113 protein-coding genes, 4 tRNA genes and 1 pseudogene (2 of these 118 running past the window's edge) are annotated in these 111,302 nt (G+C 70.3%); 80 read left to right on the top strand and 38 right to left on the bottom strand.

Going from position 1 to position 111,302, the window contains the following annotated elements; genetic code table 11:
• Positions 1-581, bottom strand: the 5' end (the start) of a protein-coding gene (locus BKA10_RS00270) for a TrkH family potassium uptake protein (protein WP_183497872.1). It extends 862 nt beyond the left edge of the window; only the first 581 of its 1,443 coding nucleotides appear in the window; its start codon is at positions 579-581; its stop codon lies off the left edge, out of view.
• Between the two features lie 69 nt (positions 582-650).
• Between BKA10_RS00270 and BKA10_RS00275 the strand changes: the two genes are divergently transcribed.
• Complete coding sequence (locus tag BKA10_RS00275) at positions 651-1,055, top strand: ArsR/SmtB family transcription factor (protein WP_183497875.1); 405 nt, start codon at positions 651-653, stop codon at positions 1,053-1,055.
• 18 nt (positions 1,056-1,073) lie between these two features.
• On the opposite strand, the gene BKA10_RS00280 is transcribed toward BKA10_RS00275, so the two are convergent.
• Entirely contained in the window at positions 1,074-1,856 is a 783-nt protein-coding gene (locus BKA10_RS00280) for an ABC transporter permease (protein WP_183497877.1), read from the bottom strand.
• Positions 1,853-2,749: an ATP-binding cassette domain-containing protein gene (locus tag BKA10_RS00285; protein WP_183497879.1), complete on the bottom strand. Its 897-nt coding sequence runs from the start codon at positions 2,747-2,749 to the stop codon at positions 1,853-1,855. Before BKA10_RS00285 ends, BKA10_RS00280 begins: the two co-directional genes overlap by 4 nt.
• An 84-nt stretch (positions 2,750-2,833) precedes the next feature.
• On the opposite strand from BKA10_RS00285, the gene BKA10_RS00290 reads away from it, so the two are divergent.
• The 5 genes from BKA10_RS00290 to BKA10_RS00310 all read left to right on the top strand — a co-directional run bounded on the left by BKA10_RS00290 (position 2,834) and on the right by BKA10_RS00310 (position 4,874).
• The gene (locus BKA10_RS00290) at positions 2,834-3,742 is read left to right on the top strand and encodes a TetR/AcrR family transcriptional regulator (protein ID WP_183497881.1); all 909 of its coding nucleotides are present in this window, start codon (positions 2,834-2,836) and stop codon (positions 3,740-3,742) included.
• Positions 3,743-3,847: 105 nt separating this feature from the next.
• Complete coding sequence (locus BKA10_RS00295) at positions 3,848-4,039, top strand: helix-turn-helix domain-containing protein (RefSeq protein WP_183497883.1); 192 nt, start codon at positions 3,848-3,850, stop codon at positions 4,037-4,039.
• 83 nt (positions 4,040-4,122) lie between these two features.
• Positions 4,123-4,221, top strand: coding sequence for a 30S ribosomal protein bS22 (locus BKA10_RS00300; RefSeq protein ID WP_003792170.1), 99 nt, complete (start codon positions 4,123-4,125; stop codon positions 4,219-4,221).
• Positions 4,222-4,320: 99 nt separating this feature from the next.
• Positions 4,321-4,578 carry a glutaredoxin family protein gene (locus BKA10_RS00305; protein WP_183497885.1) on the top strand — a complete coding sequence of 86 codons (258 nt, stop codon included), beginning with the start codon at positions 4,321-4,323 and terminating at the stop codon, positions 4,576-4,578.
• The gene (locus BKA10_RS00310; RefSeq protein WP_183497887.1) at positions 4,575-4,874 is read left to right on the top strand and encodes a Dabb family protein; all 300 of its coding nucleotides are present in this window, start codon (positions 4,575-4,577) and stop codon (positions 4,872-4,874) included. The genes BKA10_RS00305 and BKA10_RS00310 overlap by 4 nt, the downstream gene beginning before the upstream one ends.
• A gap of 94 nt (positions 4,875-4,968) precedes the next feature.
• Here the strand turns inward: BKA10_RS00310 and aspS are convergent, their stop codons facing one another.
• Positions 4,969-6,309, bottom strand: a complete 1,341-nt coding sequence (gene aspS / locus BKA10_RS00315) for an aspartate--tRNA(Asn) ligase (protein ID WP_183497888.1) — start codon at positions 6,307-6,309, stop codon at positions 4,969-4,971.
• Positions 6,310-6,504: 195 nt separating this feature from the next.
• Here aspS and BKA10_RS00320 point away from each other — a divergent pair, with 195 nt between their 5' ends.
• The 6 genes from BKA10_RS00320 to ccsB are packed head-to-tail and all read left to right on the top strand — an operon-like array spanning position 6,505 to position 12,109.
• The gene (locus tag BKA10_RS00320; protein WP_183500980.1) at positions 6,505-7,101 is read left to right on the top strand and encodes a DedA family protein; all 597 of its coding nucleotides are present in this window, start codon (positions 6,505-6,507) and stop codon (positions 7,099-7,101) included.
• 55 nt (positions 7,102-7,156) lie between these two features.
• Complete coding sequence (locus BKA10_RS00325) at positions 7,157-7,786, top strand: histidine phosphatase family protein (protein WP_183497890.1); 630 nt, start codon at positions 7,157-7,159, stop codon at positions 7,784-7,786.
• On the top strand, positions 7,783-8,388 hold the full coding sequence (locus BKA10_RS00330) for a TlpA family protein disulfide reductase (RefSeq protein WP_183497892.1): 606 nt from the start codon (positions 7,783-7,785) through the stop codon (positions 8,386-8,388). Before BKA10_RS00325 ends, BKA10_RS00330 begins: the two co-directional genes overlap by 4 nt.
• A 53-nt stretch (positions 8,389-8,441) precedes the next feature.
• Complete coding sequence (locus BKA10_RS00335; RefSeq protein ID WP_206686787.1) at positions 8,442-9,269, top strand: cytochrome c biogenesis CcdA family protein; 828 nt, start codon at positions 8,442-8,444, stop codon at positions 9,267-9,269.
• Positions 9,250-11,058 carry a cytochrome c biogenesis protein ResB gene (resB, locus tag BKA10_RS00340; RefSeq protein WP_183497896.1) on the top strand — a complete coding sequence of 603 codons (1,809 nt, stop codon included), beginning with the start codon at positions 9,250-9,252 and terminating at the stop codon, positions 11,056-11,058. The genes BKA10_RS00335 and resB overlap by 20 nt, the downstream gene beginning before the upstream one ends.
• A gap of 10 nt (positions 11,059-11,068) precedes the next feature.
• Entirely contained in the window at positions 11,069-12,109 is a 1,041-nt protein-coding gene (gene ccsB / locus BKA10_RS00345) for a c-type cytochrome biogenesis protein CcsB (protein ID WP_183497898.1), read from the top strand.
• Between the two features lie 110 nt (positions 12,110-12,219).
• Here ccsB and BKA10_RS00350 read toward each other — a convergent pair whose 3' ends face one another.
• Positions 12,220-14,406: a YhgE/Pip family protein gene (locus BKA10_RS00350; RefSeq protein ID WP_183497900.1), complete on the bottom strand. Its 2,187-nt coding sequence runs from the start codon at positions 14,404-14,406 to the stop codon at positions 12,220-12,222.
• Positions 14,403-17,288: an MMPL family transporter gene (locus BKA10_RS00355; RefSeq protein WP_183497903.1), complete on the bottom strand. Its 2,886-nt coding sequence runs from the start codon at positions 17,286-17,288 to the stop codon at positions 14,403-14,405. The genes BKA10_RS00350 and BKA10_RS00355 overlap by 4 nt, the downstream gene beginning before the upstream one ends.
• Before the next feature lie 142 nt (positions 17,289-17,430).
• Between BKA10_RS00355 and BKA10_RS00360 the strand changes: the two genes are divergently transcribed.
• Positions 17,431-18,057, top strand: a complete 627-nt coding sequence (locus BKA10_RS00360; protein ID WP_183497905.1) for a TetR/AcrR family transcriptional regulator — start codon at positions 17,431-17,433, stop codon at positions 18,055-18,057.
• On the opposite strand, the gene BKA10_RS00365 is transcribed toward BKA10_RS00360, so the two are convergent.
• On the bottom strand, positions 18,050-19,048 hold the full coding sequence (locus tag BKA10_RS00365; protein WP_183497907.1) for an o-succinylbenzoate synthase: 999 nt from the start codon (positions 19,046-19,048) through the stop codon (positions 18,050-18,052). The genes BKA10_RS00360 and BKA10_RS00365 overlap by 8 nt on opposite strands.
• Positions 19,049-19,136: 88 nt before the next feature.
• On the opposite strand from BKA10_RS00365, the gene BKA10_RS00370 reads away from it, so the two are divergent.
• Both BKA10_RS00370 and BKA10_RS00375 read left to right on the top strand, forming a co-directional pair.
• Positions 19,137-19,472 carry a PadR family transcriptional regulator gene (locus tag BKA10_RS00370; protein WP_183497909.1) on the top strand — a complete coding sequence of 112 codons (336 nt, stop codon included), beginning with the start codon at positions 19,137-19,139 and terminating at the stop codon, positions 19,470-19,472.
• 1 nt (position 19,473) lies between these two features.
• Entirely contained in the window at positions 19,474-20,415 is a 942-nt protein-coding gene (locus BKA10_RS00375) for an HAAS signaling domain-containing protein (protein WP_183497911.1), read from the top strand.
• A gap of 9 nt (positions 20,416-20,424) precedes the next feature.
• Here BKA10_RS00375 and BKA10_RS00380 read toward each other — a convergent pair whose 3' ends face one another.
• On the bottom strand, positions 20,425-20,814 hold the full coding sequence (locus tag BKA10_RS00380) for a glucose-6-phosphate dehydrogenase (protein ID WP_183497913.1): 390 nt from the start codon (positions 20,812-20,814) through the stop codon (positions 20,425-20,427).
• Between the two features lie 97 nt (positions 20,815-20,911).
• Here BKA10_RS00380 and BKA10_RS00385 point away from each other — a divergent pair, with 97 nt between their 5' ends.
• On the top strand, positions 20,912-21,811 hold the full coding sequence (locus tag BKA10_RS00385) for a 1,4-dihydroxy-2-naphthoyl-CoA synthase (protein WP_183497915.1): 900 nt from the start codon (positions 20,912-20,914) through the stop codon (positions 21,809-21,811).
• A 165-nt stretch (positions 21,812-21,976) separates the two neighbouring features.
• Positions 21,977-23,389 (top strand): AMP-binding protein, encoded by a 1,413-nt coding sequence (locus tag BKA10_RS00390; protein WP_308221564.1) that lies wholly within the window; start codon positions 21,977-21,979, stop codon positions 23,387-23,389.
• A gap of 263 nt (positions 23,390-23,652) precedes the next feature.
• On the opposite strand, the gene BKA10_RS00395 is transcribed toward BKA10_RS00390, so the two are convergent.
• The gene (locus BKA10_RS00395; protein ID WP_183497917.1) at positions 23,653-24,039 is read right to left on the bottom strand and encodes a VOC family protein; all 387 of its coding nucleotides are present in this window, start codon (positions 24,037-24,039) and stop codon (positions 23,653-23,655) included.
• Positions 24,040-24,101: 62 nt separating this feature from the next.
• Here BKA10_RS00395 and BKA10_RS00400 point away from each other — a divergent pair, with 62 nt between their 5' ends.
• Positions 24,102-25,079, top strand: coding sequence for a 1,4-dihydroxy-2-naphthoate polyprenyltransferase (locus tag BKA10_RS00400; RefSeq protein WP_183497919.1), 978 nt, complete (start codon positions 24,102-24,104; stop codon positions 25,077-25,079).
• 56 nt (positions 25,080-25,135) lie between these two features.
• Here BKA10_RS00400 and BKA10_RS00405 read toward each other — a convergent pair whose 3' ends face one another.
• Positions 25,136-25,426, bottom strand: coding sequence for a DUF4229 domain-containing protein (locus BKA10_RS00405; RefSeq protein WP_183497921.1), 291 nt, complete (start codon positions 25,424-25,426; stop codon positions 25,136-25,138).
• 63 nt (positions 25,427-25,489) lie between these two features.
• Here BKA10_RS00405 and BKA10_RS00410 point away from each other — a divergent pair, with 63 nt between their 5' ends.
• The 3 genes from BKA10_RS00410 to BKA10_RS00420 are packed head-to-tail and all read left to right on the top strand — an operon-like array spanning position 25,490 to position 28,510.
• Positions 25,490-25,897: a PLDc N-terminal domain-containing protein gene (locus tag BKA10_RS00410; RefSeq protein ID WP_183497923.1), complete on the top strand. Its 408-nt coding sequence runs from the start codon at positions 25,490-25,492 to the stop codon at positions 25,895-25,897.
• A 1-nt stretch (position 25,898) separates the two neighbouring features.
• Positions 25,899-27,623, top strand: a complete 1,725-nt coding sequence (gene menD, locus BKA10_RS00415) for a 2-succinyl-5-enolpyruvyl-6-hydroxy-3-cyclohexene-1-carboxylic-acid synthase (protein ID WP_183497925.1) — start codon at positions 25,899-25,901, stop codon at positions 27,621-27,623.
• 26 nt (positions 27,624-27,649) lie between these two features.
• Positions 27,650-28,510: a PPK2 family polyphosphate kinase gene (locus tag BKA10_RS00420; protein ID WP_183497927.1), complete on the top strand. Its 861-nt coding sequence runs from the start codon at positions 27,650-27,652 to the stop codon at positions 28,508-28,510.
• 6 nt (positions 28,511-28,516) lie between these two features.
• Here BKA10_RS00420 and BKA10_RS00425 read toward each other — a convergent pair whose 3' ends face one another.
• Positions 28,517-29,821, bottom strand: a complete 1,305-nt coding sequence (locus tag BKA10_RS00425) for an isochorismate synthase (RefSeq protein ID WP_183497929.1) — start codon at positions 29,819-29,821, stop codon at positions 28,517-28,519.
• Between the two features lie 90 nt (positions 29,822-29,911).
• Between BKA10_RS00425 and BKA10_RS00430 the strand changes: the two genes are divergently transcribed.
• The 5 genes from BKA10_RS00430 (at position 29,912) to BKA10_RS00450 (ending at position 34,762) form a co-directional block, all read left to right on the top strand.
• The gene (locus BKA10_RS00430) at positions 29,912-30,466 is read left to right on the top strand and encodes a DUF402 domain-containing protein (protein ID WP_183497931.1); all 555 of its coding nucleotides are present in this window, start codon (positions 29,912-29,914) and stop codon (positions 30,464-30,466) included.
• Between the two features lie 9 nt (positions 30,467-30,475).
• Positions 30,476-31,201: a demethylmenaquinone methyltransferase gene (locus tag BKA10_RS00435; RefSeq protein WP_183497933.1), complete on the top strand. Its 726-nt coding sequence runs from the start codon at positions 30,476-30,478 to the stop codon at positions 31,199-31,201.
• 82 nt (positions 31,202-31,283) lie between these two features.
• Positions 31,284-32,345 carry a polyprenyl synthetase family protein gene (locus BKA10_RS00440; protein ID WP_248199131.1) on the top strand — a complete coding sequence of 354 codons (1,062 nt, stop codon included), beginning with the start codon at positions 31,284-31,286 and terminating at the stop codon, positions 32,343-32,345.
• A gap of 43 nt (positions 32,346-32,388) precedes the next feature.
• Complete coding sequence (locus tag BKA10_RS00445) at positions 32,389-33,762, top strand: FAD-dependent oxidoreductase (RefSeq protein ID WP_183497935.1); 1,374 nt, start codon at positions 32,389-32,391, stop codon at positions 33,760-33,762.
• A 28-nt stretch (positions 33,763-33,790) separates the two neighbouring features.
• On the top strand, positions 33,791-34,762 hold the full coding sequence (locus tag BKA10_RS00450; protein ID WP_183497937.1) for an alpha/beta hydrolase: 972 nt from the start codon (positions 33,791-33,793) through the stop codon (positions 34,760-34,762).
• Between the two features lie 171 nt (positions 34,763-34,933).
• On the opposite strand, the gene BKA10_RS00455 is transcribed toward BKA10_RS00450, so the two are convergent.
• Positions 34,934-35,422: a YajQ family cyclic di-GMP-binding protein gene (locus tag BKA10_RS00455; RefSeq protein ID WP_183497939.1), complete on the bottom strand. Its 489-nt coding sequence runs from the start codon at positions 35,420-35,422 to the stop codon at positions 34,934-34,936.
• Between the two features lie 83 nt (positions 35,423-35,505).
• On the opposite strand from BKA10_RS00455, the gene BKA10_RS00460 reads away from it, so the two are divergent.
• The 3 genes from BKA10_RS00460 to BKA10_RS00470 all read left to right on the top strand — a co-directional run bounded on the left by BKA10_RS00460 (position 35,506) and on the right by BKA10_RS00470 (position 37,321).
• On the top strand, positions 35,506-35,994 hold the full coding sequence (locus BKA10_RS00460) for an FBP domain-containing protein (protein ID WP_183497941.1): 489 nt from the start codon (positions 35,506-35,508) through the stop codon (positions 35,992-35,994).
• Between the two features lie 85 nt (positions 35,995-36,079).
• Positions 36,080-36,161, top strand: a tRNA-Tyr gene (locus BKA10_RS00465).
• Between the two features lie 134 nt (positions 36,162-36,295).
• Positions 36,296-37,321, top strand: a complete 1,026-nt coding sequence (locus BKA10_RS00470; protein ID WP_183497943.1) for a hypothetical protein — start codon at positions 36,296-36,298, stop codon at positions 37,319-37,321.
• A gap of 103 nt (positions 37,322-37,424) precedes the next feature.
• Here the strand turns inward: BKA10_RS00470 and BKA10_RS00475 are convergent, their stop codons facing one another.
• Complete coding sequence (locus tag BKA10_RS00475; protein ID WP_183497945.1) at positions 37,425-38,996, bottom strand: phytoene desaturase family protein; 1,572 nt, start codon at positions 38,994-38,996, stop codon at positions 37,425-37,427.
• Positions 38,997-39,026: 30 nt separating this feature from the next.
• Between BKA10_RS00475 and BKA10_RS00480 the strand changes: the two genes are divergently transcribed.
• The 5 genes from BKA10_RS00480 to BKA10_RS00500 all read left to right on the top strand — a co-directional run bounded on the left by BKA10_RS00480 (position 39,027) and on the right by BKA10_RS00500 (position 42,008).
• Complete coding sequence (locus BKA10_RS00480; RefSeq protein ID WP_183497947.1) at positions 39,027-39,818, top strand: inositol monophosphatase family protein; 792 nt, start codon at positions 39,027-39,029, stop codon at positions 39,816-39,818.
• A gap of 204 nt (positions 39,819-40,022) precedes the next feature.
• Positions 40,023-41,363 (top strand): peptidoglycan DD-metalloendopeptidase family protein, encoded by a 1,341-nt coding sequence (locus tag BKA10_RS00485; RefSeq protein WP_248199128.1) that lies wholly within the window; start codon positions 40,023-40,025, stop codon positions 41,361-41,363.
• Between the two features lie 64 nt (positions 41,364-41,427).
• Positions 41,428-41,499, top strand: a tRNA-Thr gene (locus tag BKA10_RS00490).
• 24 nt (positions 41,500-41,523) lie between these two features.
• Positions 41,524-41,597: transfer RNA gene (locus tag BKA10_RS00495), tRNA-Met, on the top strand.
• A gap of 51 nt (positions 41,598-41,648) precedes the next feature.
• Positions 41,649-42,008, top strand: a complete 360-nt coding sequence (locus BKA10_RS00500; RefSeq protein WP_183497949.1) for a DUF7882 family protein — start codon at positions 41,649-41,651, stop codon at positions 42,006-42,008.
• 146 nt (positions 42,009-42,154) lie between these two features.
• On the opposite strand, the gene BKA10_RS00505 is transcribed toward BKA10_RS00500, so the two are convergent.
• Complete coding sequence (locus BKA10_RS00505; RefSeq protein ID WP_183497951.1) at positions 42,155-42,445, bottom strand: hypothetical protein; 291 nt, start codon at positions 42,443-42,445, stop codon at positions 42,155-42,157.
• 215 nt (positions 42,446-42,660) lie between these two features.
• Here BKA10_RS00505 and BKA10_RS00510 point away from each other — a divergent pair, with 215 nt between their 5' ends.
• From BKA10_RS00510 to BKA10_RS00530, 5 genes are all read left to right on the top strand, one after another.
• Entirely contained in the window at positions 42,661-42,876 is a 216-nt protein-coding gene (locus BKA10_RS00510) for a hypothetical protein (protein WP_183497953.1), read from the top strand.
• A gap of 95 nt (positions 42,877-42,971) precedes the next feature.
• Positions 42,972-43,772 carry a sulfite exporter TauE/SafE family protein gene (locus BKA10_RS00515; RefSeq protein ID WP_183497955.1) on the top strand — a complete coding sequence of 267 codons (801 nt, stop codon included), beginning with the start codon at positions 42,972-42,974 and terminating at the stop codon, positions 43,770-43,772.
• 21 nt (positions 43,773-43,793) lie between these two features.
• Positions 43,794-44,243: an FAS1-like dehydratase domain-containing protein gene (locus BKA10_RS00520; RefSeq protein WP_183497957.1), complete on the top strand. Its 450-nt coding sequence runs from the start codon at positions 43,794-43,796 to the stop codon at positions 44,241-44,243.
• Entirely contained in the window at positions 44,240-44,647 is a 408-nt protein-coding gene (locus tag BKA10_RS00525) for a MaoC/PaaZ C-terminal domain-containing protein (protein WP_183497959.1), read from the top strand. Before BKA10_RS00520 ends, BKA10_RS00525 begins: the two co-directional genes overlap by 4 nt.
• A gap of 1 nt (position 44,648) precedes the next feature.
• Positions 44,649-45,785 (top strand): UDP-N-acetylmuramate dehydrogenase, encoded by a 1,137-nt coding sequence (locus BKA10_RS00530; RefSeq protein WP_183497961.1) that lies wholly within the window; start codon positions 44,649-44,651, stop codon positions 45,783-45,785.
• Positions 45,786-45,791: 6 nt separating this feature from the next.
• Here BKA10_RS00530 and BKA10_RS00535 read toward each other — a convergent pair whose 3' ends face one another.
• Both BKA10_RS00535 and BKA10_RS00540 read right to left on the bottom strand, forming a co-directional pair.
• Positions 45,792-46,991, bottom strand: a complete 1,200-nt coding sequence (locus BKA10_RS00535) for an aminotransferase class I/II-fold pyridoxal phosphate-dependent enzyme (protein ID WP_183497963.1) — start codon at positions 46,989-46,991, stop codon at positions 45,792-45,794.
• Positions 46,992-47,027: 36 nt separating this feature from the next.
• Positions 47,028-47,351, bottom strand: coding sequence for a YciI family protein (locus BKA10_RS00540; protein ID WP_241740024.1), 324 nt, complete (start codon positions 47,349-47,351; stop codon positions 47,028-47,030).
• 113 nt (positions 47,352-47,464) lie between these two features.
• On the opposite strand from BKA10_RS00540, the gene BKA10_RS00545 reads away from it, so the two are divergent.
• Positions 47,465-47,770: a hypothetical protein gene (locus BKA10_RS00545; protein WP_183497966.1), complete on the top strand. Its 306-nt coding sequence runs from the start codon at positions 47,465-47,467 to the stop codon at positions 47,768-47,770.
• A 58-nt stretch (positions 47,771-47,828) separates the two neighbouring features.
• Here BKA10_RS00545 and aceB read toward each other — a convergent pair whose 3' ends face one another.
• Positions 47,829-49,523 (bottom strand): malate synthase A, encoded by a 1,695-nt coding sequence (gene aceB / locus BKA10_RS00550; RefSeq protein WP_183497968.1) that lies wholly within the window; start codon positions 49,521-49,523, stop codon positions 47,829-47,831.
• 143 nt (positions 49,524-49,666) lie between these two features.
• On the opposite strand from aceB, the gene BKA10_RS00555 reads away from it, so the two are divergent.
• The 9 genes from BKA10_RS00555 (at position 49,667) to rplA (ending at position 57,296) form a co-directional block, all read left to right on the top strand.
• Positions 49,667-51,136 carry a helix-turn-helix transcriptional regulator gene (locus tag BKA10_RS00555; protein ID WP_183497970.1) on the top strand — a complete coding sequence of 490 codons (1,470 nt, stop codon included), beginning with the start codon at positions 49,667-49,669 and terminating at the stop codon, positions 51,134-51,136.
• Positions 51,137-51,173: 37 nt separating this feature from the next.
• Positions 51,174-52,529, top strand: coding sequence for a 4-aminobutyrate--2-oxoglutarate transaminase (gene gabT, locus BKA10_RS00560; RefSeq protein ID WP_183497972.1), 1,356 nt, complete (start codon positions 51,174-51,176; stop codon positions 52,527-52,529).
• A 37-nt stretch (positions 52,530-52,566) separates the two neighbouring features.
• Positions 52,567-53,928: an NAD-dependent succinate-semialdehyde dehydrogenase gene (locus BKA10_RS00565; protein WP_183497974.1), complete on the top strand. Its 1,362-nt coding sequence runs from the start codon at positions 52,567-52,569 to the stop codon at positions 53,926-53,928.
• A 43-nt stretch (positions 53,929-53,971) separates the two neighbouring features.
• Positions 53,972-54,409, top strand: coding sequence for a pyridoxamine 5'-phosphate oxidase family protein (locus tag BKA10_RS00570; protein WP_183497976.1), 438 nt, complete (start codon positions 53,972-53,974; stop codon positions 54,407-54,409).
• A 159-nt stretch (positions 54,410-54,568) separates the two neighbouring features.
• Positions 54,569-54,641, top strand: a tRNA-Trp gene (locus BKA10_RS00575).
• Positions 54,642-54,715: 74 nt separating this feature from the next.
• Positions 54,716-54,979, top strand: coding sequence for a preprotein translocase subunit SecE (secE, locus tag BKA10_RS00580; protein ID WP_183497978.1), 264 nt, complete (start codon positions 54,716-54,718; stop codon positions 54,977-54,979).
• Between the two features lie 68 nt (positions 54,980-55,047).
• On the top strand, positions 55,048-56,067 hold the full coding sequence (gene nusG, locus BKA10_RS00585; protein WP_183497980.1) for a transcription termination/antitermination protein NusG: 1,020 nt from the start codon (positions 55,048-55,050) through the stop codon (positions 56,065-56,067).
• Positions 56,068-56,161: 94 nt separating this feature from the next.
• A complete protein-coding gene (gene rplK / locus BKA10_RS00590; protein WP_183497982.1) occupies positions 56,162-56,593 on the top strand; it encodes a 50S ribosomal protein L11 in 432 nt (143 codons plus the stop codon).
• Between the two features lie 13 nt (positions 56,594-56,606).
• Positions 56,607-57,296 carry a 50S ribosomal protein L1 gene (rplA, locus tag BKA10_RS00595; protein WP_183497984.1) on the top strand — a complete coding sequence of 230 codons (690 nt, stop codon included), beginning with the start codon at positions 56,607-56,609 and terminating at the stop codon, positions 57,294-57,296.
• 66 nt (positions 57,297-57,362) lie between these two features.
• Here rplA and BKA10_RS00600 read toward each other — a convergent pair whose 3' ends face one another.
• A complete protein-coding gene (locus BKA10_RS00600) occupies positions 57,363-57,638 on the bottom strand; it encodes an acylphosphatase (RefSeq protein ID WP_183497986.1) in 276 nt (91 codons plus the stop codon).
• Between the two features lie 45 nt (positions 57,639-57,683).
• On the opposite strand from BKA10_RS00600, the gene BKA10_RS00605 reads away from it, so the two are divergent.
• Positions 57,684-58,031, top strand: coding sequence for an iron chaperone (locus BKA10_RS00605; RefSeq protein ID WP_183497988.1), 348 nt, complete (start codon positions 57,684-57,686; stop codon positions 58,029-58,031).
• An 11-nt stretch (positions 58,032-58,042) separates the two neighbouring features.
• Here BKA10_RS00605 and BKA10_RS00610 read toward each other — a convergent pair whose 3' ends face one another.
• Positions 58,043-58,657 (bottom strand): LysE family transporter, encoded by a 615-nt coding sequence (locus BKA10_RS00610; RefSeq protein WP_183497990.1) that lies wholly within the window; start codon positions 58,655-58,657, stop codon positions 58,043-58,045.
• A 71-nt stretch (positions 58,658-58,728) separates the two neighbouring features.
• On the opposite strand from BKA10_RS00610, the gene BKA10_RS00615 reads away from it, so the two are divergent.
• On the top strand, positions 58,729-59,613 hold the full coding sequence (locus tag BKA10_RS00615; RefSeq protein WP_183497992.1) for a LysR family transcriptional regulator ArgP: 885 nt from the start codon (positions 58,729-58,731) through the stop codon (positions 59,611-59,613).
• Between the two features lie 5 nt (positions 59,614-59,618).
• On the opposite strand, the gene BKA10_RS00620 is transcribed toward BKA10_RS00615, so the two are convergent.
• Positions 59,619-60,644 carry an NADP-dependent oxidoreductase gene (locus BKA10_RS00620; RefSeq protein WP_183497994.1) on the bottom strand — a complete coding sequence of 342 codons (1,026 nt, stop codon included), beginning with the start codon at positions 60,642-60,644 and terminating at the stop codon, positions 59,619-59,621.
• Positions 60,645-60,745: 101 nt separating this feature from the next.
• Positions 60,746-61,936, bottom strand: coding sequence for an ROK family transcriptional regulator (locus BKA10_RS00625; protein ID WP_183497996.1), 1,191 nt, complete (start codon positions 61,934-61,936; stop codon positions 60,746-60,748).
• 115 nt (positions 61,937-62,051) lie between these two features.
• Between BKA10_RS00625 and BKA10_RS00630 the strand changes: the two genes are divergently transcribed.
• The 8 genes from BKA10_RS00630 to BKA10_RS00665 all read left to right on the top strand — a co-directional run bounded on the left by BKA10_RS00630 (position 62,052) and on the right by BKA10_RS00665 (position 70,412).
• The gene (locus tag BKA10_RS00630; RefSeq protein ID WP_183497998.1) at positions 62,052-63,158 is read left to right on the top strand and encodes a Gfo/Idh/MocA family protein; all 1,107 of its coding nucleotides are present in this window, start codon (positions 62,052-62,054) and stop codon (positions 63,156-63,158) included.
• Positions 63,155-64,735: a sugar ABC transporter ATP-binding protein gene (locus BKA10_RS00635; protein WP_183498000.1), complete on the top strand. Its 1,581-nt coding sequence runs from the start codon at positions 63,155-63,157 to the stop codon at positions 64,733-64,735. Before BKA10_RS00630 ends, BKA10_RS00635 begins: the two co-directional genes overlap by 4 nt.
• On the top strand, positions 64,732-65,814 hold the full coding sequence (locus BKA10_RS00640) for an ABC transporter permease (RefSeq protein ID WP_183498002.1): 1,083 nt from the start codon (positions 64,732-64,734) through the stop codon (positions 65,812-65,814). The genes BKA10_RS00635 and BKA10_RS00640 overlap by 4 nt, the downstream gene beginning before the upstream one ends.
• A complete protein-coding gene (locus BKA10_RS00645) occupies positions 65,811-66,893 on the top strand; it encodes an ABC transporter permease (RefSeq protein WP_183498003.1) in 1,083 nt (360 codons plus the stop codon). The genes BKA10_RS00640 and BKA10_RS00645 overlap by 4 nt, the downstream gene beginning before the upstream one ends.
• Before the next feature lie 2 nt (positions 66,894-66,895).
• Positions 66,896-68,107, top strand: coding sequence for a substrate-binding domain-containing protein (locus BKA10_RS00650; RefSeq protein ID WP_183498005.1), 1,212 nt, complete (start codon positions 66,896-66,898; stop codon positions 68,105-68,107).
• A gap of 83 nt (positions 68,108-68,190) precedes the next feature.
• On the top strand, positions 68,191-69,048 hold the full coding sequence (locus tag BKA10_RS00655) for a sugar phosphate isomerase/epimerase family protein (RefSeq protein ID WP_183498007.1): 858 nt from the start codon (positions 68,191-68,193) through the stop codon (positions 69,046-69,048).
• A 51-nt stretch (positions 69,049-69,099) separates the two neighbouring features.
• On the top strand, positions 69,100-70,119 hold the full coding sequence (locus BKA10_RS00660; protein WP_183498009.1) for a sugar phosphate isomerase/epimerase family protein: 1,020 nt from the start codon (positions 69,100-69,102) through the stop codon (positions 70,117-70,119).
• Entirely contained in the window at positions 70,116-70,412 is a 297-nt protein-coding gene (locus tag BKA10_RS00665; RefSeq protein ID WP_183498011.1) for a Dabb family protein, read from the top strand. The genes BKA10_RS00660 and BKA10_RS00665 overlap by 4 nt, the downstream gene beginning before the upstream one ends.
• Before the next feature lie 9 nt (positions 70,413-70,421).
• On the opposite strand, the gene BKA10_RS00670 is transcribed toward BKA10_RS00665, so the two are convergent.
• The 5 genes from BKA10_RS00670 to fdhA form a co-directional block, all read right to left on the bottom strand.
• The gene (locus BKA10_RS00670; protein ID WP_183498013.1) at positions 70,422-70,883 is read right to left on the bottom strand and encodes a MarR family winged helix-turn-helix transcriptional regulator; all 462 of its coding nucleotides are present in this window, start codon (positions 70,881-70,883) and stop codon (positions 70,422-70,424) included.
• Between the two features lie 10 nt (positions 70,884-70,893).
• Positions 70,894-72,576, bottom strand: coding sequence for an MDR family MFS transporter (locus BKA10_RS00675; protein WP_183498015.1), 1,683 nt, complete (start codon positions 72,574-72,576; stop codon positions 70,894-70,896).
• Positions 72,577-72,774: 198 nt separating this feature from the next.
• A complete protein-coding gene (locus BKA10_RS00680) occupies positions 72,775-73,437 on the bottom strand; it encodes a YqaJ viral recombinase family protein (RefSeq protein WP_183498017.1) in 663 nt (220 codons plus the stop codon).
• Between the two features lie 157 nt (positions 73,438-73,594).
• Positions 73,595-73,993: a GlcG/HbpS family heme-binding protein gene (locus BKA10_RS00685; protein WP_183498019.1), complete on the bottom strand. Its 399-nt coding sequence runs from the start codon at positions 73,991-73,993 to the stop codon at positions 73,595-73,597.
• A 16-nt stretch (positions 73,994-74,009) separates the two neighbouring features.
• Entirely contained in the window at positions 74,010-75,227 is a 1,218-nt protein-coding gene (fdhA, locus tag BKA10_RS00690) for a formaldehyde dehydrogenase, glutathione-independent (RefSeq protein WP_183498021.1), read from the bottom strand.
• Positions 75,228-75,393: 166 nt separating this feature from the next.
• Here fdhA and BKA10_RS00695 point away from each other — a divergent pair, with 166 nt between their 5' ends.
• The 7 genes from BKA10_RS00695 (at position 75,394) to BKA10_RS00725 (ending at position 81,909) form a co-directional block, all read left to right on the top strand.
• Positions 75,394-76,656, top strand: a complete 1,263-nt coding sequence (locus BKA10_RS00695) for a helix-turn-helix transcriptional regulator (protein ID WP_183498023.1) — start codon at positions 75,394-75,396, stop codon at positions 76,654-76,656.
• 282 nt (positions 76,657-76,938) lie between these two features.
• Positions 76,939-77,427, top strand: a complete 489-nt coding sequence (rplJ, locus tag BKA10_RS00700; protein ID WP_183498025.1) for a 50S ribosomal protein L10 — start codon at positions 76,939-76,941, stop codon at positions 77,425-77,427.
• Between the two features lie 48 nt (positions 77,428-77,475).
• Entirely contained in the window at positions 77,476-77,859 is a 384-nt protein-coding gene (rplL, locus tag BKA10_RS00705; RefSeq protein WP_183498027.1) for a 50S ribosomal protein L7/L12, read from the top strand.
• 29 nt (positions 77,860-77,888) lie between these two features.
• A complete protein-coding gene (locus BKA10_RS00710; RefSeq protein ID WP_183498029.1) occupies positions 77,889-78,179 on the top strand; it encodes a hypothetical protein in 291 nt (96 codons plus the stop codon).
• A gap of 156 nt (positions 78,180-78,335) precedes the next feature.
• Positions 78,336-79,652 (top strand): ABC transporter substrate-binding protein, encoded by a 1,317-nt coding sequence (locus BKA10_RS00715; protein WP_183498031.1) that lies wholly within the window; start codon positions 78,336-78,338, stop codon positions 79,650-79,652.
• An 11-nt stretch (positions 79,653-79,663) separates the two neighbouring features.
• Positions 79,664-81,025: an ABC transporter permease subunit gene (locus BKA10_RS00720; RefSeq protein ID WP_248199122.1), complete on the top strand. Its 1,362-nt coding sequence runs from the start codon at positions 79,664-79,666 to the stop codon at positions 81,023-81,025.
• The gene (locus tag BKA10_RS00725) at positions 81,022-81,909 is read left to right on the top strand and encodes a carbohydrate ABC transporter permease (RefSeq protein ID WP_183498033.1); all 888 of its coding nucleotides are present in this window, start codon (positions 81,022-81,024) and stop codon (positions 81,907-81,909) included. The genes BKA10_RS00720 and BKA10_RS00725 overlap by 4 nt, the downstream gene beginning before the upstream one ends.
• Positions 81,910-81,921: 12 nt before the next feature.
• On the opposite strand, the gene BKA10_RS00730 is transcribed toward BKA10_RS00725, so the two are convergent.
• On the bottom strand, positions 81,922-82,596 hold the full coding sequence (locus BKA10_RS00730) for a DUF305 domain-containing protein (protein ID WP_183498035.1): 675 nt from the start codon (positions 82,594-82,596) through the stop codon (positions 81,922-81,924).
• Positions 82,593-83,303 carry a thioredoxin-like domain-containing protein gene (locus BKA10_RS00735; protein WP_183498037.1) on the bottom strand — a complete coding sequence of 237 codons (711 nt, stop codon included), beginning with the start codon at positions 83,301-83,303 and terminating at the stop codon, positions 82,593-82,595. Before BKA10_RS00735 ends, BKA10_RS00730 begins: the two co-directional genes overlap by 4 nt.
• Positions 83,304-83,404: 101 nt before the next feature.
• Between BKA10_RS00735 and BKA10_RS00740 the strand changes: the two genes are divergently transcribed.
• The 7 genes and pseudogenes from BKA10_RS00740 (at position 83,405) to BKA10_RS00770 (ending at position 94,974) form a co-directional block, all read left to right on the top strand.
• Entirely contained in the window at positions 83,405-84,859 is a 1,455-nt protein-coding gene (locus BKA10_RS00740) for a serine hydrolase domain-containing protein (protein WP_183498039.1), read from the top strand.
• A 65-nt stretch (positions 84,860-84,924) separates the two neighbouring features.
• Positions 84,925-85,581, top strand: coding sequence for a phosphatase PAP2 family protein (locus tag BKA10_RS00745; RefSeq protein ID WP_183498041.1), 657 nt, complete (start codon positions 84,925-84,927; stop codon positions 85,579-85,581).
• Positions 85,582-85,623: 42 nt separating this feature from the next.
• Positions 85,624-87,464, top strand: a pseudogene (locus BKA10_RS00750) (helicase HerA-like domain-containing protein).
• Between the two features lie 156 nt (positions 87,465-87,620).
• A complete protein-coding gene (locus BKA10_RS00755) occupies positions 87,621-90,161 on the top strand; it encodes an FdhF/YdeP family oxidoreductase (RefSeq protein WP_183498043.1) in 2,541 nt (846 codons plus the stop codon).
• A gap of 71 nt (positions 90,162-90,232) precedes the next feature.
• A complete protein-coding gene (locus BKA10_RS00760) occupies positions 90,233-91,330 on the top strand; it encodes a DUF8744 domain-containing protein (protein ID WP_183498045.1) in 1,098 nt (365 codons plus the stop codon).
• Positions 91,317-93,923 carry a multicopper oxidase domain-containing protein gene (locus BKA10_RS00765; RefSeq protein ID WP_183498047.1) on the top strand — a complete coding sequence of 869 codons (2,607 nt, stop codon included), beginning with the start codon at positions 91,317-91,319 and terminating at the stop codon, positions 93,921-93,923. Before BKA10_RS00760 ends, BKA10_RS00765 begins: the two co-directional genes overlap by 14 nt.
• A complete protein-coding gene (locus BKA10_RS00770) occupies positions 93,910-94,974 on the top strand; it encodes a cytochrome P450 (protein WP_183498050.1) in 1,065 nt (354 codons plus the stop codon). Before BKA10_RS00765 ends, BKA10_RS00770 begins: the two co-directional genes overlap by 14 nt.
• Positions 94,975-95,127: 153 nt before the next feature.
• Here the strand turns inward: BKA10_RS00770 and narI are convergent, their stop codons facing one another.
• From narI to BKA10_RS00790, 4 genes are read right to left on the bottom strand one after another with little or no spacing between them, the layout of a single operon-like run.
• Positions 95,128-95,877, bottom strand: a complete 750-nt coding sequence (narI, locus tag BKA10_RS00775) for a respiratory nitrate reductase subunit gamma (RefSeq protein WP_183500985.1) — start codon at positions 95,875-95,877, stop codon at positions 95,128-95,130.
• 5 nt (positions 95,878-95,882) lie between these two features.
• Complete coding sequence (gene narJ / locus BKA10_RS00780; protein ID WP_183498052.1) at positions 95,883-96,584, bottom strand: nitrate reductase molybdenum cofactor assembly chaperone; 702 nt, start codon at positions 96,582-96,584, stop codon at positions 95,883-95,885.
• Entirely contained in the window at positions 96,581-98,245 is a 1,665-nt protein-coding gene (narH, locus tag BKA10_RS00785) for a nitrate reductase subunit beta (protein ID WP_183498054.1), read from the bottom strand. The genes narJ and narH overlap by 4 nt, the downstream gene beginning before the upstream one ends.
• On the bottom strand, positions 98,245-101,988 hold the full coding sequence (locus BKA10_RS00790; RefSeq protein WP_183498056.1) for a nitrate reductase subunit alpha: 3,744 nt from the start codon (positions 101,986-101,988) through the stop codon (positions 98,245-98,247). Before BKA10_RS00790 ends, narH begins: the two co-directional genes overlap by 1 nt.
• A gap of 249 nt (positions 101,989-102,237) precedes the next feature.
• On the opposite strand from BKA10_RS00790, the gene BKA10_RS00795 reads away from it, so the two are divergent.
• From BKA10_RS00795 to BKA10_RS00805, 3 genes are read left to right on the top strand one after another with little or no spacing between them, the layout of a single operon-like run.
• The gene (locus tag BKA10_RS00795; RefSeq protein WP_183498058.1) at positions 102,238-103,470 is read left to right on the top strand and encodes an MFS transporter; all 1,233 of its coding nucleotides are present in this window, start codon (positions 102,238-102,240) and stop codon (positions 103,468-103,470) included.
• Positions 103,471-103,506: 36 nt separating this feature from the next.
• Positions 103,507-103,983, top strand: coding sequence for a MogA/MoaB family molybdenum cofactor biosynthesis protein (locus tag BKA10_RS00800; protein WP_183498060.1), 477 nt, complete (start codon positions 103,507-103,509; stop codon positions 103,981-103,983).
• Positions 103,983-104,411 (top strand): molybdenum cofactor biosynthesis protein MoaE, encoded by a 429-nt coding sequence (locus BKA10_RS00805; protein ID WP_183498061.1) that lies wholly within the window; start codon positions 103,983-103,985, stop codon positions 104,409-104,411. Before BKA10_RS00800 ends, BKA10_RS00805 begins: the two co-directional genes overlap by 1 nt.
• 70 nt (positions 104,412-104,481) lie before the next feature.
• Here BKA10_RS00805 and BKA10_RS00810 read toward each other — a convergent pair whose 3' ends face one another.
• Genes BKA10_RS00810 through BKA10_RS00835 form a run of 6 tightly spaced genes read right to left on the bottom strand, consistent with a single transcriptional unit; the run spans position 104,482 to position 108,396 of the window.
• Entirely contained in the window at positions 104,482-104,715 is a 234-nt protein-coding gene (locus BKA10_RS00810) for a MoaD/ThiS family protein (protein ID WP_183498063.1), read from the bottom strand.
• Positions 104,715-104,978, bottom strand: coding sequence for a DUF6457 domain-containing protein (locus BKA10_RS00815; protein ID WP_183498065.1), 264 nt, complete (start codon positions 104,976-104,978; stop codon positions 104,715-104,717). Before BKA10_RS00815 ends, BKA10_RS00810 begins: the two co-directional genes overlap by 1 nt.
• On the bottom strand, positions 104,975-105,595 hold the full coding sequence (mobA, locus tag BKA10_RS00820; protein ID WP_183498067.1) for a molybdenum cofactor guanylyltransferase: 621 nt from the start codon (positions 105,593-105,595) through the stop codon (positions 104,975-104,977). Before mobA ends, BKA10_RS00815 begins: the two co-directional genes overlap by 4 nt.
• Positions 105,592-106,062: a cyclic pyranopterin monophosphate synthase MoaC gene (gene moaC, locus BKA10_RS00825; protein WP_183498069.1), complete on the bottom strand. Its 471-nt coding sequence runs from the start codon at positions 106,060-106,062 to the stop codon at positions 105,592-105,594. Before moaC ends, mobA begins: the two co-directional genes overlap by 4 nt.
• 4 nt (positions 106,063-106,066) lie before the next feature.
• Positions 106,067-107,305: a molybdopterin molybdotransferase MoeA gene (locus BKA10_RS00830; RefSeq protein ID WP_183498071.1), complete on the bottom strand. Its 1,239-nt coding sequence runs from the start codon at positions 107,303-107,305 to the stop codon at positions 106,067-106,069.
• The gene (locus BKA10_RS00835) at positions 107,302-108,396 is read right to left on the bottom strand and encodes a ThiF family adenylyltransferase (RefSeq protein ID WP_183498073.1); all 1,095 of its coding nucleotides are present in this window, start codon (positions 108,394-108,396) and stop codon (positions 107,302-107,304) included. Before BKA10_RS00835 ends, BKA10_RS00830 begins: the two co-directional genes overlap by 4 nt.
• A 138-nt stretch (positions 108,397-108,534) precedes the next feature.
• On the opposite strand from BKA10_RS00835, the gene BKA10_RS00840 reads away from it, so the two are divergent.
• The 4 genes in view from BKA10_RS00840 to BKA10_RS00855 are tightly spaced (at most 5 nt apart) and all read left to right on the top strand, a layout consistent with a single transcriptional unit that may run on beyond the window.
• Positions 108,535-108,927, top strand: coding sequence for a TOBE domain-containing protein (locus BKA10_RS00840; RefSeq protein WP_183498075.1), 393 nt, complete (start codon positions 108,535-108,537; stop codon positions 108,925-108,927).
• A gap of 2 nt (positions 108,928-108,929) precedes the next feature.
• Positions 108,930-109,721, top strand: a complete 792-nt coding sequence (gene modA / locus BKA10_RS00845) for a molybdate ABC transporter substrate-binding protein (RefSeq protein ID WP_183498077.1) — start codon at positions 108,930-108,932, stop codon at positions 109,719-109,721.
• 5 nt (positions 109,722-109,726) lie between these two features.
• A complete protein-coding gene (locus BKA10_RS00850; RefSeq protein WP_183498079.1) occupies positions 109,727-110,530 on the top strand; it encodes an ABC transporter permease in 804 nt (267 codons plus the stop codon).
• Positions 110,527-111,302: the 5' portion of an ABC transporter ATP-binding protein gene (locus tag BKA10_RS00855; protein WP_183498081.1), read on the top strand. 400 nt of this gene lie beyond the right edge of the window; 776 of the gene's 1,176 nt are visible here — the first part of the coding sequence; its start codon is at positions 110,527-110,529; its stop codon lies beyond the right edge, outside the window. The genes BKA10_RS00850 and BKA10_RS00855 overlap by 4 nt, the downstream gene beginning before the upstream one ends.

Genomic DNA, 111,302 nt, shown 5'->3' on the forward strand with positions numbered 1-111,302 from the left:
GCGGTCAGCGGGTCGATCCCCGACAGCAGGAGTGACGGATAGAGCAGGATCGCCAGCGCCACCTCGATCACGAGAGTGGACAGCGCGACGGTGGCCAGCAGCTGGCCGACCTCGCCCAGTCGCACGGTCTGGCCCTCGTTGACCGGGCCGCCGCGGGCACGCAGCGGATTGGAGTCGCCGGCGGCGAGGAGCTTGGCCCGCAGTCCGAGCTTCTTCGAGATGACGAGCCCCAGGATCGACGCGAGCGTCAGCACTCCCAGCGCTCCGACGTTGACGCCGACGTAGACCAGCACGTGCCCGAAGGGCGACCAGTGGGTGCCCATGTCGACGGTCGACAGGCCTGTGACGCAGATGGTCGACACCGCTGTGAACAGGGCGTCGGCCAGGGGAGTGGGCGTGCCGTCGGCCGATGCCGCGGGCAGTGAGAACAGCGCCGTGAACACGAGGATCAGCGTCGTGAAGATGAGGACGGCGAAGCGGGAAGGCGATGAGGTGGTCAGATTGCGCAGCGTGTGCCACCACGAGCGCGGTGTGGAGATCAGCGTGCGCTGGAGGCGCTCACCGACGGTCGGACCCGCCATGTCGCCGCCCCTTTCGCTGCAGAACCGTTGTCATGGTACTCCGGCGGGTGGGCGGGCTAACCTATGGTCATGGCGGACATCTTCGACGTGATCGCCGACGGCACCCGTCGGGACATCCTGCAACTGCTTCTGGGTCGATCCGATGCGGGGGAGCGGGGCACGAGCGTGTCGCAGATCGTCGCCGAGTTGGGCGTCAGCCAGCCCACCGTGTCGAAGCACCTCAAGGTTCTCCGCGAAGCAGCGCTCGTGTCGGTCCGCGAAGAGGGCCAGCACCGCTACTACAGCCTGTCGCCCGAGCCGCTCGACGCGGTCGACGACTGGCTGGTGCCGTTCCTCGACGATGGGTCGGTGGATGCCGCCGTCTCGGTCGCCCTGTCCGAATCCGCCGCCCAGGCCGCCGAGCGGCTCGGCCGCGCCGCCGCATCGGCCAAGCACGTCTTCGACAACGCGTTCAAGAAGCTGCCCGGGCGCTGAGGCGCCGCGGCGGCACGGTCAGCCTCGGGAGCGGTGGTGGCGGAACAGCCACGCGCCCCAGAGGACGCCGATCGCGAGGATGCCGGTGCACCACGCCAGGGCGATCAGGGCCGTGCCTGTCGTCGGTGAGCCCATGAGCAGTCCGCGGATCGTCTCGATGATCGGAGTGATCGGCTGGTGCTGCGCGATCGGCTGGAGCCAGTCGGGCATGCTGGGCACCGGCACGAACGCGCTCGACAGGTACGGCACGAACAGCAGGATGAACCCGTAGCCGTTCGCGGCCTCGGGGCTGCCGGCGGCCAGGCCGATCGCGGCGAACAGGTAGGTGATCGCGAGGATGTAGAGCGCGATCACCAGTACCGCGCCGACCCAGCCGGCGAGGCCGGCTGTCGGCCGGAACCCGACCAGCAGGGCGACGCCGATCACGATCGCCGTGGCCAGCAGGTTGCGCAGCAGGCTCGAGACGACGTGGCCGGTCAGCACCGCACTGGCGCGGATGGGCATCGTGCGGAAGCGATCGACGATGCCCGTCTTCGTGTCGTTCGCGACGTAGAGCGCGGTCGACGAGGCGCCGAAGCCGGCGCACAGCAGGATGATGCCGGGGGTGACGTAATCGACGTAGGAGCCGGTCGCATCGATGGCGCCTCCGAAGACGAACGTGAACAGCAGCATGAGCATGACCGGCAGCATGATCGCCATCAGCAGTGACTCGCCGTCGCGCAGCGAGTGCAGCAGGCTGCGCCGGACGAAGACGGCCTCGGGGACGAGCCCGCGCGCGGCGGGGGCTGTGAGCGTGGTCATGCGATCTCCTTCATGCGCGTGTCGGGGGTGGGCGCGTCGCCGGTGAGAGCGAGGAACACGTCGTCGAGGGTGGGCCGGCGCAGCGTGATCTGCGCCGCTGCGGAGTCGGGGCTCAGGGAGGACAGCACCGAACGAATACCGGCGGCGGTGCCGTCGGTGGGATGTACTGCGTGCACCTCGCCGTCTTCGCCGTGCACCTCGAGCGTCTCGCCGCCCACGCGCGCCTTCAGCTCGGTTGCCGTGCCCTCGGCGACGATGCGCCCGCCGTGGAGCACCGCGATGCGGTCGGCGAGCTGGTCGGCCTCCTCGAGGTACTGGGTCGTGAGGAACACGGTGGTGCCGCCGCCGGCCAGCGCCCGGATCACGTTCCACAGCTCACGCCGGCTGCGCGTGTCCAGCCCCGTCGTGGGTTCGTCGAGGAACAGCACTTCGGGCGTCGCGACGAAGCTGAGTGCGAGGTCGAGCCGGCGTCGCATGCCGCCCGAGTAGGTGCCGACGCGCCCTCGTGCGGCGTCGGCGAGGTCGAACTGCTCCAGCAGTTCGCTCGCGCGGCGTCGGGCCGATCGGGTCGACAGCCCCCGCAGCCGTCCCATCATGACGAGGTTCTCGGTGCCGGTGAGCACGTCGTCGACGGCGGCCGACTGGCCGGTGAGGCTGATGCGCTGCTTCACCCGGCCGGGTGCGCGTGCGACATCGTCGCCGCAGATGACGGCCGTACCGCCGTCCGCGCTCTCCAGCGTGGTGAGGATGTTGATGGTCGTCGACTTTCCGGCGCCGTTCTGGCCGAGCAGTGCGAACACCTCCCCGCGACTGACGGTCATGTCGAGGCGGTCGAGCACCGTGTGCGGGCCGTAGCTCTTTCGCAGACCGCGGACGTCGATTGCGGCATCCATTCGGTGTCCCTTCATTGTGTACGGGCAAAACTGTTTATGACGCTAACACACTGTTTACGAGATATACAGTCCTAGACTGTGGGCATGACCGACCCGAGCGATCCCGACCTGCCGCGCGGACTCGCGCTCGCGTGGGGCGTCGCCGCGACCCCGCAGCGCGGCCCCAAGCGTGAGATGTCCGTGGAGCGGATCGTCGAGGCGGCCGTCGAGCTCGCCGATGCCGAGGGGCTGGCGGCGGTGTCGATGGCGGCCGTCGCCGCCCGGCTGGGCTACACGCCCATGTCGCTGTATCGGTACGTGACCGCGAAGGACGATCTCATCCTGCTCATGCAGGAGGAGGCGACGGGGCTGCCGACCGACCAGACGCGCGAGGGCGACTGGCGCCGACGGCTCGAGACGATCTATCGCGAGCAGGTGCAGCTCTACCTGCAGCACCCGTGGGTGCTCGACGTCCCGATCAGCGGCACACCGGTCACCCCGAACGGTGCGGCGTGGATGGATGCCGGACTGGCGGCGCTCACGGAGACTGTGCTGACCCACGACGAACGGCTCGCGGTCATCCTGCTGGTGACCGGACAGTCGCGCTGGACGGGCATGGTCATGGCCGGATACGCGCGCAGCATGCGAGAGCGGGGGGTCTCGGATGCTGAGGTCACCGCTGAAGAGGATGCGCTGTTCCGCCTGCTGATCTCGCCCGACGCCTACCCCGACCTGCGCGCGGCGATCGACGCGGGCGTGTTCCTCGAAGAGGGCGACCCGTTTTCGTTCGGGCTGGCGCGGGTGCTCGACGGCGTCGACGCGTATCTTGCCCGGGCGGCCGACGGCGCCCGCGACGCCCCGCGGCCGTGGGTGACCAGCGACGACGCCGACATCGCCGAAGACAAGAGCTACCGAGCGGCCGTCAAGGCCGTGCGCGAGGCCGAGCGGTCTCTGCGCGACGCGCGCAAGCAGGCCCGGCAGGCCGCGCGAGCCGCGCGCGACCGCCTGCGGTGACCGCGCCCGGCCGCAGCGACGCTGTCACAGCAGTCACGCAGGTTTACACGCGTCCCGCCGACCCCATAGGATTCACTGAACAGAACGGAAATCCGGGGGGACACGATGTCAGAGCTGCCTGATGTGCGCTTTCTGACCGTCGCAGAAGTGGCGGAGCTCATGCGTGTGTCCAAGATGACCGTTTACCGGCTCGTGCACTCGGGTGAACTGCCCGCCGTGCGCTTCGGCCGCAGCTATCGCGTGCCCGAGACGGCCGTCACCGAGGCCCTGCAACGCCCGATCTCGGATGTCGGCTAGAATAACCCGAGGCATTTTTTCGGTTTGCCCGTTCCCGGACGCTGTTTCATTGCGTCCAGACCCCAGACGATGTGAGGTTATCCGTGGGTTCAGTCATCAAGAAGCGCCGTAAGCGCATGGCGAAGAAGAAGCACCGCAAGCTGCTTCGCAAGACGCGCCACCAGCGCCGCAACAAGAAGTAATCGGCCGCAAGATGCACCGAGCGCCTGTCCTCGTGACGGGCGCTTCGTGTCTGCGGCGACGGTGACCGGCACCGGTCTCCGATGCGCGAAGATGGATCCGTGGCCACGCTCACCCTCATCTCGAAGCCCGACTGCCATCTCTGCGATGTCGCGCGGGAGATCGTCGAGACGGTCGTGGCGGACCTGCCCGAGGGTGCGGTCGACATCGAGGAGCGGTCGATCGCCGACGATCCCGCGCTGTATGCGCAGTGGTGGGAGAAGATCCCGGTCGTCCTCATCGACGACCGGCTGCACGCGCACTGGCGACTGTCGGCCGATCGGCTGCGCGTCGCCCTGACTCAGGAGGCAGCGGAATGATCCGCCACATCGTGTCTTTCCGGCTCGCGGCTCGGGATGCCGGGGTCCGCGCGGAACAAGCCGCAGAAGCCGCCCGACGGCTCAACGCACTGAACGGCGTGGTGCCGACGCTGCGGGCGATGAGTGCGGGCGGCAACATGCTGAGCCCCGACGTGAACTGGGACCTGGTGCTCGTCGCCGACTTCGACGACGAGGCCGGGCTCAACGCCTACCAGGTGCACCCTGCGCACCAGGAAGTCGCCGCGTACATCGGCACGATCCGCGCCGACAGGGTGGCCGTCGACGTCGAGGTCTGAGGCTGCACCGACCGGAGTCCGATCAGATCTGGTCGCTGCTGCTCAGGCGGTGATGCGGGCGCGCAGAGCCGTCAGCTCAGCACCGCGCCCATGACTACGGGGCCAGGCGCGTCGGGCCGCGGAACAGGTAGGTGACCTCGCGGATCGAGTCCTGGCCGAGCAGCAACATCAGCAGGCGGGCAAGCCCCATGCCGAAGCCGCCGTGGGGCGGGGCGCCGTAGCGGAAGAAGTCGAAGTAGAAGTCGAGGTGCTCGGGCTCGAGGCCCTTCTCGGCGGCCTGCGTGATCAGCACGTCGACGCGGTGTTCGCGCTGGGCACCCGTGGTGATCTCGACGCCCTGGAACAGCAGGTCGTACGACTTGGTCAGCCCGGTCTTCTCGTCGCGCATGTGATAGAACGCGCGGATCTCAGGGTGGTAGTCGGTGATGAACACGAACTGGTGGCCGTAGGTCTCGAGCACGTGCGCCGAGATCTGACGCTCTCCCTCGGGGTCGAGGTCGCCGTCGGTGCGGGGAATGTCGTAGCCGCGGGCCTTGACGATCTCGCGGGCCTCGGCCAGGGGGATGCGCGGGAACGGCACCGTCGGCACGACGATGTCGAGGTCGAACAGCTCCTTGATCTCGGCGCCGTGCTTGTCTGCGACGGCCCCGATCGCGGTGGCGAGCAGCTCCTCCTGCATCGTCGCGACGTCTTCGTGCGAATCGATCCAGCTGATCTCGGCGTCGATCGAGGTGAACTCGGTGGCGTGACGACTCGTGAACGAGGGGTCCGCGCGGAAGGCCGGGGCGATCTCGAAGATCTTCCCGAATCCGGCGACCTGCGCCATCTGCTTGAAGAACTGCGGCGACTGCGCGAGGTAGGCGGTCTGGTCTTCGAAGTAGTCGAGCGAGAACAGCTCGGCGTTGGACTCGGATGCGCTGGCCATCAGCTTCGGCGAGTGCACCTCGATGTAGTCGCGATCGATCCAGTACGAGCGCATGGCGTGCTCGAGCGTGGTCTGGACGCGGAAGATGAGGTTGTTGCGACGCTGACGCAGGTCGAGGAAGCGCCAGTCCATGCGCTTATCCATGCCGCTGTCGGCCGCGATCGGCGTCTCGGCCAGGGCCGCGGCGGCAACGTCCAGCGCGCCGATCTTGATCTCGACGCCACCCAGCTTGACGCGCTCGTCGTGTTTGAGCTCACCGGCCACGGTGAGGAATGTGCCGTGGGACAGCTCGGAGATCAGCGTTGTGAGGGCGAGGGCTCCGGCATCCTGTTCCGACCCGTCCTCCGCGGGGCGCGTGGCGGGGTTGACCAGCTGTACCGACCCGGTCTCGTCGCGCAGGATGACGAACTGCACCTTCTTCTGGTCGCGGACGGTCTCGACCCATCCCGATACCGAGACGGGGCCGTCCTGACGTGCCTGCAGATGCTGGACCAATACGCGTTCGCTCACGAGGGAACAGTCTACGTGTGGGGTGCAGCGGGCGCCGTCCCGGGCGCGGAGGGCGGCAGTTCGGGGCAGCCCGCAGACTGCCCGGGGGCAGGCTCCCATGAACTGTTCATCCGGGCCGTTTAGCGTGGAGGCGTGACTGCATCTGCGCCCGACGGTTCCTGGCTGAGCACTCTCGTCGACGGGATCGTCTCGCTCATGGAGGTCATCGGACCCGTCGGCGCGGGCATCGCGATCGCGCTGGAGAACCTCTTCCCTCCGCTGCCGAGCGAGATCATCCTGCCCATGGCGGGCCTCGCCGCCGGGCAGGGCTCGTTCTCACTGGCCGAGGCGCTGATCTGGACCACGCTCGGATCGGTCGTCGGGGCGCTCATGCTTTACGGGCTGGGCGCGTGGCTGGGGCTGCGCCGGGTCCGCGCGATCGCCGACAGGCTGCCGCTGGTCAAGGTCGAAGACGTCGACCGCACGGTCGCGTGGTTCGGCGCGCACGGGGGCAAGGCGGTGTTCTTCGGGCGCATGATCCCGATCTTCCGCAGCCTCATCTCCATCCCCGCGGGTGTGGTGCGCATGCCGCTGCCACGATTCACGCTGCTGACACTCGCCGGCTCCGCCATCTGGAACTCGGTCTTCGTCCTGGCCGGATACATCCTGGGTGACCAGTGGCACGTCGTCGAGACGTACGCGGACGTCCTGCAGTACTTCGTGATCGCGGCCACGGTGATCGCGGTCGTGGTGTTCATCGGCATCCGGATCCGGCAGCTGCGCGCACAGCGGGCGCTCTCCGACGCCGCCTGACGGGCGCCGCCCGCACCCAGGCCGTCCACAGACGCCGCTCACGTAGACTGGGGCGGTGCCCGCAGCCCGCCTCCATCTCGTGCGCCACGGGGAGGTTCACAACCCCCGTCGTGTGCTGTACGGGCGGCTCCCGGAATTCCGGCTGAGCGCCGCCGGGCGGCAGATGGCGCGGGCCGCCGCCGAGCACATCCACGCGATGGAACGCCCGGTCGGGGCACTGGTGTGCTCTCCGCTGGAGCGCACCCGCGAGTCGGCCATGCCGTTCGCCGAGCTGTTCGGGGCCGAGCCGGTCGTCGATGCCCGTGTGATCGAACCGACGAATGTCTTCGAGGGCAAGCGCATGAAGCGTGCGCTCATGAACCCCCTCAACTGGCGGCACCTGCGGGCACCCGCCGTGCCGAGCTGGGGTGAGCCGTATGCGCAGGTGGTGCGGAGAATGGATGCCGCGATGCGTGACGCCTGGCATCGCACGGCCTCGGGAGACGTCGTGATCGTGTCGCACCAGCTGCCGATCTGGGTCACGCACCTCGCCATCGCGGACGAGCCGCTGCAGCACGATCCGCGCCGCCGTCGCTGCACCCTGTCGAGCGTCACGAGCTTCGAGCTCGAGGGCGACACCTGGCGGGAGACCGACTATGCCGAGCCGGCAGACGCGGTCGGCGCCGTGGATGTGGGAGCCGTATGACCATTCTTCGCCGCATCGCCGCCGTGGCCACCGCCGCGGGGCTGGTCCTCACGCTCGCCGCCTGCGCGGGCGAGAACGATGACCTCGCCGACCTCTACAAGCAGGGCGGCAACCAGGGCTTCATCTCCGGCGACGGGCGGGTCGAGCAGATTCCGGTCGATGAGCGCGGCGAGCCCGTCGAGTTCACCGGCACCGCCGTCGACGGCTCGACGGTCACGAGCGCCGATTACGCCGATCAGGTGCTCGTCCTCAACTTCTGGTATGCGGAGTGCGGGCCGTGCCGCGCCGAAGCGCCGTTGCTCGAAGAGGCCTACGAGGCAGCCGTGCCCGCCGGGGCCGACTTCCTCGGCGTCAACATCTACGACGGCCCCGAGCAGGCCGCTGCCTTCGAGGAGACCTACGGCATCACCTACCCTTCGGTGCTCGCCAGCGGCGACGTCGACCTGAAACTCGCATTCACGTCCTGGACGTCGCTGCAGGCCGCGCCGACCACCCTCGTGCTCGACGCCGAGGGCCGGGTCGCGGCCCGCTTCTTCGGGCAGCTTGAGAGCAGCTCGATCCTGCGCAGCATCGTCAAAGACACCGTCGCGGAGGCCTCGTGAACCCGGGTGCCGTCGTCTTCGACGGCGCGCTGTGGCTCGCCATCCCGATCGCGATGCTGGCCGGCCTCGTCTCCTTCCTCTCGCCGTGCGTCCTGCCCCTGGTCCCCGGCTACCTGGGATTCCTGGGTGGCGCCACCGCCGGCCGCCCGCGGCGCGACGACACCTCAGACGCTCACGTGGGAGACGCCGAAGTTCGCAGAATCGCGTCACATTCGCACGATTCCGGAGATTACGTGCGAACTTCGCGCGATCCTGCGGAGTCGGCCACGACCACGCGCGCCGCGGGGCGGGGGGATGCCACCGGCCGCGGCCGCCTGCTGCTGGGCGTCGTCCTGTTCATCGCCGGCTTCACGCTCGTGTTCGTCGCGATGGGCGTGTTCGCCGGCACGATCGGGCGCGTCTTCCTGCAGTACCAGGATCCGATCACCCGCGTGCTGGGCGTGGTCATCATCGCGATGGGCCTCGTGTTCATCGGCGTCTTCGGCTTCGCGCAGCGGACCTTCCGCCCGCAGCTGCGCGAGAACGTCGGCCTGATCGGCGCTCCTCTGCTGGGCATCGCGATGGGCCTGGGCTGGGCGCCCTGCATCGGCCCGACCCTCGCCGCGATCCTGTCGATGGGCTACAGCCAGGCCGACCCCGGCCGGGCGGGACTGCTCGCGGCCGCGTACTCGATCGGCCTCGGCCTGCCTTTCGTCCTGCTCGCGGTCGGCTTCGGCTGGGCCACGAAATCGGTCGCGGTCCTGCGTCGCCACATCCGCGCGATCAACATCATCGGCGGGGCACTGCTGATCATCCTCGGTGTCCTCATGGTCACCGGCGTCTGGACGGCGACCATGTCGCAGCTGATGGGGGTGATGAACAGTGTCGAACTCCCCATCTGAGGCCACCACCGACGTGTCCGATCCGCTGCGCCCGCGCGACCACGCCGACTCCGCGCCGGAGGATCGTACGATCGTCCAGCCCCAGCTCGGCCTGGTGGGCTGGCTGCGGTGGGGCTGGCGTCAGCTGACCAGCATGCGCACCGCGCTGGTGCTGCTCCTGCTGCTGGCGATCGCCGCCGTTCCCGGATCGCTCGTGCCGCAGCGCACCGCCGACCCGAACGGCGTCACCCAGTACCGCGCGGACAACCCCGACCTGTACCCGGTCCTCGACTCGCTGCAGATGTTCGACGTGTACTCCTCGGTGTGGTTCTCGGCGATCTACATCCTGCTGTTCATCTCGCTGATCGGCTGCGTGATCCCGCGCACCAAGCATCACTTCAAGGCGATGAAGGCACGCCCGCCGCGCACGCCCGCGCGGCTGACGCGACTGGACGACCACGCCGAAGCGACGGTGCGCGTCGCGGAGGGGATGGATGCCGGTGCCGCGGCGACCGAGGCCGTCGACCTGGCCGAGGCGCAGCTGAAGCGCGCCGGGTACCGGGTCGAGCGCTACGACGCGCGCGGCGCGGCATCCGTCTCCGCAGAGCGGGGATACCTCCGCGAGACGGGCAACCTCGTCTTCCACGGCGCTCTGGTCGGCGTACTGCTGGCCGTCGGTGTCGGCGGGGGACTGACCTACACCGGCCAGACCGTCATCATCGAGGGCGATGGGTTCGTCAACTCGCTGGGTCTGGGCTATTCGTCCTTCAACCCCGGCCGGTTCGTCGACACCGAGAACCTCTCGCCGTATTCGATCACCCTCGACCGGTTCGACGTGAGCTACGTGCCCATCGGCATGGCCGGCCAGGGCCAGGCGGGGGACTTCGCGGCGCACGTGACGACGAGGGAACCGGGCGGCGAGCCGGTCGAACAGGATGTGCGCGTCAACCACCCGCTCGACATGGCCGGCGACCGCGTCTACCTGATGGGCAACGGCTACGCGCCGACGATCACGGTCCGCGACCCCGACGGCGACGTCGTGTTCCGCAAGGACGTGCCGTTCCTGCCGCAGGATACGTTCATGACGTCGCAGGGCGTCGTCAAGGTCGCCGACGGGCTCGACGAGCAGCTCGGCCTCGTCGGGTTCTTCTACCCGACCGCCGTCGACGGGCACAGCGGCGCGTTCGCCTCCGGCTACGGCGACCTGATCAACCCGCTCCTCACATTCTGGGTGTACTCCGGCGATCTGGGGATCGACGACGGCACCCCGCGTTCGGTGTACACGCTCGACCCGACCGGCATGACCCAGATCGCCGGCGGCGACAGTGACGCCGAAGCGCTCGAGCTCGCCCCCGGACAGACCGTCGACCTGCCCGGCGGCTTGGGCACCGTCACTTTCGAGGACGCCACGGAAGCGGGAGCGGACGAGGTCGTCAAGCGCTACGTGTCGCTGTCGGTCCACCGTGACGTCGGCGCGCCGTGGGTGCTCGCGTTCGCGATCCTCGCGCTCGCCGGACTCCTCGTCGCCCTGTTCGTTCCCCGCCGGCGCATGTGGGTGAAGGCGACCCCCGCGGGTGGCACGCTGCAGGTCGAGTACGCGGGTCTCGCGCGCGGAGAGGACCCGGCGATCGCCGCGGCGGTGGCCGACCTGGCCCGTGACCATCGAGCCGCCCTGGCCGCGGCCGGGCTGACCGTCGAGCCCGAGTCCGACCCCGAGCACGAGCGCGAGCCCGCCTCCGAGCGCGAGCCCGCCTCCGAGCCTGACACCGAGCCGGAGCGCGACGCCCCGCTCGAAGACGACCGAAAGTAGAATGATCGCCATGCCCGATACCGGAATCACGCTCGAAGAGATCTCGGTGCTGTTGGTGTGGACTGCGCTGGCGATCTACACCCTCGCCTTCCTCGCGTACGCGATCGACCTGGCGCGACGTTCCGACCTCGCCATCAAGTCGAAGGACGCTGCCCAGACCCGCGAGCTGGTCGCCGCCGGGGGCCAGACGATCAGTGAGGTCCGCGCGCAGGAGGCCGCCGCGCTGACCGCGCTCGAAGCCGCACCCGCGCAGCGCGTCCGCTACCTGTGGGCCCGCATCGGCACGTCGCTGACCGTCCTCGGCTTCCTGTTCCACGTCGGCGCCGACCTCACCCGCGGCATCGCGGCCGGACGCGTCCCTTGGTCGAACAACTACGAGTTCGCCCTCACCGGCACGATGCTCATCGTCGCGGTGTACCTCGTCGTCCTGTTCCGCTACGACCTGCGCTTCCTCGGGGCGTTCATCACGGGCATGATCGTGGTGCTCCTCGGCGGCGCGGCCATGGCCTACTACGTCGAGGTCACCCCGCTGGCCGACCCGCTCAAGAGCGTGTGGCTGGTCATCCACGTGTTCGTCGCCTCGCTCGCGAGCGCCTTCCTGGCCCTGGCGTTCGCGCTGTCGGTGCTTCAGCTCATGCAGGCGCGCCGGGAGCGGCTCGCTCTCGCCGCGGCATCCATCACCGGCTCTGCCGAGAAGCCGGCGAAGACGGGGCCGCGCTTCCTGCGCACGCTGCCCTCGTCGGATGCGCTCGAGTCCCTCGCGTACCGCTTCGCGATCATCGGCTTCAGCTTCTGGACCTTCACACTCATCGCCGGCGCCATCTGGGCCAACGACGCGTGGGGACGTTACTGGGGCTTCGATACGAAAGAAGTCTGGACCTTCGTCATCTGGGTCCTCTACGCCGGATACATCCACGCGCGCGCCACGCGCGGCTGGCGCGGCACCCGGTCGGCGTGGCTGTCGATCATCGGATTCACGGCCGTCATCTTCAACTTCACGATCGTGAACCAGTTCTTCAAGGGCCTGCACGCCTACAGCGGCCTGAACTGACCACGGCTCCCGCCGCGAGCCGCGTACTTCCGTGCGAGCCGCATAGGTGGGGCCGCACGAACGTATGCGGGTCGGTTGAACCTATGCGGCTCGGCGAAGTGGGGTGCGAGTCAGGCGGTGGCGATGGATGCCGTGAGCACGGCCCGCGCGCTCGTCGAGCGGCGGCGGGTGACGGCGATGATCGTCGCGATGAATGCGAGGCCGGTCCACACGATCATCCCGACGATGCCGGCGCCCACGCCGCCGGCGCCGGTCAGCGCGGCGAGCATCGCGTCGTAGACGGGCGTCGTGGGCATGAGCCCGGCGATGGAGGTCAGCACGCCGGGCACCGTCGAGACGATGCCGGTCGCGACCGCGAGCACGCCGACCAGCGCAGCGATCCAGCGCCCGGCGCCGCCGAACACCGCCACCAGCGCCTGGTTGACCGCGGCGAAGGCGACCCCGGCGAGCACCGCAAGGCCCGCGAAGGCGAACCACGTGCCCGCGTCGTACTCCGCGGCCAGCTGCACGATACCGGCCACGAGCAGGCCCTGCGCGGCACCGATCGCGGCGGCCGGAGCGAGGCTGCGCGCAGCGAGCAGCGCCGACGGGCGGCGTGAGCTCAGCGCGTGCCGCGGCACGGCCTGCAGCGCGATGAACGACGCGAGGCCGCCGAACCACAGGGCCAGCATCGCCAGCAGCGGGATCGCCGAGGCGCCGAAGATGTTCGTCCCGAGGCCGCTCGCCTCGACCGGGTTCGCCACGACGGATGCCAGGTCGGTGGCCTCGTCGTCGGTGTACGACGGCAGTGCCTCGGCGGCGGTGCCCAGGCCCTCAGCGAGCGTGCCGGCGCCGTCGCTGAGCTGGCCGACGCCGTCGGAGAGGTCGCGGGCGCCGTCGGCGAGCTGACCGATGCCGTCGGCGAACTCGCCGGCGCCGCCGGCGGCTGCTCCAGCTCCGGTCGCGAAGGTCTGCGCGCCCGTGGCGAGCTGCGTGGCACCGCCCGAGAGCTGCGTGGCGCCGTCGGCGAGGTCCGACATGCCGCCGGCCAGCTGGCCGGCGCCGGTCGCGGTCGCGGTGGCGCCGTCGGCGAGTTCGTTCATGCCGCCCGCGAGCGCGGACGCGCCGTCGGCGGCGTCCTGCAGGCCGGCGGTGAGCGCCGGTCCGAACTGGGCGAGCTGTTCGACCTGCGCGGCCACATCTGCGGACTGGTCGATCACGCCGGTGATGGTCGGCAGCGCCTCGTTCGTCCGCGTGGAGACTTCGGCCAGCGTGGCGCACAGCTGGGCGGATCCGCCCTGCGCCGCGCAGTCGGCAGCAGCCTGCGCGAGCCGCGCCGCGGCATCCGTCACCGCCGTGTTGATCTCGCCGCTGTTGCCGGCGATCTCATTGACGCCGTCGATGATCTCCTGCGGCACGGCGGGGAGCTGGCCGACCTGGTCGGCCATGAGCTGCAGGCCGCCGGCGAGGTCGGACGTGCCGGCCGAGATGTCGCGCGCGCCGGCCGCCCAGGTGTTCAGGCCGTCTGCGGTCGCGGTGGTTCCCGCAGCCAGCTGCGCGGCGCCGCCGGCGAGACCGGACGCGCCGTCGGCGATGCCGCCGGCTCCGTCGGCCAGTCCGTCGGCCCCGCCGGCGAGTTCACGGATGCCGTCGGCCAGCGAGTACGCGCCGGCCGCCGCAGTGTCGGCCCCGTCGGCCCAGGTCGCCGCGCCGGTCGCCGCCTCGGTCGCCCCGTCGGCGAGCTGCTGCGCGCCGTCGGCCGCTTCGCCGAGCTGATCGCCCAGTGTCGTGAAGCCGAGGAAGACGTTCTCGAGGTACAGCGACGACAGCTGCTCGCCCATCAGGTCAGCGGCCGCCTGCGTCACCTGAGCGGTGATCGCGTCGTCGACGATGAGGCTGTCGGGCGCGGTCGTCACCTCGATGGTGGCGCGCTCGGGCGTGTTCCCGGGCGCCGTCGACGTCGCGGCGGCGGAGAAGTTCTCGGGGATGGTGATCACGGCGTCGTAGGTGCCGTCGGCCAGGCCCGCAGCGGCGTCCTCGTCGTTCGAGATGGTCCAGTTCAGGTTCGATTCGAGGTCGTCCGAACCTTCGACCAGGCCCGCGGTCAGTTGACGACCCAGCGGCACCATCTGCCCGTCGAGCGTCACCGGCTCGTCGTTGTTCACGACGGCGGTGTTCATGGCATCCAGCCGCTCGACCGGGTTGTACAGCGCGGCCACGAGCACGCCGCCGATGACGACGGGCAGCAGCAGCACGCCGATCAGCGTCAGCCAGGTGACAGGCCGCCGGGAGCGGGCGCGTTCGATGGGGAGAGTCATGCGGAGATCACCTGCGAATCGGTGGGAGTGGAATCAGTGGATGCCGGGTGGGTCTGCAGCGGCAGCGTGAGCACGCTGGGGCGGTGCGCATCGGCGAAGAGGTCGAGGGCGGGGCCGTCGCGGCGCGCAGTGGCCACGACGGTGAGCGGAGTCGCGGCGGCCGCGAGCCGGTCGGCGGCATCGCGCAGCAGCGCGGCTGCCTGGTCGCGGTCGGCGCCGGTGAGGGTGTCGATGCCGTCGATGACCACGAGGCGGGTGTCGCGCTCGAGCGCACGACGCAGTTCCGTCAGCGGCTCGGCCGCACCGTCGAGTAGCGCGAGGCCGACGTGGGCGCGCACCCAGGCGGCACGGCCCGGGAGCAAGTGCCCGGCCACCCGCAGGCGGCCGTCCTGGGCGGTCACGCGTCCGGCGACCGTCAGTGCGAAGGCACGTGCGGCGCGCGGGTCGGCGCTGGTCACCAGCAGGGTCTCGCCGTGCCGGACGCGGAATGTGGCATCCGAGAAAAGCGTGACCTCGCCGAGGCCGCGTCCCCCGTCCACGCGCACGGCGACGTCGTCCCCGGCGAGCGGCTCGGCGTAGTCCGGCTCGGGCCACTCGGCCAGCTGCAGCTCACGCTCGACAGCCTCGCCTTCGATGTCGAAGTGGGGGAGGACCCGGTCGAGCCACCGCGGCATCCACCATGCCTTCTCGCCCAGCAATGTCATGACGGCCGGAACGAGCGTCATGCGCACGAGGAATGCGTCGACGGCGATGCCGACGGCCAGGCCCAGGGCGATCGGCTTGATCGACGAGTCACCCTCGGGGACGAACGCGGCGAACACCGCGAACATGATGACTGCGGCGGCGGTGACCACGCGGGCCGAGGCGGTGAACCCGCTGCGCACGGCCGCGACGGCGGTGTGCCGGTCGGCCCGCCCTCGGCGGGCGCGCCGGGAGTGCACGTAGTCCTCGCGCATGCGCGAGACGAGGAACACCTCGTAGTCCATCGCCAGGCCGAACAGCACGCCCATCAGGATGATCGGCATGAAGCTGATGACCGGCCCGGTCTTGTCGACGTGCAGCAGGTCGGCCAGCCAGCCCCACTCGAACACGGCGGCGACGACGCCGAACGAGGCGCCCACCGACAGCAGGTACCCGACGGCGGCCTTGATCGGCACCCAGACCGACCGGAACACGATCATGAGCAGCACCAGTGACAGGCCGACGACGAAGACGCCGAAGGGGACCAGCGCCGCGCCGAGCCTGTCGGAGATGTCGATGCCGACGGCGGTGAAGCCGGTGACCTTGAGGTCGACGCCGTACTCCTCGAGCAGCCGGTCGTGCTGGGCGCGCAGCTCGCGCACCAGCTCGGCGGTGGCCGGGTCGTCGGGGGCGGTCTCGGGGACGATCTGGATCAATCCGGTGTCGGCGGTCTCGTTGGGGGTCGCCAGAGCGACCTCTTTGACCCCGGGGATCTGCTCGATCTCCGCCTTCAGGTCGGCCATGAGACCCAGCGGGTCGGTCGAGGTGACGATCGTGCCGGCCATCACGAGCGGGCCGTTGGCACCGGGGCCGAAGTGCTTGGCGTTGAGGTCGTACGCCTGGCGGGCCTCGCTGGTCACCGGCTGGACGCCGGCATTGGGCAGGGCCAGGGCGAGGCTCGCCGCAGGAATGGCGGCCAGCCCCAGGCCGACCGTGACGGCGACCGTGGTGATCACGGGATGGCGGGTCACGAGCATGACCCAGCGGTTGTACTTGGGACGACGCTTCGCCGATTTCTCGGCCAGTGCAGGCGCCTCGGTCTCGGCGGCCTGAGCGGTCTCGCGCTTCCCTGCCCTGCGGCCCGTCGGCAGGGCGATGCCGGCCGAGGTGAGGTGGCCCCACCCCGCGACCCTGCCCTTCGAGAAGCCGAGCAGCGCGGGGGTCAGCGTCACGGCCACCACGACCGCGATCGCGACGGCGACCGCGGCGGCGATGCCCATCGTGGTGAGGAACGGGATGCCCGCGAAGCTCAGCCCGATGAGGGCGATGAGCACCGTGACGCCGGCGAAGACGACGGCGGAGCCGGCGGTTCCGGTCGCCCGGGAGGCGGACTCCTCGGGGTCGACGCCGGTGCGCACCTGGTCTTGATGTCGCGCGACGATGAACAGCGCGTAGTCGATGCCGACGGCCAGCCCCAGCATGATCGCGAGCATGGGGGTGACCGATGAGATCGATGCGAACGCGGTGGAGAAGTAGATCAGGGCGATCGCCAGGCCCACGCCGATCAGCGCGCTCACGAGCGGGAAGAAGGCGACGGCGAACGAGCGGAAGGTGATGATCAGCACGAACAGGGCGATCAGCACCCCGACCGCCTCGATGATCGACAGCGCCGGCATGGACGTCGCGAACAGGTCGCCGCCGAGGGCGATCTGCGTGTCTTCGGGCACGGCCGCGCGGAAGGAGTCGGTGACTGCTTCGACCTCGGCGACGCTGTCCTCGGGGATGTCGGTCGACTGGCCGTCGAACTGGATCTGGATGATGGCCGCCTGCTCGTCGTCCGAGACGAGTCCGGTGACCATCTCGTCGAACGGGTCGGTGACGGCCAGCACCTTGTCGACGGCGGCGATCTCATCGACCACCGTCCCGATCTCCACGGCGAAGGCGTCGTCGGTGACACTCATGCCCTCGGGCGCGACCACGACCAGCTGGGCGCTCGTGCCGCTGGCCTGGGGGAACGAGCGCTCGAGCAGCTGAATGCCCTCCTGCGCCTCGGTCCCCGGGATCGAGAAGGAGTTGTCGGTGCCCTGCATGAACACGAGTGCGCCGCCGCCGGCGAGGCCGAGCAGGAGCAGCCACGACACCAGCACCCGCCACGGGTGACGGTAGGACCAGCGGCCGAGAGAGGAAAGAATGGTGGACAACAGGCGCTCCGGTGTGATGATCAGGATGATTCGATACAGCGCTGTATCCAATACACTGTTGTATCGTAACGACGCGGCTCCCCGCAATCCTGGGGAGTCGGTGTGAACATCGGATGATGGATGCCGGAAGGAGGCCGCCCGCATGAGCGACGCGACCACACGGCCGAGCACGCGCCGCCGCGAGCAGACGCGCGCGCGGCTGCTCGACGCGGCGCACGAGATCTTTGGCGAGGTCGGCATGGACGGTGCGTCGGTCGAGGCGATCTGCGAACGCGCGGGTTTCACTCGAGGGGCGTTCTATTCGAACTTCGACTCGAAGGACGAGCTGTTCCTCGCCCTCGTGTCGAGAATGGCCGAGGCGAAGATGGACGAGGTCGCCGGTCGCGTGCGCGATCTGAGCACCTCGGCCCCGCTGCAGCCCGCCGCGCTCGTGCGACAGGTGCTCGGCGTCTCGCTCGGAGAGCACACGGAGCCGCAGCTGATGAGCGAGATCCGCACGCAGGCGCTCCGCGATCCGCGGATGGCGCAGGCCTACCTCGCCTGGCACGAGAGGCTGCAGGCCCGCGTTGCGGCGGTGATCCGTACCGTCGTCGACACCCAGGGCGTCCGCCTGCGGCTCAGCGTCGACGAGGCGGCGCGGCTGCTGCTGAGTCTTTCGGAGGAGAGCTCGATGTTCGCGACGATCGAAGGCAAGAGCGAGGCGCAGATCGGTGCGGTGCTGGCCGATCGCCTCGAGCACCTCGTGACGCTGCTGGTCGACGTCAGCTGACTGCGGCGAGCAGCCCGTAGCAGCGCGAGACCCGGTCGAGCCACCACTGCCGACGGTCGGTGGATGCCGCGTGCGCGCGCAGCAGGTCGGGGTCGGGTGCGACCGGCTCGACCGTGACGAACCCTGCCCGCGGCACCAGCGGGGCGGCGGTGACATCGGCGCGCAGCAGCGCGGCCGTCCCCAGTCCGCAGTCGTAGTCGAGCTGGGGGAGGGATGCCGCCAGCGCAGCGCCCATGGACAATCCGACGCTCGTGTCCAGCGCGCTCGAGACGACCGCCGGCAGCCCGGCCTGCGCGACGATCTCGAGTGCGCGGCGCACGCCGCCCAGGGGCTGCGCCTTGACGACCAGCAGGTCGGCCGCGCCGGCCCGCGCGACCGCGAGCGGGTCGGCGGCCTTGCGCACGCTCTCGTCGGCCGCGATCGGCACGCCCATGTACTTCACGCGCCGCCGCAGCTCGGCGAGTTCCTCCACCGTCGCGCAGGGCTGCTCGGCGTACTCGAGGTCGAACTCGGCCAGCCGGTGCAGGGCGTGCTCGGCTTCATCCATGTTCCAGCCGCCGTTCGCGTCGATGCGGATGCGGCCCTCGGGTCCCATCACCTCGCGCACGGCGCGGACGCGGGCGACGTCATCGTCGAGCGACTGGCCGCGTTCGGCGACCTTGACCTTCGCCGTCCGGCATCCATCGAACCGCGCCAGCACTCCCGGCACGGCGTCCGCGGTCACGGCCGGCACCGTCGCATTGACCGGAATGGCCGTGCGCAGGGGGGCCGGCTGCCGGGTCCAGCCGAAGTCGATCGCCGCGGCCAGCCAGGTCGCCGCCTCGGCGTCGTCGTACTCGGCGAACGGTGAGAACTCGGTCCACCCCTCGGGGCCGCGCAGCAGCAGCGCTTCGCGCACATCCACCCCGCGGAATCGGGTGACCAGCGGCAAGGCGACCACGTGCACCTCGGCGAACAGATCGGCCAGTGGAGGAAGGCGGGTGGCGGTCATGGGTCCATCCTGGTCCGTTTACGCGCCGGCCGCAGTCCAATGATGTGTCACTCGCCTATAGTGTGTATCATACTGTATAGTGTTGATCATGACCGATACCGAAGCCCTCGAGACGCATCTGCAGGAGCTCCGTCGCGGCACCGTCGTGCTGGCGTGCCTGCGGCTGCTTGAGCACTCCGGGTACGGGTACGCGCTTCTCGAAGAACTCACCGGCCGCGGGTTCGAGACAGACGCCAACACGCTCTACCCGCTCCTGCGCCGTCTCGAGAAGCAGGGGCACCTCACGAGCGAGTGGAACACGGACGAGTCCCGTCCGCGGAAGTTCTACCGCACGAGCGACGCCGGCCGGCGGCTGGCGCGCGCTCTCACGACCGACTTCGACGCGATCGCCACCGCGATCGCCGCACTGCCCGAGGAGGGCTGACATGACCGCCACCCTGACCGACCGTTACATCGACGCCGTCATCCGATCGCTGCCCGAGTCGCAGCGGGCCGACGTCGCCGCCGAGCTGCGCGCGTCGATCGCCGACCAGATCGACGACCGCGGCGCAGACGGCCAGCCTGCGGGCGCCTTCGAACGCGAGGTGCTCACCGCGCTCGGCGACCCCGACGCGCTCGCCGCCGGCTACGCCGACCGCACGCTGCAGCTGATCGGGCCGCGCTACTACCTCGACTGGCTGCGCCTCGTGAAGCTGCTGCTGTGGATCGTGCCGCCGGCCGCCGCGTTCGGCGTCGCGCTGGGCCAGGCCCTCAGCGGCGAGGCGCCCGGCACGATCATCGGGACCACGATCGGCATCACGATCACCGTCGCCGTGCACACGGTGTTCTGGACGACGCTGGTGTTCGCGCTCGTCGAGCGCTCGTCGGGGAACGACGCCGCGCCGCTGACGACCTGGAGCCTCGACAAGCTGCCCGAGCCCCGCCAGAGCGGCGCGACCTTCGTGGACATGGTCGCGGCGATCATCATGCTGCTGATCGGCGCCGCCGCGGTGCTGTGGGATCACTTCCTCGGCTTCGTGCCGGGCATGCACCTGTCGTTCCTGAACCAGGACCTGTGGCCCTGGTGGATCGCCGGGCTGTTCGTCGTGATGGCAATGGAGGCCGCTCTCGCGATCGCCGTGTTCCTGAAGGGTCGCTGGACCATGCCGCTGGCGGTGCTCAACACCGTGCTCGCCGTCGCCGTGGCGGTGCCCGCGCTCTGGCTGCTCTTCCAGGGTCAGCTGCTGAACCCGGAGTTCTTCCCCACGCTCGTCACCGACGGCGAGGGGCCGAAGGTGCAGCAGATCGTCACGATCGTCACCGGCTTCGTCATCGCCGGGGTCTCGGTGTGGGACATCATCGACGGGTTCCTGAAGGCCCGTCGCTGACCGGAAGGCTCAGCCGACCTGCTGGCCGCACATCCCGCACAGGCCCGACGGCGGCACCTCGATGAAGCAGTCCGGGCACAGCACAGCCGGCCGCTCCGGAATACTCGGGGCGGCCGGTTTGCGCGGTGCGGCGCTGCGCTGACGGCGCGCTCGGCCCTCGGGCTCGGGCGTCATACGCCGGGGCAGCGGGCGGTGGATGCCGCAGTAGAGACGCACGAACCCGGCCGGGTTGTTCGGGTGTCGCAGCTTCACCGCCCACAGGTCGGCGCGGTCCCGCGCGGGCTCGTCCACGGGGCAGGCCGCGCACCGTGCCGGTTCGCCCGGCATGGCCTCGTCGGCCCGGACCGGGGTGTCGAAGGGGAGGGCATCGCGCCAATCCGACGAAGTTCTGATCTGCATGGGCCGCTCTTCTCCGGCATCCATTCGGAATGAACACCCTCCCTTCCAGGATCGCACGGTTGGCTGAGCGCCGCGCGCCTCCGCGTAGGCTGGGCAGGTGACCGTTTCCGAGCTGTTCGACCCTGCTGAATGGATGCCGGCACCCGGCGCCGAGGACTACACCGACATCACGGCGCACACCTCGACCGACGGCCGCATCGCGCGCATCGCGTTCGACCGACCCGAGGTGCGCAACGCGTTCCGCCCGCACACGGTCGACGAGCTGTACCGGGCGCTGGACATCGCCCGGCAGGACCCGAAGATCGGCGTCGTGCTGCTGACCGGCAACGGTCCGAGCCCCAAGGACGGCGGGTGGGCGTTCTGCTCCGGCGGCGACCAGCGCATCCGCGGGCGCGACGGCTACAAGTACTCCGAGGACGAGACGTCGGTGGCCGACCCCGCCCGCGCGGGACGACTGCACATCCTCGAGGTGCAGCGGCTGATCCGGTTCATGCCGAAGGTCGTCATCGCCGTGATCCCCGGCTGGGCGGCCGGCGGTGGGCACTCGCTGCACATCGTCTGCGACCTGTCGATCGCCTCGGAGCGGGCGCAGTTCAAGCAGACCGACGCCGACGTGGGCTCGTTCGACGCCGGCTACGGCTCGGCGTACATGGCGCGTCAGGTCGGCCAGAAGACGGCACGCGAGGTGTTCTTCCTCGCCGAGGAGTACTCGGCGCAGCGCGCCTACGAGATCGGCGCGGTCAACCGGGTGGTGCCCCACGCCGAGCTCGAGGGCGAGGCGATCGCGATGGCGCGCACGATCCTCGGCAAGTCGCCCACGGCGATCCGCATGCTGAAGTTCGCCTTCAACGCGGTCGACGACGGAATGGTCGGCCAGCAGGTGTTCGCCGGGGAGGCCACGCGCCTCGCCTACGGCACCGACGAGGCCGTCGAGGGCCGCGACGCGTTCCTCGAGAAGCGTGACCCCGACTGGGCCCCCTACCCGTACCACTTCTGAGCATGTTCGTCTCGCAGGACTTTCGCGCGTGCCGGCCCCATTCGGGCCGCATTCCGCCGTGCGGAGAGCCGTGCCGGCGGACATCTCCTGCGAGCCGAACAGAGGCCGCCGCATGAGAGGTGAGATCACGGATGCCGGCGCGAAGGGATCCGGGGGCTGTTCGCCGTGAGACTCGAAGCTGTCGCGGGCGCCGATCCGCGTGACGTGCTCCGGGCGCTGCGCCAGGCGGTGCTCGGCTCGGGTCCCGCCGTCGCGCTCGGCGCGGACCCCGCTGCCTCGCTCGGCGCGAACCCCGCTGCCTCGGGGCCTCGCCCGGCCTCCGATGGGGGCGATACTGCCGCCTCGGGGCCCCGCCCGAACTCCGATGGGGGCGATACTGCCGCCGCGGCGCCCCGCCCGAACTCCGATCGAGGCGATACTGCCGCCGCGGCGCCCCGCCCGAACTCCGATCGAGGCAAGACCGCGCCCTCAGGGCCCCGCCCGGCTTCCGATCAGGGCACTACCGCGGCCGCGGCGCCCCTGCCCGATGAGGTGCCCGCCGGCACGGCCGTCGTGCTGACGACCTCCGGGTCGACCGGATACCCCAAGCGGGTCGCGCTGAGCCGCGCCGCGCTGACCTCGAGCGCCCTCGCGACGGCCGACCGCATCGGCGAAGGAGCCTGGCTGCTCGCGCTTCCGGCGTCGTACGTCGCCGGCGTGCAGGTGCTCGTGCGGGCGCTGGTCGGCGGCCGGGAACCGGGGATCCTGTCCGGCTCCTTCACTCCGCAGGCGTTCGCCGCTGCGGCGGCGGGCATGGTCTCGAGTCGAGGCGGGCAGCGGATGCCCACGTACACCTCGCTCGTCCCCGCGCAACTGCAGACGCTGCTCGAGGGAGAGGAAGCCGGCATCCGCACCGGCCTGGCCTCGTTCGAAGCGATCCTCGTCGGCGGCCAGTCGCTGCCCCTCGCGCTCGCCGAACGCGCCGCCGCGGCGGGCGCACGGATCGTCCGCACGTACGGCTCGACCGAGACCAGCGGCGGCTGCGTGTACGACGGCCGGCCGCTGGGCGGCGTCGGCCTGCGCGTCGTCGACGGCGAAGTCCAGCTGTCCGGGCCCACGCTGGCCGACGGGTATCTCGGCGATCCCGAGCGCACCGACGACATCTTCCCCCGCGACGTCGACGGCACGCGGTGGTACCGCACCGGCGATGCCGGCGAGGTCTCGGACGGCGTCCTGCGCATCACCGGGCGTCGCGACAACGTCATCGTCTCGGGCGGCATCAACGTCTCGCTCGACCGCGTCGAGCACATTGTCCGCGGCATCGCGGGCCTGGAGCGCGCCGTCGTCGTGCCCGTCGCCGACGATCGGTGGGGGCAGGCGTCCGTCGTCGTGGTGCCGCGGGGCGATGTTCCGGCACGCGACGTGGCGGGGCGCGCTGATGCGCTGTCGCGGGATCTCCTCGCCGACGTGCGTGATGCCGTCGGCGACGAACTTGGCGCTCCGGCGCGCCCCCGCGAGGTCATACTCGTAGACGCGATGCCCACGCTGCCGAGCGGCAAACCCGACCGGGTCGCGCTGCGCGACCTCATCGGTGACTGAGCATCACGCGCGGGCTTCACCTGGCGCGTGCGCCGGGTATCCGGTATCCATTCCCGGCGCGGGCGCCCACTGAACCGGTCACGCGCGGGCTTCACCTGGCGCGTGCGCCGGGTATCCGGTATCCATTCCCGGCGCGGGCGCCCACTGAACCGGTCACGCGCGGGCTTCACCTGGCGCGTGCGCCGGGTATCCGGTATCCATTCCCGGCGTGGGCGCCCACTGAACAGGCCGCGCGACGCCTGCCGCGGCGTCCTGCCGAAGAGTCAGCCGGTGCCAGAGAACGGCCCGGTCTCCACGACGCAGAACCGATTGCCCTCGGTGTCTTCGAGCACGATGTAGTCGGCGTCGTCGGGGTACCCGTTCCAGTCGACCTCCCGCGCCCCGAGCGCAAGCAGTCTCGCGGTCTCGCCTGCCCGGTCCTCGGCGTACAGATCGAGGTGCAGGCGCGGCGGGTAGTGCTGCGGGTATCCGGTCACCGACAGGGCGAGGCTCGCCTCGAGTCCGCTCCAGTGCGCCTTGCCCGGCGGATCGAGGATCGCCCAGTCGTCCGACGGTGCGCTGCGGGGCGCGTATCCGAGCGCGGCGGTCCAGAACGCGACCGCGCGGGGGAGGTCTTCGACGGTCAGGACGGTCGTGCCGATGCGGAGCATGCCGACATTCTCGTCGCGCCGTGCACGGCCTGCCAGGGGGCGTCGGCCTAAGATGACTGGTCGTGGCAGGCAGATCCCGACAGCAGAAGCATTCCGGCGCCAAGAAGCGGCAGCGACACGGCAACCCGCAGAAGGCGCACGTCTCGCGCGACCCGCGGACGGTCGAGCCGGCGACGTTCGGCGACTGGGTCGGCGCGGCCCGGCTGCGCACCCTGCCGCTCGCGGTGACGCCCATCCTCATCGGCACCGGCGCGGCGCTCATCATCGACCCGCGGTTCCACTGGGTCATCGCGCTGTGCTGCCTCATCGTCGCCGTCGCGCTGCAGATCGGCGTGAACTACGCCAACGACTACAGCGACGGCATCCGCGGCACCGATGACCATCGCGTCGGCCCTGCGCGTCTCACAGCCTCGCGCAAGGTGCCCGCCCGCAGGGTGCTGAACGCCGCGCTCGTGTTCTTCGCCGTCGCGGCAGTCGCCGGCATCGCCATCGTCATCCGCACTCAGCACTGGTGGATGCTGCTGGTTGGCGCCGCATGCCTCGTGGCCGCGTGGTTCTACACCGGCGGCAGACGACCCTACGGGTACGCCGGGCTGGGTGAGCTGTTCGTGTTCGTCTTCTTCGGGCTGGTCGCCACCGCCGGCACGACCTTCGTGCAGTCCGGCGCGGTGCCGCAGGAGGCCTGGTTCGGCGGCGTCGCGGCCGGTGCCCTCGCGTGCGCGGTGCTGCTCGCGAACAACCTGCGCGACATCGACCAGGATCGCGCGGCTGGCAAGAAGACCCTGACCGTGCGCATCGGCAAGCTCTGGACGCAGATCCTGTACACGGTGCTGATGATCGTGCCGTTCGCGATCGCGGCCTTCCTGGCGCTGTTCTACCCGATCGCGTGGCTGGCGCTGCTCGCGCTGATCCCGGCCGCCGCGGCGATCCTGATCGTGTGGACCTACCGGCACCCGCGCGAACTGGTCGTCGCCCTCGGCGTCACGTCGCTCACGTCACTCGGGTACGGCGCCCTGCTGCTGTGGGCATTCGTCGGCTGACCCCTGTCCGCGGGACCGGCGGGTCCGCGCCGTCTCGCGGCCAGGCCTGAGCCGCGTCAGACCTGCCCGGTCGTTCCCGGCTCGGAGTCATCGACGGCGGCATCCTCGGCATCTTCATCGCTCACCTGGCCGCGTGCCCGCGCCCGGCGCTCGGCCAGATCGCTGGTCACCTCATCGAGGGGCCGCCGAAGCAGCAGCATCGACAGGCTGAGGCCGATGAGGGCCGCGAAGATCGCCGCGAGCCAGGAGAACTCGCGCATGATCGGGAACAGCATCATGATGCCGAACGGCACGACGAACAGCAGCAGACGCAGCACCGTGTAGACGACGACGGAACGGGTGCGCATCCCTCCAGTCTACGTACGGCCACGGCGGGCCCGGAGCGCGGTCCGGCGACTTAGGATGGATGAATGGCGCGAGTCCTGATACCCCTGGCTCTGCTGCTGATCGCCTTCTGGATCTTCAGCATCCTCGACTGCGCCCTGCAACCGCCGACGCGGCACCGCGGCGTGAGCAAGCCCGCGTGGCTGCTCATCGTGATCCTCCTGCCGGTGATCGGCGGCATCCTCTGGTTCATCGTCGGCCGCAGCCGCCCCAAGGCCGCCCCGAGCTACCGCGCCCCCGACGACAACCCCGAGTTCCTCGGACGCATCGGTTCGACCAGTGACCAGGACGAACGCATCCGCAGGCTCGAAGAAGAACTGGCCGCGCTGGACTCCGAGGCGGACGACCCGCCCCGCAACGACCCGCCCGTCCCTCGGCCGCACGACGGCTCCGGCGACGGCGACACCGACGATCAGACCGGCACCCACGGCTGACATGGCGCCCGGCGAGCCTGCGCGCGCTGACGCGCCCGACGGTGGGCGCGCTCCGGCGATGGATGCCGCGGCGGCACTGCTCGCACAGGTGAACGCCCTCGGCGTGGAGCATCTCATCGTCAGCCCCGGGTCCCGCTCGCAGGCGCTGGCGCTCGTCGCTGCAGACCTCGAAGCCCGCGGCCGTGTCCGCGTGCACGTGCGGATCGACGAGCGCGTCGCCGGGTTCACGGCCCTCGGCATCGCCCGCGAGAACCGCGTACCCGCGGCGGTGATCTGCACCTCCGGTACAGCCGTCGCGAACCTTCTGCCGGCTGTGCTCGAAGCCCACCACGCCGGGGTCCCGCTGCTGCTGCTGACGGCCGATCGGCCCCCTGAGCTGCGCGGCGTGGGCGCCAACCAGGCCACGCATCAGCCCGGCATGTTCGCCCCCTACGTGCGATTCGAGGCCGACCTGCCCGTGCCGGCCGAGCTCGACTCCGACGGCACCGGAGACGCCATCACCGAGGTCCGCCGGGTGACGCGCCTCGCGGTGGCGGCGAGCCTCGGCGCCGACGGCCGGACGGCGGGCCCGGTGCACCTCAATCTGCCCTACCGGGAGCCGCTGGCGGGCACCCTGCCGCCCTGGATCGACGACGACCTCGCGGCCCCGGCATCCGCCCCGCCCGCTCCGGCACCGACCCCGGTGCCCCGCGGCCCGCGGACGATCGTCGTCGCGGGCGCCGACGCCGGGCCCGACGCCGAAGCCCTCGCCCACGACGGCGGCTGGCCGCTCGTGGCCGAGATCGTCAGCGGCGCACGGTTCGGCCGCCACCTCGTGCACGGCTACCGCACCCTGCTGGCCGAGCCCGCGCTGGGCGGTCGCGTCGAGCGCGCGATCGTCTACGGCCACCCGACGCTCAGCCGCGAGATCGTCGCGCTGCTATCACGCGCCGACGTCGAGATCCTCGCCGTCCGCGGTCCCGGCGAGCTCTTGAATCTGAACGGCGCGACGCGGGCGGTGGATGCCGTGACCGTCAGCCCCGGCGACGCCGATCGCGCATGGCTCGGCGCCTGGATGCGGGCCTCACAGGCGGCATCCACCGACCTCAGCCCCGCCGCCCCCGACGCGGAGGGCCTCTCGTCGGCAGAGCCCCAGCGGCGGCTGCCGGCGATCGCCGCCGAACTGCAGGTGATCCGCGCGCCGCTGGATCGCACCGCCCTGGTCGACGCCGTGTGGCGGGCGACGTGGCCGCACGACCGGCTCATGTTCGCCTCGTCGCGCCTCGTGCGCGTCGCCGACGCAGTGCTCGGCGGCAAGCGGGTGCCCGTGCACGCCAACCGGGGCCTGGCCGGCATCGACGGCACCCTGGCCACCGCGACCGGCGTCGCGATCGCCAGCCAGACCGGGGGAGCACCCGGCGTGACACGGCTGCTGGTCGGCGACCTCGCCTTCCTGCACGACGTCGGCGCGATGCTGCTGCCGCCCGGTGAAGACGAGCCGCGCATCCAGGTCATCGTCGGCAACGACGGCGGCGGCACCATCTTCGACGGACTCGAGGTGGCCGCGGTCGCCTCCGCGGAGGCGATGGACCGCGTGCTCTACACGCCGCACACGGCCCGCATCGAGCAGCTGGCCGCCGCCTACGGGTGGGAGCACCGGCGGGTGACCACCCGCGCGGCCCTCGACCAGGCGCTGACGTCGCCGGTCGGCGGGCGTCAGATCATCGAGGTCCCACTCGAACGCTGACGCCTGTTTCGGGCCATGATGAGTCCATGGCCCAAGAGAGCACGCACGAGACCGAGTTGTCGGGCGCCCTGCTGCGCGTCGGCGCGGGGTTCCTCCTCAGCGAGGTCGACCCGGACGCCACGCCCGGAGTGGACGGCGGCAAGAAGGACGGCCAGAAGCAGCTGGCCGACGGCGAGAGCAGGTTCGACGAGCTGCAGGAGCGGCTGTACGCCCAGAGCCGCGTCGACGACGACACCCCCGCGGTGCTGCTCGTGCTGCAGGCGATGGACACCGCCGGCAAGGGCGGCATCGTGCGCCACGTCATCGGAGCGACCGATCCCCAGGGAGTCCGGCTGAAGGCATTCAAGGCGCCGACGCCCGAAGAGCGTGCGCACGACTTCCTCTGGCGCATCGAGAAAGAACTGCCGCCGGCCGGATACATCGGGGTGTTCGACCGGTCGCACTATGAGGACGTGCTGATCGGCCGGGTGCGCGAGCTCGCGTCGCCGAAGGAGATCGAACGCCGCTATCACGCCATCAACGCCTTCGAGGAGCGGGTGGCCGACAGCGGCACCCACATCGTCAAGGTCATGCTCCACATCTCGGCCGACGAGCAGAAGGCGCGGCTCACGGAACGGCTCGACCGCCCCGACAAGCACTGGAAGTACCACCCCGGCGATGTCGACGAGCGGCTGCTGTGGCCGCAGTACATGGACGCCTACCAGACCGTGTTCGAGCGGACCTCGACCGACCTGGCCCCATGGCACGTCGTGCCGGCGAACGCCAAGTGGTACGCGCGACTGGCCGTGCAGACGCTGCTGATCGAGGCGTTCGAGCGCATCGATCCGCAGTGGCCGGCGGCGGACTTCGACGTCGAGGCCGAGAAGAAGCGGCTGGCCGCCAGCTGAGTCAGCTCACGCCAGCGAGTCGACGATCGGACGGAACTTCAGCCGGGTCTCGAGCATCTCGGCTTCGGGATCGCTGCCGGCGACGATCCCCGCACCGGCGTGGGCGGTGAACGGGATGCCGCCGTCGTCGGTGGCCGCCCCCAGCTCGAACTGCGCGCACCGCAGCGCGATCGCCCATTCGCCGTCGCCGTGCGCGTTGATCCAGCCCACCGGACCGGCGTAGCGGCCGCGATCGAACGGCTCGAGCCGGCGGATGAGGTCCATCGCGGCATCCGTCGGCGTTCCGGCCACAGCCGCCGTCGGATGCAGCACGTGCACCAGATCGAGCGCTGACGCGCCGCCCTGCAGCGTACCCTCCACGTCGGTGGCGAGGTGCCACACGTTGGGCAGCTTCAGCATGAACGGCTGCTCCTCGGTCACGAGGGCACTCGTGTGCGGCCGCAGCGAGGTGAGAACGCTCTGGACGGCGTACTGATGCTCGTCGAGGTCCTTCGCGCTGGTGGCCAGGGCGACGGATGCCGCGGTGTCGGCATCCGCGTCCACGCCGCGCGCGATGGTCCCGGCGAGCACGCGAGCGGTGACGGTGCCGCCCGAGACCGTCAGGAGCGTCTCGGGGCTCGCGCCGATGAGGCCGTCGACGGCGTAGACCCACGTATCGGGATACGCGACGGTGAGGGCGCGCACGAGCCGGCGCAGATCGGAGCCGGGCGGAATCGAGCCGACGAGGTCGCGGGCGAGGACGACCTTGCTCACCTCGCCGCCGGCGATGGCCGCCAGGCCCGCGCGCACCGCAGCCTGATAGCCCTCCGGTGTCAGCGCCCCCGGACCGACGGTGGGGGACCAGTGCGGGCCATAGGGCGCCGGCTCGACGGGCGACTCCACTTCGGGCCGGCCGGGCGTCTCGGGGCCCGGCTGGCCGGGGCCCGGCTGTTCGGGCTGGTCGATCGGGGAGATGCGGGTGATCCAGGTGCGGCCGCCGCGGTGTCCCAGCACGACCGCGGGGACGGTGAGGCGCGCCTGCGCAGCCGAAGCGGGGTCGAACGGGAGCGCGCCGAACGCGATCAGACCCGTGCCGGGGATGCCGAGCGGATCGTCGACCTCACCCGCGTCGGCGACCCGCTGCCACCATTGTGCGGCGTCGTCCGGCGGACCTTCGTATTCGAGGACGGCCGAGGTGCCGACGAGCGTGTCGCCGCGGCGCGACCAGACCAGCGGGTCTGCGGGTGCTGCGTACTCGAGGAGCTCGTCCACCGCCTCGATCTCGCGAGTGACCGCGCGCAGTCGCGGGGCGGGAAGCTGTCGGGTGGGCATCCTGTCAGCCTATTCCGCTCGCACGGGAGCAGCATCCGTCGCGCCGCGCGCACGGCGCCGCGTCATCGGGCACCGCCTACACTCGCGAAGGTGACGACACGACCCGCACCCGGCGCACGCCTCACCTTCCGCTGGCGCAAATGGGACGGCTCGCCGCACTGGGCGCACGAGTGCGTCTACCTGGGCAGCGACGAGTGGGGCGATTGGGTCGGCCAATGGCCGGGGGCGCTCAGCTCACGGCCCGGTCGCGAACTGCGCGCCGAGGGCCCGAACGTGACGCTCATGCCGCCGGACGGCGAGTGGGCCGCGACGTTCAACGCCTCCCACCCGCGCATGTGGATCTACATCGACGTCGCCTGGCAGGTCGGCTGGCGAGGCGGCGAACCCGAGGGCATCGACATGGACCTCGACGTCATCCACGCCACCGACGAGCGCGGCATCTTCGTCGACGACCGCGACGAGTGGGACGAGCACGCCCAGCAGTTCGGCTACCCGCCCGAGGTGATGGCACGGCTCGAGCGGGTGACGGCTGACCTGGAGCGCCGGGTCACGGCATCCACCCCGCCCTTCGATGAGGCGACATCGGCGCGCTGGCTCGCGGTGCTGGCAGAGCTCGGGCCGGGCCCCGGCAGTGGCAACGCTTAGGATCGAACGGTGACTGAGCAACCGCGACGCGCTGACCTGGGCAAGGATCCCGACCGCGTCAGCGGCATGTTCGACCAGGTCGCCGCCGGCTACGACCGCACCAACACGGTGCTCAGCCTCGGCAACGACAAGCTGTGGCGGGTTGCGACGACGCGGGCGATCGCGCCGCGTGCCGGCCAGCGCATTCTCGACCTCGCAGCCGGCACCGCCGCGAGCTCGGTGAGCCTCGCGCGCAGCGGCGCCGAGGTCGTCGCAGCGGACTTCTCGCCGGGCATGATCGCCGAAGGCCGTCGCCGGCACGGCGACATCGCGAACCTGAGCTTCGTCGAAGCGGATGCCATGGCGCTGCCCTTCGGCGACGAGGAGTTCGACGCGGTCACCATCTCGTTCGGCCTGCGCAACGTCAAAGACCCGAAGCTCGCGCTGCGCGAGATGCTGCGGGTCACGGCGCCCGGCGGCAAGCTCGTGATCTGCGAGTTCTCGCAGCCGCCGTCGCCCGTGTTCGGGGCGTTCTACCGCTTCTACAACGACCGTGTGCTGCCGGTGGCCGCGAAAGCCGTCAGCTCGAATGCCGACGCCTACGACTACCTGGGCGAGTCGATCCGCGACTGGCCCGATCAGGCGACGCTCGCCGCCTGGATCCGCGAAGCGGGGTGGACCGGGGTCGCGCATCGCAACCTGTCGTTCGGGATCGTTGCGCTGCATCGCGCGGTCAAACCGCACCCTGCGCACTGAGTCGTCGGTGCTCACGCCGCCCCGCGCGCGCGACGCTCGCCGAGCCGCGTTCGATGCTCCGGGCCGACGGTAGGCTGTCAGGGTGACTCCGCGCCCGTCCTCGCCCAGCTCGCAGCTGGCGAGCCGTCTCGGCCCGACCGAGCGCATCTTCGCCGGTCCGCGCATGCGCGCGCTCGCCGCGACCGTCGACGAGGGCCTCACGCGCGTCGAGGAGCGGCTTGAGCTCGAACTGCAGACGACCGACCCGCTCGTCGACGCCACGACCCGGTATCTGTACGAGGCCGGCGGCAAGCGCATCCGCCCCATGCTGACGCTGTTGACCTCGCAGTTCGGTGACGGGGTCAACGACGACGTCATCGCCGGCGCCGCTGCTCTCGAACTGACCCACCTCGGCTCGCTCTATCATGACGATGTCATGGACGGCGCGGACACCCGTCGCGGTGTGCCCAGCGCGCAGTCGGTGTGGGGCAACAACGTCGCAATCCTCACCGGTGACCTGCTGTTCTCGCGGGCGAGCCAGCTCATGGCCGGACTCGGCGAGCGTGCGATCCGCATGCAGGCCGACACGTTCGAGCGCCTCGTCCTCGGCCAGATGCACGAGACCGTGGGGGCGCAGGTCGGCGACGATCCCGTCGAGTTCTATCTGCAGGTGCTCTCCGACAAGACCGGGTCGCTCATCGCCGCTTCCGCCCAGGCCGGCGTGCTGTTCTCGAACGCGCCGGGTGCGTACCAGCAGCCGGTGCTCGAGTTCGGTGAGAAGGCCGGCATCGCCTTCCAGCTGCTGGACGACGTCATCGACCTGTCGGCGGATGCCGACGAGACCGGCAAGGTGCCCGGAACCGACCTGCGCGCCGGGGTCCCCACCATGCCGTACCTGCTGCTGGGCCGTGCCGGCGATGCCGAGGCACAGCAGTTGAAGACCGCGATCGACGACGGCGTCGCACGCATCGTCGACGGTGCCGACCCCGGCATCCTGGACGATGCTCTCGCCCGCCTCCGCGACCACGACGCCACCGAGCAGACCCGGCTGCTGGCCGTCGAATGGTCGGAGCAGGCGGTCGCCGCGCTCGAGCCGCTGCCGTCGGGCGCCGTGCGCGATGCGCTCACCCGCTTCGCGCGCTTCGTCGTCGACCGCTCCCGCTGAACCCCTCGGGCTGTCGCCCGCGCTCACCCTTCGGAAGGACCCCATGACCAAGCTGAGGCTGGCCATCGTCGGCGCCGGACCCGCCGGCATCTACGCCGCGGACATCCTGCTCAAAGCGGAGCGCAAGTTCGAGGTCGCGATCGACCTGTTCGACCAGCTGCCCGCACCGTACGGGCTCGTGCGCTACGGCGTGGCACCCGACCACCCGCGCATCAAGGGCATCATCACGGCGCTGCGCGACGTGCTCGACCGCGGTGACATCCGCATCTTCGGCAACGTGCACTTCGGCACCGACCTCACGCTCGACGACTTGAAGCAGCATTATCACGCGGTGATCTTCGCCACCGGTGCGATCCGCGACGCCGACCTCGACATCCCCGGGACGGATGCCGTCGGCTCGTACGGCGCGGCGGACTTCGTGAGCTGGTACGACGGGCACCCCGACTTCCCGCGCGAGTGGCCGCTCGAGGCCGAGTCGGTCGGCGTCGTCGGCAACGGCAACGTCGCACTCGACGTGGCGCGGCTGCTCGCCAAGCACGCCGAGGACCTGCTGCCCACCGAGATCCCTCAGAACGTGTTCGAGGGTCTGCAGGCCTCGCCCGTCACCGACGTGCACGTGTTCGGCCGGCGCGGCCCCGCGCAGGTCAAGTTCACCCCGCTCGAACTGCGCGAGCTCGGCGAGCTGCGCGACGTCGACATGGTCGTCTACGACGAGGACTTCGACTACGACGAAGCCTCCAAGTCCGCAATCGCATCGAACAAACAGGTCATGGTCATCGACCGGATCCTGCAGTCGTGGCGCCAGCGGCCGAGCGTCAACAACTCCGGGGGTCAGGCCAGCCGTCGCCTGCACCTGCACTTCTACGCCAAGCCGGTCGAGCTCCGCAAAGATGCCGATGGCCGCGCGGCGGCGCTCGTCTATGAGCGCACGCGGCCCGACGGCGAGGGGGGCGTGGTCGGCACCGGTGAACTGCGCGAGGTCGCGCTGCAGGGGCTGTACCGGGCGGTCGGCTACTTCGGATCGCCGCTGCCCGGCGTGCCCTTCGACAAAAGGCACGGCGTCATCCCGAACCGTGAGGGCCAGGTGCTGCACAAGGAGTCGAACGAGCGCGTGCCCGGGGTTTACGCCACCGGCTGGATCAAGCGCGGCCCGGTCGGTCTCATCGGGCACACCAAGTCCGACGCGATGGAGACCATCAGCCATCTCATCAACGACCAGGGCTCATGGTGGGACCCGGCAGATCCGTCGCCCGACGCGATCCCGGCGCTTCTCGCAGAGCGCGGTGTCGCATGGACCGACCTCGACGGCTGGCACCGGCTCGACGAGCACGAGATCGCGCTCGGCGAGCCGCTCGAGCGCGCGCGGATCAAGGTCGTCGACCGCGACGAGATGGTGAAGATCTCGCGCGGAGAGTGATCCGAGCGGTCGCCGATACGCTGGCGGTATGACCGCCGAGTGGATCCCCGATGTGCTCGGCGCTCCGTTCCAGCAGCTCACGCTCGAGCTGGATGCCGATGTCGACGGGCCGGTCGCCGCCACCCTCGTGCGCCGGCGCCCGCACGCGTTGGGCGCGCTCGTCCGGCCGCTGCGCGACGTCGACGTGCTGTACGTGCACGGCTGGTCGGACTACTTCTTCCAGACCGCGCTGGCCGAGTTCTGGAACGGTCTGGGCGCCCGGTTCTACGCGCTGGACCTGCGCAAGTACGGCCGGAGCCTGAGGCCCGGGCAGACACCCGGCTACATCTCATCCCTCGACGACTACGACGCCGACATCGACGCCGCGCTGGCTGCGATGCCCGGCCGCGCCGGGCGCCCTCTGGTGCTCATGGGACACTCCACCGGAGGGCTCACGCTGACGCTGTGGGCCGCGCGCCACCCCGGCGTCGCGTCGGCGCTGGTGCTGAACAGCCCCTGGCTCGAGCTGCAGACCGGCGCGTTCGCGCGGCAGGCGCTCACACCGCTCGTGCACGCGCGCGCCCGTCTCGATCCGCTCGGGGCGCAGCCGGCCGTCGACCTCGGCTTCTACACGCGGGCGCAGCGCGAGCTGGAGACGCTGCCGACAGGCCACGAGGACTGGCGGCCCGAACGGGGGTTCTCCACGCACCCCGGGTGGCTGGCGGCGGTCATCGCCGGGCACGCCAAAGTCGCGGCGGGAGTCGACGTGGGGTGCCCGGCCCTCGTGCTGCTGTCCACGACATCCGTCCAGCCGTTCGCCTGGTCGGAGGCGATGACCTCGGCCGACGCGGTGCTCACCGTGGACGACATCGCCCGGGCGGCCACCCGCATCGGCCGCGACGTCACCCTGGCGCGCATCGATGGCGCGATCCACGACGTGTTCCTCTCGCGCCCGGCCGCCCGCGATGCCGCCTACGCCGCCCTGCGTCGCTGGGTGCTGCGCGGTGCGCTGGAACGCTGACGGCACCGGCGGTGCCGCCCCGCATGTTCACTTGGCGCTGGCGAGGGAAACAATTGCGTGTTACCCGCCACAGGCGCCAACTGAACAGCGAGCCCACTGGAGAAGTTGGCGCTGGCGACGGAATCTACTGCCTGGTACCCATTGCAAGCGCCAACTGAGTCAGCGCACGCCTCAGCGGTAGTTGATGAACTGGAGATCGACGTCGAGGTCGGCGGCCTTCAGCAGACGCTGCACCTCTTGCAGGTCGTCGCGAGACTTGGACTGCACGCGCAGTTCGTCGCCCTGGATCTGCGACTTCACCGACTTGGGACCCTCGTCGCGGATGATCTTGCCGATCTTCTTCGCGTTCTCCTGCGAGATGCCCTCTTTGAGCGTCGACGTGATGCGGTACTCCTTCGAGCCGGCGACCGGATCGCCCGTCTCGAGGCTCTTCAGCGAGATGCCGCGCTTGATGAGCTTCGACTGGAACACGTCGAGCACCGCCTTCGCACGCTCTTCGGTGTTCGCCTTGATGAGGATCGCTTCGCCGCTCCACTCGATGGCGGCGTCGGTTCCCTTGAAGTCATAGCGCTGCTCGACCTCTTTGCGGGCCTGGTTGAGGGCGTTGTCCGCCTCTTGCCGGTCGATTTTGGAGACGATGTCGAACGAGGAGTCAGCCATGCGAGGAGTCTAGCCGCGACCGGATTCCCCGTCAGCCTCGCCCCGGCAGAGCCGTTGCGGCGGTGAGTTCGTAGACTGGCGTGATGCAGGCGCTGACCGAAGAACTGGTGCGCGCGGCCCTGATCAATGCGTCGCCCGAGGAGCGCGACCGGCTCGCCGTGCCACCCGACTTCCGATTCCTCGACTGGGACCACATCGACTTCTACGCGTGGCGCGATCCGCACTCCCGCGGCCGCGGCTACATCGTGGCCGATCTCGCCGAGGGGCCGGTGGGCGTGCTGATGCGGGCGACGGATGCCGGTGGGCGCGCACACCCGGCCATGTGCAATCTCTGTCATGCGATGCAGCCCGGCGATCAGGTGGCGCTGTTCACCGCACGCAGGGCGGGGGATGCCGGTGCGCGCGGCGACAGTGTCGGCACCTACATCTGCGCCGATCTGTCATGCCACGAGAACGTCCGGCTCGCGGCTCCGCTCGCGCCGAACGAGGTCCGTGCCAGCGTGGACCGCCGGATCGACGGCACACGGCACCGCATCGAATCGTTCGTGGAACGCATCGCCGCGGCATCCTGAGCCCATGGTTCTCGGCACCCTCCGGGTGCGGGTAATATGGATGATCGCGCCTCCGGTCGACTGTACAAGCCGGGCGGGTGCGCCTGGCGAGTTACCCAAGCGGCCAAAGGGATCTGACTGTAAATCAGCCGTCTTCGACTTCGGGGGTTCGAATCCCTCACTCGCCACCGTCTGAAACGGCCCCGTGCGAACGGGGCCGTTTCGCGTAGCAGGGCCGGGTGTGGACGGTTCCGGCATCCCCTCGCCTCGCATGCCAGGATGGGCGTGCGGCGAACGGGCCGCACCGGCGGAAGGACAGGCGATGAGCGAACCGATCACCTCACCGAACTCGAACAGGATCCTGCGTTCGGCGATCTGGATCGCGATCGGCGCACTGATCGCGGCGGCCATCGTCTGCGTCATCTGGGTGCTGCTGGGCGACGCGAACGGGATGGTCGGCAAGGCGTTCCTCACGATCCTGCTGCTGGCCGGCTTCGCGGGCATCGCGATCCTGGAGGCGAACCTCGCCCCGCGCCGCCCGGCCTGGTTCGCGCTGGCGAGCATGGTCACGTGGGTGCTCGTCCTGCTTGTGGGTGCATTCCTGATCTGGATGCCGGAGGGGAGCCAGTACTTCGGCGCCGGTGCCGAACGGTTCTTCAAGTTCCTCCTGATCGCCCTCATCCTGCAGGCCGCCCTGCTGCATGTGCGCCTCTACACGAAGGCGCACCAGCGCTATGAGACGACCTTCACGTCGATCGTCACGTACGTCACGATCGCGCTCGTCGTGATCCTCGCCATCATGCTGATCGTGCCGATCGTGATCGAGGAGTACGTCGTCTTCCGGCCCATCTACTGGCGTGTCGTCGTCGCGCTCGCGATCCTCGCCGCAGTGGGAACGGCCCTCGTGCCGCTCGTGAACGCGCTGTTCGCGCCGAAGAAGCCCCGCCCGGCCGCCGTGGTTGCGACGCCGTATGCCCAGAGCTACGCGCAGCCGCTCGCGCAGGCGCCGTGGCCGACCTATGTCGACGGCATCACTCCGCTGCCGATGCTTCCCGACGGCTCTCCGGACTGGAATGCCTACTACACCGGCCAGCCGACCTACACCCAGGGCGTGCCGGGCATCGCGCCCACGGTCACGCCCGTGCCCGGGGTCGGCACGGACGCCCCGCACACGCCGCCGGTTCCCGAACCGACGGAAGTGCCGGCTCCGGGGCAGCCCGTCGCGCCCGCGTCTCCACCCGCACCCGGGCAGCCGGAGCAACCTCCCGCGCCGCCGCAGCCCGCGCCCCCGGCTCCGCCGCAGCCCGGCTACCAGGGCTACCCGCCGCCTCCGGCGCCGCCGCAGTGATCCTTGCGGCGCCGTGATCCGGCTGCCCGTGTGATCCGGGAGAGCGCAGTGATCCGGCCGCCACTGTGATCCGGACGGCGCTGTGACCGCGGGGTGCAGCTCGTCAGCGGGCGAGCAGTTCGCGCGCGGCCATGGCCGCGTTGTGCCCGCCGATCCCGCTGACTGCGCCGCCGCGCCGGGCGCCCGTCCCGCATATGAGGACCCGGTCGTGCTCGGTGGCGACACCCCAGCGCTGCGCCGCGGTGTCCATCGGCTCGTCGTCGCCGGCCCACGGCCAGGACAGGTCGCCGTGGAAGATGTCGCCGCCGGCCATGCCCAGCGACCGCTCGAGGTCTGCCGTCGTCCGCGCCTCGATGCACGGTGACCCGTCCGGCGCCTCGTACAGGCAGTCGGCCAGCGGCTCGGCCAGCACCGCGTCCAGTGAACGCGTCGCCGCGGCCAGCAGATCGGTGCGAAGCGCATCCGGATCGGCACCGCGGGTGAGCCGGTGGGGCACGTGCAGGCCGAACAGTGTCAGCGTGTGGGCGCCCGAGGCGCGCAGACCGGCGCCCAGGATCGTCGGATCGGTCAGCGAGTGGCAGTAGATCTCCGCGGGCAGAGGGTCGGCGATTTCGCCGCGTTCTGCGACGTCGTACGCCGCGTCGAGCTGGGTGAACGTCTCGTTGACATGGAACGTCCCGGCGAACGCCGCCTCGGGCGCCACGCTGTCATCGCGCAGCCGGGGCAGCCGACGCAGCAGCATGTTGACCTTCAGCTGCGCGCCCTCCGGCGGGGCCACCGGCGCGGCATCCGCCCCCGCCGCACGCACCAGCTCCGCCAGCACGGCAGGACCGACACCGCTCAGCACGACGCGGCCGTGCACAGTGCGACCCGATGCGAGCCGCACCTCGCCGTCGGGTGAAACAGCCGTCACCGTCGCGCCGGTGCGCAGCTCGGCACCCGCACGGCGCGCCGCTTGCTCGAGCGCCGCGCTGACCGTGCCCATGCCACCCACCGGCACGTCCCAGTCGCCCGTTCCGCCGCCGATCACGTGGTACGCGAAGCACCGGTTCTGTCGCAGCGACGGATCATCGGCCGCGGCGAACGTGCCGATCAGACCGTCGGTGAGGGCGATGCCGCGAGCGATGTCGGACTCCAGGGACGAGCGGATCAGCTCGCCCAGCGGCACGGCGGTCAGCGACTCCCACAGGGCGTCGTCGCCGACGCGCGCGCGCAGATCCTCGGCACGGGGAAGTGCGCCGTTCATGGTGGGGAACACGGCCTCGGCGAACGGGCGCAACCGCGCGCCGAACCGCGCGAACCGCTCGGCTTCAGCGCCGTCCCCCGTCGTGCGAGCGAAGCCGGCGGCGGTGGCTGCGGCATCCATCGTGTCGATGAGGATCCCCCGCGCCGGGTCGGTCGGGTCGGGCGTGTAGGAGGAGTAGCGGCGTCGTCGCAGCGTCAGCTCGAGGCCGAGGTCGGCGACGATGGTCTGCGGCAGCAGGCTCACGAGGTACGAGTACCGCGACAGGCGCGCGTCGACTCCTGGCCATGGGCTCTGCGACACGGCGGCGCCCCCGAGCGTCTCCAGACGCTCCAGCACGACCACACGATGGCCGGCCTGGGCGAGATAGGCAGCGCTGACGAGGGCGTTGTGGCCGCCGCCGACGATGACGGCGTCGTATCGGTCGCTCATCTCCTCACGGTATTGCGTAGCGTGGGGTCCATGGTGGATCCGCACGAGCTTCTCACTCTGGCCGTCGACATCGCGCGCGAAGCGGGGGCGCTCGCGCGTACCCGACGCGGCGAGGGCGTCGCGATCGCCGCGACCAAGTCGGCGCTCGCCGACATCGTCACCGACGCCGACCGCGAGGTCGAGGCGCTCATCCGCGCGCGATTGGCCGGCGCCCGCCCCGGAGACGGCTTCCTCGGCGAGGAGACCGACGCCGAGCGCGGCACGAGCGGGGTCACCTGGGTCGTCGACCCCATCGACGGCACCGTCAACTACGCCTACGGCATTGCGCACTACGCCGTCAGCATCGCCGCGGTGACGGGGGAGCCCGTCTCTGCGAAGTGGATGCCGGTTGCCGGGGCCGTGTACGACCCGAGCCTCGACGAGATGTTCTCCGCCTCGCTCGGGGGCGGGGCATGGCTGGGTGAGACGAGGCTGGCGGTGGGAGCGCCGTCGCCGGCGGGCGCGCTCCTGGCCACCGGGTTCGGATACGACCCCGCGACGCACGAGGGCGATCTCGCGCGGGTGCGTCGCGTGATGCCGCTCGCCCGCGACCTGCGCCGGGCCGGTGCCGCGTCGCTCGATCTCGCATACGTCGCGGCCGGCCGGCTCGACGGCTACTTCGAACGCGGGCTGCATCCGTGGGACCACGCAGCCGGGGGACTGCTCGTCACCGAGGCCGGCGGACGCATCGGCGGACAGCCCGGTGACGCACCCGGGCGGGACATGACCATCGCTGCCGGGCCGGAACTTTACGAACAGATTTCAGAAGCGGTATATCGGTAGGGATTCATGGCATTCACAGTCTCTCCGGGGTAGTGTTTACCCGATCGTTACTCTTGCACCCGAAGCAGGACGCGATCGAAGCCCCCCGAAGTGCTGTCGTTTTCCCGAGCGACCAAGACCCGAGAGCCCGATTCTTTGACCGTCGAGACCTCCCCGGCCGATGCCGCGCCCACGCGCCGCTCACGCCGTCGACCCTCTGCGCCTGTGGCGCTCGAGGGTGCGGAGGTACCGGTGGAGTCGACCGGTCAGGCCGAGCCGGCGGGGCTCGTCGAGATCCCTGCCCTGGCCGAGACGGCGCTCGTGGTCGGCGTGACCGCTGCGCTCGCGCACATGGCGACCGCCGAAGAGGCGCCGCTGACCCGCGCCGAGTTGCGTCGCCGGCGTGCAGCGCAAGCCGAGACGGCCGCACCTCAGAGCATCGAGACCGCCGCCGAGGTGCCTCCGCTCGAACCGGCGTCCCCGATCGAGCCGATGCGCGCCATCCAGGCCGCCGCGCTCGTCTCCCTGCCTGCGCTGGCCGCCGCTGAGGCAGCGGAGCCGGTGCGCGCGATCGCCGCGCCGAACCGGCTCGAGGCGATCGCGTCCATCGATGCTCCCACGGCGACCGCGGCCGAACAGCTCGCCGGCACCGCCTTCGCCGCGGTCGGCACCGATCCGACCTGTATCGACGACTTCGACTTCTCCGCACAGCTCTTCGCCTTCACCGGCGAGACGCCCGTGCAGGTGGCCGCCGCCGCGCTGGCCGAGGAGACCCAGGAGGTGCCCGAGGTCCACACCGCACCTCGGCATCGTCGCCTGAACGGCCGCATCGCGCTGAAGCGCCTTGCCGGAGTGTCGTTCTCGATGTTCGTGATGAGCGCGGTCGGCCTGCTGGCCATCGGCACGACGACACCGGCATCCATCGCCGCCGCCGTCGGCGAGACGAGCGCCGACATCACCGTCGTGGCGCCGAAGTCGGCCACCGTCATCGAAGACGACGAGATCCAGGCGTATGTCGCGGCATCCGACCTCACGGCAGACGCCCTCGACCGCACCGAGAAGTACGATGTCGCGTCGATGGCCGACATCGCCGCCGACTCCGGCGTCACCCACTTCGCCGGCACCTGGGTCAACGACCCGGCGGCGGCCATCCAGTGGCCGTTCCCGGTGGGAGTGCCGGTATCGGCCGCGTACGGCTCGGCGAGCTACCTCGCACAGTTCTCGTCGCCGCACCACGGTGTGGACCTGGCGCCCGGCGCCGGTGCCGAGGTGCACGTCATCGCCGACGGCACCGTGCGGCTGGCGACTGAGGGTGGGGGAGACTACGGCGTCAATGTCATCGTCGACCACGTGGTCGACGGCCAGCTGGTCTCGACCCGCTACGCGCACATGCAATACGGCTCACTGCGCGTGTCGGCCGGCGACACGGTGAGCGTCGGAGATGTGCTCGGAAAAGTGGGCAGCACCGGCAAGGCGACCGGCCCTCACCTGCACTTCGAGGTGCTCGTGAACGGCAGCACCCGGATCGACCCGTACACCTGGATGCAGCAGCACACGACAAGTTGACATCGATTCTGCAGGATGCCGCGCCGATGGTATTCTGTTCTGGTTGCCCGGAAGCGGGCAGCGCGCCCCGATAGCTCAGTGGCAGAGCACTTCCATGGTAAGGAAGGGGTCGTCAGTTCAATCCTGACTCGGGGCTCGCATCCACCTTCGGGTGTATCGCGGCGGGGTAGCTCAGTTGGTGAGAGCGCACGACTCATAATCGTGAGGTCGCGGGTTCAAGCCCCGCTCCCGCTACATCGGATCTCGTCGTCACCGGACCGCCGGCAGAGGGCTTATGGTGAGCACGTGGGCACTATCTATTACGGCGGCTCGGCCACGCCTATTCACATCGAGGATCGCGCCCTCGCGCACCTCAAGGTGGTCATCGCCACCAAGCTGCGTCGCGGCGAGAGCTTCACGGTCTCGTGGCAGCACCCCGACGATCAGCCGCGCGGCCGCAGCGCGATCTGGCTGCACCCGTCGATCCCGCTGCGGTTCGTCTTCGACGACCCCGAGTCGACCGAACTCAGCCGGAAGTGGATCGAAGAGCTCGCCGACTCGGCGAACTCGTCGGGCGGGATCATGCTGGTCGCCGAGCACATGGACGTCGGACCGGGTGAAGCCGATGACCCCGCGCCGCAGGAAGTCCACGTCGTCGCGACGTAAGGCCTCCGGGCAGCACCCGCCACACGCCGTCGCAAGCCCCTCGCAGCAACTCGGACGCCGACCTAACGTCGATGGCGCCCCGCCAAGAAGTAGCCCCGGTCGAGAGACGCCTTCGGCCCCGCCCAGAATCGGCGGGGGCGCAATCGTCAGGTCAGAGACCGGGTACTGCGCAGCGAGTCGGCGCGACGATGGATCTCGGCCCGCGCCTGGTCGGCGTCCCCGAAGGACGACGACATCACCACCCCCGCGTCGACGACCGCGAGCGAGCCGCTGCCCAGTAGAAGGGAGCATCGCGCCAGCTCGCCGTCATGCACCGTCGGGAACTCGACGATGTCGGAATAGCCGGCGACGAGCAGCTTGCGCGCGTATTCGATCACGGCATCGGCGACTTCGTCGGTCGTCAGGATGCGGTGTCCGTCGATCAGGATGTCTTTCATGGTGAGGGGCTCCCGCCGATGGTCGATTGCTCGTATCCGCAGTCAACCGACCCACACGGCGACGGGCGAGGGGGTTGACACCCCGTAGACGGAGGATTAGCGAGCCGTTCACTTGCATGCGGCCACATCCACCTGGTAGATCTGGACTGACGGGATCTGGGGTCCCGTCACGCGGGAAGCGTGGGGCTTCTCCGTCGAAGGACTTTGGGGGTCCGATGAGTCAGGTGACGCTCGTTCCGGCTGTGTACCGCTGCCCGGATCACGACAATCACGAGACGGTGACCGCACGCGTGCGCGAGCGCGTCGAGTGGGAGATCCGATGCCTGGGCGCACACGCCCGGCCGACGTTCCGGGTGGCGGTGACCTGCCCCGGCAACGCCGGGGGTGCGGAGCACCGCCGGCTGTACGACGGGGAGTGGCAGCGGGCGTGAACCGTTCCGGGCCTCGCGGTCGGTCGCACCTCACCACTGCGCGATAGGCTCGTCCGGGCGTCGGACGGTGGCGCCCGGAGTCGGAGGCCCCACACATGACGAACGTCGCGCCGCGCCCCGCGCGCACCCCGCGATTCTTTCTCACGTGCATCGGCATCGGACTGGCCGCCGGCCTCATGTCGGGCCTGTTCGGCGTCGGCGGCGGCACGATCATCGTTCCGCTGCTGGTGATGTTCCTCCACTTCGACCAGCGCCTCGCCGCCGGAACCTCGCTCGCGGCGATCGTCCCGACTGCGACGGTCGGGGTCATCTCCTACGCGGTCCACGGCTCCGTCGCCTGGATCCCGGCGCTCATCCTCGCCGCCGGCGCCGTCGTCGGCGCGCAGGTCGGCACATGGCTGCTCGCGCGACTGTCGCAGAACGTCCTGCGCTGGGGGTTCGTCGGCTTCCTCGTCGTCGTCATCGTCATGCTCTTCGTCGTCGTGCCCTCCCGCGACGCCGACCTGCCGCTGAACTGGATCACCATCATCGGACTCGTCGTGCTCGGCGTCATCACCGGCGTCCTGGCGGGACTGCTGGGCGTCGGCGGCGGCGTCATCGTGGTCCCTGCGCTCATGCTGCTGTTCGGCACGAGCGACCTGGTCGCCAAGGGCACCTCGCTGCTGATGATGATCCCCACAGCGATCTCGGGCACCGTCGGCAACCTGCAGCGCCGCAACGTCGACCTGCTCGCGGCGGCTCTCGTCGGCGGCGCCGCCTGCGTCACCACCGCGCTCGGCGCCGTGATCGCCACCCGCATCGATCCGTTCACCGGCAACGTGCTGTTCGCCCTGTTCATGACCTACGTAGCCGTGCAGATGGCCATCCGCGCGATCAAGGCCGGTCGCTCCCGCTGACCCGGTCGGTAGGATCGAGGGGTGTCCGTGAACCCTGAGCTGGTGGGCCGTGACTTCCCGCCCACCGCCCCGTACCTCGTCGGCCGTGAAAAGGTGCGCGAGTTCTCCCGCGCCGTCTTCGCCACCGACCCGCAGCATCTCGACCCCGCCGCCGCGCAGGCGCTCGGCTACGCCGATGTGGTCGCACCGCCCACGTTCGCGATGGTCGTCCAGGACCTCACGCTGCAGCAGCTCCTGTCCGAGCCCGACTCGGGCATCGCCCTCGAGCGCACGGTGCACGCCGAGCAGCGCTTCCGGTACACGCGCCCGATCGTCGCGGGCGATGAGCTGACCGCGCAGCTGCGCATCACCGGCATCCGTCCCTTCGGAAAGGGAGCCATGGTCACGAGTGAGGCAGAGATGATGGATGCCGGGGGCGCGCACGTCGTGACCGCGACCTCTGTGCTGCTGATCGGCGGTGAAGACGCATGACCGCGCTCGAGATCGGCGTCGTCGTCGCGCAGCGCGATGTGCACCTGACCCGCGAGTCGCTCGTCCGCTACGCGGGTGCGTCCGGCGACTTCAACCCCATCCACTACCGCGACGACGTGGCGACCCGCGTCGGCCTGCCGGGTGTCCTCGCACACGGCATGCTCACGATGGGCCTGGCCGTTGAGACGATCGTCCCGTGGCTGGGTGATGCCGGCCGCATCGTGGAGTACGGGGTGCGCTTCACGCGTCCCGTCGTCGTCGACGTCGAAGCCGGCGCCGACCTCACCGTCGTCGCCAAGGTCGGCGCCGTGGACGACGAGACCGCCCGCATCGACCTGACCGTCACCCATGGCGAGACCACCGTCCTCGGCAAGGCGCAGGTCCGCGTCCGGCTCGCCGCCTGACATGCCCGAGATCAGTCCGCGGCCGCTGGCCGAACTGACCACCCTGCGCACGGGCGGCACGCCCGACCGCATGGTCGAGGCGCAGACGACCGGCGAGGTCGTCGCGGCGCTGCGCGATGTCTGGGCCACGGGCGAACCGTGGCTCGTGGTCGGTGGCGGCTCCAACCTGCTCATCGGCGACGAGCCGTTCGACGGCACCGTGGTCCTCGTCCGCACGACGGGCATTGAGCGTCTGGAATCGCCCTGCGACGGCTTCGCGCGGCTGCGGGTGCAGGCCGGACACGAATGGGATGACCTGGTCGCCTTCGCGGTGCGCGAGGGCCTCGGCGGCATCTCGGCCATGTCCGGCATTCCCGGCACCGTCGGCGCCGCCCCGGTGCAGAACGTCGGAGCGTACGGGCAGGAGATCGTCCAGACGCTCGTCGAGGTCGACCTCATCGACGAGGCCACCGGCGAGGTGTCGACGGTCCCGGCATCCGAGCTCGGACTCGGCTTCCGCACCTCGGTGCTCAAGCACCACTACGGGTCGGTGCCGGCGAGGTCTGCGGTGATCCTGTCGGTCACGCTCGATCTGCCGGTGATCGGCGCCGGGGCGACCACCGTGCCCGGCGACCAGCTGCGCGCCGCGCTCGGGCTCGCGCCCGACGACGCCGTGACCCTCCAGTGGATCCGCGAGACGGTGCTCGCGACACGGGCGCGCAAGGGCATGGTGCTCGACGCGGATGACCCCGACACGTACAGTGCGGGATCGTTCTTCCAGAACGCGATCGTCACGGCCCCGTTCGCACGGACGCTTCCCGACGAGTGCCCGCGCTGGCCGATGGCCCCCGACCTCGACCCGGTCGTGGTGATCCCGCTCGAGGAGTACACCGGCCTGGTCGCGCCGCCCACGTCGTCCGAGCCGGACGTCAAGGTCAGCGCCGCGTGGCTCATCGAGCACTCCGGACTGCGCAAGGGCTTCAAGCTGCCGCGCTCGCGGGCCGGGCTGTCGACCAAGCACGCGCTGGCGCTGACCAACCGCGGGGGCGCTTCGGCCGGCGAGCTCGCACAGCTGGCGCGGTTCATCCAGCAGCGCGTTCAAGCCGAATTCGGGCTCATCCTGCAGCCCGAGCCCGTGCTCATCGGCGTCGAGCTGTAGCCGGCGTCACGAGAACAGGCGCTGCAGGCGCTGCACGCCCTCGAGCAGCGCGTCGTCGCCGAGCGCGTACGACAAGCGCAGGTAGCCCGATGGCCCGAACGCCTCACCGGGAACGACGGCGACCTCGGCGGACTCGAGGATGAGATCGGCGAGCTCGAGCGACGTCGTGGGCGTCTTGCCCGCCCACGTGCGGCCCAGCAGACCCGTCACATCGGGATAGACGTAGAACGCGCCGAGCGGGTTCGGGACGGTGACGCCGTCGATCTTCGCGAGCTCGGCGACGATCAGGCGACGTCGGCGGTCGAACGCCGCGCGCATCTTCTCGGCCTCGGTCTGCGGACCGGTCAGCGCCGCGAGCGCCGCGCGCTGCGCGATGTTGTTGACGTTCGAGCTCAGGTGCGACTGCAGGTTCGCGGCGACCTTGATCGCGTCGGCGGGCCCGACCATCCAGCCCACGCGCCAACCCGTCATGGCGTAGGTCTTCGCGACGCCGTTGACGAGGATCGTCTGCCCGGCGAGCTCGGGCACGGCCTCGACGATCGAGACGGCGTGTGCACCCTGGTACACGAGGTTCTGGTAGATCTCGTCGCTGATCACCCAGATGCCGTGCTCGAGCGCCCACTCGCCGATCGCCTTGGTCTCCTCGGGCGTGTACACCGCGCCGGTGGGATTGGACGGTGACACGAACACGAGCACCGTCGTCTTGTCGGTGCGGGCTGCCTCGAGCTGCTCGACGGTGACCTTGTACTCCTGATCGGCCCCGGCGAACACCTCGACCGGCGTGCCGTCGGCCAGTGCGATGGCCTCGGGGTAGGTGGTCCAGTACGGCGCGGGCAGCAGGACCTCGTCGCCGGGGTTCACGACCGCCTGGAACGCCTGGTAGACGGCCTGCTTGCCGCCGTTGGTGACGATGATCTGCGAAGGCGCGACCTCGAGGCCCGAGTCGCGCACGGTCTTGGCGGCGATGGCCTCGCGCAGCACCGGCAGACCGACGGCGGGCGTATACCGGAAGTTGGCGCGGTCCCGCAGCGCCTCGGCCGCGGCATCCACCACGAACTGCGGCGTCGCGAAGTCGGGCTCGCCGGCGGCGTACGAGATGACGGGGCGGCCGGCGGCTTGGAGCGCTTTCGCCTTCGCGTCGACCTTGAGGGTCGCCGACTCGGCGATGGCGGACAGCTTGCGAGACAGGGGAGCGCGTTCGGTCACGCTATGAGCGTAGTCCGCGCGCGCTCCCCGCGCCCATCACAGATCGAGCGGCCAGGCCGGGTGCAGCTGGATGATGCCGGCGGCGGCCATCGGATGCCGCGACGCGACTTCGACGGCCTCGTCGAGCGAGTCGCATTCGAGCACGTCGAAGCCGCCGATCAGCTCGTGCGCCTCGGCGAAGGGGCCGTCGCTGACGATGACCTCGCCTTTGCGCCGGCGCACCGTCTTGGCCTCGCCGGCGGGACGCAGCCGGTCGCCGAGCACCGCGCGACCCGAGCCGTAGGTCTCGTCCACCCAGTCCTCGATCGTGACCGGTCCTTCCTCGGCCGTCTCGAGCGCGGGGTCTGTCAGTACCAGCATGAGATAACGCATCGTCGTGTCCTTCCGTTGTCAGTGACGCTACGTGATCACGTCGAACGGGACGGCGGGGAATCGACATCTGGGTTCAGAGTCGGTCTGGCTAATGTGGGCGCATGTCGCTTGCCGCAGTGCTGCTGTTCGCCGTTCCCGCCCTGCTCGCCGTCTCGGGGATAGCCCTGATCGCGGTCGGCGTCGTCGACGTCAACCGTGCCGAGGTGCCGGCGCGCCGCAACGCCGGCATCCTGCGCATCATCGGCGGTGCCGGTGCGCTGCTGATCGCGGCGCTGAGCGTCTACGGCACGTTCGGCGCCGGGATCGCGTACGCGATCGCCTTCCTGCCGCTGGCCGCACTCGTGCTGGGCGCGGTCTGGATCGCCGCCTGGACCATCGCCGCCACCGTCGTGGCCGCGCGCCGCTGACACAGCAGAAGAGTGGATGCCGGGGTCTCCGGCATCCACTCTTCTCGTGCTGCCCTGCTCAGTCGGTCTCGACCAGGTAGCGCGAGTACGCGGGCAGGGTCAGGAACGTCGGGAAGTCGACGCCCAGGGCCACCTCGCGGAACACCTCGGCGGCATCGTCGAACCGGTCGCCGTCGCGGCGGTCGGCCTCGCCCAGCACCTCGGCGATGAGCCCCTCGATGTAGTCGCGGGTGATCGCCGTGCCGTCCTCGGTGCGGCGATCCTGGTGGATCCACTGCCACACCTGCGAGCGGCTGATCTCGGCGGTCGCCGCGTCCTCCATGAGGTTGTCGATCGCGACGGCCCCCAAGCCCCGCAGCCACGCCTCGATGTAGCGGATCGCGACCGACACATTGCCCCGCACCCCTGCTGCCGTGATCGGCCGCCCGATGTGCACGTCGATCAGGTCTTCGGCGCGCACGGTGACCTCGGGACGCTGCCGGTCGAGCTGGTTCGGCTTGTCGCCCAGGATCGCGTCGAACTCGGCGCGCGCCACGGGGATGAGGTCGGGGTGGGCGACCCAGGTGCCGTCGAAGCCGTCGCCGGCCTCGCGCTTCTTGTCGGCGGCGACCTTCTCGAACGCCTGCGCGGTCACCTCGGGGTCACGGCGGTTCGGGATGAACGCGCTCATGCCGCCGATCGCGAACGCCCCACGCCGGTGGCACGTCTGGACGAGCAGCTCGGTGTAGGCCCGCATGAACGGCACGGTCATGGTGACCTCGCTGCGGTCGGGCAGGACGAACCGGGCGCCGCGGCCGCGGTAGTTCTTGATGATCGAGAAGATGTAGTCCCAGCGGCCCGCGTTCAGGCCGGCGCAATGGTCGCGCAGCTCGAAGAGGATCTCCTCCATCTCGAAGGCGGCCGGCAGCGTCTCGATGAGGACCGTGGCACGGATGGTGCCGTGGTCGATGCCGAGGTACTGCTCGCTGAAGCTGAAAACGTCGTCCCACAGCTTCGCCTCTTCGGACGACTCCAGCTTCGGTAGGTAGAAGTAGGGGCCGCGGCCGCCGTCGATCAGCGCCTGCGCATTGTGGAAGAAGTAGAGTCCGAAATCGACGAGCGAACCGGATGCCGCGAGGGTACGCCCCGCGCGATCGGTGTACTGGATGTGGTTCTCAGTCAGGTGCCAGCCGCGCGGACGCATGACGATCGTCGGCGTCTGCTCGGCGGTGACCTCGTAGGTCTTGCCCTCGGGGCTCGTGAAGCGCAGCTGCCCGCGGATCGCGTCGCGCAGCGACAGCTGGCCCTCGATGACGTTGCGCCAGGTGGGGCTGGTGGCGTCCTCCTGGTCGGCCAGCCAGACCTTCGCGCCCGAGTTGAGGGCGTTGATGGTCATCTTGGGGTCGGTGGGGCCGGTGATCTCGACGCGGCGGTCCTCGAGGCCGGGACCGGCGCCGGCGACCTGCCATTCGGCGTCCTCACGGATGTGGCGGGTGTCGTCGCGGAAGGCCGGGTCGTGCCCGTTGCCGATCTCGAAGCGGCGGCGCATGCGGTCGGCGAGCCGGTCGTGCCGGCGCCCCGCGAAGCGGCTGTGGAGGGCGGCGAGGAACGCGATCGCATCCTCGGTCAGCACCTCTTCGTAGCGGTCACGGATGGGCCCTGCGATCTCGATGGCGCAGGCTCCAGTGTCGATCGGCCCCGTAGTCGGGCGGATCGGGTCGATCTCGGTGTATTCGGTGATGGCGGGCGCGGTGCCCGTGGCGGTGGGTGTCATGGCCCTGTCTTCCTGTGTCGTGGTCTGCCGGTGAGTGTCACACCGGGGTTGTGATTCCACTCTGGGTGAATATCACAGGCAATGGCGACCAGGAGGCGGGGGAAGTTTGCTGATATTTCTACTTTCGTGACACACTTCCGGACATGACGATCCTCGACGTTTCGCCTCCGGACGAGTCGGAGGCGTCCGATGCACTGACCATCGGCCGCCGCATCCGCCAGTTGCGCACCGCCCGCGGCATGACCTTGGACGAGCTCGCCGGCGCGGTCTCCCGTGCCCCGAGTCAGCTGTCGATGATCGAGACCGGCAAGCGCGAGCCGAAGCTCACGCTGCTGCGCACGATCGCGACGGCGCTGGGGGTCACCGTCGACGCACTGCTCGAAGCGGAGCCGCTGGACGAGCGCGCCACGATGGAGATCGCGCTCGAGCGCGCGATGAAGGGCCAGACCTTCCAGGCGCTGGGCATCGCGCCGTTCCGCATCGGCAAAGCGGTCTCCGACGACGTGCTGCGGGCGATGCTCGCGCTGCAGGGTGAGATCGAGAGGCTCGGCGATGAACGGTCGGCGACTCCCGAAGAGGCGCGTCGCGCCAATGTCGAACTGCGACACCTCATGCGCCGGCAGGACAACTACTTCCCCGAGCTGGAGGACCAGGCGCGGACGATCCTCGCCGCCGTCGACCACCCCGGCGGGCCCCTCACCCAGCGCACCGCATCGGACATCGCCGCGCACCTGGGCTTCTCGTTGCACTACGTGCCCGACCTGCCGGCATCCACCCGCAGCGTCGCAGACCTTCGCCACGGCCGGCTCTACCTCTCGAGCCTGGTGCCCGCCAAGGGCGATTCGCGCACGCCGGTGCTGCAGGCTCTCGCCAGCCGGATCCTCGGGCACGCGGAGCCGCGCTCGTACGCCGAGTTCCTGCGCCAGCGCGTGGAGACCAACTACCTCACCGGCGCGCTGCTGGTGCCCGAGGACCACGCCGCACCGTTCCTGCAGGATGCCAAGAGCCGCCGCGCGGTGTCGATCGAAGACCTGCGCGACGCCTACTCGGTGTCGTACGAGACGGCCGCGCACCGGTTCACGAACCTCGCCACGAGGCACCTCGACATCCGGGTGCACTTCCTGAAGGTGCACGAGTCGGGCACGATCACGAAGGTCTACGAGAACGACGACGTGAACTTCCCGTCCGACCGGCTCGGGTCGATCGAAGGGCAGATGTGCTGCCGCAAGTGGACGAGCCGGGTCGTGTTCGACATCCCCGACAAGTTCAACCCGTACTACCAGTACACCGACACCGGCAACGGCACGTACTGGTGCACCGCGCGTGTGGAGCACTCGAGCGAGGGCGCGCACTCGGTGAGCGTGGGCGTGCGCTTCGATGACACGAAGTGGTTCATCGGCCGCGAGACGACCAACCGCGGCGTGTCGCGGCATGCGGTCGAAGTGTGCTGCCGCCGCGCGCCGGCGGAGCTCGAGGGGGAGTGGCGCGACCAGGCCTGGCCGAACGTACGCACGCCCCGCACCCTGCTCGCGACCCTGCCGACCGGTTCGTTCCCCGGCGTCGACACCACCGACCTGTACGAGTTCCTCGAGGAGCACGCGCCGCGGGGCTGAGGCGCTTTCGCGGCGGGCGGACGGCTACGCTCGGAGCATGAGCGTCACTGTCGACGACACGGTCGCTGCCGGCGGGCCCGGCCTGCCCCAGCGACGGCGTCTGGTCACCGCCCTGCCCGGTCCTGCCTCGCAGGCGATCCTCGCGCGGAAGAGCGATGCCGTGGCCGCCGGCGTGGCGCACACGGTGCCGATCGCGGCGGTCGCCGCCGGCGGAGGCGTCGTCGTCGACGCCGACGGCAACTCGCTCATCGACCTCGGCTCGGGCATTGCGGTCACCACCGTCGGCAACGGGCATCCGAAGGTCGTCGCCGCGGTGCAGGAGCAGGTCGCCCGCTTCTCGCACACCTGCTTCATGATCTCGCCCTACGAGGGTTACATCGCCGTCGCCGAGGCGCTGAACCGGCTCACCCCCGGCGATCACGCCAAGAAGACGGCGCTGTTCAACTCGGGTGCCGAGGCCGTCGAGAACGCCGTCAAGATCGCCCGCTCGGCCACCGGGCGCCCCGCCGTGGTCGCGTTCGATCACGGCTACCACGGGCGCACGAACCTCACCATGGCCCTCACCGCCAAGGCGATGCCCTACAAGCGCGGCTTCGGCCCGTTCGCCCCCGAGGTGTACCGCGCGCCCGGGTCGTATCCGTTCCGGGACGCGCTGTCGGGGGTGGATGCCGCGGCGCGCGCGATCACGCTCATCGAGAAGCAGGTCGGCGCCGAGAGCCTCGCCGCCATCGTCATCGAGCCCATCCAGGGCGAGGGCGGGTTCATCGTGCCCGCCGACGGATTCCTTCCCGCGCTCGCCGACTGGTGTCGCGCGAACGGCGTCGTGTTCGTCGCCGACGAGGTGCAGACCGGGTTCGCCCGCACCGGGACGATGTTCGCCAGCGAGCAGTTCGGCGTCGTGCCCGACCTCGTCGCGACCGCGAAGGGGATCGCTGCCGGATTCCCGCTGTCGGCGGTCACCGGCCGCGCCGAGCTCATGGATGCCGCGCACCCCGGCGGGCTGGGCGGCACCTACGGCGGCAACCCCGTCGCGTGCGCCGCGGCGCTGGCTGCTCTCGACGTCTACGAGACCGAGAATCTGCCGGGGCGGGCCGTGGCGATCGGGGAGATTCTGGCCGGCCGGCTCACCGGCATCCAGTCCACCGATCCGCGCCTGGGCGACGTGCGCGGGCGGGGTGCGATGGTCGCTGCCGAGTTCGTCCACCCCGGCACCGGCGCGCCCGATGCCGCGCTCGCGGCCGCCGTCGCACGTGCGTGCATCGCCGACGGCGTGATCGTGCTCACCTGCGGCACGTTCGGCAACGTGCTGCGGTTCCTGCCGCCGCTGTCGATCGACGACGCGCTGCTTCACGAAGGACTCGACGTCGTCGCGGCATCCCTCGCGGCGGCGTGACACCGGCGCGCAACCCGCGCCCGAAACTGGAGGATCCATGACCGGCTACACCGTCACCAACCCCGCCACCGGCGAGCAGCTCGCCACGTATCCGCTGGCCACCGACGCCGAGGTCGAACAGGGCATCGCCGATGCGCACGCCGCAGCTCAGGGCTGGGGTCGCACCTCGGCCACCGCCGACCGAGCCGGCCTGCTCCGCGCGGCCGCGCAGCTGCATCGCGACCGCCGTGACGAGCTGGCGGAGATCATCGTGCGTGAGATGGGCAAAACCCTCGAGGCGGCGCTCGGTGAGGTCGACTTCGCCGCCGACATCACCGAGTACTACGCCGACCACATCGACGAGATCACCGCCGACACGGCGGTGCCCATCGACGGCGATGGCGCCGCGGTGATCCGCCGCACACCGCTGGGCGCCCTGCTGGGCGTGATGCCGTGGAACTTCCCGTACTACCAGGTGGCCCGCTTCACCGCGCCCAACCTGGCGATGGGCAACACCATCATCCTCAAGCACGCCGAGCAGTGCCCGGCGTCGGCCGCCGCGATCGCGCGCATCTACGACGACGCCGGCTTCCCGCGCGGCGCCTACGTGAACCTCTACCTGTCGCACGATCAGGCCGCCGCGGTCGTCGCCGACCCGCGCGTGCGCGGGGCGTCGGTCACCGGATCCGAGCGCGCCGGCGCCGCCGTCGCAGAGGTCGCCGGCCGCAACCTGAAGAAGGTGGCGCTCGAGCTGGGCGGCTCCGATCCGTTCATCGTGCTGTCGACCGACGACCTCGATGCCGTCGTCGCACAGGCCGTCGATGCCCGGCTCGACAACACCGGACAGTCGTGCAACGCTGCGAAGCGCTTCATCGTGGCATCCGGCCTCTACGACGCCTTCGTCGAGAAGTTCTCCGACGCGATGGCCGCCGCCACCGTCGGCGACCCGTTCGACGACGTCGTGCTCGGGCCGCTGTCGTCGCTGGCAGCGGCCGAGCGCCTCGAGCATCAGGTGCAGGATGCCGTGGCCGAAGGCGCGCGGGTGGTGACCGGCGGCACGCGCGATCGCGCCTTCTTCGCGCCGACCGTGCTGACCGGTGTGACCGCGTCGATGAACGCGTACCGGGAAGAGCTGTTCGGCCCGGTCGGGGTCGTCTACCGCGCCGACGACGAGGACGACGCGGTGCGGATCGCGAACGACACGCCGTTCGGGCTGGGCTCGTATCTGTTCACCACCGATCCGGCGCAGGCGCAGCGCGTTGCGGAGCGCATCGAGGCGGGGATGGTGTTCGTGAATCTCGTCCTCGCCGACGAGGCGGGCCTGCCGTTCGGAGGCGTGAAGCGCAGCGGCACCGGGCGCGAACTTGGGCTGCTGGGCGCGGACGAGTTCGTCAACAAGAAGCTGATTCGCACGGCGTGAGACACCGTTCGCTTCCCGCGCCGGGGACGGGCAAGATGGGGGTATGGACGAGAACACAGAGGTCGTCCAGCGGTTGACCGACCAGGACTGCTGGGACCACATCTCCGGCGAGGCCCTGGGCCGACTGGTCACGCACGTCGGTGAGGTGCTCGACGTCTTCCCGGTGAACTTCGTCGTCGACGACGGCACGATCGTCTTCCGGACGGCGGAGGGCAGCAAGCTCACCGAGCTCACGATCAACGACGAGGTGCTCTTCGAGGTCGACGCGCACACCGAGACCGATGCGTGGAGCGTCGTCGTCCGCGGGCACGCGCGCCGGCTGCGCACCAACGACGAGGTGCAGGCCGCCGATGCGCTGCCGCTGAAGCCGTGGATCCCCACCCTGAAGTACAACTATGTGCGCATCGTGCCGACGTCGCTGTCGGGGCGCGCGTTCGTCCGCAGCGAAGAGCCCGACCGCTACGGCATCCAGCAGTACTGACGGCGGGGCCTGTGGCATCCGCTCAGATTCGCGTCGCCCGCCGGGCATGACGTACACTTGACGATGCAGTTGTCTGCATTCTTTTGCCGTGCCCGCGGATCGGGAACCCCCTGAAAATGGTTACGGTAGAAGTGTGGACACCCGGGATCGAGAGATCTTAGGGCGGTAGCTCAATTGGCAGAGCAGCGGTCTCCAAAACCGCAGGTTGCAGGTTCGATTCCTGTCCGCCCTGCGCGCGCCAGCGGTCACGCTGGCACCACGCGCCAGCAGCGTGCTGGCACGGAACACATCACACAGGTGGGTTGAATGGTCCAGGATGAGCCGAACGGCGAGATCGTCGCGGCAGGCGGGGCGACCCGAGAGAAGAAGCTGAACTTCTTCCAGCGGATCGCACTGTTCATCCGTCAGGTCTTCGCCGAGCTCCGCAAGGTCGTCACCCCGACCCGACAGGAGCTCCTGAAGTTCACGGGTGTCGTCCTCGGGTTCGTCGCCGTCATGATGGGCTTCGTCTACGGCCTCGACCTGCTGTTCACGTGGGTCGTGGAGATCGTCTTCGGCGTCCCGCGCTGAGTTCCTCGTGAGCTCGCCCGCGGGATGGAAACGACGGGCATCCAGACCACCAATGGAAGAGAACGCAAGTGTCTGAAAGATATGTCGACGACGCCGACTGGGCGACCGCTGCCGAGCAGTCGAGCGAGGATGACGAGGCCCAGGAGGGCAACATCCTCGCCGACCAGGAGCGCTCGGCCGAGGCGCCCGAGCACACGGCGGTGCACGTCGTGGACACCGAGGGCGGCGATGACACCGACGCCGACCTCGACGACATCGACATCGACGACCCGGAGGCAGATGCGATCGTGAACGACGCACTCGAGATCGACCAGGCAGCAGAGGCCGAGGCCGCCGCCGAGGTGCTTAACGACTCCCTCGCCGAAGAGACCGCCGATCGCGCCGCGCAGGCCGCTGAAGAGGTCACTCCCTACGACGGCCCCGAGGTGGGCGGCGATGACGAGGCCGACGCCGACGAAGAGCCCGAAGACCCGTACGAGGCGTTCCGCGCCGACCTGCGCGTGCTCCCGGGCAAGTGGTACGTCATCCACTCCTACGCCGGCTTCGAGCGCAAGGTGAAGGCCAACATCGAGCAGCGCAAGTCGACGCTCGAGGTCGAAGAGGACATCTACCAGGTCGAGGTTCCCCTCGAAGACGTCGTCGAGATCAAGAACGGCCAGCGCAAGATGGTCACGCGCGTCCGGATCCCCGGCTACGTGCTCGTGCGCATGGAGCTGAACGAAGACACCTGGTCGGTCGTGCGCCACACTCCCGGCGTCACCGGCTTCGTCGGCAACGCCCACAACCCGACCCCGCTGCGCTTCGAAGAGGCCTTCAACATGCTGAAGTCGCTCGTCGAGGCCAAGGAGGTCGCCCCGGCCAAGGGCGGTGCGGCCAAGGGTGCTGCGACGCAGCCCCGCGCGCTGCCGGCCGAGGTCGACTTCGAGGTCGGCGAGACCATCACCATCAAGGAAGGCTCCTTCGCCGGCCTGCCCGGCACGATCAGCGAGATCAAGCCCGAGAGCGGCAAGCTCACGGTCCTCGTCTCGCTGTTCGAGCGCGAGACCCCGGTCGAGCTGTCGTTCGACCAGGTCACCAAGATGGTGTGAGACTTCCCGGCTGTGCCGGGGACACCGCTGCTCGGAGATGCCGAGCGTGCGGGAGAGGGATGCCACCGGCATCCACTCGAGGAAAGGAAAGAGAATGGCACCGAAGAAGAAGGTGACCGGCCTGATCAAGCTTCAGATCAACGCCGGCGCCGCCAACCCGGCGCCGCCGATCGGGCCCGCGCTCGGTCAGCATGGCGTCAACATCATGGAGTTCTGCAAGGCGTACAACGCCGCGACCGAGTCGCAGCGCGGCAACGTCATCCCCGTGGAGATCACCGTCTACGAGGACCGCAGCTTCACGTTCATCCTGAAGACCCCGCCGGCCGCGGAGCTCATCAAGAAGGCCGCCGGCGTCGCCAAGGGCTCGTCGACCCCGCACACGACCAAGGTGGCCAAGCTCACCAAGGACCAGGTGCGCGAGATCGCGCAGACCAAGCAGCCCGATCTGAACGCGAACGACCTCGAGGCCGCCTCGAAGATCATCGCCGGCACCGCCCGCTCCATGGGCATCACGGTTGAGGGCTGAGGGGATAACGACAATGGCCAAGTCCAAGGTTTACGAAGCTGCCGCGGCGAAGATCGACCGCGACAAGTTCTACACGTCCACCGAGGCGGTCGTCCTCGCGAAGGAGACCGGCTCGAAGAAGTTCGACTCCACCGTCGAGGTCGCCCTCAAGCTCGCGGTCGATCCGCGCAAGGCCGACCAGATGGTCCGCGGCACCGTCATGCTGCCGCACGGCACCGGCAAGACCGCCCGCGTCATCGTGTTCGCGACGGGTCCGGCCGCTGAGGCCGCGATCGCCGCGGGTGCGGACGAGGTCGGCGGCGCCGAGCTCATCGAGAAGGTGTCGGGCGGCTGGACCGATTTCGACGCCGCGGTCTCGACCCCTGAGCTCATGGGCCAGGTCGGGCGTCTCGGCAAGGTCCTCGGTCCCCGTGGCCTCATGCCGAACCCCAAGACCGGCACCGTGACCCCCAACCCGGCCAAGGCCGTCGAGGAGATCAAGGGCGGCAAGATCGAGTTCCGCGTCGACAAGCACGCCAACGTGCACTTCATCGTCGGCAAGGCCTCGTTCACGGCCGAACAGCTGGACGAGAACTTCAAGGCCGCTCTCGAGGAGATCGTCCGTCTGAAGCCGTCGAGCGCGAAGGGCCGCTACATCCAGAAGGGTGCGCTGTCGACCACGTTCGGTCCCGGCATCCCGCTGGACGTCAACGCCATCGGCTGACATCCGTCGCATAACGAGAGGCCTCACCTTCGGGTGGGGCCTCTCGTCGTGGACGGATGCCGCGGCTCACGCCGTCGGCAGCACCTCGAAGCCGCGCGCGCCGGTGGCCTCGGCATCGGTCACCTGCGCCGAGGCGACCCGCGACCCGGGCGGGCCTTCGGCCATCCAGGCGAGCACCTCGTCGACCTGCACGTCGGTGCCCTCGACCTCGGCCTCGACGGTCCCGTCGCGGCGATTGCGGACCCATCCGTGGACGCCGGCCTCACGCGCGACCATCCGCATCGTGTAGCGGTAGCCCACGCCCTGGACGTCTCCGTGGACGATCACGTGCACGCGTCTCATGCCTCCATCCTGTCGCGGCCGTCCGGAAGATGACAGGATGCCGCCATGGGAACCATCGACGACTACCTCGCCGGGCTCGATCCGCTGGATGCGGCCGTCATCGGCCACGCCTACGACATCGCCCGGGAAGAGGTTCCCGACGCGGAGCAGGGGCTCGGGTACGGGATGCCGGCGCTCACCTACCGCGGCAAGGCGCTGCTCTCTCTCATGCGCGCCAAGCAGCACGTCGGCGTCTACCCGTTCAGTCCGGCCGCGATCAACGAGATCGCCGAGCTGCTCGACGGGGTCGACTCGGCCAAGGGGACGATCCGGTTCTCCCCCGATGCGCCGCTGCCCGACGCCACGATCCGTGCGCTCGTGCGGGCGCGGAAGGCGCAGATCGAGGGGACGTGAGCGTCTTTTCGTCAACGGGGGAGGACGAGTGAGACCGCGAGGGCGAGCATCACGACGGCGATGACACCGTCGAGGATCCGCCAGGCGCGCGGGGTGGCCAGCCACCCGCCGAGCCAGCGCGCGCCCAGGGCGAGACCGAAGAACCAGAGGAACGATGCCACGACCGCACCGGCCGCGAACCACCAGCGCGCGTCGCCGTGCGTGCTGGCGACCGAGCCCAGCAGGAACACGGTGTCGAGGTAGACGTGCGGGTTCAGCCAGGTGAGCGCGAGGCAGGTCAGGATCACGGCTGCGGCGGTCGTCGCCGTCGCTGTCTCGGCGACGACGGTGAGAGCTGAACCGGTCGGACGCATCGCGCGCCGCGCCGCCAGAACGGCGTACCCGGCGAGGAACAGCGCGCCCGCCCATCGCACGACGTCGATGGCCCACGGCGCCGTGTGCAGCACGAGGCCCAGACCGGAGACACCGAGAACGATGAGGATGGCGTCCGACACCGCGCACACGGCCGCGACCGTGAGCGCGTACTCCCGGCGCACACCCTGGCGCAGGACGAACAGGTTCTGCGCGCCGATCGCGATGATCAGCGACAGCCCGAGGCCGAGGCCGGCGATTGCGGAAGGGAGCACACCCAGACGCTACGTTCACGCACTGATACAGTCCAGCTCAGAATTCTTTTCCCGCATTAGGAGCGCTTACGTTGCGATTGTCCGCCGAGCTCGCCGAGACCCTGGTCGTCGTCCTCGATGAGGGCAGCCTGGATTCCGCTGCGCGACGTCTCCATATCACCCCCTCGGCGGTCAGCCAGCGCATCAAAGCTCTCGAGGAGCAGGTGGGGCGAGTACTGCTGGTCCGCTCGAAGCCGGTCCGGCCCACCGACGCGGCGCACGCGATCGTCCGCTATGCGCGCCAGCTGTCGCTGCTCGAGCACGATGCGCTCGCCGAGCTCGGCGGCGCGGATGACGCTCGGGTCTCCGTGCCGCTTGCGGTCAACGCCGACTCGCTGGCCACCTGGTTCCTCGCACCGCTCGCGCGGCTGGCATCGCGGTATCCACTCGTCTTCGACCTGCACCGCGACGACCAGGACTTCACCGCGGGCCTGCTCGAATCGGGCACGGTGATGGGGGCGGTGACCTCGCGCGCCGAGCCGGTGTCGGGGTGCGCCGTCAGCTCCCTCGGGGTGCTGCGCTACGAAGCCGTGGCGACCCCCGCATACGTCGGCACGTGGCTGAGCGGCCCCGACCGCGAGCGGAGCCTCGCCGCGGCCCCGCTGATCGATTTCGACCGCCGAGACGACCTGCAGCGGCAGTGGCTCACCGCGCGCGGGGTCGATCCGTCGCGGCCGCCACGCCACTTCGTGCCCGCGTCGCACGACTTCGCGGCCGCGACGCGGCTCGGACTGGGCTGGGCGCTGCTGCCGCGACTGCAGTCGCAGGCGGCGCTGGACGCGAATGAACTCGTGCTGCTGGGCGGGCCGCCGGTCGACGTGCCGCTCTACTGGCAGCAGTGGAACCTGCGTTCGCCGGTGCTGGATGCCGTCGCCGACGAGATCGTGGCGGAGGGGCGTCGTGTCCTGGTGGTGTGACCGTCTCAGTCGTCGCTGACTCGGAGTACGATCTTGCCGCGCGTGTGACCGCGCTCGATTTCGGCGTGTGCGGCACCGGCATCCACCAGATCGAAGACCTTGTCGACGTACACCTGGACACCGCCGGAATCGAGCAGCCGGGCGATCGTGGCCAGGGCTGCGCCATCGGGGACCACCTTGTGCTGCGTCGCCCGCACGCCCGCGGTGGCGGCGGCGGCAACGTAGTCGGGGAACGCGCCGGTGGGCACCATGATGTACAGGCCGCCGGGGCGCAGCACCCCGAGCGAGCGGGTGCCGGTCTCGTCGTGCACGTTGCCGACGAGGTCGATCACCACGTCGACATCGTGCAGCGCGTCCTCGAACCGCGTCGTGGCGTAGTCGATGACCTCGTGCGCTCCCAGCTTGCGCAGCCACGCCAGATTGCGCTCGGAGCCCGTGGCCGTCACGTGCGCGCCGAAGTAGGCGGCCAGCTGAACGGCGAAGTGGCCCACGCCGCCGGCCCCGGCGTGGATCAGAACGCGCTGCCCCTCGTGCGCGCGGGCGGTCTCGACCACGAGCCCCCACGCGGTGAGGGCGGCCAGCGGCACCCCGGCCGCCTCGACGTGCGACAGCGAAGCCGGCTTGCGCGCCACCGACAGCGTGGGCACGACCGTGTACTCGGCGTACGTGCCGCCGGAGCGGGGGAACGGGACCATGCCGAACACCTCCGTGCCCGGCTGCAGCGCGTGCGATTCGTCGGGAGATCTGACGACCACCCCGCTGAAGTCGAAGCCCAGGGTGCTGGGGAGAGCGTCGATCGCACCGAAGGTGCCGCGCCCGGCGCGGGTCTTGGCGTCGATGGGGTTGATGCCCGCGGCGACCACGCGCACGAGCAGCTCGCTGATCACCGGAGACGGCGTGGCGATCTCGGCCTCGCCCAGCACGCTCACGTCGCCGGGGGCGGAGAAGACCACCGCCCGCATGGTCGGCGGGGGCGGGGCGACGGCAACGGTCGGCGGCACGGATGCCGGGTGCAACGGCCGAAATCGCATCGGGCCCTCCTTCGCGTCCCGGCCTCGTGACCGGCACAGCCAAGTCAACCCGGTCCGGGTTTCGGATGTGTTACGCCGGTGGTGCGACACCGCGACGACCGCTATGCGCGTGCGCCCCGCGCGTCGACGCTCGCAGGCGACAGCACCTGCTGGATCACCATGATGGCCGCCCCCATGACGCCCGCCGTCTCGCCACCCTGCGATTGCACGATGCCGAGGTGCTGCGTCGCCAGCGGGATCGAGCGGCGGTAGACGACTTCACGCACGCCCGCCAGCAGATGCTCGCCGGCGCGGGCCACGCTGCCGCCGAGCACGATGATGGAGGGGTTGAGCATGTTGACGACGGTCGATAAGACCTCGCCGACCTCACGGCCGGCCTGACGGGTCGCCGCGATGGCCGCCGGGTGTCCGCTGCGCACGAGGTCGACGACGTCCGCGCTGCCTGCCGCGGCGATCCCCTGGGAGCGCAGCTCTGCGGCGATCGCCGTTCCGCTGGCGATCGCCTCGAGGTCGCGCTCGTCACCGGCGGGCCGGGGCGAGTCATGGCTGTACGGCACCTGCACGTGCCCCATGTCGCCGGCCGAGCCCTGGGCGCCGCGCTGCAGCGTCCCGCCCGAGATGATGCCTGCGCCGATGCCGGTCGCGACCTTCACGAAGACCAGATCGGCGATCCCGGGCCAGCCGACGGACTGCTCGCCCAGCGCGAGGATGTTGACGTCGTTGTCGACGAGCACCGGTACGTCGAAGCTGCCCTGGACGTACCGCGGGATGTCGAAGCGGTCCCAGCCCGGCATGATCGGCGGATTGGTGGGCCGTCCGGTGGAGTGCTCCACCGGTCCGGGGACGCCGATGCCCACGCCGGCCAGTCGTGCGCGGGCGTCGGTCTCCGCATCGAGGAGAGCCCCGCCTTCGGCGATGACGACGTCGAGGACGGTCTCCGGCCCGGCGGCGATGTCGAGAGGATGCGTGCGCGACGCGACGATCCGGCCCGTGAGGTCGGCGATGGCCACCGTGGCGTGTGTGGCGCCGAGGTCGGCAGCGAGGACGTAGCCGGCGAGCGGGTTGAATGCGACGCGGGCCGGGGGCCTGCCGCCGGTCGACACCGCTTCGCCGGCGGGCCGGACCAGGCCCGAGGCCAGCAGCGCGTCGACGCGGTTCGAGACGGTCGACCGTGCCAGGCCGGTGAGGTTGGCCAGCTCGGCCTTCGTGCGCGCGCGGCCGTCGCGGAGGATCTGGAAGATCTCGCCGGCCCCCGAGACAGGCGCTCCCGTGGCGCGGACGGCATCGACCATGGCCACAGTAAATCACAGCGACTCCTGCCGATGTGTGTGCGACTTACGAATAACGAAACTGTGACTTTTGATTTTGCTCTAGCAAAAGTCGGGTGAGTCATGTCAGAATCGCCGCATGACAACGGATGTCACCGACACCGGCGTCGGGACGATCCGCACCGGAGTCCTCGGCGGCGGGTTCATGGCGCGGGTCCACACTGCGGCAGCGCGCGCGGCCGGCGCCCAGCTGGCCGGCATCGCGACCTCCACCCCCGCTGGCTCCGCCACCGCCGCCCGCGACCTCGGCTACGAGCGGGCCGAGCAGGACGCGCAGGCTCTGCTCGCGGCATCCGATCTCGATGTCGTCCACGTCTGCACCCCCAACGCGACCCACGCGTCGCTGGCGCTCACCGCGATCGAAGCCGGCCATCATGTCGTGTGTGAGAAGCCCCTGGCGACCCGCGTCGACGACGCGCGGGACCTCGTCGAGGCCGCCGCACGGCGAGGGGTGGTCGGCGCGGTCCCGTTCGTCTACCGCTACCACCCCATGGTCCGCGAAGCCCGCGCCCGCATCGCGCGCGGCGACCTCGGCGCACTGCTGACGATCGACTGCGCGTATCTGCAGGACTGGATGCTCCTGCCCGGCGACGACGACTGGCGCACCCGGGCGGCGTCGGGCGGCGACTCCCGCGCATTCGCCGACATCGGCTCGCACCTGTTCGACCTCATCGAGTTCGTGGCCGGCGACCCGGTGGCGCGGCTGCTGGCGCGCACACGCCGCGTGTTCGACCGCCGGGGTGCGCACGAGGTCACCAACGAAGACGTCGCCGCGGTGCTGTTCGAGACCGAGTCGGGGGCGCTGGGCACGGCGCTGGTGAGCCAGATGGCTGCCGGCCGCAAGAACGCGCTGGTCGTCGAGTTCCACGGTGCGAACGAGAGCGTGCGGTTCGAACAGGAGCGGCCCGAGGAGCTCTGGATCGGCGCCCGCGATTCATCGCGCGTGCTGCTGCGCGATCCCGCCACCGCGTCGCCGGACTCCGCGCGCCTGCAGCGGATGCCGGCCGGCCACCCCATGGGATATCAAGACGCGTTCAACAGCTTCGTCGCCGACGTCTATGCCGCCGTCGGAGGGGCCCACCCAGAGGGCCTGCCGACCTTCGCCGACGGCCTGCGGGCCGCCGTGCTCACCGAGGCCGTGCTGGCATCGGCGGCCACCGGGCAGTGGATCGAGGTGCCCCGATGAATCAGGACACCCTGCTCGCCGGATCAGCCGCCCACGCCGGCGCCGGCGAGGTCGTGCTGCGCGCGCGGGGGATCGGCAAGGGCTTCTTCGGCGTGCGCGTGCTGTCGGGCATCGACGTCGAGGTCCGCCGAGGCGAGGTGCACGGTCTGGTCGGCGAGAACGGCGCCGGCAAGTCGACGCTCATGAAGATCCTCGCCGGCGTGCACACCGCCGATGAGGGGACCGTCGAGCTCGAGGGCCGCGAGGTGTCCTTCACGCACCCGATCCAGGCGATGGATGCCGGATTGGTCACCGTCTTCCAGGAGTTCACCCTGCTGCCCGAGCGCACCGTCGCGCAGAACGTGTTCCTCGGCCGCGAGCCGCGGCGGGCCGGGTTCGTCGACAAGCGGGAGATGATCACCCGCGCCCGCGCACTACTGGACGATCTGGGCGTCACGTTCATCGACCCGACCGCCCGGGTCGCGTCGCTGACCGTCGCCGAGCAGCAGATCGTCGAGATCGTCAAGGCCCTCTCGTTCGACGCGCGGGTCATCTCGATGGACGAGCCGACGGCGGCGCTCAGCGATCGCGAGGTCGAGCTGCTCTACGCGATCGTGCGGCGCCTCACCGCGCGCGGTGTGGCCGTCATCTACGTCTCGCACCGGCTCAAGGAGATCTTCGAGCTGTGCGACCGCATCACCATCCTCAAGGACGGTGCGCTCGTGTCGACCGACGACACCGCTGCGCTGACCACCGGTGAGCTCGTCCGCCGCATGGTGGGCCGTCCGATCCAGTCCTATTTCCCGGGGCCGGCCGACGGCACCGTCACCGGTGACGTGCGCCTCGAGCTCGAGACGTGCGGCAACGAGTACGTCGACGGGGTGAGCCTCGCGCTGCGCGCCGGCGAGATCGTCGGCGTCGCCGGGCTGCAGGGCTCGGGCCGCACCGAACTGGTCGAGGCGATCTTCGGCGTGGATCCCTTCACTCGCGGTACGGTCCGAGTGGATGGGAAGCCGGTGCGCTTCACGGGCGCGCGAGCGGCCGTCCGGGCTGGTGTGGCGCTGGTCACCGAAGACCGCAAGGCGCAGGGGCTCGCGCTCGGGCAGTCCGTGCTCGACAACGCGCTGCTGGTGATGCGCAGCGTCTTCGCCGGACGCACTGTCGCGTCCCGCCGGTCGATCCCCGGCATCCTGTCCTCCCTCGAGGTCAGCGCCCGCGGCGTGGACCAGGAGGTGCGCTATCTCTCCGGCGGCAACCAGCAGAAGGTCGTGCTGGCCAAATGGCTTGTGACCGAGCCCCAGATCGTCCTGTTCGACGAGCCGACGCGCGGCATCGACGTCGGCGCGAAGGTCGCTGTCTACCAGCTGATGCGGCAGCTGGCCGCCGAGGGCAGAGCCGTGCTGATGGTGTCCAGCGAGCTGCCCGAGGTGATCGGCATGAGTGATCGCATCCTCGTCATGCGCGACGGCGAGCTCGTCGCCGAGCTGCCCGCCGGCGCGGCGGAGCACGAAGTACTCGCCGCAGCCACGGGCACGCCCGAGGCCGCCGCCGACGTCATCGAAGACCCCCGCACCCGGACGGGGGAGGAGCGGTCATGAAGCGCCTGCGCATCGACTCGACCGTCATCGTCCTGGCGATCCTGCTGCTGGCGATCGTCGTCGGCGCGATCCTCGTCGCCACCCAGGGTCGCAGCTTCTTCAGCCCCGGGAACATCCGCGACATCCTCACCGGCATGAGCGTGCTGGGGCTCGTCGCCATCGGGCAGACCCTCGTGGTCCTGGGCGCCTCGCTCGATCTGTCCGTCACCTATGTGATGAGTCTGGCGAGCCTCATCGGCGCGACCACGATGGCCGGGAACCCTGCGAACATCCCCTGGGCGGTGACGCTGACGTTGCTGGTGTGCGCCGGCATCGGGCTGGCGAACGGCCTGATCGTGACCGTGCTGAAGGTCAACGGCTTCATCGCCACGCTCGGCGTCGGACTGATCCTGCAGGGCGTGCTCAACACGAGCTTCCAGGGCAGCGCCGGCTCGGTCCCGTGGGACTTCCAGCTGCTCGGGGCGACCGGCATCGGGCCCGTGCCGGTGTCGACGATCATCATGATCGCGCTCGCAGTGCTCGTCTGGTTCCTGCTGGACCGTACCCGCACCGGTGCGCACCTGTTCGCCGTCGGCGGCGACCCCGAGGTGGCACGGCTCTCGGGTGTGCGCACCCGCCCGCCGCTGATCGCCGCGCACGTGCTGTGCTCGGTGTTCGCCGGGCTTGCCGGGCTGCTGCTGGCAAGCCGCCTCGGCGTGGGAAGCCCCACGGTCGGCCAGCAGGGCGGGTACGCGCTGCTGTCGATCGCCGCGGTCGTGCTCGGCGGCACGCTGCTGCTCGGCGGCCGCGGCTCGGTGTGGGGCACGATCGGCGGCGTCGCGATCTTCGCGGTCGTCGACAACGTCATGAGCGTGATGCAGGTCAACCCGTTCCTCAAGGACGTCGTCCGCGGTGTCGTCATCGTCGCCGCCGTCGCCGTCTACAGCCGCCGCGCGATCGTGCGCCGCCGTACCCGGTTCGGCCCGGGCGGCACCCGCACCGGAGGGGATGCCGCGGCCCTCGCCGCCGCACCGGCCATGGCCGCGGCATCGGCGGCGCTCACAGCCGAGACCGACCGGGGCGAGGGAGACGGGCGATGAACGTCGTGCGCACCCTGATCAGCCCCCGCGGGGCGGTGTTCCTGCTGCTGGTCGTGCTGCTGGTGGCCATCACGATCTTGAACCCCGGCTTCGCCGAGCCCGGGCAGCTCATGCGCTACATCCAGCGGGTCGCGCCGGTGGCGATCGTCGCGATCGGACAGTACTTCGTGATCATCGCGGGGGAGTTCGACCTGTCACAGGGCTCGCTCATCACCGCGCAGGTGATCATCGCCGGCAACCTGGTCGGGCAGGACGATGCCCGCACCGTGCCCGTGCTGCTGCTGATGGTCGTGTTCGGCGCGCTGGTGGGTCTCGTGAACGGACTGCTGACCACGCTGCTGAAGGTGCCCTCGTTCATCGTGACGCTCGGCATGATGCTGGCCCTGCTGGGCGGCGTCATGTGGTGGACCGGCGGAGCGGCCACCGGCAACCCCGCCGACAGCTTCCGGCAGATCGGGCGCGGCGGCATCCGTGATCTGCCGCTGATCGATTTCCTGCCCTGGTCGGTGCTGATCCTCGCCGGCTGGCTGGCGCTGGGCATCTGGGTCACCAGACGGCCCTTCGGCAAGGTCCTGATCGCCCTGGGCGACAACCCTCGTGCCGCCCGCTATGCCGGTGCGCGCTCGTGGTGGGTGACCACGCGCGCGTTCATCATCTCGGCGGTGTCGGCCACCCTCTCGGGCGTGCTGCTCGTCGGCTATGCCGGCGTGCATCCTTCGGTCGGCCGCGGGTACGAGTTCATCGCCATCACCGCCGTCGTGCTGGGCGGGGTCGTCCTCGGCGGCGGGCGCGGCTGGATCGTCGCCGCCGTCGCAGGGGCGTTCGTCCTCGAGGCGTTGTTCCTGCTGCTGAACATCGCCGGCATCCCCTCGTCGCTGCGCGATGCCGTGCAGGGAGTCATCATCATCGCCGCCGTGGCCTACTCGGGCGTCGTCTTCCGGGCGCGCCGCAAGAGCGCGCCCGCCACCGCTTCCCCCGCACCGGGGGATGAACCCGACGCGCCCCCGGGTGCGGAGGGTCGCACGTCCGCATCACCTGCCCTCGCAGCCGAGGGCGTCACAGAAACCAGAGGAGACTAGCAATGCGACGATCAACGAAGATCGCGACCGCCACCCTGGCGCTCGTCGGCCTGTTCGCCCTCGCCGGGTGTACGACCGATCCCAGCGTGGCGCCGCCCGAAGAGACGGGCGACGCGGCACCGCCCGCGTCGTCGAACGAGTGGTTCGACCAGGCGCTGTTCGACACCCAGGACGCCCAGCGCGACGTCGTGCCCGAAGGTCCGGAGGACGAGCCGTACCTGCAGCACATCGACGCCGAGATGGTCGACACGTCCGACTACGCGAGCGAGGGCGCCAAGAAGGCCTGCTTCGCGAACGCGTCGATCTCGAACCCGTGGCGCCAGACCGGCTGGATCACGATGAACGAGCAGTTGAAGGCACTGCAGGACGAAGGCGTCATCAGCGAGATGGAGACCCGCGACGCGCAGGACTCCGATGACACCCAGATCGCCGACATCGACTACTTCATCGCCGAGGGCGCGTGCGACGTGTTCATCATCTCTCCCAACAGCACGGCGGCCATGACTCCGGCCGTCGAGCGGGCATGCGAGACCGGCAAGCCGGTCATCGTGTTCGACCGCGGCGTGAACACCGACTGCCCGGTCACGTTCATCCACCCGATCGGCGGCTTCGCCTGGGGTATCGACACCGCGGAGTTCCTCATCGAGAACCTCGAAGAGGGCGACAAGGTCGTGGGCCTGCGGATCCTGCCCGGCGTGGACGTGCTCGAGCAGCGCTGGGCCGCGGCGGAGAAGCTGTTCGAAGAGGCCGGCATCGACGCGGTCGACTACTTCACCGGCGCCGATCCGGCCGAGATCAAGGGCATCATCAGCGACGAGCTCGCCACCGGCGACGTGAAGGGCATCTGGATGGATGCCGGCGATGGAGCCGTCGCGGCGATCGAGGCGTTCGAGGACGCCGGCGTCGACTACCCGGTCATGACCGGCGAAGACGAGATGAGCTTCCTGCGCAAGTGGAAGGAGACGGGTCTGACCGGACTCGCGCCGGTGTATTCGAACTTCCAGTGGCGCACCCCGCTGCTGGCGGCGAAGGCCATCTTCGCCGGCGAGGAGATCCCGAAGGAGTGGGTGCTCCCGCAGAGCCCCATCACCGCGGGCGAGCTCGACGAGTACCTCGCCGCGAACGACGGCATGCCCGACGGGCACTACGCCAAGTTCGGCGGTGAGAATCTTCCCGGGTTCCCCGAGGTGTGGCAGCAGCGCCAGATCCCGTAACCGCGAGATGGGTCCCGCACTTCCGCCGGCCTCCCGCCGGATGGAAGGGTGGGACCCATCACCTCGTCTCCGAAAGGACGCGCATGCGTCGCATCATCGGCGTCAACACCTGGGTGTGGACCTCGCCGCTCACCGACGAATCGCTGGCCGAGCTCGCCCCGCGGATCGCGGGGATGGGATTCGGCGCGATCGAGCTGCCGCTCGAGAACGCCGCGGACTGGGACGCCGCCCGCGCGCGCGACCTGCTCGCCGGGCTGGGCCTCGCTCCGGTGGTCATCGGCGCGATGGGTCCCGGCAGGTCACTGGTCGACCGCGCCGGGAACGTGCCGGCGACGCAGGAGTATCTGCGCACCTGCCTCGCGACGGCGCAGCAGGTCGGCGCAGCCGTGGTCGCCGGGCCGTTCTACGCCCCCACCGGGGTGACGTGGCGGATGACCGCCGACGAGCGCACCGAGGTCGTCGCTCAGCTGCGTCGCAACCTGCGCCCGCTCATCGACGAAGCCGCCGACGCCGGCATCATGCTGGGCATCGAGCCGCTCAACCGCTACGAGACGAGCGTCGTCAACACCGTTGCACAGGGCCTCGACGCGTTCGCCCCGCTGTTCGGACCCGGACTCGGGCTCGCGCTGGACACCTACCATCTCAACATCGAGGAGAAGCTCCCGGAAGCCGCGATCCGCGCGGCGAGCGGCCACATCGCCCACGTGCAGGTGTGCGGCAGCGACCGCGGAACGGTCGGCGACGACCACACCGACTGGCCCGCCACGCTGGCCGCCCTCGACGATGCCGGCTACGACGGCATCCTGGGCCTGGAGAGCTTCACCGGCGCGAACGCGACCATTGCCGTCGCGGCCTCGGTCTGGCGACCGCTCGCGCCGTCGCAGGACGAACTGGCCACCCGGTCGCTGGCCTACCTCAACGCGCTTCAGCCGGCACCCTGACCCGCATCCGCACGACCACGCCCCGAAAACCGCACCCGAACCGAGGAACTCATGGCACAGCATCCCGTCACCCTGTTCACCGGCCAGTGGGCCGATCTGCCGTTCGAGGAGGTGGCACGGCTGGCGGCGTCGTGGGGTTACGACGGTCTGGAGATCGCGGCATCCGGCGATCATCTCGATCTCAAGCGCGCCGACGAGGACGACGCGTACCTCACGTCGCGGCTCGAGGTGCTCGACCGGCACGGACTGCGTGTGTTCGCGATCTCGAACCATCTCGCCGGCCAGGCGGTCTGCGACGCGCCGATCGATTTCCGCCATCAGGCGATCGTGCGCGATTACGTGTGGGGCGACGGGGATGCCGAGGGGGTGCGGCAGCGCGCTGCGGAGGACATGAAGCGCGCGGCGCGAGTGGCCCGCAAGCTCGGCGTCGACACCGTCGTGGGGTTCACCGGATCGTCGATCTGGCCGTATGTGGCGATGTTCCCGCCGGTGCCCGCCGCCGTGATCGACGCCGGCTACGAGGACTTCGCGTCCCGGTGGAACCCGATCCTCGATGTCTTCGACGCCGAGGGGGTGCGCTTCGCGCACGAGGTGCACCCGAACGAGATCGCGTACGACTACTGGACCAGCGTGCGGACGCTGGAGGCGATCGGGCACCGGGAGGCGTTCGGCTTCAATTGGGACCCGAGCCACATGATGTGGCAGAACATCGACCCGGTCGGGTTCATCTGGGACTTCCAGGACCGGATCTACCACGTCGACTGCAAGGACACCCGGATGCGGCCCCGCAACGGCCGCGCCGGGGTGCTCGGTTCACACCTGGCCTGGGGCGACCCGCGCCGCGGCTGGGACTTCGTCTCCACCGGCCACGGCGACGTCCCCTGGGAGGACGCGTTCCGCGCTCTCGACGCGATCGGCTACACCGGACCCATCTCGATCGAGTGGGAGGATGCCGGGATGGACCGCCTCCACGGCGCATCCGAGGCCCTCGGGTTCGTCCGCTCGCTGCTGTGGAAGGCCCCCACGGCATCCTTCGACGCGGCCTTCAGCAGTCAGGACACCGACGCATGAGCATCCAGCACACGGTCGTCTTCCGGCTCGTTCATCCCCACGGCGACCAGCGGGAGAATGCGTTCCTCGCGGACGGGCGACGGATCCTCTCATCGATCCCCGGCGTCGGGGACTTCACCGTGCAGCGGCAGGTGAGTCCGAAGAGCGCCCTCACCCATCAGTTCGCGATGGTCTTCGCCGACGACGCGGCATACGCGGCGTACAACGCGCATCCCGATCATGTCGCATTCGTCGAAGAGCGGTGGGCGACGGAGGTCGCCGAATTCCAGGAGTACGACTTCCTCGCGCTGTGACGCGGGGACTCAGCCCGGTACCGCGGACTGCGAGAGGGCGCGCAGCAGCCGCGTGAGTTCGCGGATGTCGTCGACATCCCAGCGATCCAGTGCGTTCGACAGGGCGCTCTCGCGCGGCGCGCGCACCTCGCGCAGTCGGCGCAGACCGTCGGCCGTGGCTGAGATGAGGCTGGAGCGGCCGTCCGTGGGGTCCGGCGTGCGGGTGACGAGGCCGAGATCCTCGAGTTCGCGCACCGTGCGGCTGAGCTGCCCCTTGTCGGTGTGCAGCGACTCGGCGAGTGCCGACAGCGTGATCGATTCGCGCCGCACGATGGTCGTGAACACCTTGTAGGCGCCGGGCAGCATGCCCGGGCTGAGCCGGTTCGCGTTCTCCGCGAACAGCCGGCGCACGTGGGTGAACAGCTCGCTGAACTCGCCCTCGAGGGCGCGCACCGCATCGGCGCGCGCCTCTCGGGTATCGTTCGCGGTCATCGTGTTCACCTTATCGAGCGGAGTCGGACGACCCGGCCGCGGCATCGGCCGTCCGGATCGCGCCGGTCGAGGTGAGCGAGCCCATGCCGGCGGGGACCGAGACGGTCGCGAGGTCGGCCTCGCTGGCCTGGATGCGCTCGCTCGTGGTCATCGTCGTGAGGGGCTTGTTCGGCAGGAAGACGATCGCGATCAGGCTGAGCACGGCGAACGGCACCGCGATCAGGAACGAGTGCGAGATGCCGGTGGCATAGATGTCCTCGATCACGATGCGCAGCGCCTCGGGCATCGTAGACACCGCCGGCAGCGTGCCGGACTGCAGCTGAGCCGCCCAGGTCTGCGCATCGGCGCCGAGGGTCGCCAGCGCCGCCGCGATGTCGTCCGCGCGCTCGCCGACGAGATCGGTGACCTTGGTGGCCAGTGCGGCACCCATCACCGAGACGCCGATCGTGCCGCCGAGGCTGCGGAAGAAGGTGACTCCCGAGCTCGCGACGCCGATCTCGGTCGGCTTTGTGGTGTTCTGCACGACCAGCACGAGGTTCTGCATCGTCATGCCGACACCGGCTCCCAGCAGGAACATGTACAGCGAGACGAGGGCGAAGTTCGTGTCGTAGTGGATCGTCGACAGCATGGTGGAGCCGGCGATCAGGAACACGGCGCCCACCAGCAGGAACGGCTTCCAGCGTCCGGTCTTGGTGATCAGCGCGCCGACGCCGATCGACGAGATCAGGAGTCCCGCGATCATCGGGATCGTCATGATGCCCGCCTCGGTGGGCGTGGCCCCGCGGGCCAGCTGCATGTACTGGCTGAGGAAGACCGAGGCGCCGAACATCGCGATGCCGGTCGCGATCGAGGCGATGACCGACAGCGTGAAGGTGCGGTTGCGGAACAGCGACAGCGGGATGAGCGGCTCGGCCGAGCGCAGCTCGACGATGACGAACAGGATCGCGCCCAGCAGCGCGCCGCCGACCATGAGCACGGTCTCCACGCTCCACCACTCGAACGAGGCGCCCGCCAGGCTCACCCAGATCAGCAGCGACGAGACGGCCGCCGAGAGCAGGATGATGCCGAGGTAGTCGATGCGCGTCTTCTGCTTCGGGCGCCGCGGGGTGTGGAGCGTCCGCTGCACGATGATGAGGGCTGCAGCCGCGACCGGCAGCGCCACGAAGAAGTTCCAGCGCCAGCCCCAGGCGTCGGTGATCACGCCGCCCAGCAGCGGGCCGCCGATGGTGGCGACGGCCATGACGGCGCCGAACAGGCCCATGTAGCGCCCGCGCTCACGCGGGCTGATGATGTCGGCCATCAGCACCTGGCTGAGGGCGGCGAGGCCACCGGCGCCGATGCCCTGGATGGCGCGGAAGGTGATGAGCATCTCGGGGGTCGTCGAGAAACCCGCCGCGGCTGTGGCCAGCACGAAGATCACGATGGCGAGCTGGTAGAGCACCTTGCGGTTGGTGAGGTCGGCGAGCTTGCCCCAGATCGGGGTCGAGATGGCCGTGGTCAGCAGGGTCGCCGTGACCACCCACGTGAAGGCGGCCTGATTGCCTTCGAGATCGTGGATGATGACCGGCAGCGACGTCGAGACGACAGTCGATGCCAGCATCGAGACGAACATGCCGAGGATGAGGCCGGACAGGGCCTCGAGCACCTGGCGGTGCGACATCTTGGGCGGGGCCGCGAGTGCGGATGAGGACATGACGGAAGTGCTCCCTGGGGGATCGTGCGGAGGGTGAAAGGCAGGCGGCGGCGACGGCGCGATATCGTTGATCGAAGTCAACGGTTGAGATTTGTCAACTATACGACTGTGGTTGACACATGTCAACTACGTGCGGAGAGTGGCAGCGCGCGCCGGCGCGCGGAGGTCACCTGCGCGCCCGCGCGAGGGTGCAGCGCGTCAGTCGGCGAGGGCGAGCGCGCGGAACGGCTGGCGAGTGGATGCCGGGGCCGGCGCGGTGGCAGGCGCAACGGCCCGGCCGAGCTGCGTGCGACGGTACAGCTCGTCGATGAGCTCGGTCGCGAGGTTCACGAGCCCCCGGATCTCGCGCTCGTCGCGGTCGATCCAGGCGCAGCGCGGCTCGTCGCCCACGGGTACGAACCCGTCGTGCTCCTCCCAGACGACGAGGGTGCGCTCGGCGCCCAGCACGTGCTGCTGCCACCACACCTGGCGCAGGTAGTTGCGGGGGATCGAACGCCACGTCTTGTTGGTCGTCTTGATCTCGGCCAGGACGACGCGGCCGGCCTCATCCACCGTGACGCCGTCCGGGGTGGCCAGGTGGCGCTTCTCGACGACCGCGTGGAACAGGGCCGACGAGGGCTGGATGCCGTGGGTCGCTGCCACCCATGCCGCGATCTCGGGCTCGCGGCGACGGCCGTGCTCGGTATAGGCATTGCCCGAGAAGCCCGAGCCGCCCAATTTCGCGTCGGCGGCGCGCGCAATCGACTTCTCGGTCGTGAGCTGGGCGACGTCGGTGGCGGTGATCCCGCGAGACCGTGCCCGGATCCAAGCGACCCGGTCGCGCGAGTCGGCGACGATGCGCGCAGCCAGTTCCGGAGTCACCTCTCGAGGCTAACCGCCCAACCGGACATCCCGCCGTCGCGACATGCGCCGCGCGCGGATGCCAGGGGCGCGGCTCATCGGTCCCGTTTTGTCACCATCGATGCGGATGGCGACAAAACGGGACGGATGAGCACGCACCACGGGTCCTGAGGCTGGTTCAGAAGGCGGCGGCGCCCGCCTCGGCGACCGAGTGGTCCTGCTCGCCGGAGCCGCCGCTGACCCCGACAGCGCCGACGACCCTGCCGTCTCGCGAGAGCGGGATGCCGCCGGCGAAGATCGCGACCTTGCCGCCATTGGTGTTCTGGATCCCGAAGAACTGCTGCGTCGGCTGCGAGTTGTCGCCGAGGTCCTTCGTCGAGATGTCGAACGCCTTCGAGGTCCAGGCCTTGTTGATCGAGATGTTGACGCTGCCGATCCATGCGCCGTCCTGCCGCACGTGTGCGACGAGGTTTCCCCCGGCATCCACGACGGCGATGTTCATGGGCTGGCCGATCTCGTCGGCCCGTTTCTCTGCGGCGGCGATGACGCGGCGGGCGTCCTCGAGGGTGACGGACATGGTGATTCCTTTCGGTTCAGGCCTTGATGTAGCCGTTGGGGTTGAGGACGTATTTCTTCGCGGCGCCTTGGTCGAACTCGGCGTAGCCCTGTGGGGCGTCGTCGAGGGTGATCGGGGTGGCTTGGACGGCCTTTGCGATCTGGACCTTGTCGTGCAGGATCGCCATCATCAGCTGCCGGTTGTATTTCATGACCGGGCACTGACCCGTCGTGAATGACAGCGACTTGGCCCAGCCCAGCCCGAGCCGGATCGACAGCGAGCCGACTTTCGCGGCTTCATCGATGCCGCCGGGGTCGCCGGTGACGTAGAGGCCGGGGATGCCGAGGGCGCCGCCGGCGGCGGTGAGGTCCATCAGCGAGTTGAGGACGGTGGCGGGGGCTTCGTGGCCGGCGTCGGCGCCGTGTCCGCGGGCCTCGAAGCCGACGGCATCCACCCCGCTGTCGACTTCGGGGACGCCGAGGATCTGCTCGATCTGGTCGCGCGGGTCGCCTTGGGACACGTCGACGGTCTCGCAGCCGAAGGACCGGGCCTGCGCGAGGCGGTCTTGATTCAGGTCACCGACGATGACGGCCGCGGCGCCGAGCAGTTGCGCGCCGACGGCGGCGGCCAGTCCCACCGGGCCGGCACCGGCGATATAGACGGTGGAGCCGGGGCGGACTCCGGCGGTGTAGGCGCCGTGGAAGCCGGTGGGGAAGATGTCGGAGAGCATGGTGAGGTCGAGGATCTTCTCGAGCGCCTGGTCGTGGTCGGGGAAGCGCAGCAGGTTCCAGTCGGCGTAGGGGACGAGCACGTACTCGGCCTGGCCGCCCACCCAGCCGCCCATGTCGACGTAGCCGTAGGCGCTGCCGGGCCGGTCGGGGTTGACGTTCAGGCAGATGCCGGTCTTGCCCTCCTTGCAGTTGCGGCAGCGGCCGCAGGCGATGTTGAAGGGCACCGAGACGATGTCGCCGACCTTGATGAACTCGACCCCGGGGCCGACCTCCACGACCTCGCCGGTGATCTCGTGGCCCAGCACCAGGCCCTGCGGCGCGGTGGTGCGGCCGCGGACCATGTGCTGGTCGGAGCCGCAGATGTTGGTGCTCACGGTTCGGAGGATCGCGCCGTGCGGCACCTTGCGGCCTACGTTGGCCGGATTGACGCCCGGGCCGTCCTTGAGCTCGAACTCGGGGTAGGGGGTGTCGATCACCTCGACGACGCCGGGGGATTGATAGGCGACTGCTCTGTTACCGGACATGGAGATCCTTTCCGCTGCGCTGGGGACTGTCGATCGGGTTGTCGAGGCTCGGCCTCGGGCGTTCGGGTGAGCTGTCTCCAGGTTCGCCTGTGGACCGGTGGCCGTCGATCATCCCGGGGGAGGGTGCCCCCTACCCGAACGGGTGGGCGCGTCGTACGCTGGCGTCATGCCCGATGGTGGACAGGCCTGCACAGAGCACGTGCTGCGCGATCTCGCGGCGGTCGTCGCGGCACCGGCGGAAGCACTGCCCGAACTGCTGGCCGCCCTCCTGCGGGTGTTCGTCGAGCACGACGCGATCGTGCTGCTGGGTGCCGACGCGGCCGGGGGCAGACGCCGCGGCGCGGGCGATCCGGCGTTCGTGGAAGGCGTGCCCTTCCTCGACCTCGACGACCTGAGGCGCACGCTGAAGCCGGGGGGCTTCCGCGGGGGATCGCTCATCGTGGGTGGGATGCCCGTGCCGACGCTCGAGGTGCTCTCGCGCAACGGGGCGCTGCTCGTGATCGCGCGGCCTCGCCTCCAGTCGGGTGCCGAAGAGACCGTGGCGCAGCTGTGGAACGTCGTCGCCCTGCGGGTGCAGCAACTGGCGGACGAGGCGCCGCCGGACTATCTGCAGCTGGCCCGCGCGGCATCCGGTGTCCGGATGGAGGTCCTGACCGATCTCGCCGACGAGTACTCCACGACCCTCGAATCCGTGCTCGCGGTGCTGAGATCGTCGGGACTGGACGACCGGGCGGCGCGCACGGCGGCGACCGGGGTGGCCGCCGAGGGCATGGTGCAGCTGCGGACGGCGAGCGACCGGGTGCGCACCTTCACCGAAGAGCCCGTCGTGTCGGCCTTCGCGCGGCTGCGCGAGGACCTGCGTCCGCTCGTGAGATTCCGCGACCTCGACGTGCAGTTCGTCGAGCCGCCCGTCGACGGCCGGCCGCTGCCGAGCGAAGTGGCGCACGGGGCGCGCGCCGTCGTGCGCGGACTGATCCTGGCCCTGATCGATCGGCCCGAGGTCACCCGGGTCCGGGTGCAATGGGGGTGCGACGGCACCAATCTGCTCATCGACATGCGTGACGACGGTCCCCGGGAGCTGTCCGATGCCGCTACCCAGCTGCAGTTGGCGCGGCAGCGCATCCACGCGCTGGACGGGACCATCAGCGTGGAGGCCACCCGCGGGTGGGGGACCCAGCTGTCGATCGTCATCCCGCTCGATCCGCCGCATCCGTCGGCGGCGGCCGTCGCGGGCTGGGGGCTGCGCCCGCGCGAGCTCGAGGTGCTGCAGCTGCTGGCGAACGGCCGGCGCAACCGCGTGATCGCCGGGGAGCTGGGCATCAGCGAGAACACCGTGAAGTTCCACGTCGCCGGGGTCTATCGCAAGCTCGGCGTGCAGACGCGCGCCGGGGCGACTGCCGTGTTCCTGGCGGCGCACGCCCCGGTGTAGTCGGCGCGTGCCGAGCGGCGAGGGCGTACCCGTGCTGATTTGGGGGAGGCCCCGGCATCCCGTACACTTGAGGAAGCCAAAGACCGCTGGTCTCGGTGCGCGCGAAAGCGTGTACCGACGAAGCTCTGCAAAGCAGGGGCCCGCGCAGGTGTCACAGACAGACTTCCGGGAGATCCGGGCCGAAGCTCCGTGCGCTTGCGCCGGAGCTTTTCTCTTTGCCGGAATCCGGTCGAGGCCGACGCCCCGCCACCGCGGAGCGTGACGTAAACACAAGGAGTGACCATGGCGCAGAAGGATGCATCGGTTGCCGAGCTCACGAAGAACTTCGAGGACTCGAACGCCGTCTTGCTGACCGAGTACCGCGGTCTGACGGTTGCCCAGCTCAAGCAGCTGCGCAACAGCATTCGTCAGGACGCGGAATACGCCGTGGTGAAGAACACGCTGACCAAGATCGCGGCCAACAAGGCCGGGATCTCTGCGCTGGACGAAGACCTCAAGGGTCCCTCGGCTATCGCATTCGTGCACGGCGACTTCGTCGCCACCGCGAAGGCTCTGCGCGACTTCGCCAAGGCCAACCCGCTGCTCGTGATCAAGGGCGGTGTGTTCGAGGGCAACGCCCTGACCGCCGACGAGGTCAACAAGTACGCCTCGCTGGAGAGCCGTGAGGTTCTGCTCGCGAAGGCGGCGGGCATGATGAAGGCGACGATGGGCAAGGCTGCCGCGACCATCGACGCGCTTCGCGAAAAGCTGGAGACCGCAGCGGCCGCGTAAGCGACCAGCGATCTCTTCCCACAACCCCATCTATTTAGGAGACACATCATGGCGAAGCTCACCACTGAGCAGCTGCTCGAGCAGTTTGCAGACCTCACCCTCGTCGAGCTCAGCGAGTTCGTGAAGGCGTTCGAGGAGAAGTTCGACGTCACCGCTGCTGCTCCCGTCGCCGTTGCCGGCGCCGGTGGCGCGGGTGCCGCGGCCGAGGCCGAGGAGGAGAAGGACTCGTTCGACGTCATTCTCGAGGCCGCCGGCGACAAGAAGATCCAGGTCATCAAGACGGTCCGCGAGCTCACCTCGCTCGGCCTCGGCGAGGCCAAGGCCGTCGTCGACGGCGCTCCCAAGGCCGTCCTCGAGGGCGCGACCAAGGAAGCCGCCGAGAAGGCCAAGGCCGCTCTCGAAGAGGCCGGCGCTTCGGTGACCCTGAAGTAATCCAGCTCCACCACGACGAAGGCCCCCGGGTGATCCCGGGGGCCTTCGTCGTTCGTGGATCGACGTCATTCCCCTGGGCAAGACTGCGCATTCTCAGATGGGTCCCGCTGGCCGCCACCGGGGCGTTCACGCGCGTGCTCGAGGAGATCGTCACCGGACCGGATGCCGCAGCGCTGGCCCCCGGGCAGTTCGAGACCGTCGAGCGCGGCGGGGAGCTCTTCCGCGTGGTCCCGGACATCGCGCAACGTGCCGAGCGCGCCGTCTGGGAGGCGAAGCTGTTCCGCGATCTGAGGGATCGGGCGGACTCTACTCGGAGGTAACGATCCGGGAAACCCTCTTCTCGCCGTCGAGGCCTCTCGCTAGCGTGTGGAAAGCGGCGGTATGTCGCGGAACCCGAACGGCACGTCCGCCGTTCCTCCCGGCATCATCGCCGATGCATCGATCAAGTACGTCACCAGCGATCAGGAGGATCTGAGATGACCATGGGACAGCACAAGAATCGACTCGCCGCACTCGCGGTCCTGGGTACCATCGGCCTCGTCGCAGTCGGCTGCTCCGGCGGCAACGGCGACACTCCGGACGAGGAGGTTCCCGGCAGCGATCAGGACTTCTCCGGAGAGACTCTCAACGTCGTCGCGGCGTGGTCCGGTGCCGAGCAGGCGAACTTCGAGGCCGTCCTCGACGTCTTCGAGGAGGCGACCGGCGCCACCGTCACCTACACGAGCTTCGGCGACAACGGCCCCACCTACATCCAGGGTCAGCTCGCCGGCGGCACACCGCCCAACGTGGCCGTCATCGGCCAGCCCGCGCTCATGCAGTCGCTCGCCGGCAACGGCGACATCCTGCCCGTCGACGACACGACCGCCGGCCTGGTCGCCGACAACTACTCGCAGAGCTGGATCGACCTCGGTTCGGTCGACGGCGAGCTGTACGGCGTGTGGTTCAAGGCGGCGAACAAGTCCACCGTCTGGTACAACGACGACATCTACTCGGAGGCCGGGGCGAGTGTGCCCGAGGACTGGGACGGCTTCCTCGAGCAGCTCGAGGTCATCAACGACTCCGGCTACTCGGGCATCTCGGTCGGAGCCGACGTCGGATGGCCGCTGACCGACTGGTTCGAGAACGTGTACCTGCGCACCGCCGGCGGGGACATGTACGACCAGCTCACGGGCCACGAGATCCCGTGGACCGACCCGTCTGTGCAGGAGGCGCTCGAGGTCATGGCCACGCTGTGGAGCAGCCCCGCGCTGCAGCCGGGCGGCGCGCAGCGCACGTTCCCGGAGAGCGTGACCGCCGTCTTCGGCGCCGACCCTGAGGCCGGCACCGTGTTCGAGGGCGACTTCGTGGCCGGCAACATCACCGACGACGGCAACTCCGTCGTGGGCGAGAACGCGCTGTTCTACGACTTCCCGTCGGTGAACGGCTCCGCACCGGCCGTGGTCGGCGGTGGTGACGTCGCCGTCCAGTTCACCGACGACGAGGCCACCGCGGCGCTGATGGCGTTCCTGGCCTCGCCGGGCTCGGCCGAGGCGTGGGTCCCCAACGGCGGTCTGACCTCGCCGAACACCGCGGTCGACACGTCGCTGTACCCGGACGACATCTCCCGGCAGATCGCCGAGGCGCTGACCGGCGCCGAGGAGTTCCGCTTCGACATGTCCGACCTCACGCCCAGCGCCTTCGGCGGCACGGCGGGTCAGGGCTTCTGGCAGGAGATGATCACCTTCTACGAGAACCCGGACGACGTCCAGGGCACCATGGAGCGGCTCGAGGCCGCGGCAGCCGCCGCCTACTGAGGGGCTGACCGGTGACCACCGTCGCCAAGGCGCCGGCCACATCGCCCGCCCCGCGCGCTCCCCAGCGGGTGCGCGGGTCGGGCGGCTGGCGCAAGTTCGCGCTCATCGCCTCGTTCCTGGCCCCCGGGATGATCATCCTGGGCGCCCTGGTGGTGTATCCGATCGTCTACACGGCGATCCGCTCGTTCTTCTCGCGGGCCGGGGACGAGTTCGTCGGGTGGGACAACTACGTGACGATGTTCACGAACGACACCACCTTCACGGCCATCCGCAACAACGTCATGTGGGTGATCGTCGCCCCGGCGGCGTGCACCATCCTGGGTCTCATCTTCGCGGTGCTGCTGGAGAAGCTGAAGTGGAAGACCGCGTTCAAGCTCATCATCTTCATGCCGATGGCGATCTCGATGCTCGCGGCGGGCGTGATCTTCCGCGGGATGTTCCAGGAGGACCCCAACCTGGGCGTGGTCAACGCGACGCTGGTGGGCATAAACAACGTCTTCACCGACGAGGCGAACTACCCTGGCGCCGCTCCACGCGACGGGTTCGGGATCATCGAGGACAGCGGGGTCATCGCGACCGAGGACACTGTCGGACCCGGCGCCACCGTGGACTTCCCGCTGATCCGCATCCGCCAGTCGGATCTGCCCGATGATGCCGCGCAGGCGGTGGCGGCTCCGTCCGCCGGAGACACCCAGGTCACCGGAACCGTCTTCCTCGACGTCATCAGCGGCGGTGGGGGCAGCAACGGCGAGATCGAGCAGGGCAAGAGCGGGCTTCCCGGCATCCGCGTCGATGCCGTCTCACCGGATGGATCCATCCACGGCTATGCGACGACCGGCGCGGACGGCACCTTCACGATCGAAGGGCTGACGGCGGGGGAATCGTACCGGATCGCCCTGCCGGCGGCGAACTTCGACGCGGGCTTCCAAGGCGTGTCGTGGCTGAGCGCCTCGCTCATCAACGCGGTGATCATCCTGTCGTACATCTGGATCTGGGCCGGTTTCGCGATGGTCATGATCGCGTCGGGGCTGTCCGCGATGGACCGCTCGCTGCAGGAGGCCTCCCGGGTCGACGGTGCCAATGAGTGGCAGGTGTTCACGAAGATCACCGCGCCGCTTCTGGCGCCGGTGCTCGTCGTGGTCCTGGTGACGCTCATCATCAACGTGCTGAAGATCTTCGACCTCGTCTACGTCATACCCCCCGGCGCATCCAAGCCGGCGGCCAACGTGATCGCGGTCGAGATGTGGACGGTCTCGTTCGGCGGCGGCAACAACTACGGCCTCGGCTCGGCGCTGGCGATCCTGCTGCTGATCCTCGTGCTGCCGTCGATGATCATCAACGTGCGGCGCTTCCGTGAGGAGCGCAGCCGATGAGCGCGGCATCCGAGCTCGGGATCGTCACGGGCAAGAAGACCGTCGCGCAGCGCGTGCTGGGCGTCATCTCGTCGAGCGTCGTCAACATCGTGCTGCTGATCGTCGCGATCTTCTGGCTCGTGCCGACGGTGGGCCTGCTGATCATGTCGCTGCGGACCGTGGGAGACAACTCCTCGTCGGGCTGGTGGACGGTGCTCACCAAGCCCGCCGAACTCACGATCCAGAACTACGTGAACCTGCTGTCGAACTCGACGATCACCGGATCGTTCTGGAACACCATCATGATCGCGGTGCCCAGCACGGCCCTGGTGGTGATCATCGGCGCGCTCGCCGCCTATGCGTTCGCGTGGACCGAGTTCTGGGGCCGGGACTGGCTGCTGATCGTGGTGATCATCCTGCTGGCGGTGCCCGTGCAGGTCGCGCTGATCCCACTGGCGACCATGTTCGGCGCGCTCGGCATCTTCGGGTCGGTGTTCGGTGTGGTGCTTTTCCACACCGCGTTCGGGCTGCCGTTCGCGATCTTCCTGCTGCGGAACTTCTTCCTGCAGGTGCCCGCCGAGCTGCTCGAGGCGGCGCGGATCGACGGCTCGAGCGAGTGGCGCATCTTCTTCCAGATGATGCTGCCCCTGGCACTGCCGGCGATCGCGTCGCTGGCGATCTTCCAGTTCCTGTGGACATGGAACGACATGCTCGTCGCGCTGATCTTCACGAACCCCGATTCGATGCCGCTGACGGTGGCGATCCAGTCACAGTTGCGGCAGTTCGGATCGAACATCGACGTGCTCAGCGCCGGGGCGTTCCTGTCGATGATCGTTCCGCTGATCGTGTTCTTCGCGTTCCAGCGGTACTTCGTGCAGGCGCTGCTGGCGGGGTCGCAGAAGTAGACGGGTGGGCGATCAGTCGGTGCAGGCGAGTCTTGTCTGCACCGACTGCATCGCATCCAGCTCGAACAGCTGGGCAGAGCGCATCGCCGACGCCACCGCGAGCGTGCGCGGCTCGGAGCCGAGCTCGAGCACCGCGTCGGTCATGGGGATCGCGCCCTCGTGGTGGCGGATCATGAGCTCGAGGAACAGGCAGTCCGCTGCCTGACCGCTCGCCTGTTGAAGGGCGGTCAGTTCGGCGGGGGATGCCATGCCCATGGCCACCCGCATCTCCTCATCGGTCAGGGGCTCGTCGCCCGCCCCGCCGTGATCGTGCCCGGCATCGGACGCGCTCATCCACGCCATCGGGTCGGTGCTCACCTGCGGCAGGCCCCACTGGACGAGCCAGTCGAACATCTCGCCCTTCTGGGCCGACTGGCCGGTGGCGATGTCGTATGAGATGACCCGCAGCTCCTCGTCCTCGGTCTCGCGGTGGATCGTCATGGCCATGTCGACGGCCTGCGCGTGGTGCACCTGCATGTCGCGGGCGAAGCCGGCCTCGGGCGAGTCGTCACCGGGCGTCGTGTTCGCGACGACGCCGAATGTCGAGAAGCGTCCGATCGCGAACGCGACGGCGGCGATGGCGAGTGCGACCAGCAGCACCGCCCACCACGGCGGCAGCGACCGCTGCGGATGGGCGGTGTCGGTCACGACTGCTTGCCGGGCCCGTCGATCGCGCCGGTGCAGGCGGCGTTCGGCTCGGGGGCGTTGAGGTTGCGCCAGAACGTGGCCAGGAACTCGCCGACGCGCTCGTCGTCGGCCGAGTCAAGTTTCAGCTGCGCGTTCCACGCGCTCATCACGATGGGCGAGTCCAGGCCCTCGTAGGGCGAGACGATGACATAGGTCGAGGGCAGCTGCGCCTTGATCGTGTCGAGTTCGGCGTCGCTGACGGCGGCGGGATCGTAGGTGACCCACACGGCCCCGTGCTCGAGCGAGTGCACGGCGTTCTCGTTGGGCACCTGCTCGCTGTAGACACCGCAGTTGAGCCAGTAGGCGTTGTGGTCGCCGCCCGCCGGGGGCGTCTGCGCGTATTCGACCGCACCCTCGACGTGGTTGGCGGTGTTCTCGAACGTCTCGACGCCGGCGACCGCGGTCGCGTCGCCGTCACCGCGGTCGATCGTGACCGCGCGCGGGGTGAAGATGATCGACGCGGCCACCAGGGCGATCACGACGACGGCGGCGGCACCGCCCACGACCCACCAGGTGAGCGTGGTGCGGCGACGCTTGGAGAGCTGCTTCTGGTACTCCGCCAGCTTCTGCTGCTTCTGCTGCTCGCGCTGCTGCTTGACGGTCAGTTCGATGGTGGCCTGCGTGGCGGGGTTGCCGCTCGTGCGCTTGCCGGAGGGGGTCGGGGTCATGGGCGTGATCTCGGCTCGGGGTACCCGCGTCGGCGTGCGCGGACCCCATGATTCTATTCGCGCGGATATGGGGAGGGGTCGCTGGTCGATAACGTTGCGCTATGAGTCCCGTCGCGACGCTGCCCTCCCGGACGCCGATGGATGCCGGGGTCGACGCCACCGGCATCCTGAACCTCATCGATGCGCTGGAAGCCGACCCGGCCCAGGAACCGCACGGGCTGATGATCCTGCGCCGCGGCGCGGTCATCGCGCAGGGCTGGTGGGCGCCGTACACCGCCGACCGGCCGCAGCTGGTGTACTCGCTCAGCAAGAGCTTCACTTCGGCCGCGGCAGGCGTTCTCGTCGACGAGGGGGTGCTCGACCTCGACAGCACCGTGGTCTCGCACTTCCCCGAGTTCGCCGACGAGATCACCGACGAGCGCACCCGGCGCATGCGCGTGCGGCACGTGGCATCCATGGCCAGCGGTCACGAGAACGAGATGATCGACGTCGCGTTGCGCACCGATGACGTCGAGCCCGTCCGCGGGTTCCTGCTCAATCCGCCCGAGCAGGAACCGGGCAGCGTGTTCGCGTACAACCAGCCCGCCACCTACACGCTCGCGACGATCGTGCACAGACTCACCGGGCGCACTCTGGTCGAGTTCCTGCGCGAGCGGGTGCTCGACCCGATCGGCGCGGGGCCCATCGCGTGGGAGGAGTGGCCCGAGGGTCGCGACATCGGATACTCGGGCGCCTTCATGACAACCGACACCATTGCGCGGCTGGGCCTGCTGCTGCTCGGCCGCGGGCAGTGGGCCGGCCGGCGGGTGCTGTCACAGGAGTGGGTGGATGCCGCGACCTCGGTGCACGTGGACACGGCGCCGGCGCCCGAGCGGGGCGCGTCGGACTGGTCGCGGGGCTACGGCTTCCAGCACTGGCGGTCGCGGCACGGATACCGCGGTGACGGCGCGTTCGGGCAGCTGTGCCTGGTGCTGCCCGAGCACGAAGCCGTGGTCGCCTATCAGGGGCAGTCCGGCGATATGCAGCGGCTGCTGGATGCCGTGTGGCAGCACCTCCTGCCCGCGATCGGTCGTGCGGGGTCGGCGGGAGCGGATGCCGAGCTGGCCGCGCGGCTCGCGGGGTCCTCGCTGCCGGAGCGCGTCGTGGCGCGCGTCGCGGTGGACGCAGACCGATGGGACGGGGCGGCCTTCTCGGGGGCGGCCGATGGCGCGGAGTCCGGCGATTCAGGGGATGCCGGCGGGCACGGTGCTCGCGTGCGGCGCGACGGCGACGGATGGGTGCTGACGCTGACCGGTTCGACCGGAGACGTCCGGGCGCGGTTCACCGGTGAGCCGGGCTGGTGCGTGACCTCCGGCGACGGGCCGGTGATCGCGGTCAGCGGCGGCTTCGCCGGTGACGACGAACTGCTGCTCGACGTCGCCTTCCTCGAGACGCCGCACCGGCTGCACCTGCGCTTCGACCGTGCGGCCGGCGTCGTCACGCGCCGGTGGCAGACGCCGCCGCTGCGCGACCCGGCCGACCTGCGAGATCTGACGGCACCCGGCGCGTTCGGGTGACTGCGGCCCCCGTGCGCCCGGTGCGTCCCGCTGGCGCCGCCGGTGCGGTGCGGCACACTGGACCGATGACCGCTCGCGTCACCGACCTCGAGATCACGTACGCGCTGCAGCGCGTCGTCGTGGGCGGCGTGCTGGTGGTGCTGGCGTTCCTGCTGGGCCTGGTCGTGGCGACCGGCGCCGAGCCGATCGACCTTGACGCCTGGTGGAACAGCCTGGTGACGGGCATCGCGCCGGGGTTCGAGCCGGTGAGCCTGTTCATGAACGCGGCCGGCGGGGGGTGGATCGCGACGTTCGCCGTGCCGCTGGGCGGCCTGCTCGTGCTCGTCCTGATGCGCAGACCGTGGGCCGGCGTGTACCTGATCGCCGCCTCCCTCGGCAGCGTCCTGCTCGTGCAGCTGCTCAAGCAGGTCTTCGGGAGGGCCCGCCCCGAAGAGATCCTCGTGGTCTCGGACTACGGTTCCTTCCCCTCGGGCCACACCGCCAACGCGGCCACGCTCGCCGCCGTCGCAGTGATCGTGTTCCCCCGGCTGTGGGTGACGCTGGTCGCCGCGGCGTGGGTGGTGCTGATGGCGTTCAGCCGCACGCACGTGCATGCGCACTGGTTCAGCGACACCGTCGGCGGCGCGCTGGCGGGGGTGGGTGCCGCGTTGCTGGTCGCCGCGGCATTCACGGTTCCGCTGTACCGGGAGCAGGAGCGGCATCGGCTGCGGAAGACGCGGTGACCTGCCGTTCCGGCATCCACCGGTCACAGTAGGCTGTGCGCCATGACCGCGTCTCAGTCGCCGGATGCCGCCGCCGCAGAACTCGCCCGACTTCAGGCCGAAGCCGAAGCCGCCGCCGCCGAGTTGAAACTGGCCCAGGCCAAGGCTGCGCTCGCCGCGGCGCAGGCCGAAGCGGCGAAGGCCGCCGTGCCCGGGGTGGATGCCGGTGCGGGCGGAACGGCGGACGCGGAAGGTGAACCCGCGACGGCCGCGACCGGCGGGCCGCTCGGCGCGGACGAGGTCGCCGCGATCGTCAAGGGCTACACGTTCGAGGCCGAGACACTCGACCTGGGCGCCCTCGTCAACGGCGAGCCCGTGGCCGATGCACAGGTGCGGATCCCGCTCGCGATGATGAACCGGCACGGCCTGGTCGCCGGCGCCACCGGCACCGGAAAGACCCGCACGCTCCAGGGCCTGGCCGAGCAGCTCGCCGCCAAGGGCGTTCCCGTGTTCGCGGCCGACATCAAGGGCGACCTGTCGGGAGTCGCGACTCCCGGTGAGCCGAGTGAGAAGCTGCTCACCCGCACGGCTGCGATCGGTCAGGACTGGGCGCCTGCGGCATCCGTCACCGAGTACTTCGCCCTGGGCGGCATCGGCACCGGGATCCCGGTCCGCGCGACCGTCTCCGGATTCGGTCCGCTGCTGCTGAGCAAGGTGCTGGGGCTCAACGCGACGCAGGAGTCGAGCCTGGGCCTCGTGTTCCACTACGCCGACGCGCACGGGCTCGCGCTCGTCGACCTCTCCGACCTGCGCGCGGTGCTCAGCTATCTCACGAGCGACGAGGGCAAGCCCGAGCTGAAGAACCTCGACGGGCTGTCGTCGGCCACCGCGGGCGTGATCCTGCGCGAGCTCATCACGTTCGCCGACGACGGTGCGGACGTCTTCTTCGGCGAGCCCGAGTTCGAGGTGGCCGACTTCCTGCGCACGGCGGCCGACGGACGCGGCATCATCTCGCTGCTCGAGGTGCCCGGCGTGGCCGACAAGCCGGCGCTGTTCTCGACCTTCCTCATGTACCTGCTGGCCGAGCTGTTCGAGATCCTGCCCGAGGTGGGCGACCTCGACAAGCCGAAGCTGGTGTTCTTCTTCGACGAAGCGCACCTGCTGTTCAGGGACGCGTCGAAGGACTTCCTGGCATCCATCGTGCAGACGGTGCGCCTGATCCGCTCGAAGGGCGTCGGGGTCTTCTTCGTCACCCAGACGCCGAAGGATGTGCCCGGCGACGTGCTCGGACAGCTGGGCTCGCGGGTGCAGCACGCGCTGCGCGCGTTCACGCCCGACGACGCCAAGGCGCTGCGGGCGACCGTCGGCACGTACCCGAAGTCGGGGTACGACCTCGAGCGCACGCTGCAGGAACTCGGCACCGGCGAGGCCATCGTGACGGTCATGAGCGAGAAGGGTGCGCCGACCCCCGTCGCGTGGACGCGTCTGCGCGCCCCGCTGGGGCTCATGTCGCCGACGCCCGAGCCCGACATCGTCCGGGCCGTGAAGGCGTCGCCGCTGCTGCGAAGTACGGCACCGCGATCGACCGCGAGTCGGCGCGGGAGATCCTGACGGCCAAGATGAACGCTGCCGAGGCCGCGGCGGCCGCCGAAGAGGCGGCACTGGCGAAGGCCAAGACGGATGCCGAGTACGCCAAGCAGCAGGCCGCGATCCAGAAGCAGCAGCAGAAGGAGGCCGCAGCCGCGCAGAAGGAGTACGAGCGGCTCATGAAGGCGACGGCGGGCAAGAACCGCACCACGCGGTCGACTGCGAAGAGCCCGATCGACGAGATCCTCGGGTCGAAGGCGACCCAGACGATCCTCGGCGGAGTGATCCGCGGCATGTTCGGCACCGGCCGCCGCTGACCGCGGTGTGTGGTCGCGGTGTGTGGTCGCGTCTGGCCGCCTCGGGGCTGGTGACCCGGCCAGATGTGACCCCGAACCGGCGCCCGGCCGCGCCCAACCGGCGCCCGGCCGCGCCCAGGCAGCCCCGGGCGGTGCCAGGGGGCCTACGATCGGACCATGGCGACGAAGCCCCCCACCAGCGATATCGATGAGTCCCGCGTCCGCGTCGAAGAGCCCGCGCGCAAGGCGGCGGGCGTTCCGGGTGTGCTGCACGCGCTGCAGATCGCACAGCAGCAGATGGGCGTCGTGCGCAGTGCGCAGACGCTGCTGCGGCTGAACCAGAAGGACGGGTTCGACTGTCCCGGCTGCGCGTGGCCCGAAGAGGACAAGCGCCACGTCGCCGAGTTCTGCGAAAACGGTGCGAAGGCCGTCGCTGAAGAGGCCACCGTCCGCCGCATCGGTCCGGAGTTCTTCTCGGCCCACTCCATCGACGAACTGCGCGCGCACGACGACTGGTGGCTCGGGCAGCAGGGGCGCCTGACCCATCCGATGGTGCTCGATGAGGGTGCCACGCATTACCGGCCGATCTCGTGGGACGATGCCCTGCACGAGATCGCCGCCGCCCTGCGCGATCTCGACGCCCCCGACGACGCCGTCTTCTACACCTCGGGTCGCACCTCGAACGAGGCCGCGTTCCTCTACCAGCTGCTGGTGCGCGGTGTCGGTACCAACAACCTGCCGGACTGCTCGAACATGTGTCACGAGTCCAGCGGCTCGGCGCTGACGGAGACCATCGGCATCGGCAAGGGCACGGTGTCGATCGAAGACATCCACAACGCCGAACTGCTCATCATCGCGGGCCAGAACCCGGGCACCAACCATCCGCGCATGCTCAGCGCGCTCGAGAAGGCGAAGCAGAACGGCGCGAAGATCATCGCCGTGAACCCTCTGCCCGAGGCGGGCCTGCTGAACTTCAAGAATCCGCAGACCGTGCGCGGAGTGCTGCTGGGTGGCACCGCCCTCGCCGATGAGTTCGTGCAGATCCGGCTCGGCGGCGACCAGGCCCTGTTCCAGGCCATCGGCAAGCACCTGCTCGAAGCCGACGCGCAGCACGGCGGCGTCCTCGACCGCGCGTTCATCGAGACGCACACGAGCGGCTTCGAGGCGTACTCCCGGGCGATGATGGATGCCGGTTGGCCCGAGCTCGAGGCGGCCACGGGCATCGATGAGGCCGAGCTGCGGCGGATCGCCGAGATCGTCCGCGCGTCGGGCTCCACGATCGTCTGCTGGGCGATGGGCCTCACCCAGCACAAGCATTCGGTTCCCACGCTGCGCGAGATCGTCAACGTCCTGTTCCTGCAGGGCAACATCGGCCGGCCCGGCGCCGGCGTGTGCCCCGTCCGCGGGCACTCGAACGTGCAGGGCGATCGCACGGTCGGCATCTACGAGAAGCCGTCGACGGCGTTCCTCGATGCGCTCGACCGCGAGTTCGGCTTCGCCGCACCGCGCGAGCACGGCTACGACACCGTCGCCGCGATCCGCGCGATGGCCGCCGGCGACGTGCGGTTCTTCCTCGCCATGGGCGGCAACTTCGTCTCGGCCACACCCGACACCGAGGTCGTCGAAGCCGGCATGGCCAAGGTCGACCTGACCGTGCACGTGTCGACCAAGCTGAACCGGTCGCACACCGTCACCGGCAGACGCGCCATGATCCTGCCCACCCTCGGTCGCACCGACCGCGACCGTCGTGGCGGCGGCGAGCAGCGCGTCACCGTCGAGGACTCGATGGGCGCGGTGCACGCCTCGCGCGGACGCCTCGCCCCGCCCGCGGATGACCTGCTCAGCGAGGTCGCCATCGTGGCGCGGCTGTGCGCGCTGCTGTTCGGGGAGGACGACGGTGACCCAGGGGTTCGCCGAGGGGAGGCGGATCGCCGAAACGAGGCTGTTCCCAGTGGAATACAGCCTTCCTCCGGCGAATCGCCTTCGCTCGGCAACGCCGCCGGGCATGGCGGCTCCGCCGTCGCGGTCGACGCGGGCCAGCCGGAGCACGACCACATCACCGAGCCGGCCCCGGCCCACGGCACCCACGACGGGTCGACGGCAGACGCGACAAGCGAGCCCGCTCCCGCGCGCAATGTGCCCCAGGCCGACTGGGCGGCCCTCGAGGCCGACTACGCCGGCATCCGGACCCACATCCAGAACGTCATCCCGGGGTTCGATGACTACGAGAAGCGCATCGAGAAGGGCCGCACCTTCATGCTGCCCAACGGCCCCCGCGATGAGCGCAGCTTCGCCACCGTCGACGGCAAAGCACGGTTCACGGTGAATCCGCTCGAGTACCCGCACATCCCCGAGGGGCGCCTGCTGCTGCAGACCCTGCGCTCTCACGACCAGTACAACACCACCATCTACGGCAAGGACGACCGCTACCGCGGAATCTACGACGGCCGTCGCGTCGTGCTCATCCATCCCGACGACATCGCGGCGGCCGGCTTCGCGCCCGGCGACATCGTCGACGTGGTGTCGGAGTGGCAGAGCCCGAACGGCCTCGAAGAGCGCCGCGCCGAACAGTTCCGGCTCGTGCCGTACTCGACCCCGCACGGCAACGCCGCCGCGTACTATCCCGAGACGAACGTTCTCGTCCCGCTCGAGTCGGTGGCCGACGTGTCGGGCACCCCGACGTCGAAGGCCGTGATCATCCGTCTCGAGCGTCGCTGATCCCGGCCGCGCGCCGATTTTCCCCGGCCGGGGCCGGATCTGGGCGGGTGAGGCGCACCTAAGCTGGAAGGGTGGATGCCACGTCTCGACGGGCGGCCCGAATCCTCATCATGGTGCCCGCGGCCGCCCTCATGCTGCTGGGCCTGAACTCGGGCCTGCTGCTGCTCGGCGTCGCCATGCCGGTCGTGAATGAGCCGGATCTGCACTCCACGCTGCTCGTGTTCGGCTTCGTCGGCACGCTCATCAGCCTCGAGCGCGCCGTCGCCCTGCGCGCGGCATGGGCCTACTCGGCGCCGGTACTGCTGGCGCTCGGGTCCGTCATCACGATCACGCCGCTGCCGACGATCATCGGCAAGGTCGTGATCACCGCCGGGCTCGTCATGCACCTGCTCCAGTACCGGGCGATCTGGCAGCGCCAGCCGATGACGGCCACCGCCGTGCAGGCCGCCGGGGCCGTCACGGGCATCGCCGCCGGCCTGGCCTGGTGCGGCGGCGTTCCGCCGAACCGGCTCGTGCCGCTGCTGGCGGTCTTCCTGATCCTCACGATCGCCGGTGAGCGCCTCGAGCTCGCGCGTCTTGCCAGCCCCGGCGCGCGCGCCGAGCGGCTGCTGCTGATCCTCTCGGTGGGCTTGTCGGCATCCGCTCTGCTCACCCTCACCATGCCGGTCATCGCCGTGCCCGTCTCCGGCATCCTGCTGCTGGCCATCGTCGTCTGGCTGCTGCGATACGACATCGTCCGCGGCACGATTCGCCAGCACGGACTGCCCCGCTTCGTCGCGGTGTGCGTGTACCTCGGATACGGCTGGCTGCTGATCGCGGGCGCCGGGTGGCTGCTCGGCGGCGCCCGCACCGAGGGGCCGGTCTACGACGCGACCACCCACGCGATCTTCCTGGGGTTCGTGATCACGATGATCATGGCGCACGCGCCGCTGATCCTGCCGGCCGTGCTGCAGGTCGACATCCCCTACCACCCCGCGCTGTACGTGCCGGTGGCGCTGCTGCAGGCGGCGCTGCTGGTGCGCGTCGTCGCCGGCGACGCCTGGGGGATCACGGGTGCGCTCCAAGCCGGCGGCATCGGCGCCGTCGTCGCGATACTGCTGTTCGCCGCCACGGCCGTGACGGTCTCGCTGCGCGAACGAGGAAAGAAGAAGAGTCGTGTCGCGACGTAACTGGTACCTGCTGACCAACTCGGTCATCCTGCTGTGGATCGTGCTCACCGTCGTCGCGGTGACCATCCACCGTTTCGTGAACCAGCCGATGTGGCTCATGGTGCACGTGCCCCTGCTGGGCGCGGTGACCGCGGCGATCCTGATCTGGTCGCAGCACTTCGCCGACACCCTGCTGCGCCGGGCGGCACCCGCCGGGCGCATCGGACTGGGGGTGCGGCTCGGGCTGCAGAGCGCCGGTGCCGGCGTGATCATCGCGGGGATGCTCACCGGCGCCGTGCCACTCGTGATCGGCGGTGCGATCGCCGTCGCCGTGGCGATCATCGCGCACGCGGTGATCCTGTGGCTGCAGCTGCGTCGTGCTCTGCCCGCCCGGTTCGCGCCGCTCGTGCGCTACTACGTCGCCGCGGCGCTCGTGTTCCTCGGCGGCATCGCGGTCGGCGCGGTCATGCCGGCGCTGGGCGACCCCGACATCACCGACCGCCTGGTGAACACCCACATCGTGCTCAACGCGTACGGCTGGATCGGCCTCACCGTCTTCGGCACGCTGGTGCTGCTGTGGCCGACCATCCTGCACGCCAAGGTGCCCGCCTCGGCCGACGCCGCGGCGCGCCACGCGCTGCCGGTGCTGATCACCGGGCTCGCCGTCGCGGCCGTCGGTCCCCTCGCCGACCTGCAGCTGCTCGTCACCGTCGGCATGGCGATCTGGCTGGCCGGCGCAGTGCGCCTGGCCGTCGAGGGGTGGCGCGAAGCGCGCGCCATGCCGCCGGGAACCTTCGCCGGGTGGAGCCTGGCCGCCGCCTTCTGCTGGGTGGTCTTCGCCGCGGCCGCCCTCGGTGTGCACGCGGTCATCCAGCCCGACTGGGCGAGCCTGCGCGGCGAGTACCTGATGATGCTCGGTCCGCTGGTGGCCGGCTTCGCCGTGCAGATCGTCAGCGGCGCCCTGAGCTATCTGCTGCCGGTCGTCGCGCTCGGCAGCCCCGCCGCGGCCAAGGCCGGCGCGGAGATGCTTGACCGCGGCGCCGCCGCCCGCGTGGTCATCTACAACGGCGCGATCGTGCTCTACCTGCTGCCCATGCCCTCCGCCGCCAGGGTGCTGCTGTCGTTCGCCGCCGCAGGTGTCGTCATCGCCTTCCTCGTGCTCGTGGTGCGCGCGCTCATCGCCGGCCGCCGGGTGCGCAGGGCAGAGGGCGCGAACCCGGATCGCAGCGGACGCGTGAAGCTGATGGCACCGGCATCCACCCCACCACCGCCGCAGCCCCGACACGGCGGCGCCGTGGTCGCCGGATTCGCCGTGCTCGCACTGTGCGTGGCCGGGGGCGTGGCCGCAGACCCGGCCGCGATCGGCATCAACACCGCCGCCGCGAGCGACGTCACCGCGACGGGCGAGACCACCGAGGTCTCCGTGCAGGTCGAGGGCATGCGGTTCACCCCCGCCGTCATCGAGGTGCCGGCCGGCAACGAGCTGGTCGTCGTGTTCGAGAACACCGGCACCGACGTGCACGATCTGACCTTCGCCAACGGCGTGCGCTCGCAGCGACTGGCGCCCGGCGCGACCGAGACGCTCGAGGTCGGCGTGATCGGCGCGGACCTCGACGGCTGGTGCTCGATCGCCGGTCACCGCCAGATGGGCATGGAGCTCACCGTGGTGGCCGTCGGAGCACCGGAGGACGCCGAGTCCGAGCACGACCACGGGGCCGCGGCGCCCGGTCCATCCGCAGCCGACGACATCGACCTGCAGCGCGAGCCGGATGCCGGCTTCGCGCCGTGGCCGGCCGCTCTCGCCCCGGCATCCGGCGACACAGTCCACCGCATCACCCTGAACGTCGAAGAGACCGTGGCGGAGGTCGCCCCCGGCATCCATCAGACGAGATGGACCTTCGGCGGCAGCGCCCCCGGCCCGGTGCTGCGCGGCAAGATCGGCGACACGTTCGAGATCACCCTCGTCAACGACGGGACCATCGGTCACTCCGTCGACTTCCACGCCGGAGCGCTCGCGCCCAACGAGCCGATGCGCACGATCCAGCCGGGCGAGACGCTGACCTACACGTTCACCGCGACGCAGGCCGGCATCTGGATGTACCACTGCTCGACCCACCCCATGTCGATGCACATCGCCAACGGCATGCACGGCGCCGTCATCATCGACCCGCCCGACCTGGAGCCCGTCGACAAGGAGTACGTGTTCGTGCAGGGCGAGCTGTATCTCGGGCCGCAGGAGTCCACCGCCGACGCCGACAAGATCGCCGCGCAGACCCCCGACCTGGTCGCGTTCAACGGCTACGCGAACCAGTACGCGTACCGGCCCCTGCCGGCGACGGTGGGCGAGCGGGTGCGCATCTGGGTGCTGGATGCCGGACCCAACGTCGCCAGTTCGTTCCACGTCGTGGGGGGACAGTTCGACACGGTCTACCTGGAGGGCGACTACCGGCTGCTCGCCTCGGACCCGGGCGGTGCGCAGGCACTGGCATTGCAGCCCGCGCAGGGCGGGTTCGTGGAGCTGGCCTTCCCCGAGGCCGGCGACTACCCGTTCGTCACCCACATCATGAGCGACGCAGAGAAGGGTGCACAGGGGATCTTCCATGTCGAGGAATGACGTCCACTCCACCATCCGTGAGCGGCCGAACCGGGTCGTGCTGCGCCGGCACGCGGACGTGGTGGCTGCCGCGCACGACCCGGAGACGTTCTCGGCTGCGGTGTCGCAGCATCTGCAGATCCCGAACGGACTCGACGGCGCCCCGCACGCCGCCGCGCGCCGGTTCATCGACCCGTTCTTCACCGACCACGAGCTCGACGGCTACATGCCCGGCTTCGAGCGCATCGCCGAAGACCTCGTCGCGTCGCTGGCATCGTCGGACTCGTTCGACGCCGTCGCCGATCTGGGCGCGCGGTTCGCGGTGCGGGCCCAGTCGCACTGGCTGGGCTGGACGGCCCGGCTCGAAGACACGCTGCTCGAGTGGGTGGCCGACAACCGGGCCGCCACCCGCAGCGGCGACAAGACCCGCACGACCGAGGTGGCGGCGCGGTTCGACGGGATCATCCGCGCGCTGCTGGCCGAGCGCCGCGCCGAACCCCACGACGATCTCACGACGCGGCTGACGGTGCTCACGAAGTCCGACGGCACGCTGCTGACCGACCCCGAGCTGGTCTCGATCCTGCGCAACTGGACCGGGGGAGACCTCTCCTCGATCGCGCTGTGCGCGGGCGTGGTGGTGGCCGGGCTCATGGCTGCCCCGCAGCTGGCCGCGCGCGTGCGGGCGGCCTCCGATGCCGAAGTGGATGCCATCGTCGACGAACTCCTCCGCCGCGACGACCCGTTCGTGTCGAACCGGCGCCGGGCCACCCGCGACACCTCGGTCGGTGGATGCCCGATCGCGGCCGGGCAGGTCGTCGTGCTCGACTGGCGCGAAGCCAACACCGACCCCGAGGTGTTCGGCTCCGAGTTCGACGCCGCGGCCCACGCGGACGACAACCTCGTGTACGGCACCGGCCCGCACGTGTGCCCCGGACGGCCGCTCGCCGCGCGCGAGCTGCGCGTGCTGGTGCGCGCGGTGCTCGCCGCCGGCGACCTCGAGCCGGCCGGCGACCCGGTCCGCGAGGAGCCACCCGTGGCCGGATACCGCACCGTGCCCGTGCGCATCCGCTGAGGCCGCTGGGTCTGCGATCCTGCCGGCTCGACCTGCGGAGGTCTGACCACACTTGATGCGCAGAATCGCGCGAACTCCGCACCCGGTCGCGGGTTTCGATACGAACTTGGTGCGATTCTGCGGACTTCGTGACGGCGACCCGGGGCGTGAGACCTACAGCTTGTGGAGCTTCTCGGGGTCGGGCTGCTTGACGGGGTCCCAGCCGCGGCGCGTCGGGCGCTGGGGGCGGGCGGCGTCGCGCGACCGGTACACGACGTACGGGCGGAACAGGTAGCCCACCGGGGCCGAGAACACGTGCACGAGGCGCGTGAAGGGCCAGAGCGCGAACAGGAGGAACGCCGTGATGACGTGCAGCTGGAACAGGATCGGCACGTCGAGCATCAGCTCGGGCTGCGGCTGGAAACCGAGGATGCTGCGGATCCACGGCGAGACCGTCTCGCGGTAGTGGAATCCGCCGCCGAACACCTGGTGCACGACCGTGGCCGCCGTGCCGAACAGGAGTGTCGCGCCGAGGAACACGTACATCACCTTGTCCATCACCGTCGTGGCCAGGAACACCGGCCCGACCGTGCGGCGGCGGTAGATCAGGATCGCGAGACCGGCGAGGGTCAGCACGGCGGCCGCCGTGCCGAGCACCGTCGCGCCGATGTGGTAGATCTCCTCGGAGATGCCGATCGCGTAGAGCCACTCGCGGGGGATCAGCAGACCCACGACGTGCCCGGCGATGACCATCAGGATGCCGAAGTGGAACATCGGCGACCCCCAGCGCAGCAGCCGGTTCTCGTACGTCTGGCTCGACCGGGTGGTCCAGCCGAACTTGTCGTACCGGTAGCGCCAGATGTGGCCGACGATGAAGACCGCGATCGCCGCGTACGGCAGCGCGACCCAGAGGATGAACTGCAGGGCGTTCACGATTCCTCCTGCGAGACGGGACGGAAGGGGGCGAGCTGACCGAGGAAGCTGAGACCGACGGTCTCGGTGGGCGGCCCCTCGCTGATGAGATCGAGGAAGCGCTCGCGGGTGCGGGCGTCGATGGGCGGGAGTGACAGCGTGATCGTGCGCACCACCAGCGCCCACGGGCTGTCCATGCCCTCCAGCGCCGCGCGCAGCACTTCGATGCCTTCACGATGTGATGCGATGAGCGCGCCGGCGATCTCGGAGTCCGAGCGCGCCGAGAACTCCAGGACGGCCGGCAGATAGTCGGGCAGGTCGTCGGCGTCGAATTCCCAGCCCGCGGCGCGGTATGCCTCGAGGAAGGTGACCAGCGCCACTCCGCGGCGGCGGGTGTCGCCGGTCGCGTAGTAGCTCAGGTACAGGCTGCACTTGCGCTTCAGGTCGAACGTCGTGACGTACCGGCGCTGCCACTCGGTCGCCCCGGCGCGCCGGGCCTGGGCGATGAAGTCCTCGAACGGGCCGGCGATGGCAGACGGAAGCCCGACCAGGTGCGACTGCACCGCGTCCAGGCGCGCGAACCACGCGGCATCCGGGTAATCGAGCAGAAGCGAGGCGATCATGTGCACGTTCGCGCGCTGCGCGGCACTCAGCCGCACCGCCGCCAGCTCGGGCGGCAGGGCTTTTCGCGGAGTGACGCGGGTGACTGTCGGGCTCATGACTGGTCGTCCGGGCGTGCGCGCACGTCGTCAGCGGTGTCGGGCGGGAACAGGCCCTGGGGCGTGCCGTTGCCGTCCCAGTTGAGGAGGTTGACGCGGCCCGGCGTCGACGGGCGGTCGGCGGTCTGCCGGTCGGCGAGGATGTGGAAGTTCTCCACCGCGACGGGTACCGATGGACCGCTGGACGAGCCGAACGGGCCGGCGCCGCCCATGCCGGGGCCGCCGTCGAAGTCGAGCGAGCACGCCATCTCTTCCAGCTCGTGCGCCTGCTCGGTGTGCGCGGACGGGATGACGTAGCGCTCCTCGTACTTGGCGATCGCGAGCAGGCGGTACATCTCCTCGACCTCGGCGCCGGACATGCCGACCTCGTTCGCGATGCGCTCATCGCGCTCGTCGTCGATCGAGATGCCGCGCATGTACGAACGCATCGCCGCGAGCCGCCGCAGCGCGAAGTCGACGGGCGCGATGTCACCTGCGGTGAACAACTCGGCGAGGTAGCTGATCGGGATGCGCAGCTTGTCGATGGCCGCGAACAGCGTCCGCGCGTCCTCGCCGTCGTTGCCCGAGCCGGTCACGACGTCGACGACGGGGGAGAGCGGCGGGATGTACCAGACCATCGGCATCGTGCGGTACTCGGGGTGCAGCGGCAGCGCCACCTGGTACTGCATGAGCTTCCAGATCGGGCTGCGCTGGGCGGCCTCGATCCAGTCGTCCTGGATGCCCTCGCGCCGCGCCGCCGCGATCACCTCGGGGTCGTTCGGGTCGAGGATGATGTCGCGCTGCGCCTGCAGGAGGGCCTTGTCGTCCTCGACGCTGGCCGCCGCGGCGACGCGGTCTGCGTCGTACAGCACCAGGCCCAGGTAGCGCAGGCGCCCGACGCAGGTCTCGGAGCACACGGTGGGCAGACCCACCTCGATGCGCGGGTAGCACATCGTGCACTTCTCGGCCTTACCGGTGCGGTGGTTGAAGTACACCTTCTTGTAGGGACAGCCCGACACGCACATGCGCCAGCCGCGGCACTGGTCCTGGTCTACCAGGACGATGCCGTCCTCAGCCCGCTTGTACATCGCACCGGAGGGGCACGATGCCACGCACGACGGGTTCAGGCAGTGTTCGCAGATGCGCGGCAGGTAGAACATGAAGGCCTTCTCGAACTCGGCCTTCACCTCTTCGCTCATCTTCTGCAGGATCGGGTCGTCCTGCATCGTCTCCATCGAACCGCCCAGGTCGTCGTCCCAGTTCGCCGACCACGAGATCTTCATGTTCTCGCCGGTGAGCAGGCTCTTGGGGCGCGCGACCGGCACCTGCGCGCCCTTGGGCGCATTCAGGAGCATGTCGTAGTCGTAGGTCCACGGCTCGTAGTAGTCGTGGATCTCGGGCAGCTTCGGGTTGGAGAAGATGCGCGAGAGCTTCGCCAGCCGGCCGCCGCCCTTCAGCTTGAGACGGCCGCGCTTGGTGCGCTCCCAGCCGCCGCGCCACTTCTCCTGGTCCTCGTAGCCACGCGGGTAGCCCACGCCCGGACGGGTCTCGACGTTGTTGAACCACACGTACTCCACGCCGGTGCGGTTCGTCCACGCCTGCTTGCAGGTCACCGAGCAGGTGTGGCACCCGATGCACTTGTCGAGATTCATGATCATCGACATCTGCGCCATGACCTTCATCAGTACTCCACCTCCTGGCTGCGGCGACGGATCGAGGTGATCTCGTCGCGCTGGTTCCCGGTCGGGCCGAGATAGTTGAACGCCCATGCGAGCTGCGCGTAGCCGCCGATGAGGTGGCTCGGCTTGAGCAGGATCCGTGTCAGAGAGTTGTGGATGCCGCCGCGCAGACCGCTGGTCTCCGCGATCGGCACATCGACCGTACGATCCTTCGCGTGGTACATGTACACCGTGCCCTCCGGCATCCGGTGCGACACGATCGCCCGGGCGACCACGACCCCATTGCGGTTGTACGACTCGATCCACTCGTTGTCGCGGACGCCGATCTTGTCGGCGTCCTGCGGACTCATCCAGATCGTGGGGCCGCCGCGGGACAGCGAGAGCATGAACAGGTTGTCCTGGTACTCGGAGTGGATCGACCACTTCGAGTGGGGCGTCAGGTACCGCACCGTCACCTCGGTCTGGCCCGCGGCGCCCGGCCCGGCGACGCGACGGGTCGCGCCGACCTTGCCGTCGCCGAACAGGCGGTGCATGTCCAGCGGCGGACGGAACACCGGCAGGTTCTCGCCGAGCTCCTCCATCCAGTCGTGGTCGAGGTAGAAGTGCTGACGCCCGGTGAGGGTGTGCCACGGCTTGAGATGCTCGACGTTGATCGCGAAGGCCGTGTAGCGCCGGCCGCCGTGCTCCGACCCGGACCACTCCGGCGAGGTGATGACGCTGCGCGGCTGCACCTGCACGTCGGTGAAGGTGATGTGCGCGCCCTCGTGGTCTTCGGCCAGGTGCGCGATGCGCTGTCCGGTGCGCTTCTCGAGCTCCCGGAAGCCCTGCACGGCGAGGCGCCCGTTGCTGGTGCCCGAGAACGCGAGGATCATCTCGCACACGCGCTTGTCGGAGTCCAGCCGCACCGTCCCGGCGTAGGGGCCGGACGCCACGGTGCCGTTGACATGCGTGAGACGCTCGATCTCCTTGTCGGGGTGATAGGTGATCGCCTTGGTGGTCATGCCGAGCTTCGCCGTCAGCGGGCCCAGCGACTTCCACTTCTCGTAGAGGTTCGGGTAGTCGCGCTCGACGACGATGAGCTTGGCCATCGTCTTGCCCGGGATCAGCGGAAGACCGTCCACGACGGTGCCGTGCGGGGTCGACATGACGTCGGCCGTGTCGTGCTGCAGCGGCGAGGCCACCAGGTCCTTCCGCACGCCCAGGTGGGTCCGCGCGTACTCGCTGAACTTCTGTGCGAGGGCGCCGAACAGGTCGAAGTCGGTGCGGGTCTGCCACGGCGGGGTGATCGCCGGGGTGAACGCGTGGATGAACGGGTGCATGTCGGTCGAGGACAGGTCGTACTTCTCGTACCACGTGGCAGCCGGCAGCACGATGTCGCTGAACAGCGTCGTCGACGTCATGCGGAAGTCGGCGGTCATCAGCAGGTCGAGCTTGCCCTCGGGGGCCTTGTCGCGCCAGCGCATGTCGCGCGGTCGCGCGTCCTCCGGCGTCTCGGCGGCGCGGACGGCGGAGTCCGTGCCGAGCAGGTGCTTGAGGAAGTACTCGTTGCCCTTGCCCGACGAGCCGAGGATGTTCGCGCGCCAGACCAGCACGATGCGGGGGAAGTTCTCGGGGGCGTCGGGGTCTTCGACCGCGTACTCGAGGGAGCCGTCGGTGAGGCTGTCGACCACGTGCTGCGCGGGCTCCTTGCCCGCGGCCTCGGCTTCGTCGACCAGGTCGAGCGAGTTGCGCGAGAACGTCGGGTACGCCGGCATCCACCCCCGCTTGACGGACTCGACCATGCAGTCGGCCGTGGTGCGCCCGGTGAACGTGCCGCGCGCGAGCGGCGAGGCGAGCTGGTCGGCGGGCAGGCCGTCGTAGCGCCACTGGTCGGTGGCGAGGTACCAGAAGCCGGTGCCGATGTGCTGGCGGGGCGGGCGGTTCCAGTCGCCGGCGGTCGCGTACTGCGAGTAGCCGGTGATGGGCCGGACCTTCTCCTGACCGACGTAGTGCGCCCAGCCGCCGCCGTTGACGCCCTGGCATCCGGTCATCGTCGTCAGCGCGAGGAACGTGCGGTAGATGGTGTCGGAGTGGAACCAGTGGTTGGTGCCGGCGCCCATGAGGATCATGGAGCGGCCGCCCGAACGGTCGGCGTTGTCGGCGAACTCGCGGCCGATGCGGATCGCCTGCGCAGACGGGACCGAGGTGATCTCCTCCTGCCAGGCGGGGGTGCCGGGAGTCGACGGGTCGTCGTAGCCGGTCGGCCACTGGCCGGGCAGGCCCTCGCGACCCACGCCGTACTGGGCCAGCAGCAGGTCGAAGACCGTGGTGACGAGCTTGCCGGCGACGGTGCGGACCGGGACGCCGCGGACGACCACGCCGCTGCCGCCGGTGTGCTCGGACTCGGCGTCGGGGGTCAGATCGAACCGGGGCAGGAGCACCTCGGCCGACGCGGTGGTGTCAGCGAGGTCGGCCAGCGACAGCGGTGGCACGACGTCGCCGAGATCGAGATTCCACTTGCCTTCGTCCTCGGGTGTGAAACGGTGTCCGAGCGACCCGTTCGGCACGAAGGGGGCGCCGTGCTGGTCCAGCATCACCGTCTTGAAGTCGGCGCGCGCAGCCGCGGCATCCGTCCCACCCAGATCGCTCGCCGTCAGGAACTTGCCCGGCACGAGCCCGCCACCGTGCTCCTCCAGGGTCACCAGGTACGGCGAGTCGGTGTAGCGCTGCATGTAGTCCTCGAACCGCGGCGTGCGCTTGTGGACGTAGTGCTCGGTGAGGATGACGTGGCCCATCGACATGGCCAGGGCCGCGTCGGTGCCGGGATGGGGTGCGACCCACTCGTCGGCGAACTTGGTGTTGTCGGTGTAGTCGGGCGAGACGGTGATGACCTTCTGACCGCGGTAGCGTGCCTCGGCCATGAAGTGGGCGTCGGGCGTGCGGGTCACCGGCACGTTCGAGCCCCACATGATGAGGTAGCCGGCGTTCCACCAGTCGGCGGACTCGGGGACGTCGGTCTGGTCGCCGAACACCTGGGGGCTGGCGACCGGAAGGTCGGCGTACCAGTCGTAGAACGAGAGGATCGAGCCGCCCAGCAGGTTCAGGAACCGGGCGCCGGCGCCGTGGCTGACCATCGACATCGCGGGGATGGGGGAGAAGCCGGCGATGCGGTCGGGACCGTACTCCTTGACCGTGTGCACGTGTGCCGCCGCGGCGATCTCCATCGCCTCGTCCCACGTTGTGCGGATCAGACCGCCCTTGCCGCGGGCGGACTTGTAGCTGCGGGCCTTCTCGGGGTCCTCGACGATCGAGGCCCACGCGTCGACCGGGTCGGGGTGCGTGCGCTTGGCGTCGCGGTAGAGCTGAGCGAGCGTGTCGCGGATGTAGGGGTACCGCACGCGTGTGGGCGAGTACGTGTACCAGCTGAATGCGGCACCGCGGGGGCAGCCGCGGGGCTCGTACTCGGGGGAGTCCGGGCCGACGCTCGGGTAGTCGGTCTGCTGCGTCTCCCAGGTGATGATGCCGTCCTTGACATACACCTTCCACGAGCAGGAGCCGGTGCAGTTGACGCCGTGGGTGGAGCGGACGACCTTGTCGTGCGACCACCGGTCGCGGTAGAAGACGTCGCCGGAGCGTCCGCCTTCGAGGAACAGGGCGCGCAGATCCTCGCTGGTCTCACCGCGGCGCAGAAAACGCCCCATGTTCAGGAGCGTGTCGGCCAGCGGGCCGTCGGTCGCGGGATGGATCGCGCGTGTGTCGGGGGTCATGAGTCCTCCTGAAGGTGACCGGCTGACCCCAGTCTGGCGGCGTCGTACCGGGGTGTCCATCCCCCTCTCCCGTGTCAAATGAAACGGCTTCCAACTTAGGTTTGCCTTATCTGGACAGGGGTTTTGACACGGCCGGAGAGGGTGACGCGCGGGCGTGGCGCCGCTAGGTTGGGTCGCGATACGCCGGTCTGCCGGCGGTGACCGCTGTGACTGTTGTGGCCGCTGTGACGGCCCGACCGAGGAGACCGCATGTCGTCGAGCACCACCGAGAAACCGGCCACCGCCGCCGAGCCCGACCTGCGCGGAGGGCTGAGGCAGGTGATCCTCGCCACCCTCGCCTCGACCGTCGGATTCTGGGCCTGGATGGCGATCGCGCCGCTGCAGAACATCTACGCGACGGACATGGGGCTCGACCAGGGGCAGGTCTCGCTCATGCTCGCCATGCCGGTGCTGGTCGGCGCCCTCGGCCGCATCGTCGTCGGTGCGATGACCGACCGCTTCGGCGGCCGGAAGATGTTCACCCTCGTGCTGCTGGCCGCGGTGCCTCCGGTGCTGCTGGTGGCGCTGGCGGGCAGCATCGGCAGCTACTGGCTGCTGCTCGTGTCGGGATTCCTCCTCGGCGTCGCCGGCACGATCTTCGCGGTGGGCATCCCGTTCGCGAGCGCCTGGTTCCCGCCCGCACGGCGCGGCCTTGCCAACGGCATCTTCGGCATGGGCATGATCGGCACCGCGGTCTCGGCGTTCGCGACGCCCCGACTGGCCGAGGGCATCGGCTACCTGGCCACGCACCTGCTGATCGCGGCCGTGATGGTCGTGATGGCCGTGGTCGTGTGGTTCGGCATGCGCGAGTCGCCGGTGTGGAAGCCCAGCCACCAGGCGCTGATTCCCAAGGTCACCGGCGCGCTCAAGCTCGTCATCACCTGGCAGATGTCGTTCCTGTACGCGATCGTGTTCGGCGGGTTCGTCGCGTTCTCGACCTTCCTGCCGAAGTACCTCATGACCATCTATCCCGACGACGTGGATGCCGTGGGCGCCGGCACGCGCACAGCGCTGTTCGCGGCGGCCGCCGTCGTGGCGCGCCCGATCGGCGGTGTGCTCGCCGACCGCTTCGGTCCCAAGGTGATCTCGCTGGTGTCGCTGGCGGGCATCGTCGCCACCGCCTACATCGTGGGCCAGCAGCCCCCGGAGGGAGTGCTCACCGGCGTCGTGTTCATCCTGATGGCCGCGGCGATGGGCCTGGGAATGGGCGCAGTGTTCGCCTGGGTCGGTCCCTCCACACCGCCCGACAAGGTCGGCGCGGTGACCGGCGTGGTGGCCGCGGCCGGCGGCCTGGGCGGCTACTTCCCGCCGCTCGTGATGGGCGCGACCTACCAGGCCGAGACCAACTCGTATGCGCTGGGCCTGTGGCTGCTGGTGCTCGTCGGCGCCGCCGCGCTCGTGGTGGCCGGCATGTTGCGCGACGCCCGTGCCCCCAAGCCGTGAGCGGCCGTGCGCGGGCACCGCGCATAGGCTGAGGATATGGGTCTGAGTGCGCGCGTGATCACGGTCTCCGACCGGACGGCCCGCGGTGAGCGTGAGGACCGCAGCGGGCCGGTCGCGGTGACCGCGCTGCGCGACGCCGGCTTCTCCGCGGTCGATGCGGTCGTCATCCCCGACGGCGCCGACACCGTCGAGGCGGCACTGCGCGAGGCGCTCGCCGCCGGCATCCGGCTCATCGTCACGACCGGCGGCACCGGCATCTCGCCCCGCGACCGCACCCCCGAGGGCACGGCCCGCGTCCTCGACCGGGAGCTGCCCGGCATCGCCGAGGAGCTCCGTCGCCGCGACACGCTCGAGAAGCCGCACGGCATGCTGACCCGGGGGCTCGTCGGCACGGCATCCACCGCTCTCATCGTCAACCTCCCGGGGTCACCCGCCGCCGTCGCGGTGGGCATGCCGGTCGTGCTGTCGGTGGCAACGCACGTTCTGGATCAGCTCGACGGCGGTGACCACTGATGGCCGATGTGCGCATCGCGCGGATCAGCGAGACGGCCCTCGACGTCGCCGCTCACCTGGCGGCCGTCGACGATCCGGCCGCCGGCGCGGTGGCGAGCTTCATCGGCACGGTGCGCGATCATGATCCGGATGCCGCGACGCCGGTCGTCGCGCTGGAATACACCGCGCACCCCGATGCGCAGGCGACGCTGCGTGACATCGCGCTGCGGGCCGCCGGCGACCGGGAGGCGATCATGGCGGTCAGTCACCGTATCGGGCGGCTCGCGGTCGGAGACGCGGCGGTGGTGATCGCGGTCGCGACGCCGCACCGGGCCGAGTCGTTCGAGATCTGCCGCGAGGTGATCGAGGACATCAAGCGGTCGCTCCCGGTCTGGAAGCGGCAGGTCGAGGCCGATGGCACGACGGCCTGGAAGGGCCTCGGGGGATAGCCCGGGTACGCACCCGGCGCCGTGGATGCGCGCTCGGCGCCGTCGAGGGCGACGCGGTGCTCGGCGCCGGTCAGCCGCCCGCGAACGGGGGCAGGACGTCGACCAGCGCGTCCGCGCCCAGCGGGGCGTCGTCGCCCACCCGGGAGCCGTCGACCAGCACGGCGCAGCGCGGCAGGATGCCGCCCAAGCCCGGCCGCTCGGTCGCCAGCGCGGTGCGCAGGGCGCCGAGGGTCGCCTCGGCTCTGTGCTCTTCGGCGCGGCCGGCCATCTCCTCCGCAGCCGCGAAGTAACGGACGCGGACCATCAGTTCTCCCAGGTGCCGGCGAGTTCGGTGATCGCCGCGGCAGCGGCCCGCACGTCGGCGGGCGAGCCGCCCGCACGTCCGGCGACCAGTCCCGCGGCGAAGGCGCTGAACGGCGCGGCGGGGCGTGCGACGCCCACCGCGACATCGCGCGCGAGGTCGAGGATCAGCGAGATCGGCAGATCCTCCTCAGCGAGTCCGAACCGCTCGCGCAGTGCCGCGGCCCACGCGTCGAGGGCCTCGGGCGGAAGGGTCTTCTCACTCATGATCGCTCCTCATCCGGCCCGCCGTACTGCGCGCGGGCCCTGTACAGATCTTCCCATGTATCCACATCGGCGGTCTCGTCCGCCGGGGCGGTGACCACCGCGATCGCAAGGTCGGCCAGCAGGTCGCGCATCGATGCGCCCGCCCCGGCGTCGGGCAGCGCGGCGGCCGCCCGCCGCAGCGCCGCCGTCCGGTACGCGCCGGTCAGCCACTGCGGCCGTGACGTCGGGTCGGCCAGGCAGACGCCGTCGGTGTCGGCCGGCAGCAGCGGCAGATCGCGCAGTACGCGTGCGATCGCGTCACCGGCCCGGGGCAGGTCGCAGGCCAGCAGCACGGTCCACTCGGGCAGCGCCGCGGCATCCACGTTCCCGGATTCGCCGAGCGCCCCGACCCCTGCCACGACGGCGGCGGCCGGTCCGCCGAACCTCGGCTGCTCGCGCACCCACCGCACGCCCGTCACCCCGGCCACCGGGTCACTCACGATGACCACCGGCGCACAGCCGTCCACCGCCGCCAGCGCATGCTGCAGCAGCGACCGTCCACCCACTTCGAGCTGCGGCTTGTCGCGGCCACCCAGCCGCGTCGCGCGGCCGCCGGCGAGCAGGATCGCGGCCGTCATTCCGGGCGGACCCAGTCGCCGCTCTTGCCGCCCGTCTTCGCCGTGATCCGCACGTTCTCGATCGACGTGCCCTTGTCCATGCCTTTGACCATGTCGACCACGGCCAGTCCGGCGACGGACACCGCAGTGAGGGCCTCCATCTCGACGCCCGTGCGGTCGGCGGTGCGCACTGTGGCCGAGATCTCGACGCCGTCGCCGGTCACCTCGAGGTCGACGACCGCGCCGTGCACGCCGATGACGTGCGCGAGCGGCAGCAGGGCGGGCGTCTGCTTCGCGGCTTGGATGCCGGCGATCCGCGCGACGGCCAGGACATCGCCCTTGGGCACCGTGCCCCCGCGCAACGCTGAGACGACCTCGGGGGCGCAGCGCACGAAGCCGCGCGCCGTCGCCGAGCGGACGGTCGGCTGCTTGGCGGTCACGTCGACCATGCGCGCGTGGCCGGCGTCGTCCAGGTGTGTGAAGCTCATGTGCTCATCCTTCCAAGGTCCAGACATCGACCTCGTCGCCTGCGGCGACGGCATCCACCTCGGCGGGGACGACGACGTACGCCTCGGCCGCACCCAGGCCGCCGGCGCGGTGCGAGCCCGAGCCGCCCGCGGTCGCGGGGCCCGCGGTCCAGCGCGACGGGTCGGAGCGGTCGATCGTCGCGGGCAGGTACTGACGCCGGTTCGGCGGGGTCTTCCAGGCGGTGGATGCCGGCAGGCGCAGCACCGGCCGCGCCAGCGCCGCGCGCCCCTGCATCGCCAGCAGCGCCGGCCGGACGAACACCTCGAACGACACCGCCGCGCTGACCGGATTGCCCGGGAGCCCGAACAGGAGCGCGCCGGACGGTGCGACGCCGAACCCCTGCGGCTTGCCGGGCTGCATCGCGACCTTGGAGAAGGTCATCGTGCCGGCCAGCTCGTTCTTGACGACCTCGTAGGCGCCGGCGCTGACCCCACCCGAGAAGATGACGGCATCGACCTCGTCGAGCACGCCGGCCAGCACATCGCGCAGCTGCGAGCCCTCGTCGTCGACGCTCGTCCGCAGCACGAGGTCGGCACCGGCCTCGGCGACGAGTCCGGCCAGCAGCACGCTGTTCGACTCGGGGATCTGGCCGCGCCGGAGCGGAGAGCCCGGGGCGACCAGCTCGGTGCCGGTCGAGATCACCGCGACGCGCGGGCACCGCGAGACGACGACCTCCGCGACCCCGGCGGCCCCAGCCGCGCCCTGCTGCCACGCGCCGAAGACCACTCCGGCCGGCAGCACCTCGTCGCCGGCGCGCAGGTCTTCGCCCGCCCGGCGGATGTGCGCACCCGCCTTCGCCGGTGCGCGCTGCACGGTGACGGTGCCGAGCGAATCGGCGAGGCCGCCGGCGGTGTCTTCGAACGGCACGATGGCGTCGGCATCGGCCGGCACCGGCGAACCGGTCATGATCCGCGCGGCCTCACCGGCACGCAGCGCCGGATCGTCGGCAGTGCCGGCGGGAAGATCGGCGACCACGGTCAGCGCGACGGGCGCCGCGCCGGTGGCATCGGTCACATCGGCGAACCGCACCGCGAACCCGTCCATCGCCGAGTTGTCGAACACCGGGATGTCGACGGCCGCGCGCACCGGCTGCCGCAGCGTGCGGCCGCGGGCCTCGGGCACCGGCAGCGTCTCGACCTCGAGTAGGCGCGTGGATGCCAGGACCCGGGCCAGCTGCTCCTCGACGGCGATCGGTGCGGTCATGACGCCCAGGCGGCCAGGCCGCCGGCGAGCACCGATGCCTCGACGCCGCGGGCGCGGAGGACTTCGGCGGCCCGCTGGGCGCGGACGCCGTGGGCGCAGATCACCACGACCTGATCACCCTCGACCTGCCCCGGGTCGGCGAAGAAGTCGGCCAGGGGGATGACCACCGACTCGGCGACGATGCCGGTCGCGGTCTCGAAGGGTTCGCGGACGTCGAGCAGTGTCGCGCCGGCCGCCTGCGCGGCGAGCATCTCTTCGGCGGTCAGCTGCGGGATCTCGAGGGTGGGCTCCGGGGTCATGGCGTCCAATCGGGGTTCGGTGATCGCGGCGGGGGCGAGGGGGATCTCGCGCTGCGTCCCGCGCAGGCTGTCGATGACGGCGACCCGTCCGAGGAGGGGTTCGCCGATGCCGGTGATGAGTTTGATGGCCTCGGTGGCGAGCATGCCGCCGACCTGCAGGCACAGGGCTCCGAGCACGCCGACCGCGCTGCACGAGGGCGGTTCGCCGATGCTGCCCGGGGGGTACAGGTCACGCAGGCGCACCGGGGTCGTGCCGGCGGGAGGCGCCGACCAGAACACCGTGACCTGTGCGTGGAACTCCTGCAGCACCCCCCACACGAGGGCAATGCCGAGCGCCTCGCACGCGGCGGCGACGTCGGTGCGGGTCGCGAAGGTGTCGCTGCCGTCGACGACGAGGTCGGCGCCGGCCAGCAGGCCGGCGGCATTGTCGCCGGTCAGTCGTGTGGGCACCGCGTGGACGACGGTCTCCGGTGAGAGATCGGCGGCGGCGCGCACGGCCGAGTCGAGCTTGGCGGCCCCGATGTCGGCGTGGCGGTGCAGGATCTGGCGGTGCAGGTTGGTGGCCTCCACGATGTCGTCGTCGATCACCGTGAGGGTGCCGACTCCGGCCGCCGCCAGGGCGAGGATGACGGGGCTGCCCAGGCCCCCGGCACCGATGACGGCGACGTGCGCGGCGGCGAGGCGGCGCTGACCGATCTCGCCGAAGCCGGCGAGCGTCGCGTGCCGCAGCGTGCGCTCGCGCTCGGCCGGTGACAGCGCGGCGACGGGCTCGACGAGCGGGGCAAGGGGCATGTCCCCAGCGTAATCGGCCGGGCAAGGCGCGGCGCGGTGCATGACCGGGAATTAGCGCGGTCGAGTGGATGCCGCTGTTCCGCAGGTGCGCAATAAACACGGCTCAGTGCATGCAAGTGCGGTGCTAGCGTGGCATTCATGCAGAGCTTCCGCATCGCCCAGGCCGCCCAGCTGCTGGGTGTGAGCGACGACACGGTGCGCCGGTGGGTCGACCGCGGCGTGCTGCCGACGACGGGGGAGACCCCGACGACCATCCCGGGGGATGCGCTGGCCGCGCACGCCGTCGAGCTGCGGCAGGCGGCCGCCGATCCGACCGATGTGCTCTCGAGCGCCCGCAACCGGTTCGTGGGTCTGGTCACCCGCGTCCAGGTGGACGGGGTCATGGCGCAGGTCGACATCCAGGCGGGACCCCACCGGGTCGTGTCGCTGCTGTCGGCCGAAGCGGTGCGAGAGCTCGGCCTGGAACCCGGGTCGCTCGCGGTCGCCGTCATCAAAGCCACCAACGTCATCGTCGAAACCCCAGGAGACTGAGAATGCGTCGTGCCCTTCCCTTCACCGCCCTGCTCGCGGCCGTTGTGCTGACGGCGGGCTGCGCGAGCACTCCCGCGGCACCCGCCGCCACCGATCCGGCGCCGCCGGCCGCGGAGGAGCTGACGGGCGAGGTGACGGTCTTCGCCGCGGCGTCGCTGACAGCCTCGTTCGACGACCTCGCCGCCGCATTCACCGCGGAGCACCCGGCCGTGCAGATCGTGCCCAGCTACGACGGATCGTCCACGCTGGCGACGCAGATCATCGAGGGCGCCCCGGTCGACGTGTTCGCCTCGGCCGACGAGGCCAACATGCAGAAGGTCGTGGATGCGGGCCTGGCCGCAGACCCGCAGCTGTTCGCCACCAACACGCTGACCATCGTGGTGCCCGCCGGCAACCCCGCCGGCATCACCGGGATCGAGGACTTCGCCGATGAGTCGCTCACCATCGTGCTGTGCGCGCCGGAGGTGCCCTGCGGTGCGGCGTCGGAGAAGGTCTTCGCGGCGGCCGGGGTCACGGCATCCGTCGACAGCTTCGAGCAGAACGTGACCGCCGTGCTGACCAAGGTCGCCACCGGCGAGGCCGACGCCGGCCTCGTGTACGTGACCGATGCCGCGATCGGTGCCGGTGATGTCGACACCGTCAAGACGACAGGTGCCGACGCGGTCGTCAACCGCTACCCGCTGGTCGTTCTCGATTCAGCGCCGAACGCCGACGCCGCCGCGGCGTTCGCCGAGTTCGTCGTGGGCGAGGCCGGGCAGACGGTCCTTGCGGAGTACGGCTTCGGCGCACCGTGAGTTCGGTGGATCGCGATGTGCGCGGGTTCGTCCCGCAGATCCTCGTGGTCCCGGCGGTCATCGGGATCGCACTGCTGGTCGTCCCGCTCGGCGCACTGATCGGGCGGGTCGACTGGTCGACGCTGTGGGCTGACATCACCGATCCCGCCGCACTGTCGGCGCTGAGCCTGTCGCTGCGCACGGCGCTGGTCGCGACGATCGTGTGTCTTGTCCTCGGCGTGCCGCTCGCCCTGACGATCGCCCGTGCCGGGGCGCGGACGGCCGCGGTCCTCCGGGCCGTGGTGACCGTGCCGCTCGTTCTGCCGCCCATGGTCGGCGGTGTCGCACTGCTGTTCCTGTTCGGCCGCACCGGGTGGCTCGGGCCCGTGCTGGCCGGCTGGGGCATCCAGATCCCCTTCTCCACGACCGCCGTCGTGCTGGCGCAGGTGTTCGTCGCGATGCCGTTCCTGGTGCTCGCCCTCGAAGGAGCGCTGCGTTCCACGGGCGTCGGCTACGAAGAGGCCGCGGCCGCGCTCGGCGCCGGCCGGTGGACGATCCTGTGGCGGGTCACGCTGCCCCTGGCGGCGCCGGGGCTCGTGGCCGGCACCGTGCTGTGCTTCGCGCGGGCGGTCGGCGAATTCGGTGCGACCGCGCTGTTCGCCGGCAACGCGCCGGGCACCACCCGGACCATGCCCCTCGCGATCTACACCGCGTTCAACGGGGCAGGCGTCTCGCAGGGGACGGCGGTCGCCCTCGCCCTCCTGCTGCTGGTGACCGCCGTCGCGGTACTCGTGCTCGTGCGGGCCTGGCGACCCGGGGCGATCCGATGACCGGGGGCGCCGCGGCGCTCGGCGCCGGGACGGGTGCGACGGCGGCCGGGCCCGCCGCCCTCGACGCGCGGGTCATGGTGACCCGCAAGGGCTTCGGGCTGGATGCGGTCATCTCGGCTACTCCGGGTGAGACGATCGCGATCATGGGCCCGAGCGGCGCCGGCAAGTCCACCCTGCTGTCGGCGATCGCCGGTCTCGTGCGGCTGAGCGGCGGTTACGTGCGCGTGGCGGGTCGTGTGGTGTCGGGGCGGGTGGATGCCGGTGGCTCGGCGCGATCGCGCGGCATGAGTGTTCCCCCGAACAAGCGCGGGGTCGTGCTGCTGGGCCAGGATGCACGCCTGTTCCCGCACATGACCGCGCGCGACAATGTCGCCTTCGCGCTTCGTACGCATGGGGTGGCGCGGGACATCGCGGCCAACCAGGCCGACGAGCTCCTGTGGCGGGTCGGGCTTCCGGGCCTCGGCGGTCAGCGCCCCGCGGGCCTGTCCGGCGGGCAGCAGCAGCGGGTCGCCCTCGCTCGCGCGCTGGCGGCGCAGCCTCAGCTGCTTCTGCTCGACGAGCCGCTCACATCGCTCGACCCGGTGACGGCAGCCGGCATCCGTGCGGTGATCGCGGAACTGCGCGTCGGCATCACCACCGTGCTGGTGACACACGACGCCGTGGATGCGGCCGCGCTCGCCTCGCGCGTGCTCGTGCTCGAGGACGGGCGGGTGTCGCAGGACGCGCCGGCCCGCGAGGTGTTCGCCCGTCCGGCGACGGCGTTCGCCGCGAG

This window comes from Microbacterium invictum (genome assembly GCF_014197265.1).
In the GTDB taxonomy this organism is placed as follows: Bacteria; Actinomycetota; Actinomycetes; order Actinomycetales; family Microbacteriaceae; genus Microbacterium; species Microbacterium invictum.

Bases quoted from the DNA above. Each gene is read 5' to 3' on its own strand.
- BKA10_RS00275 (WP_183497875.1), top strand. From the start codon at position 651: ATGGCGGACATCTTCGACGTGATCGCCGACGGCACCCGTCGGGACATC.
- BKA10_RS00280 (WP_183497877.1), bottom strand. From the start codon at position 1,856: ATGACCACGCTCACAGCCCCCGCCGCGCGCGGGCTCGTCCCCGAGGCC.
- BKA10_RS00285 (WP_183497879.1), bottom strand. From the start codon at position 2,749: ATGGATGCCGCAATCGACGTCCGCGGTCTGCGAAAGAGCTACGGCCCG.
- BKA10_RS00290 (WP_183497881.1), top strand. From the start codon at position 2,834: ATGACCGACCCGAGCGATCCCGACCTGCCGCGCGGACTCGCGCTCGCG.
- BKA10_RS00295 (WP_183497883.1), top strand. From the start codon at position 3,848: ATGTCAGAGCTGCCTGATGTGCGCTTTCTGACCGTCGCAGAAGTGGCG.
- BKA10_RS00310 (WP_183497887.1), top strand. From the start codon at position 4,575: ATGATCCGCCACATCGTGTCTTTCCGGCTCGCGGCTCGGGATGCCGGG.
- BKA10_RS00320 (WP_183500980.1), top strand. From the start codon at position 6,505: ATGGAGGTCATCGGACCCGTCGGCGCGGGCATCGCGATCGCGCTGGAG.
- BKA10_RS00330 (WP_183497892.1), top strand. From the start codon at position 7,783: ATGACCATTCTTCGCCGCATCGCCGCCGTGGCCACCGCCGCGGGGCTG.
- BKA10_RS00335 (WP_206686787.1), top strand. From the start codon at position 8,442: ATGCTGGCCGGCCTCGTCTCCTTCCTCTCGCCGTGCGTCCTGCCCCTG.
- ccsB (WP_183497898.1), top strand. From the start codon at position 11,069: ATGCCCGATACCGGAATCACGCTCGAAGAGATCTCGGTGCTGTTGGTG.
- BKA10_RS00350 (WP_183497900.1), bottom strand. From the start codon at position 14,406: ATGACTCTCCCCATCGAACGCGCCCGCTCCCGGCGGCCTGTCACCTGG.
- BKA10_RS00360 (WP_183497905.1), top strand. From the start codon at position 17,431: ATGAGCGACGCGACCACACGGCCGAGCACGCGCCGCCGCGAGCAGACG.
- BKA10_RS00365 (WP_183497907.1), bottom strand. From the start codon at position 19,048: ATGACCGCCACCCGCCTTCCTCCACTGGCCGATCTGTTCGCCGAGGTG.
- BKA10_RS00370 (WP_183497909.1), top strand. From the start codon at position 19,137: ATGACCGATACCGAAGCCCTCGAGACGCATCTGCAGGAGCTCCGTCGC.
- BKA10_RS00375 (WP_183497911.1), top strand. From the start codon at position 19,474: ATGACCGCCACCCTGACCGACCGTTACATCGACGCCGTCATCCGATCG.
- BKA10_RS00380 (WP_183497913.1), bottom strand. From the start codon at position 20,814: ATGCAGATCAGAACTTCGTCGGATTGGCGCGATGCCCTCCCCTTCGAC.
- BKA10_RS00395 (WP_183497917.1), bottom strand. From the start codon at position 24,039: ATGCTCCGCATCGGCACGACCGTCCTGACCGTCGAAGACCTCCCCCGC.
- BKA10_RS00405 (WP_183497921.1), bottom strand. From the start codon at position 25,426: ATGCGCACCCGTTCCGTCGTCGTCTACACGGTGCTGCGTCTGCTGCTG.
- BKA10_RS00410 (WP_183497923.1), top strand. From the start codon at position 25,490: ATGGCGCGAGTCCTGATACCCCTGGCTCTGCTGCTGATCGCCTTCTGG.
- menD (WP_183497925.1), top strand. From the start codon at position 25,899: ATGGCGCCCGGCGAGCCTGCGCGCGCTGACGCGCCCGACGGTGGGCGC.
- BKA10_RS00420 (WP_183497927.1), top strand. From the start codon at position 27,650: ATGGCCCAAGAGAGCACGCACGAGACCGAGTTGTCGGGCGCCCTGCTG.
- BKA10_RS00425 (WP_183497929.1), bottom strand. From the start codon at position 29,821: ATGCCCACCCGACAGCTTCCCGCCCCGCGACTGCGCGCGGTCACTCGC.
- BKA10_RS00445 (WP_183497935.1), top strand. From the start codon at position 32,389: ATGACCAAGCTGAGGCTGGCCATCGTCGGCGCCGGACCCGCCGGCATC.
- BKA10_RS00450 (WP_183497937.1), top strand. From the start codon at position 33,791: ATGACCGCCGAGTGGATCCCCGATGTGCTCGGCGCTCCGTTCCAGCAG.
- BKA10_RS00455 (WP_183497939.1), bottom strand. From the start codon at position 35,422: ATGGCTGACTCCTCGTTCGACATCGTCTCCAAAATCGACCGGCAAGAG.
- BKA10_RS00460 (WP_183497941.1), top strand. From the start codon at position 35,506: ATGCAGGCGCTGACCGAAGAACTGGTGCGCGCGGCCCTGATCAATGCG.
- BKA10_RS00470 (WP_183497943.1), top strand. From the start codon at position 36,296: ATGAGCGAACCGATCACCTCACCGAACTCGAACAGGATCCTGCGTTCG.
- BKA10_RS00475 (WP_183497945.1), bottom strand. From the start codon at position 38,996: ATGAGCGACCGATACGACGCCGTCATCGTCGGCGGCGGCCACAACGCC.
- BKA10_RS00480 (WP_183497947.1), top strand. From the start codon at position 39,027: ATGGTGGATCCGCACGAGCTTCTCACTCTGGCCGTCGACATCGCGCGC.
- BKA10_RS00505 (WP_183497951.1), bottom strand. From the start codon at position 42,445: ATGAAAGACATCCTGATCGACGGACACCGCATCCTGACGACCGACGAA.
- BKA10_RS00510 (WP_183497953.1), top strand. From the start codon at position 42,661: ATGAGTCAGGTGACGCTCGTTCCGGCTGTGTACCGCTGCCCGGATCAC.
- BKA10_RS00515 (WP_183497955.1), top strand. From the start codon at position 42,972: ATGACGAACGTCGCGCCGCGCCCCGCGCGCACCCCGCGATTCTTTCTC.
- BKA10_RS00525 (WP_183497959.1), top strand. From the start codon at position 44,240: ATGACCGCGCTCGAGATCGGCGTCGTCGTCGCGCAGCGCGATGTGCAC.
- BKA10_RS00530 (WP_183497961.1), top strand. From the start codon at position 44,649: ATGCCCGAGATCAGTCCGCGGCCGCTGGCCGAACTGACCACCCTGCGC.
- BKA10_RS00540 (WP_241740024.1), bottom strand. From the start codon at position 47,351: ATGCTGGTACTGACAGACCCCGCGCTCGAGACGGCCGAGGAAGGACCG.
- BKA10_RS00545 (WP_183497966.1), top strand. From the start codon at position 47,465: ATGTCGCTTGCCGCAGTGCTGCTGTTCGCCGTTCCCGCCCTGCTCGCC.
- aceB (WP_183497968.1), bottom strand. From the start codon at position 49,523: ATGACACCCACCGCCACGGGCACCGCGCCCGCCATCACCGAATACACC.
- BKA10_RS00555 (WP_183497970.1), top strand. From the start codon at position 49,667: ATGACGATCCTCGACGTTTCGCCTCCGGACGAGTCGGAGGCGTCCGAT.
- gabT (WP_183497972.1), top strand. From the start codon at position 51,174: ATGAGCGTCACTGTCGACGACACGGTCGCTGCCGGCGGGCCCGGCCTG.
- BKA10_RS00565 (WP_183497974.1), top strand. From the start codon at position 52,567: ATGACCGGCTACACCGTCACCAACCCCGCCACCGGCGAGCAGCTCGCC.
- BKA10_RS00570 (WP_183497976.1), top strand. From the start codon at position 53,972: ATGGACGAGAACACAGAGGTCGTCCAGCGGTTGACCGACCAGGACTGC.
- secE (WP_183497978.1), top strand. From the start codon at position 54,716: ATGGTCCAGGATGAGCCGAACGGCGAGATCGTCGCGGCAGGCGGGGCG.
- rplK (WP_183497982.1), top strand. From the start codon at position 56,162: ATGGCACCGAAGAAGAAGGTGACCGGCCTGATCAAGCTTCAGATCAAC.
- rplA (WP_183497984.1), top strand. From the start codon at position 56,607: ATGGCCAAGTCCAAGGTTTACGAAGCTGCCGCGGCGAAGATCGACCGC.
- BKA10_RS00600 (WP_183497986.1), bottom strand. From the start codon at position 57,638: ATGAGACGCGTGCACGTGATCGTCCACGGAGACGTCCAGGGCGTGGGC.
- BKA10_RS00605 (WP_183497988.1), top strand. From the start codon at position 57,684: ATGGGAACCATCGACGACTACCTCGCCGGGCTCGATCCGCTGGATGCG.
- BKA10_RS00620 (WP_183497994.1), bottom strand. From the start codon at position 60,644: ATGCGATTTCGGCCGTTGCACCCGGCATCCGTGCCGCCGACCGTTGCC.
- BKA10_RS00625 (WP_183497996.1), bottom strand. From the start codon at position 61,936: ATGGTCGATGCCGTCCGCGCCACGGGAGCGCCTGTCTCGGGGGCCGGC.
- BKA10_RS00630 (WP_183497998.1), top strand. From the start codon at position 62,052: ATGACAACGGATGTCACCGACACCGGCGTCGGGACGATCCGCACCGGA.
- BKA10_RS00635 (WP_183498000.1), top strand. From the start codon at position 63,155: ATGAATCAGGACACCCTGCTCGCCGGATCAGCCGCCCACGCCGGCGCC.
- BKA10_RS00640 (WP_183498002.1), top strand. From the start codon at position 64,732: ATGAAGCGCCTGCGCATCGACTCGACCGTCATCGTCCTGGCGATCCTG.
- BKA10_RS00645 (WP_183498003.1), top strand. From the start codon at position 65,811: ATGAACGTCGTGCGCACCCTGATCAGCCCCCGCGGGGCGGTGTTCCTG.
- BKA10_RS00650 (WP_183498005.1), top strand. From the start codon at position 66,896: ATGCGACGATCAACGAAGATCGCGACCGCCACCCTGGCGCTCGTCGGC.
- BKA10_RS00655 (WP_183498007.1), top strand. From the start codon at position 68,191: ATGCGTCGCATCATCGGCGTCAACACCTGGGTGTGGACCTCGCCGCTC.
- BKA10_RS00660 (WP_183498009.1), top strand. From the start codon at position 69,100: ATGGCACAGCATCCCGTCACCCTGTTCACCGGCCAGTGGGCCGATCTG.
- BKA10_RS00665 (WP_183498011.1), top strand. From the start codon at position 70,116: ATGAGCATCCAGCACACGGTCGTCTTCCGGCTCGTTCATCCCCACGGC.
- BKA10_RS00670 (WP_183498013.1), bottom strand. From the start codon at position 70,883: ATGACCGCGAACGATACCCGAGAGGCGCGCGCCGATGCGGTGCGCGCC.
- BKA10_RS00675 (WP_183498015.1), bottom strand. From the start codon at position 72,576: ATGTCCTCATCCGCACTCGCGGCCCCGCCCAAGATGTCGCACCGCCAG.
- BKA10_RS00685 (WP_183498019.1), bottom strand. From the start codon at position 73,993: ATGTCCGTCACCCTCGAGGACGCCCGCCGCGTCATCGCCGCCGCAGAG.
- fdhA (WP_183498021.1), bottom strand. From the start codon at position 75,227: ATGTCCGGTAACAGAGCAGTCGCCTATCAATCCCCCGGCGTCGTCGAG.
- BKA10_RS00695 (WP_183498023.1), top strand. From the start codon at position 75,394: ATGCCCGATGGTGGACAGGCCTGCACAGAGCACGTGCTGCGCGATCTC.
- rplJ (WP_183498025.1), top strand. From the start codon at position 76,939: ATGGCGCAGAAGGATGCATCGGTTGCCGAGCTCACGAAGAACTTCGAG.
- rplL (WP_183498027.1), top strand. From the start codon at position 77,476: ATGGCGAAGCTCACCACTGAGCAGCTGCTCGAGCAGTTTGCAGACCTC.
- BKA10_RS00715 (WP_183498031.1), top strand. From the start codon at position 78,336: ATGACCATGGGACAGCACAAGAATCGACTCGCCGCACTCGCGGTCCTG.
- BKA10_RS00725 (WP_183498033.1), top strand. From the start codon at position 81,022: ATGAGCGCGGCATCCGAGCTCGGGATCGTCACGGGCAAGAAGACCGTC.
- BKA10_RS00735 (WP_183498037.1), bottom strand. From the start codon at position 83,303: ATGACCCCGACCCCCTCCGGCAAGCGCACGAGCGGCAACCCCGCCACG.
- BKA10_RS00740 (WP_183498039.1), top strand. From the start codon at position 83,405: ATGAGTCCCGTCGCGACGCTGCCCTCCCGGACGCCGATGGATGCCGGG.
- BKA10_RS00745 (WP_183498041.1), top strand. From the start codon at position 84,925: ATGACCGCTCGCGTCACCGACCTCGAGATCACGTACGCGCTGCAGCGC.
- BKA10_RS00755 (WP_183498043.1), top strand. From the start codon at position 87,621: ATGGCGACGAAGCCCCCCACCAGCGATATCGATGAGTCCCGCGTCCGC.
- BKA10_RS00770 (WP_183498050.1), top strand. From the start codon at position 93,910: ATGTCGAGGAATGACGTCCACTCCACCATCCGTGAGCGGCCGAACCGG.
- narJ (WP_183498052.1), bottom strand. From the start codon at position 96,584: ATGAGCCCGACAGTCACCCGCGTCACTCCGCGAAAAGCCCTGCCGCCC.
- narH (WP_183498054.1), bottom strand. From the start codon at position 98,245: ATGAAGGTCATGGCGCAGATGTCGATGATCATGAATCTCGACAAGTGC.
- BKA10_RS00790 (WP_183498056.1), bottom strand. From the start codon at position 101,988: ATGACCCCCGACACACGCGCGATCCATCCCGCGACCGACGGCCCGCTG.
- BKA10_RS00795 (WP_183498058.1), top strand. From the start codon at position 102,238: ATGTCGTCGAGCACCACCGAGAAACCGGCCACCGCCGCCGAGCCCGAC.
- BKA10_RS00800 (WP_183498060.1), top strand. From the start codon at position 103,507: ATGGGTCTGAGTGCGCGCGTGATCACGGTCTCCGACCGGACGGCCCGC.
- BKA10_RS00805 (WP_183498061.1), top strand. From the start codon at position 103,983: ATGGCCGATGTGCGCATCGCGCGGATCAGCGAGACGGCCCTCGACGTC.
- BKA10_RS00810 (WP_183498063.1), bottom strand. From the start codon at position 104,715: ATGGTCCGCGTCCGTTACTTCGCGGCTGCGGAGGAGATGGCCGGCCGC.
- BKA10_RS00815 (WP_183498065.1), bottom strand. From the start codon at position 104,978: ATGAGTGAGAAGACCCTTCCGCCCGAGGCCCTCGACGCGTGGGCCGCG.
- mobA (WP_183498067.1), bottom strand. From the start codon at position 105,595: ATGACGGCCGCGATCCTGCTCGCCGGCGGCCGCGCGACGCGGCTGGGT.
- moaC (WP_183498069.1), bottom strand. From the start codon at position 106,062: ATGAGCTTCACACACCTGGACGACGCCGGCCACGCGCGCATGGTCGAC.
- BKA10_RS00830 (WP_183498071.1), bottom strand. From the start codon at position 107,305: ATGACCGCACCGATCGCCGTCGAGGAGCAGCTGGCCCGGGTCCTGGCA.
- BKA10_RS00835 (WP_183498073.1), bottom strand. From the start codon at position 108,396: ATGCCCCTTGCCCCGCTCGTCGAGCCCGTCGCCGCGCTGTCACCGGCC.
- BKA10_RS00840 (WP_183498075.1), top strand. From the start codon at position 108,535: ATGCAGAGCTTCCGCATCGCCCAGGCCGCCCAGCTGCTGGGTGTGAGC.
- modA (WP_183498077.1), top strand. From the start codon at position 108,930: ATGCGTCGTGCCCTTCCCTTCACCGCCCTGCTCGCGGCCGTTGTGCTG.